Here is a 111,781-nt window from a genome sequence, read left to right as displayed (position 1 = left end):
GCGCGACTCCCCCCAGGATATTTTTCGAGAGAGGAAACAGGGGGCGTCACACGCGCCGGGCCAGCGCCTCCTGCAACAGCCCGCGCACCGCGTCGGCAGGCACATCGGAGGTGACGAAGGCCGCCCCGATGCCGTGCGCCAGGATGAAACGCAACTGCCCATCGACCACTTTCTTGTCCTGTGCCATCAGCGCCAAAAGCGCATCTGCATCGGGTAATTCCCCTTCGATATCAGCTAGGTCGGCCTTCATGTTCATGTCGCGCAGATGGCCGCGCACGCGGCTGGGGTCTTCCTGGCTGCACAGGCCAAGGCGGGCCGAAAGTTCAAAGGCCAGCGCGCAGCCGATGGCCACGCCCTCGCCATGCAGCAGCCGGCCGGAATAGCCGGTCGCCGCCTCAAGCGCATGGCAGAACGTGTGGCCCAGGTTCAAAAGCGCGCGGTCGCCCTGTTCGGTCTCGTCACGCTCGACAATCCGTGCCTTCATCTCGACCGAGCGTTTCACGGCGATGATCCGCGCGGCAACATCCCCCGATGCCGCACGTGCGCCGTTATCTTCAAGCCACTGAAAAAATTGGGAATCGCCGAGAAGGCCATATTTCACTACCTCACCGTAGCCAGCCAGGTAATCGCGTGGGGGCAAGGTGGCCAGAACCGTGGTATCGGCCAGGACAAGGCTGGGCTGATGAAAGGCCCCGACGAGGTTCTTGCCCTGGGGCGCGTTGATGCCCGTCTTGCCACCCACTGAACTGTCGACCTGCGCCAAAAGCGACGTGGGGATCTGCACGAATCGCACGCCCCTGCGCAGAACTGCGGCGGCGAACCCCACGAGATCGCCGACCACGCCACCGCCAAAAGCCACCACCACGTCGCGGCGTTCGACCTTTTGATCCAGCAACCATTCCACGGTGCGCGTGAAATGCGGCCAGCTTTTCGTGGCTTCGCCCGCAGGCAGGGTCAGCGCGACCATCTCGATACCGGCGGTCACCAGCCCCGCTTGCAGCGCATCGAGATGCAGCGCGCCGACTTTCTCATCGGTGACCACCGCCACGCGCGGCCGCGCCAGCAACGGCGCGATCAACCTGCCCGCCTGCGCCAAGAGACCGGGGCCAATGTGAATGTCGTATTCACGCCCTTCCAGGCCAACATGAACGGTTTCCATCATGGCGTTTTCTCCAGCACATCGGGGCGCGTCAGCAATGCCTCGATCACCCGGTCGACCGTGTCTTCGATGCTGAGGCCAGGTGCCACCGCAACGCGCAGATCGGCCAGCGCGTAGACGGGCACCCGCGTCTTGTAAAGCGCGGCCAGGGTGGCCTTCGGCTCGGGCGTGCGCAACAACGGGCGGGTGTTCTTGTGACGCACCCGCTGCCACAGCAGTTCCAGCCCCGCATCCAGCCACACCGACACGCCCTTGTCACTGATCGTCTGCCGGTTCGCCGGCGACATGAAGGCACCGCCGCCGGTGGAAAGAACCCCGCGCTGGGTGTCGAGCAAACGCTCGATCACCTGGGCCTCCTTGGCGCGAAAGAACGGCTCGCCATCGCGGGCGAAAATCTCGGAGATGGACATGTTTGCGGCGGTTTCGATCTCGGCGTCCGAATCGAGGAACGGTACGCCAAGGCGCATCGACAGGACCCGCCCGACGGCGGTCTTGCCCGCCCCCATCATGCCGACCATCACGATCGTCTTTTTCAGCCGCCAGCGCATCCCCGCCCTCATCGGCATAACCAAGCCGTTTTTCAGATTTCCCGTCTGAATGACGTGATCTTTTGGGAAATGCCAGTTATAACTTTCAAAAACAAAGGCAAAACAGGCAGGCACATAGATGGGGCGTCTTTTCAAATACCTGTTCATACTGCTCGTGCTGGCGAGCATTGCGCTGATAGGCTATGCCTATGTCGGCCCGTTTCTCGGCGCGGATTTCTCGCCGTCGCAACAGGAAGTGCGCGAACCGGTGACTCTGAATGCGGATTAAGCTTGCGCTGATCCTGTCTCTCTTACCTCTGTCGGCGCCCGCGCAAGAGGCGCCGCTGTCGGCCATCGACTGGCTGAGCACGCCCACCGCCCTGCCGCTCACCCGCGTCGTGCCGGCACCACGGACCGTACCGTTGAACGAATCGCCCGTGGCCGAAACCGCGACCATCCCCACCGTCAACGTAACCGCGCTGGACGAGGTCAAGCGTGACGCCGTGGGGCTGCTGCCCGCCTCGGTCACAGGGCTACCCCGCACGCTTTGGCAGGCCAGCGACGCGGCCGAGCTGGCCAAGCTGATGCGGGCCCGCAAGGTTGAACGCCTGCCGGCGATGCAATCGCTTTTGTTCACCCTGCTCCTGGCCGAGGCCGAGGCCCCCGAGGACAGCGGTACCGAGGCGCCGTTGCTGCAAGCGCGGGTCGATGCGCTGATGGAGCTTGGCGCGGTCGAACCCGCACAGGCGCTGTTGGAGCGCGCAGGCGCCGAAACACCGGCGCTGTTCCCGCGCTGGTTCGACGCCACGTTGCTGACCGGGGATGAGGACAGGGCCTGCCAGGCGCTGCGCCGGCGCCCTGATCTGCACCCCGACTACGGCGCGCGCATCTTTTGCACGGCGCGCGGGGGCGACTGGCCCGCCGCCGCGCTGACGCTGGATACCGCCCGCGCCCTGGGGTTTGTCAGCGAAAGGCAGGATGCGATGCTGGCCCGTTTCCTCGACCCCGAGATGTTCGAAAGCGCGCCCCTGCCGATGCCCCCGGTGCGCCCCGACCCGCTGCTGTTTCGCATCTACGAGGCGGTGGGCGAGCCGCTGCCAACCGCGACCCTGCCCCTGGCCTTTGCCATGGCCGACCTGCGCACGACCGCCGGCTGGAAGGCGCAACTGACCGCGGCCGAACGGCTGGCGCGCAGCGGCGCGCTTTCGGTCAACAGGCTGCTTGGCATCTATTCCGAACGCCTGCCCGCCGCGTCTGGCGGTATATGGGACAGGGTCGCGGCGCTGCAACGGTTCGACACCGCGCGGCGCTCGGGCGAACCGGGGGCCGTGGCGCAGGCATTGCCAAGCGCCTGGCGGGCCATGCGGGCGGCCCGGCTGGAGATCCCATTTGCCGAACTGTACGGGGCCGACCTGATGCGCCTGCCGCTGACTGGCGACGCCGGCGCGCTGGCCTATGACGTCGCGTTGTTGAGCCCGGCCTATGAACAGGCCGCCCGAACACGGGGGGATGACCACCCGGAACGCGCCTTTGAAACCGCGCTGGCACAGGGTGATGTGACCGATCCGGGGCAGGATGACCTGGCGCAATCAGTGGCGCGGGGCATGGCGGCCACCGCCCCGCCCGAAGATATTGCGCCTCTATTGGAGCAGGGCAAGCTGGGCGAGGCCATCCTGCAAGCCATCGCATTGTACGAGCGCGGGCATCGCGCCGACACAAGGGCGCTGGAAAAGGCATTGGCCACATTCCGCGCCGTCGGCCTGGAAGACACCGCGCGCCGTGCGGCCCTGCAGACGCTGCTGTTGGGCACAAGGGGATGACGGTGAGCAATTCGCGCTGGATTTCCGCCTTTCTCGAAGCCGCCGCCGCCGAAAGGGGCGCGGCCAGTAATACGCAACTGGCCTATGGCCGCGACCTGCTCGATTTCAGCGCTTGGCTGGAAGGCCGCGACGCAGCGTTCGAAACGGCCAGCCGCGACGATGTCGAGGCGTATCTCTTGCATTGCGATGCGCAGGGCCTGGCCAAGTCCACCCGCGCGCGGCGCCTGTCCGCCATCAAGCAACTCTACCGGTTTGCCTATGAAGAAGGATGGCGCGAGACCAACCCGGCAATCCAGATCAGCGGGCCGGGCCGCGACAAGCGCCTGCCCAAAACGCTGAGCGAGGACGAGGTTGACCGCCTGCTGGCCGCCGCGCGCGAAACCGGCCGCACCCGCGAAGACCGGGTGCGCAACACCTGTCTGATGGAACTGCTCTATGCCACCGGCATGCGCGTGACCGAGATGGTATCGCTGCCGGTGGCCGCCGCGCGCGGCGACCCGCGCATGTTGCTGGTCGCGGGCAAGGGCGGCAAGGAGCGCATGGTGCCGCTGTCGCCACCCGCACGCGACGCGCTGGCCGAATGGCTGGCCCTGCGCGACGCGGCCGAAGACAGGGCAAAGGCGCAAGGCCACCCCTCGTCGCGCTATCTGTTTCCATCGCGGGGCAAGCTGGGCCACCTGACGCGGCACCGGTTCTACATGCTGATCAAGGAATTGGCCGTGGCAGCGGGCGTCAGCCCCGCCAAGGTCACGCCACACACGTTGCGCCACGCCTTTGCCACGCACCTGCTTGCCAACGGCGCCGATCTGCGCGCGATCCAGACGCTGCTGGGCCATGCCGACGTGGCCACGACCGAGATCTACACCCATGTTCTGGACGAACGGTTGCGCGACCTGGTGCTGGATCATCACCCGCTGGCCAAGGGGTGAGATCACCCCCTTGATCGCCGGAAGGTCAAACCCCATAACGACATGATGCATCCCAAAACCAAAGGCCCCTGCCCCCATGCTTGACGCCACTTTCTGGATCACCGCCGGATCGATCCTGTTTCTGCTTGTCCTGTCGGGTTTCTTTTCCGGCTCGGAAACGGCGCTGACGGCCGCCAGCCGGGGCAAGCTGCGCGCGCAGGCCGACAAGGGGTCGCGCGGGGCGGAACGCGCGCTCAAGATCACCGAGGACAATGAACGCCTGATCGGGTCGGTCCTTTTGGGCAACAACATGGTCAACATCCTGGCCGCCTCGCTGGCCACCTCGCTGTTCACAAGCCTTTTCGGCGAATCCGGCGTGGCATTGGCGACCCTGGTGATGACCCTGCTTGTCCTGATCTTTGCCGAGGTGCTGCCGAAAACCTACGCCATCACCAACGCCGAATCCGCCGCCGCGATGGTTTCACCCGTGATCCAGGTGGTGGTTACGTTGTTCGCTCCGGTGGTGGGCGCAGTGCGCTGGTTGGTGCGTGGCATCCTGCATGTCTTTGGCGTGAAGACCGACCCCGACAGCCAGATCCTTGCCGTGCGCGAAGAGATCGCGGGCGCGCTATACCTGGGCCATTCCGAAGGCGTGGTCGAAAAGGAAGACCGCGATCGTATCCTGGGCGCGCTGGACCTGGGTGATCGCGCTGTCGAAGAGGTGATGCTGCACCGCAGCCATATCGAGATGATCGACGCCGATACCGACCCCGAAGAACTGCTGCGCCAGTGCCTCGACAGCCCGCATACGCGCTTGCCGGTCTACAAGGACGACCCGGACAATATCGTGGGCGTGGTCCATGCCAAGGATCTGCTGCGCGCCGTGCAAAAGCTCATGTTCGGGCCCGACGCCTCGACGAAGGGCTTGGCGGCATTCGATATCCTCGATGTGGCGATGCCGCCCTATTTCATCCCCGACACCACTACGCTGGACGACCAGATGCGCCAGTTCCTGCGTCGGCGCACGCATTTCGCGCTGGTGGTCGATGAATATGGCAGCCTGGAGGGATTGATCACGCTCGAAGACATCCTCGAAGAGATCGTGGGCGAAATCACCGATGAGTTCGACCGTGACGCCGACCACCCGATCCAGCGGTCCAAGGACAATCATTTCATGATCGACGGCGCGATGACCATTCGTGACCTGAACCGCGCCACCGACTGGAACCTGCCCGATGAAGAGGCCAACACCGTGGCGGGCCTGGTTCTGCACGAGGCACAGATGATCCCCGAGGTGGGGCAGGTGTTCTCGTTCCACGGCTTCCGGTTCGAGGTGACGGGCCGCGAAGGCAACCGCGTGACCAAGCTGAAAATCCGGCGCCTGTAGCGCTGTGCCGGGTCAGGTCGCCGGAACGGCCCCTTCCGATAGCGCCTCACCCGCGGCGACGATCTGGTCGTAGAGGTGCCAGGTCGCGTGGCCCAGCACCGGCAACACGATGAACAGCCCCAGAAACCACGGCACCATCGCCAAAAGCGTGACCACGCCGATGAACGCGCCCCAGGCCAGCATCGGCACCGGGTTTGCCAGAACCGTCTGGAAACTGGTGATCATGGCGGTCACGAAATCCACCTCGCGGTCCAGCAGCAGGGGCAGCGCGATCACGGTGATCATGTAAAGCAGCAGCGCAAACAGAGCGCCAACCACCGTGCCCACGCTGAGCATCGCGATGCCTTCGGGGGTAAAGTAGACCTCGTAAGAGCTGGACACGTTCGTCATGGTCGAAAATCCCATGAACAGCGCGAAAATCATGTGCGCGATGAAGAACCAGAACAGGAACATGAACAGAACGATCGCGCAGATCGAGGGTAGCTGCCGCTTGGATTGCATCGCGATCACGCCGAAAATCTGGTAAATATCCAGCGCACGGCCCTGCGCCAAACGGCGGCTTACCTCGTAAAGCCCCACGGCGGCGAACGGCCCCACCAAGGGAAAGCCCACGGCGGCAAAGACCAACCAGTAGCTTTTGCCGGTGGCCCAGGTGACAAGCGCGAACAACAGCCCGACCAAGACATAGACAAGCGCGAAAAAGACCCCGAAAAACGGCGCGCGGCGCAGGTCGGCCCAGCCCCGGCGCAGCGCCTCGCGCAGCATCGCGAATGTCACGCGGCCCAGTGGCGGCACGCCCAGTTGCGGCTCCTGTCCCATGATCTTTTCCTCCCACCGTTTCGCGCGGTTTTGGCGATATGAGAACGGCAAACGCCGCCCAGATCAACCGTCAGGACAGATCCGGCGGGTTTTTCCCGGGCCAATCGATGGCCTGGTGATAGGCCTCGGCCAGTTGCAGCAGCCCCAGATCGTTGCCATGCCGCCCGAAAAGCTGCATCCCGCCCGGCAGACCATTGGCACCGAAGCCCGCGGGCAGGTTCACGCAGGGCAGCCCGATCAGGCTGACCGGCACCACGACCTCCATCCAGCGGTGATAGGTATCCATCTCGGTGTCGTTGATACGGTGCGGGCGTTCCCAATCGGCCGGGAAGGGCCAGACCTGCGCCGAGGGCAGCACCAGCGCATCATACTTGTCAAACAGCGCGGCGGCACGGCGGAACCAGTCCGACCGGATCAGCGACAGGCGCTGGATCTCGGTGGCGCCAAGCGCACGGCCGGTTTCGATTTCCCAAATGGCATCGGGTTTCAGCCGGTCGCGGGTGACGGGGTTCTGATAGAGCGGATCAAGACGCCCCGCATTGGCGAAAGCGCGCAGCCCCAGCCACGAATCCCATATCTCGGCGGCCTCGATCGGCGCGCTGACCGGCTCGACCACGGCGCCCAGTTCCTCGAACACGCGCAGCGCGCTTTCTGTCAGTTCCAGGATGCCCGGCTCCATCTCGTAAGCCCCGCCCCAGTCGGCCAGCCAGCCGATACGCCGGCCTTTGACATCGGCGGCAATGGCATCAAGGTAGCTTTCGCGCGGCAGGCCAAAGGGCTGGCGCGGGTCGGGCCCGGCCTGCACCTCCAGCAGCGCGGCCAGATCGCGCGGATTGCGCGCCATCGGCCCCGTTGTGGCAAGCGGATGCAAGAACATCTCGCCCTGCGGTTCGCCGGGAATACGGCCCCAGCTGGGGCGCATCCCGTAGACATTGGCCCAGCCCGCCGGGTTGCGCAGGCTGCCCATCATGTCAGACCCGTCGGCCACCGACAGCATCCGCGCGGCCAACGCCACAGCGGCCCCACCCGACGAACCGCCGGCGCTGCGGCCCAGGTCGTAGGGGTTCAGCGTGGTACCGTGGACCGGGTTGAACGTGTGGCTGCCCAGCCCGAACTCGGGCGTGTTTGTCTTGCCGATGAACACCGCGCCCGCCGCGCGCAGCCGGCCCACCATCAGGTCGTCGGCCTTAGCCGGTGTTTCGGGCATGGCGGGCGAGCCGAACGAGGTGGGATAGCCCGCGACATTGGCCAGATCCTTGACCGCCATCGGGATTCCATGCAACCAGCCCGCGCGCGGGCTGTCATCGGCGGCGCGCGCCGCCTGCAGCAGGGCATCGCTGTCACCGAGCGAGATCACGGCATTGACCGTGCCGTTCACTACTCCGATACGATCGAGCGTTGCCTGCATCAGTTCCACGGCGCTGATCTCGCGCCGTTCCAGCATTGCCGACAGCTCAAGCGCCGGTCTATCGGTCAGTTCCATCTTGCCCCTCCTCCCGTTGGCCGGGTTACATGTCGCGAAACCGCTTTTCTTGCCGGTCGGTCCACCGCACCGTCAGGTCGAACCCGTCTTCGCCTTGTTCCTCGTGTTCGACAACGTCCTGTTCATGCAGCCACGCCCGCTTGCGCCCTTGTGAAAAGGGCAGCCGCAGATGCGTTTCGTGGCGTTCGGATTCAAGTTGGCGGGCGATCTCGGCCAGGAAAGGCGACAGGCCCGCGCCGGTCAGCGCCGAGATGGCGAAGACACCGGGTTTGCGCCCCGCGGCCGTTTCCAGCGCCTCGGCCTGAACCTGCGGCAGTTGGTCGATCTTGTTCCAAAGCTCGATCTGGGGGGTGGTGTCCTTGACGCCGAGCGAGGCCAGGATATCGGTCACGTCCTTGGCCTGGGCCTCGGTTTCGGGGTGGCTGATGTCGCGCACATGCACGATCAGGTCGGCGGCCAGCACTTCTTCGAGCGTGGCGCGGAATGCCGCGACCAGTTCGGTTGGCAGGTCGCTGATGAACCCCACCGTATCCGACAGGATTACCTCGGGCCCGCCCTCGGGCAGCTTGACGGCGCGCATCGTCGGGTCGAGCGTGGCAAACAGCATGTCCTTCACCATCACGTCCGCGCCGGTCAGGCGGTTGAACAGCGTCGATTTGCCGGCGTTGGTATACCCCACCAACGCCACGATAGGGTAAGGCACCTTGGCGCGCGCCTTGCGGTGCAAATCGCGCGTTCTCACCACCTTGTCGAGCTGCCTGCGCAAGCGCACAAGCTGTTCGTCGATGGCGCGCCGGTCGGCCTCGATCTGCGTTTCACCGGGGCCACCGACAAAGCCCAGGCCACCGCGCTGCCGCTCCAGGTGGGTCCAGGCACGCACAAGCCGGGTGCGCTGATAGCTCAGATGTGCCATTTCCACCTGCAACACGCCTTCGCGCGTGGCGGCCCGGTCGGAAAAGATTTCCAGAATCAGCCCGGTGCGATCCAACAGCTTGACGCCCCACGCCCTTTCAAGGTTGCGCTGCTGAATGGGCGTCACCGGCCCGTCAACCAACACCAGTTCAACCTCGTTGGCGGCAAATCGCGCCTTCAGCTCCTCGATCTTGCCCTTGCCGAACAACAGCCCGGCCTGCGGGCGCTGCAAGCGCACGGTTTCCTGGCCCACGACCTGCAAATCCGGCAAGGCGCCCGCCAGCGAAACGGCCTCGTCCAGCGCAAGGCTCGGATCGCGCCGATCGCGGTCGGACTTGATGTCGGGATGCAGAACCCAGGCACGGGTTGGCGTCCGGTCATGCTCCATCAATTGGAGTCGTCACCGTCATAAAGGTTGATCGGCTGCGACGGCATGATCGTCGAGATCGCGTGCTTGTAGACAAGCTGGCTTTGGCCGTCACGCCGCAGAAGAACGCAGAAATTGTCGAACCAAGTGATCACACCCTGCAACTTGACGCCGTTGATAAGAAAGATCGTCACGGGAATCTTGGTCTTCCGTGTATGGTTCAGAAATGCGTCCTGGAGGTTTTGTTTATCGGAAGCCATCGATTTACCTTTGTTCTTGCCTCAGCCGCGGATCAGCATCGTCCCCGGTTCAGCACAAGTATGTAACGCACACCGCCGGGTTTCCAGCCCAAACTTCAAACCTTTAGGCGAGCACGTCAACCCTTGCTTTAGCGCCGCCACAGATCGCTGCTGGCCAGGGCGATGATGGCCAGCGTTTCCAGCCGCCCCAGAACCATCGCCGCACACATTACCAGCTTTCCCGCAACACCCAGGTCGACCAACACGATCGGGGTTTCCGTCGCAAGCGTCACCAACGGGCCCGTGGTGCTGAGCGCGGCAATGGTCAGCACCAGCGCCTGCTCGAAGTCACGCACGATCCAGGCCATGACCAGAGTGAATACCGTCACCGAAAGCGCGAACAACATGAAGAAGATCCACGCGATATAGGCCCCCTGGCGCCGCAAACGCCGGCTGCCCGCGCCCGAGCGCCCCACCGAGGACGGATGCACCAGCCGCTCCATCTCGCGCAGGCCCTGCAGATACAGCGCCCAGACCCGCAACAGCTTGACCCCGCCGGCGGTGGTTGCCACGCCGCCGCCGATCATCGCCACCCCAAGCAAGATCAGCCCGGGCGTCGGCAAGCCGGACCAGCTTTGCGCCTCGGCCCAGTCGGCACTGGCAAAGCCGGTCGTGGTCAACATCGACAATATGGTGAAAATCCCGCCCCAAAGCGCGTGCAGGGCCTGAAGGAAATTCTGTTCTTCATCGAAATCATAGGCGCCGCTCCAGTGGCGCAGGAACAAAACCAGCGGAATCACCAGCGCCAGCCCCAGACCTAGGCGAAATTCGGGGTCGCGGAACACGCTGACCCGTGCCCCCACCAGCGTGTCGCCTGAAAAGGTGACGCGCGACAGGGCGAACAGCATGAACAGTGCCATCACCATTTCGCCGCCCAGGCCCGAGCCCGCGTTCTCGACCCCGCCGACGGGCGAGATACCGCTGGTGGCCATCACCGACATCGCATGGCTGATCGCCACCAGCGGACGGTCGCCGCCCACCAGAAGCATCAACCAAAGCGCCAGCGTCAGCCCGGCATAGATGGGCGTCAGGTGCCACGCCACGCGCAGGATACGCTGTTGCGGATCGACCTGCCCCATCTTGCCGCCGGTTTCGGTCTGGCCCGGCTCGCCGCTGGCTGTCACCTCGAACCCGCCAAGCGAAAGGGGGGCAAGCACGGCGGCGGCGGCCACCCACATCAGCAGACCGCCCAGCCAGCCTACCATCGCCCGCCACAGGTGCAGGCTGGGCGACAGTCGATCGGGCGCGAACATCGACGCGCCCGTTGTCGTCAGGCTTGAAACCATCTCGAAATAGGCATTGAGAAAACTGGTGGTGCGCAGCGCGTCGTGAAAGGGCACCGCCAAAATCGCGGGCAGGACGGTAAAGCCGCCCAACAGCGCCAGAAGGTTCCACATTCCGTCGCGGCGCACGGGCCGCCCCGTGCGCGCGACCGCGATCAGCACGGTCAGCACCAAAAGCAGCGTGCCCGAGTAGAAAAAGGCGCGCGCCTGGTCCTCAACATCAATGTAAAGTGCATGCGCGGCAGGCAAGAACATGGCCAAGGCCGCGATTCCCATCATCAGCAGGAAAAGGGGCTGGTCTGCGATCCGCGCGCGCATCTGTCAGAAAAAGTCGATCGAGACCTGCAACAACCGCTCGACCTCGGGGACGTCGTTGGTCATCGCAAAGATGGTTATCACGTCGCCTTCGTCGATTCGCAGGTTGCCAACGGGTCTGACCAGTTTTTGGCCCTTTTCCACCATGCCGATCAGCACCCCTTCGGGAAAATCGATCTCGGAAATCTTCTTGCCCGCGATGGGCGAGGTCGAAAGCACCTCGGCCTCGATCACCTCGGCCTCGGCATCACCGATGGAATAGACGCCCCGCACGCGGCCATGGCGGATATGGCGCAGGATCGAACTGACGGTCGTGGCGCGGGGGTTGATATAGGCGTCGATGCCAAGCGGCCCCATCAACGGCACCATCGTGGGATCGTTGACCAGGACAATGGCCATCGGGCAGCCCTCGGCCTTGGCACGCACCGCGGCCAACATGTTGGTCTTGTCGTCATCGGTGACGCACAGAACCGCGTCGGCGCGGTCGATATTGGCCTCTTTCAACAGGTCGGTATCCAGACCGTCACCATGCAGAACGATCGTGCGCTCCAGCTTGTCGGCGGCGCGTTCGGCGACAACGCGGCTTTTCTCGATCACCTTCACGCGGACGCGGTCGGCGCGCTCCTCCAGCCGGCTGGCCACCGCCAGCCCGACATTGCCGCCACCTATCAGCACGATCCGTTCCTGTTTTCTGGGCGATTTGCCGAAAATCTCCAACGTGCGGGGCACATCCTCGTTCACCACCACGACATAGCAATCGTCGCCAACAAAAAGCTGGTCGCCCGGTTCGGGCGCGAACAGCGTGCCGTCGCGGCGCACCGCCACGACGATGGCGCGCAACGTCGAGAACAGGTCGCTCAACTGGCGCAACGGCGTGTTCACCACCGGGCAGTCATCCTCGATCGTGATGCCAAGAAGCTGTGCCTTGCCGCCGTGGAACACCTCGGTATCGAAAGCCGAAGGCGAGCCAAGCCGTTGCAACGCGGCCTCGGCCACCTCGCGTTCGGGGGAAATCACCACGTCTATGGGCATGTGATCGCGGCGGTAAAGATCGGAGTAGATCGCCGTGAGATAGGATTGCGCGCGCAGACGCGCGATCTTGCGCGGCACCGAAAAGACCGAGTGCGCCACCTGGCAGGTGACCATGTTCACCTCGTCGGAATGGGTGGCGGCAATCACCATGTCGGCATCGCGCGCGCCCGCCCTGTCCAGAACGTCAGGGTAGCTGGCGAAGCCCGCGATGCCCTGCACATCCAGCGCGTCGGTGGCACGACGGATCAGGTCGGCATTGCTGTCCACCACCGTCACGTCGTTCCGTTCCCCGGACAGGTGCCGTGCGATCTGCCAGCCAACCTGCCCCGCTCCGCAAATGATCACCTTCATGGTGCTCTATCCCCAAGCCTCAAGGGGTTTGGATGGCAGAACCACCCGATACGGTCAATTGAATTGTCATCCCGTCCCGCTTTCGGCAAACTGGACCCGACCGATTGGAGAGTTCCCCCATGTCACGTATCGTTGCACCGTTTTTCGCGCTGGCGCTGCTGGCTGCCTGCGCGCCGCTGAATATTTGGTACAAACCGGGCGCGACGGTGGCCGCCAGCGAAGAACAGCTTCTGAACTGCCGCGCGCAAGCGGCACGCGACATTCCCGTGAACACCCGGACACGGATCACCCCCGTCACCATCATCCCCCGGCAAATCTGCGATGGCGACGGAAATTGCCAGATCTACCACGAACGGATCGGCGGCGAGGTCATCGTCTACGACGCCAACGCGGGGCTGCGCGACGAGGTCGTGCAACAATGCATGCGTAAGCGCGGCTTCAGCCCCGCCACCATCCCGCCCTGCCCCGACAGCCTGCGCCAGTCCGCGCCCGCCGGGCGCACCACGGTGATGCCACGCCTGACGGAAAACGCCTGCGTTATCCGCAACCGCGATGGCACCTGGCAGATCGTGAACCGCGCCGGTTGATCTGAACGCGCCTTTGGCCGTCAGGCCTCTTCGCCCTGGTTGACCTCGGCGATGCGGGCGCCGGCCTTGCTGTTGGTCACGACGCCCAGGCTTTTCAGCTTGCGATGCAGCGCGCTGCGCTCCATCCCGACGAAATTCGCCGTGCGGCTGATATTGCCGCCGAAACGGTTGATCTGGGTCAGCAGGTATTCGCGTTCAAAGGCTTCGCGCGCCTCGCGAAGGGGCATGGTGGCAAGCGTGCCGGAAATCACCACGCGGCCATCTTCGGCGGTCTTTTCCTCGTCATTGGGCAGTTCGCGCGCCTCGATCGGGCCGGTGCCATCGCCCAGGATCAACACCCGTTCGATCAGGTTTTTCAACTGCCGCACGTTGCCCGGCCAGATCATCGTCTGCATCAACGTCACCGCCTCGTCGCTCAGCTCCCGCGCGGGCAGCCCCTGGGTTCGGTGGAACATGTCGAGGAAATAACGCGCCAGTTCGGGAATATCCTCGCGCCGCTCCTCAAGGCTGGGCACCTCGATCGGCACCACGTTCAGCCGGTGGAAAAGCTCTTGCCGGAAATTGCCGGCCGCGATCTCGGATTCGAGATTGCGGTTGGTGGACGAGATCACGCGGATATCAACGCGCACCTTGTCGCCGCCCCCCACGCGGGTAAATTGCTGATCGACCAGCACACGCAGGATTTTCGACTGGGTGCCCAGCGGCATGTCGGCCACCTCGTCGAAATAGACGACGCCGCCATGGGCCTGTTCCAGAAGGCCCGGTTCGATCCCCCGTTCGGGGCTTTCGCGACCGAACAGCACCTCTTCCATCCGCTCGGCGTCGATGCTGGCGCAACCGACCGTGACGAAAGGCGCGGTCGCGCGGGTTGAATTGGCGTGGATGTACCGCGCCGCAAGTTCCTTGCCCGCCCCGGCCGGGCCGCTCAACATGACGCGCCCGTTCGACTTGGTCACCTTGTCCAACTGCCCGATCAGCGCGCGGAACGCCGCGCTTGAGCCGACCATGCTGGCCGCGCCCGTTTCCTGGCGCTTGAGCGCGGAATTCTCGCGCCGCAAACGGCTGGTTTCCATCGCGCGCCGGATGACCACCAGCAACTGGTCGATATTGAAGGGCTTCTCGATGAAATCGTAAGCGCCCTGCTTGATCGCCGCGACGGCGATTTCGATATTCCCGTGCCCCGAGATGATGATGATCGGCACATCGGGGTTGTCTCGCTTGACGGTTTTCAGAATGTCGATCCCGTCCATCTTGCTGTCCTTCAGCCAAATATCTAGGATCAGCAGCGCCGGCGTTTCGGCGTTGACCTCTGTCATCGCGTCGTCGGAATTGCCCGCCAGCCGCGTGACATAGCCTTCATCCTCGAGGATATCGGAAATCAGCTCCCGGATATCGCGCTCGTCATCAACAATCAAAATATCGCTCATACCATCCTCATACTGCAACGTCGGTTTCAGCGGGCCATGTCAGGGGCAATCGAATTACCGCCATCGCGCCGCGATGCGCGCCCGCGGCGAACGCGGGCGCATCGTCCAGCACCAGGGTGCCGCCGTGTTCTTCAATGATTTTCTTGACGATTGGCAGCCCCAGTCCGGTACCCTCTTCACGGGTGGTGACATAGGGCTCGAACAACCGTGCGCGGTCTTCGGGCAGGCCGATACCGTTATCCATGATCCGTATCTCGGCCTCGTCGCCGCCACGGCTGAGCGTGACGCGGATCTCAGGGGCATAGTCATCGGGCGCGCCCTTTGCGCGCAGCGATTGCGTGGCCTCGCCCGCGTTCTTGATCAGGTTGGTCAGGGCCTGCCCGATCATGGTGGCATCCAGCTCGGCCGGAATCTCGGCATCGGGCAAATCCGCGACAAGGCGCACATCGGGTTGCCCGGCCTCTTGCATCAGCACCACGCCGCGCACCAGCGTGCACAGGTCCTCGGGCTTGCGCACAGGTTCGGGCATACGTGCAAATTTCGAGAATTCATCGACGATGCGCCGCAAATCCTCGGTCTGGCGCACGATGCGCCCGGTCAGGTCCGTCACCTTTTCGGCGGCCTTCGGTTCCAGCTTGTCGGCAAAGCTGCGCTGGATACGCTCGGCCGACAGGCGGATCGGTGTCAGGGGGTTCTTGATCTCGTGCGCGATACGCCGCGCCACGTCACCCCAGGCCGCCATGCGCTGCGCGGCGACCAGGTTGGTCACATCGTCGAAGGCCACCACGAACCCCTCGCGCTTGCCATCTGCGTTGCGCCGGGTCGAAACCCGCACCAGCAGGTTTTCAAGCTGTCCGCCGCGGCTAACCTTGACCTCTTCCTGCACGGTTTCCGCAAGCCCCGCCTTTACCTTTTCGAACAGCGGCCCGAACTCTGGCACCGCCACGGTCAACGCCAGCGATTGCTGCTCTTCCTGCCAGTCGAGCAGGCGTTCGGCCGAACGGTTGACGAAGGTCACGCGCCCTTTGGTGTCAACGCCCACCACCCCCGACGTAACCGAGCTGAGCACGGAATCGAAAAGGCGGCGCCGCCGCTCGATCTGGCGGGTGTTTTCAAGCAGCGCGGCCCGCTGCCCCTTGAGCTGCCGGGTCATCTGGTTGAAGTAACGGCCCAGCATGGCGATCTCGTCATCACCGTCTTCCTCGACCACCTGCACATCAAGGTCGCCCTCGCCCACGCGCTGCGCGGCGCCTGTCAGCCGCCCGACCGGCCGGCTGAGCCGCTCGGCGAACCACAGCCCCAAGAGAACCGCCGCCAGGATCAGCAGCACCGCGAAACCCAGGTAAAGCAGCGCGAAATCGAAAAGCTGGCGCCCGCGCTCGGTCTCCTGCTGCTGGTAGAACCGCGCGGTTTCCTGGGTTTCGTCCAGCAGCGCCAACAGGTCGCCATCGACCGTGCGGCTGATATAAAGGTATCTGTCGGCAAGGCCGCGCAAGGGCACCAGTGCCCGGAACTCGTTGTTCGGCCAATCGGGGATCAGCGCCACACCCTGTTCGTTGGCGGTTTGCATCGCGTCGGGCGGTGGCATTTCGAAATCGAACAGGTAAGAACGTTGGCCACGGGCCTGTATCGTGCCCTCACCGTCGATCACGTAGGCCTCTTTCAGGCCGCGCTGGATGCGGCTTTGCCCCTCGGTCAGCACCACGCGCAGATTGCCATCCGAGGTAAAGCCCGTAAGCCGTTGCTGATCGGTGATGAAACCCGCCAGCAAAAGCGCGTCATCGCGCAAGTCGCGCCGTTCTTCCTCGTCATAGGATTGTGCCGCCGCCAGCGAGGCGCCGACAACCTGGCGCACCCGTTCGGAAAACCATGTCTCAAGCCCGATATTGATCGTCAGCATCGCAAAGATCGCGATCGTGATGGTCGGCAAAAGCGCCATCAGCGCAAAGGCCCCGGTCAGGCGCAAATGCAGGCGCGACCCTTCGGAATGAGCCCGCCGCGCGGCCACCAGCGAAACGACCCTTTGCAGCACCAGTGCCGCCAAAAGCAGCACGTAGACAAGGTCTGCCATCAAAACCAGGCGCAGCGAAAGCGACGAGGCCCCCTCGTCGAACGGGCCAAGTACCAGGAATGTCGCCAATGCCAACAGCGGGCCAAGCAGAACCAGGCCCAGCGTCAGGCCGTTCTGCACCCTGCGAAGCCGCCTGAGACGCAACAGACGGTCCCAGGTTGCCCTTTTGTGCCGTGTCCTGGTGGTCACGCACGCCCCCGATTTACGGCGCCCTACCGGCGCCTAACCACAATATATTGCGCGCAACACCAAGGCTGAGGCTCGAATATCACGCATATGTTGCGGTTTTACATCAACTTGCGGCGGCGTGTCACGGAAATATCCAGATCAGTGATCTTCTTTCTCAGCGTGTTCCGGTTGATGCCCAGCAGATCGGCGCATTTTGCCTGGTTGCCGCCCGTCGCCTCCAGCGCGATCTCGATCAGCGGTTCTTCCATCTGGCGCAGGATCCGCGCGTAGAGACCGGGGGGCGGCAGCATGTTGCCATGCAGGTCGAAATAGCGGCGCAGATGGCGCTCGATGCTGACCGACAGGTTGTCCGCCTCGCCGCCGCCCGACAACACCGGCTCGACCTCGGGCTGGCTGCCCAGAACGGCCTCGACCTCGGCGCGGCTGATTTCTTCGGCGCGGCCAGTCAGAACAAGGCGGCGCACCGCGTTCTCAAGCTGGCGCACGTTGCCCGGCCAGCTATAGGCGCGCATCAGCTCAAGCGCTTCGTCCGAAACCCGGCGCATCACCCCGGTGTCACGCTCGGCCCGAGCCAGGAAATGGTCGCACAGCAACGGAATGTCATCGACCCGCTCGCGCAGGCTGGGCAAATGCAGCGCGGCCCCGCCGATACGATAGAACAGATCCTGGCGCATCCGTCCCTGCTCCATCGCGGTGTTCAGGTTGGCCTGGCTGGTGGCCATGAAGCGCGGCACATGGTCGCCGGGTGTGTCCATCATGCGCACGATGCGGCCCTGCGCATCGGCATCCAGGTCGCCCAGCTCGTCGAACAGCAGCGTGCCGCCCTTGACCCGCGCCAAAAGCCGCGATGGCCCTTCGATATCAGCAAGATCGGCGGCCGCGACCGTGACGAAAGGCAATGTGCGGCGGTCGGAAAAATCGTGGATCGCGCGGGCAATCAGCGACTTGCCGGTGCCGGATTCGCCGGTGATCAGAACCGGCAGGTCGGTATTCATCACCCGCGCGACCAGTCGATACAGGGCCTGCATGGCCGCGGTGCGGCCCACCAGCGGCAGGTCATCGGGGCGTTCGGCGGCCTCGTCGGCCTCGGCCGGGCGGGCCGGGGCGCTGCGTCGCCGCGCCTCGAGCGCGCGGGCGGTGCGTTTCATCAGGTCTGGCAGGTCGAAGGGCTTTGGCAGGTAATCATAGGCTTCGGCCTCGGCGGCCTGGATCGCCGTCATGATCGTGTTTTGCGCCGAAATGACAATCACCGGCAGGCCGGGGCGGTCCTCGGCGATCTTGGGCAGCATCTCCAGCCCGTTGCCATCGGGCATCATCACGTCCGAGATCACCACGTCGCCCTTACCCTCGCCCACCCAACGCATCAGCGTGGTCAGCGAACTGGTGGCATGCACCTTGCAGCCGGCGCGCGTCAATGCCTGGGTCAGCACCGTGCGGATCGTTCGGTCGTCATCGGCAACAAGAACGGTGCCATCCATCAGATTGTCTCCTCTTCATTTTTCGGGGCGCGTGGCAACGAGATGCGGAACACCGTGTGCCCGGGCACGGAGTTCACCGAAATCCAGCCGCCATGGTCGCTGATGATCTTGCTGACCAGCGCCAGCCCCAGCCCGGTGCCGTTTTCGCGGCCCGACACGAAAGGGTCGAAGATGTCGCCGCGGATATCTTCGGGCAGGCCCGGGCCGTCGTCGATAACCTCGATCTGCAACGGCAGGGAATGACCCGAGCCATCGCTGCGGCGCAGGCGGAAGGAATGTTCGAAATAGGTGTGCAGGGTGATGGTGCCACCCTCTTTGCCGGCGGCTTCGGACGCGTTTTTCAACAGGTTCAGCACCACTTGCAGCAACTGGTCGGCATCGGCATGTGCCAAGGGCAGCGAGGGGTCGAACTGCTCGACAATCCTCATATGCGCGCCGAACCCCAGCAAAGCCGAGCGCCGCGCCCGGTCAAGCACATCGTGCAGATTGACCGCCCGGCGCACCGGGGCCGACAGGTTGCCAAATTGCTCGACCTGTTCCAGCAGGCCAACGATGCGGCGGCTTTCACTGACGATAAGGTCTGTCAATTCAAGGTCATCCGGCCCAAGGCTCATGCTCAGAAGCTGGGCCGCGCCAGTGATCCCGGCCAGCGGGTTCTTGATTTCATGGGCCAACATCTCGGCCATGCCGATGGCCGATTTCGCCGCCGATTTGACCGAGTTGCTTTGCGTCATGCGCCCGGCCAGCTCGCGCGGCGCAATCAGGAACAGCATATGCCCCTCATGACCCTGAAGCGGCGCGATCTGCAGGTTGCATTGCAGCGGCGCGCGCTCGCCCGTGCCCACGTCGACATCGTTGACGAAGAGCGGCGTGCCATCCTTGCGGGCGCGGGCAAACGCCTCTTCCAAGGGCGCGTCAATCGCCAGCTTGTCCCAGACGGGTTGCCCGATCAACGCCTTGGCAGAGGCGTTGAAAAACCCTTCGCCCGCCGGGTTGAGGTCGGCGATCCTGTCGTCGGAATCGACCAACAGCCCGGGTACGGGCAACGAATTCCACAAGGCGTTCTGTATGGCCGGGCTCATGCCGCGCACCGCTCGTTGCAAGCCGCGCGGGGCAGCAGCGCCAGAACCTCGCCCGGGTCGCGGCTGGTCAGGATGCGGCGGCGAAGCTGCGCGTCGCTGCCCAGTTCATCCATGTACCAGCCAAGATGCTTGCGCGCGACCCGCAGCCCAAGCTCGCGCCCGTAAAACATCAACATCGCTTCGTAATGATTTGAAATCATGTCTATAAGGTCATTTCCTCGTGGAATGTCGGGCGCCGGTTCATAGCCCAGTTCATGCGCGACTTGCGCAAGCGCCCAGGGGCGCCCCTGCGCACCGCGACCGATCATCACGCCATCCGCCCCGGATTGCGCCAACGCCTGGCGCGCGGTCTGCGCATCAATGATATCGCCATTGGCGATCACCGGAATCGACACCGCCCGTTTCACCGCGCGGATGCGTGCCCAATCGGCGGCCCCCTTGTAGAACTGGCACCGCGTGCGCCCGTGGATCACCACCATCCGCACCCCCGCGCCCTCGGCCCGGCGGGCCAGCTCCGGCGCGTTCTGGCTGGCATCGTCCCAGCCAAGCCGGGTTTTCAGCGTCACCGGCACCGCAACGGCGCCCGCCACCGCCTCGATCAGGCGCAGCGCGTGGTCGAGGTCGCGCATCAGCGCCGAGCCCGACAGACCGCCAACAACCTTTTTCGCGGGGCAGCCCATGTTGATGTCGATCACCCGCGCGCCGCTGGCCTCGACCATGCGGGCGGCTTCGGCCATCCAGTGCGGATCGCGCCCCGCAAGCTGAACCGAGGTATTCTCGACGCCGAATCCCAGCTCGGCACGGTCGCGCACGCTCTTCTTGGCCTCGACCACTTCCTGGCTGGCAACCATTTCGCTGACCACCAGCCCCGCCCCGAACCGCGACACCAGATCGCGGAAGGGCAGGTCGGTGATTCCCGCAAGCGGCGCCAGCAGCACGGGCGGGTCGATGGGGCGATTATCGAGGGTCAGTGTCATGTGCCTAAACCTTGTGCACTTGGCCTTGGCTAGCGCAACCGGCACCAAGTCACAACAAAACAGCGCCACTTTTTATGTCATTCGCCTGCAAACGCCTGTTTTTTGGGCGCACTTCCCGGCCCATCTGCTTTATTGCCCTTGGCCCCGTCACATCATATTCAGGCCAAAAGGAGTGCGCCGATATGAGCATCGCAGCCCTGATCGTTGCGGCCGGGCGCGGCACCCGCGCCGGGGGCGACCTGCCCAAGCAATGGCAGGTCGTGGCAGGCCGCCGCGTTGCCGACTGGACGCTGGCGGCGTTCACCGGCCATCCGCGCATCGACCATGTCGTGATGGTGATCCACCCCGACGATGTCAGCCGCGTGCCCGATGGCGTGGAAACCGTGCCGGGCGGTGCAACGCGCGACGCCTCGGTGCGCGCGGGGCTGGAGGCGTTGGAGGCGCGTGGCGTGACCCGCGTTCTGATCCATGACGTGGCGCGTGCTTGCGTGACCGCACAGGTTATCGACGCGGTGCTGGACATGCTGGACACCCATGCCGGCGCCGCTCCCGGCCTGGCCGTTACCGATGCGCTGTGGCGGGGCGCCGCGACGGTGACCGGCACGCAACCGCGCGACGGGCTGTTTCGGGCCCAGACGCCGCAGGGCTTCCATTTCGGCGCAATCCTGGCCGCCCACCGCGCCCATACCGGCGGTGCGGCCGATGATGTCGAAGTGGCCCGCGCAGCCGGCATCACGGTTGCGATCACCGACGGCTCGGACGACAATATCAAGATCACCCGACCGCAGGATTTCGACCGCGCGGCCGCGATACTGAAAGGACAGCAGATGCAGGCACCCGACATTCGGCTGGGCAACGGCTATGACGTGCACAGGTTCGGCCCCGGCGACCACGTTGTGTTGTGCGGGGTAAAGGTGCCGCATGACCGCGCCTTGCAGGGCCATTCGGATGCAGATGTTGGCATGCACGCAATTACCGACGCGATTTATGGCGCGCTGGCACAGGGCGATATCGGGCGGCATTTCCCCCCTTCCGATCCGCAATGGAAAGGTGTGGAAAGCCAGATTTTCCTGCGCAACGCGGTCGACCTGGCGCGCAACATGGGCTTTGGCATCGGTAATATCGACTGCACGCTGGTCTGTGAACACCCCAAGATCCGCCCACATGCCGCCGCGATGCAGGCCGCCCTGGCCAGCATCACCGGGATCGCGGTCGCGCGCATCTCGGTCAAGGCGACCACGTCGGAAAGGCTGGGCTTTACCGGCCGCGAGGAAGGCATCGCCGCCATCGCCACGGCCACGCTGGTGGCGTCATGAGCGCGTCGCGGCTGGTTTCCACATTCTTCGGCGCGGGGCTGTTGCGGCCCGCACCCGGCACTTGGGGCTCTGCCGTGGCGGTGGCGCTGGGGCTTGTGATCCACGGGATCGGGTCGTTTCCGTTGCTGCTTGCGGCGACGCTCGCGGCGATTGGCTGGGGGTTTTGGGCCTGCGAGGTCGAGCTGGCCGACAAGCCCGGCCAGGACCCGTCCGAAATCGTGATCGACGAGGTGGCCGGGCAATGGGTTGCCTTGCTGTTTCCATCGCTGGGCTTTTGGCTGATGGGACTGGACAACTGGCATTTCCCCTATCCCGGCTGGGTCGCGGCATTTTTCTTCTTTCGCCTGTTCGACATCTGGAAGCCCTGGGTGATCGGCCGCGCCGATCGCCGGCATGATGCACCCGGCGTGATGCTCGATGATCTTTGGGCGGGGCTGTTCGCGGGAATTGCCACGATGATCGCGGCCGGTGCGTTTCACGGGGTGATGGGATGAGCCTGCCACGCGAAATACTTGCGGCCTATACCGCGCGCGGCTGGATGATCGCCACCGCCGAATCCTGCACCGGCGGCATGGTGGGCGCGGCGCTGACCGATGTGGCAGGCTCCTCTGCCGTGTACGAGCGGGGCTTTGTCACCTATACTAATGACGCCAAGATCCAGATGCTGGGCGTCTCGCCCGCCACGCTGGAGTGCCACGGCGCTGTCAGCGAAGACGTGGCCGGCGAAATGGCACAGGGCGCGCTGGCGCGGTCGGCCGCGCATGTGGCCGTTGCGCTCACCGGCATCGCCGGGCCAGGCGGCTCCGAGCACAAGCCCGAGGGCCGGGTCTGTTTCGGACTGGCGCTCAAGGGCGGTGAAAGCCGCGTTGAAACAATCGAGTTCGGCGCCCGCGGCCGGGCCGAGGTGCGCGCGGCCGCGCGCGATCACGCGCTGCGCCTGCTGTTGAACGCAGCGGGCGGGGCCTAGCGCCGCCGCCGTACCCCGCGTCGCCCGGCTGATCAGATCCGGGCGCCCAGCCCATGCAGCAACCGCGCGCCGGCCTCGAAATACAGGCCCCGCAGAACAGTCCAGCTTTCGTCATGCCGGTCGACCGGGGCAAGTGGCAAGCCGCTTTCATCGCCGGTCAGCAACGCCCGCGCGCAGGCCCGCCCCATTACCGTTCCGGGCGCAATGCCCCGCCCCGAATAGCCGAACACGGCGTAGCCGCCCGGCCCCAACCGCTGGATTTTCGGGATCTTGTCCCCCGTCATGGCAATCCGGCCCGACCAGAAATATTCCAGCCCCGCCCCGGCGGCCTGCGGGAAGAGACGCGCAAGCGCGCGCGCCGCCCAGGAGCGGTGCAGCCCCACGGCATCGGGCTTGCCCATTGCACCAAGGATCAACCGGCCCGCCGCATCCTTGCGGTAGGATGTCATGATCAACCCGGTATCCCATGCCCCCTCGCCCCCGGGCAATATGCTGCCCGCCGCGTTCGACGACAAAGGCACGGTGGCAAGCTGAAAGAAATTGACCGGCGTCATCGGCGGTAGCCGCGCGCCCTGCGTTGGCCGGTGATAGGCGTTGGTGGCCAACAAAAGCGCACCCGCGCGCACCCTTGCCCCCGGCACATCAACCCGCCACCCGTCGCCATCGCGGGCCATGGCGGTGACCGGCGCACCCTGAACGATCTGCGCCCCCAGCCCGGCCGCCGCCCGCGCCAGGCCACGGACATACCCCATGGGCTGCACCGTGCCCGCGCGTGCATCATGCAGCGCACCATGAATACGGTCGCTGCCCAGCCTGCCGCGCGCCTCGGGCGCGTCCAGCAAGGCCACGGGGGCGCGCCGGGCCGCCTGCTGGCGGTGGCGGGCCTGCAACTCTGACATGGCTTTCGGCGTATGCGCGCAATGCAGCGTGCCTGCGCGGGTCGCCTCGCAGGCGATGGCATGGCGGTCGACCATTTCCCAGACCTGTGCCGGGCCATCGGCCAACGCGGCGTTCAGCCTCTGCCCCGCCTCGGCGCCCATCTTGGCCTCGACCTGGTCGGGTGGCAGCCACAGCCCGGCATTGACCAGCCCCACGTTCCGCCCCGAGCCACCATGCCCTACGGTTTCAGCCTCCAGCACGATCACCCGCGCGCCCTGCCCCGCCGCCTCCAACGCGGCGGCGCATCCGGTGAAACCGCCGCCGATCACCACCAGGTCGGCACCATGCTCGCCGCTCAACCGCGTGGCAGGCACCTCTTCGGTGCAACTGGCCGCCCAGAGGATGCCATTCATGCGCACAAATCCCTTGCGGCCGTCACGATGCCATCGGCCGACGGCAGCGTGGCGGCGTAGGCCGGGCCGGTGGCAATGAAACAATCCTCGGCACTGAGCCGGCGGGCATCAGGCCGGCCATGTTCCACCATCAGCGCCATCAGCGCCTCGGACTGGCTGCCGGTGCGGCGGCATTCATCGACGATCAACACCCGGTCACAGCCCTCCACCGCGGCCATGATCGCCGCCGGATCAAGCGGGGCCAGCCAGCGCAGGTCGATCACCCGCGCGTCGATGCCATCCGCCGCCAGCCGCGCCTGCGCCTGCCGCGACAGGTAATGCCCGTTGCCATAGGTCACGATAGCCAGGTCGGTCCCCTGCCCGTGCATGCCCAGATGACCGGGCGCGATCTCGACGCCGGCATCGGGATACCGCGTCAACCAGCCGCCATCGTCTTTTTCGTGCAGGTCACGCATGGGATAAAGCGCGATGGGCTCCACCATCACCACCACACGGGCCTGTTCACGCGCCAGGCGCACGGCGGCACGATGCATCGCCACCGCGTCGGCCCCGGTGCTGGGGCAGCCGATCATCACCCCCGGAATGTCACGTAGCACGGCCAGCGAGTTGTCGTTGTGGAAATGTCCGCCAAACCCCTTTTGATAGCCAAGCCCCGCAATGCGCAGCACCATCGGGTTGGCGTATTGGCCATTGCTGAAAAACGGCAGCGTCGCCGCCTCGCCCCGGATCTGGTCCTGGGCGTTGTGCAGATAGGCCAGGAACTGGATCTCCGGCATAGGGATGTACCCCTGCTGCCCCATGCCGATCGCCAACCCGAGAATGGATTGTTCATCCAGCAACGAGTCGATCACCCGACCCGGCCCGAACCGCGCCTGCAACCCCTTGGTGATGCCGTAAACGCCGCCTTTCTTGCCGATATCCTCGCCCGCCATCACCAGCCCGGGCGTGGCCAGCATCAGGTCGGCCAGGCCAAGGTTCAGCAGCTTGTTCATCGGCTGCGGCTCGTCCAGCGCGCGCAGGTCGGCCGGGCCGAACATCTGCTCGCGTACCTGGACGGACGGGCCGTTCAAACGCGGCAGTTCGCGCGCCGGCGGAACGAGCGAGGCCATCACGTCATCGGCCGTTTGCAGCTTGGGCCGGGCCGCCGCCTTTTCGGCAAGCGACTCCACCTCGTGCCAGATGTCGTGGTATATCTTCAGCACGTCCGCGCCATCGGCCACGCCCTCGGCCATCAACCGCGCGGCGGTATGAATCAGCGGGTCGTTCGCCTCTTGCTCCGCGATTTCGCCCTTGGGGCGGTAACTGGCCTCGACATCGGCGCCGGCATGACCGTAAAGGCGCACGCAGCTCATGTGCAGCACGGCGGGCTTGCGCCGTTTGCGCACCCAGTCGGCCGCCTGCCGCGCGGTTTTGTAGGTGTCGACGATATCCAGCCCGTCACAGGCGAAATACTCCAGCCCCGCGCGCGTGCGCAGACTGTCGCCAACCCAGCCCTTCGGCGTTTTGACCGAGATGCCGATACCATTGTCTTCGCACACGAACAACAGCGGCAGCGGCGTGCCCTGGTAGGTCGTCCACCCGGCCGTGTTAAGCGCCCCCTGCGCGGTGGAATGGTTCAGCGATGCATCGCCAAAAGAACACATCACCACCGAATCCGCCGGCCATTCCGGTGCCTCGAGCGGCATCCGGCGGCTCATGCCCACGGCGAAGGCCGCGCCCATCGCCTTTGGCAGGTGGCTGGCAATGGTCGAGGTCTGCGGCGGGATGTTCAAAGCCTTCGAGCCCAGAACCTTGTGCCGCCCACCACTGGTGGGGTCGTCTGAGGCGGCGGTGAAACTCAGCAACATGTCCCAAAGCGGCGTCTGCCCCGGCATCTGGCCCGCGCGCGCAATCTGAAAAGCGGCGTCGCGGTAATGCAGAAAGGCCGGGTCGGTCACGCGCAGGGCCTGGGCGATGGCGGCGTTGCCCTCGTGCCCGGACGAGCCGATGGTATAAAACCCCTGGCCCCGCGATTGCAGCACCCGCGCCATGCGATCAAGCTGGCGGCTGGCCACCTGCGCGCGAAACAGCGCCAACAGGTCGCCGCCAGACAGGTCGGCCGCCGCCGCGCGCCCGGACACGGGGGGCATATTGCCCGCCCCTACCCGCGCAAGAAAAGCCTCGTGCACACGCGTTGCCGGATCCATTCCGCTCCCCCTCTTTTCCCGTTGTCTCGTGATACGCCCGGCCGGGTGGGCTTGCCAAGACAGCGCGGGAAAAAATGCTCTGCGGTTCTGCACACGAACCGCGGAAGGCGTGCATATTCGGGCGGGATGGCCGGACTGAAGCCCGGCCTACCGTTTGCCTGGTCGGGGGGGGGCCAGCTCATTCGCATAGAAAAAGGCCGCCCCGAAACGGGACGGCCTTCCACCAAGTCACGCAAGATCAGAAAAACGCCTGCAAGCCCGTCTGCGCACGGCCGAGGATCAGGGCGTGCACGTCATGGGTGCCTTCGTAGGTGTTGACCGTTTCCAGGTTCACCGCGTGGCGGATCACGCCGAATTCCAGGCTGATCCCGTTGCCGCCATGCATGTCACGCGACTGGCGTGCCACGTCCAGCGCCTTGCCGCAGTTGTTGCGCTTGACGATCGAGATCATCTCGGGCGCGGCCTTGGCCTCGTCCATCAGGCGTCCCACCCGAAGGCTGGCCTGCAGGCCCAGGGCGATCTCGGTCTGCATGTCGGCCAGCTTTTTCTGGAAGAGCTGGGTCTGCGCCAGCGGGCGCTTGAACTGGTGCCGGTCAAGGCCATACTGCCGCGCGGCGTGCCAGCAGAACTCGGCCGCCCCCATCACGCCCCAGGAAATGCCATAGCGCGCGCGGTTGAGGCAGCCGAACGGGCCCTTCAGCCCCTCGACATGCGGCAAGAGCGCATCTTCACCCACCTCGACATTGTCCATCACGATTTCGCCGGTGACCGAGGCCCGCAGGCTCATCTTTTTCTCGATCTTCGGCGCGCTCAGGCCCTTCATGCCCTTTTCCAGCACGAAACCGCGGATCTTGCCGCCATGCGCCTCGGACTTGGCCCAGACCACGAACACATCCGCGATGGGCGAGTTCGAGATCCACATCTTGCTGCCGGTCAGCACATAGCCGCCATCGGTTTTCACCGCGCGGGTCTTCATGCCGGCAGGGTCGCTGCCCGCGTCCGGTTCGGTCAGGCCGAAACAGCCGATCCATTCACCGCTGGCCAGCTTGGGCAGGTATTTCCGGCGCTGCTCTTCGCTGCCATAGGCATAGATGGGGTACATCACCAGCGACGATTGCACCGACATCATGCTGCGATAGCCCGAATCCACGCGCTCGACTTCGCGTGCGACAAGGCCATAGGTCACGTAGCCGGCGCCGATGCCGCCATATTCCTCGGGGATGGTCGTGCCCAGCAGGCCCATCTCGCCCATCTCGGTAAAGATCGCCGGATCGGTCTTTTCCTCCTGGAATGCCTCCAGCACGCGCGGCTGCAGTTTTTCCTGGCAATAGCTGCGGGCGCTGTCGCGCACCATGCGCTCGTCCTCGGTCAGCTGGTCCTCCAGCAGAAAGGGGTCTTCCCAGTCGAAAGCGCCCAGATCGGGCATGTCCTTGGCGCGCAGGGCGGGTTTATCATCCAGCATGGCGGTCTCCTATTCGCGGTAATCATGCATTTTCCTTGTATTACCATGCCACGCGGGGCATGAATACCGCGTTTTCCGCATCTTTGCATGAGGTTTAGGAATACATGCTGGCACCGCGTCGCTATTTGCCCTCGGTTTCCGCGCTGCGCGCGCTTGAATCGCTCGACCGGCTGGGCAGCGCCACCGCCGCCGCGGCCGAGCTGAACCTGACGCAAAGCGCTGTCAGCCGGCAGTTGCAGGCGCTCGAAGAGCAGCTGGGCGTGCCCCTGGTCCGGCGCAGCGGGCGCCGGATGCAGTTGACCCCGGCGGCCAGTGAATATGTCGGAAAGGTGCGCAGCGCGCTCCAGCAGATCGCCGAGGCGGGCCTGCACCTGCATACAACGCCAACCGGCGTCGGCACCGTCAGCCTGGCCATTCTCCCGACCTTCGGGATGCGCTGGCTGGTACCCCGCTTGCCCGAATTCACGCGCCGCCACCCGGAGGTGACGGTGAACCTGTCCACCTGCCTGACGGCGGTGAATTTCGACAACGAACGCTATGATGCGGCCATCTTTTTCGGGCCTACCCCGCCCCCGGCCTGCCATGCGCTGCGGTTACGCACCGAAAGCGTGATCGCGGTCTGCGCGCCGAGCCTGCTGGACGAGCAGGAACTACAGGCAGCCCAGGACATCCTGTCGCTGCCGCTCTTGCATATCCAGACCCGCCCCGACGCCTGGGGCGAGTGGCTGGCCCGTCACGGCGTAACGGCGCGGGGCCAATCCGGCATGGTCTATGACCAGTTCAACACGATCACGCAGGCCGCCTTGCACGGGCTGGGCGTGGCGTTGTTGCCCGATTACCTGGCCGAACAGGACCTGGCCACAGGGCGCCTGGTCGCGGCATGGGGCAACGCGGTGGAAAGTGCGGGCGCCTACCACCTGATCTGGCCCAGGGCACGCCCGGCCAGCGCCGCGCTGATCGCGTTTCGCGACTGGATGGCCACGCAGGCCGAGGATGGGGATTCCCTGCCACGCTGACGCGCAGCCCGCCCATTCATGTAGCAAGGCCCCCCAACAAGGCCCGATTGGCCCGGAACGGCCCAGACCTGGCAACGCCGCGCACCGACGGCTCAGGCGCGACCTTTGCAAACCCGCTTATCCCAGCGCGTAGCCTGTGCCGCGCACCGTGCGCAGCGGGTCGGCCCCGCCATGCGCCGTCAACGCCTTGCGCAACCGCCCGATATGCACGTCGACCGTTCGTGTATCGACATAGATATCCCGCCCCCAAACCCGGTCCAGCAACTGGTCGCGCGACCAGACCCGGCCCGGTTTTTCCATGAAGGTCGACAACAAGCGGAACTCGGTCGGGCCAAGTTTGAGCGGCGCGCCCGCGCGGGTGACGCGGTGGGTTTCGGCATCCAGCACGATATCGTCGAATTCCAGCCGCAACCCCGCGGCCGCGGGACGCGCACGACGCAGCTGCGCGCGCACCCGCGCCATGAGCTCGACGATGGAATAGGGTTTGACCACGTAATCATCGGCGCCGGTTTCCAGCCCGCGCACCCGGTCAACCTCTTCTGATCGGGCCGATAGCATGATGATCGGCACGCTGCGTGTTTGCGAGCGCATTTTCAGGCGCCGGCACACCTCGATCCCCGACAGGTTCGGCATCATCCAGTCCAGCACGATGACATCGGGCTGTTCTTCTTCGACCAGCAGCAGCGCATCCTCGCCGTTATCGGCGCAGGCAACCCGGAACCCCTCGGCCTCCAGGTTATAAGACAGCACCTCGCGTTGGGCCGGTTCATCCTCGACAAGCAGGACAGTGGGCTGGTCTGCACTCATCGTCACTGCCCCTGCGGCCCGGTTGCGTCTTGCGACGTGGCGTCGGCCTTTGGCCGGATATCCTCGGGCAGTTCACCGGTGACAAGGTAAACGGTCTGCTCGGCGATCGAGGTTACATGGTCGCCCATCCGCTCGGTGTTCTTGGCGATGAAATGAAGATGCATGCAAGCGGTGATGTTGCGCGGGTCTTCCATCATGAAGGTCAGGAACTCTCGGAACAGCGCGTTATACATCTGGTCCACGTCCTCGTCGCGCTCGATCACGTCACGCGCCAGCTCGGCGTCGCGCTGGATATAGGCATCCAGCGCATCCTTCAGCATCAGCTGCACCTCGCGCGCCATGCGCCGCAGCGCGGCATGGGCGCCGTTGATGGGCGGCATCTGCACCAGCACACCGGTGCGCTTGGCCATGTTCTTGGCGTAGTCGCCGATCCGTTCGAGGTTGGCACTGATCTTCATCACGCTCAACACCACGCGCAGATCGACCGCCGTCGGCGCACGCAGCGCGATGACGCGCGCGGCCTCTTCGTTGATGGCCTCTTCGAGCGCATCGATAGCGCTGTCGCCCTTGCGGACCTTTTCGGCCAATTCCTCGTCACGGTCTTCAAGCGAGCGCGCGCCATCGAGAATCGCATCCTCGACCAACCCGCCCATCTTCATGATCTGGGCCTGGATCGCTTCGAGGTCGCGATCGAACGCCGAGAAGATATGGTCCTGCTTGTCGTGCATCTGCAATGCCCCTTCAGCCGATCCGGCCGGTGATATAGCTTTCGGTGCGCGGATCTTCGGGATTGGTGAAGATCTGGCTGGTGTCGCCGTATTCCACCAGGTTGCCCAGGTGGAAGAACGCGGTTTTCTGGCTGACGCGCGCGGCCTGCTGCATCGAGTGGGTGACGATCACCACCGAATAGCTTTGCCGCAATTCGTCGATCAATTCCTCGACCAGGGCCGTCGCGATCGGGTCGAGCGCGCTGCAAGGCTCGTCCATCAGCAGCACCTCGGGCTCGGTCGCGATGGCGCGCGCAATGCACAGGCGCTGCTGCTGGCCACCCGACAGGCCCGTGCCCGGCTCGTCCAAGCGGTCCTTGACCTCGTCCCAGATGGCACCGCGGTGCAACGCGCGTTCCACGATATCGTCAAGCTCGGCCTTGTTGCGGGCCAACCCGTGGATGCGCGGCCCATAGGCGATGTTGTCATAGATCGACTTGGGAAAGGGATTGGGTTTCTGGAACACCATGCCCACCTTGGCGCGCAGTTGCACAGGGTCGATACGCTTGTCGTAGATGTCCTGCCCATCCAGCAGGAACGACCCCTCGACGCGGGCCGTGCCGATCGTGTCGTTCATCCGGTTCAGGCAGCGCAGGAAGGTCGACTTGCCACAGCCCGAGGGGCCGATGAATGCCGTAACCGTCTTGTCCTCGATGGCCACGCTGACATCCTTGATGGCGTGGGTGTCACCGTAAAAGACTTGGCAATCGTTGCAGTCGAACTTGATATCGTTGCTGGACACTTTGTTCTCCGTGATGTGCGGCGCGTCATACATGGCTTATCCTTGATCCTACCCGATTTCCAACACCGATCGAAACGACGGCACAGCGCGCGCCCCTTGCGAAAGCCCGGGCGCTTGCATTTGGGCCCGCGCGCCCGCCAAGTCATGAAACCGGCGGGCGCGATCTATTTCCGGGGCATGGACTGCTCTTGCTCTGGGGCCACCCGATCACCCCACGATGATGCTGGCCGCGATAATAGGCCGGGCCTGCTGTGCTTTTGTGACAAGAGTGTTACAGTTTGATGACAACCGGGCGGAGCGTGGGGAAAACTTTTTAAAGTTCTGTTTTCAAATCATAAACCAAGGCGGGCTCTGACAAATGCACGCTCGTATCGCGACCTATTCCTGCAAGGCCCGGCCAAAGCGCGGGTATCGGCGCGCCGTTGTCATGGAATCGGCACCGAAGACGATGCACCGCCGGGGCCGCCCCCGGCGTTCAGGCGGGCGGGCCGGATCGGCCGGATCGGCCACTGTCATATGGCAGGATGACGGAAAACCGGCTGCCTTGCCCCGGCGCGCTGTCAATGCGCATCCGCCCCCTGTGCCGGTTGATGATATGCTTGACGATGGCCAGCCCCAGCCCGGTGCCCCCCATCTCGCGCGAGCGGTGGCTGTCGACACGGTAGAACCGTTCGGTCAGGCGCGGGATATGCAGCGTCTCGATGCCCGGGCCATCGTCGGAAACCGTGGCGCGGACCGCGTCGCCACGCAGACCAAGGCCCGGTGCCGGCCCATCGACTGACAAGCCAACGGTACAGCCCCGCCCGCCATACTTGATCGCGTTCTCGATCAGGTTCGTGAACACCTGGCGCAGCTGGTCGGGATCGCCACTGATGATCACCGGTTCTTCGGGCAAGGCCTCGTCAAAGATGACCTCGTTACGTTCGGCCAGTTGCGTCAGAGACCGCCGGGTTGCGCGCAGCAGGTCAGCAAGGTCCACCGGGTCGTTGGGCCGCATGCGTTCCTGCGCCTCGACATGGCTCAGCGACAGCAGATCCTTGACCAGCCGGTTCATCCGGTCGGCCTCGCGCCCCATGATGCCCAGGAACCGGTCGCGCGCGGCCGGGTCATCGCGCGCTGGCCCCTGCAAGGTTTCGATGAACCCCGAAAGCGCTGTCAGGGGCGTGCGCAATTCATGACTGACATTGGCCACGAAATCACGGCGCATCTGGTCTGCCTGCTGCATATCGGTGGTGTCTTCGAACACGGCCAGCACGCCGCGCAGCTCGGCCAGGTCCAGATGCGCGCAGCGCACGCGATAGGTGGTATCGTGCTGCCCGTCATTGGTCAGGTATCGTGTTTCCTGCGGTAGGCGGCTGTGGCGGCACCCCTCGATCGCATCCAGAACCGAAGGCTGACGAATCACGGTGATCAGATGCCGCCCGGCAATATCCGCCCCGAAAAGCGGCGCCGAGAGCGCGTTGGCCGCAAGGATCCGGTCATCTTCCGAGACCAGCACCGCCGCGTGCGGCACGGCAGCGGCAATCTGATCGGCCGCGCTCATGCGCCCCGCGCGGCGGAAACCGCCTGCGTGAACTGAGCGCACAGCGCCACGGGCTCTTCCAGCCCGACCGAAACGCGAAAAAACCCCTCGCCGATCCCCAGCGCGGCGCGGCCTTCGGGCGTCAGCGCCCGGTGCGAGCTTGAGGCCGGATGCGACAGCGTGGTGCCCACATCGCCCAGCGTCGGCGCAAAGGAAATGCCCTCGGCCGCACGGGCAAAGGCATTGGCCGCCGCGCGGCCGCCCTCCAGTTCGAACGACACCATGTTGCAGCCGCGATTGCCCAGGATCGCCTGCGCCCGCGCCGCATCGGGATGATCGGACCGCATCGGGTAAAGCACGCGCCGCACGCCCGGCAGCCCCGCAAGGTGATCGGCCAGCGTGACGGCGGTCGCTTCGGCCCGGTCAAAGCGCAGGTCGAAGGTCGCCAGCCCGCGCTCGGCCAGCCAGCAATCGAACGGGCTGGGCGTCATGCCGGTGGTGACCGCGAAATCGTAGATCGCCTTTTGCAGTTGCGGGTCGCGCGCCACGGCGTAGCCCAGCGTCACGTCGGAATGTCCGGCCAGCAACTTGGTGACCGAATGGATCACGATATCCGCCCCGTGTGCAAAGGGCTTGAACGCGCGCGGCGTGGTAAAGGTGTTGTCCACCACCAGCAGCACGCCCTTGTCGCGTGCCACGGCGGCGATACCGGCCATGTCGGCCACCCGCAGGGTCGGGTTCGACACCAGTTCGACCAGGATCATGCGGGTCTCGGGGCGGATCGCCGCCGCGATGGCCTGCGCATCGGTCGGATCGGCCAGGGTGGTCGCAACGCCCATGCGCGGCAGATCCTGCCCCATCAATCGCAGCGAACGCCCGTAAAGCTGGTCGCCGCCCACCACGTGATCGCCGGCCTTCAACAGGCCAAGCATCACGGCGGTCACCGCCGCCATGCCCGACCCCAGAACGATGCCACCCTTGGCGTCTTCCATCGTGTCGATGCGACGCGCCAGCAGGTCTGCATTGGGGTGGCCCTCGCGCGCGTAGGTATAGCCCGCGGTGCGGCCCTCGTACTGGTCATCCAGCGCGTCGGGCGTTTCCGAGGCATACACCACCGACGGCATGATCGGCGTCACCACCGGCCAGCTTGCGCTTTCCGGCAAACCCTCGGGCCGGATCAGAGTGCGTTTGTCCTTGTTCATTTCAACCTTTCCGGCAGGTCTGCCCAATGGCCCTGCCCCAGATGTTCATCTTGCCAAAAAGCGCGCGCCGAAAGCACCGCCTGCACGCGCGCCGCCGCGCATGATAGGTTCAGACCTCGCCCAGACCGGCGCGGAACCGGCGCATGTTGTCCTGGTAATGCAGGGCGCTGGCGCGCAGGGCCTCGATGGCCGCGTCGTCCAGTTGCCGTACCACCTTTCCGGGGCTGCCCATGACCAGGCTGCCATCGGGAATTTCCTTGCCTTCCGTGATCAGCGCGTTCGCCCCGATCAGGCAATTGCGCCCGATCCTGGCCCCGTTCAAGACGGTCGCGCCCATCCCGATAAGGGAATTCTCGCCGATGGTGCAGCCGTGCAGCATCGCCTTGTGCCCGATCGTGCAACCCGCACCGATGGTCAAGGGAAACCCCATGTCGGTATGCATGACCGTGTTTTCCTGCACGTTGCTACCGCGGCCGATCCGGATTTCCTCGTTATCGCCGCGCAGCGTCGCGCCGAACCAGACGCTCGTCGCCTCTTCCAGCACCACGTTGCCGATAACGTTGGCATCGGGCGCAACCCAGCTGTCCTCGTCGATCCGTGGCGTCATCCCGTCAAGGGCGTAAATGGTCATGTCACTGCACCTCCTCGAATTCCTGTTGCAACCGGCGCACATGCTCTACCAGGCCGGGCTGCTGCAACCGCTTCAGCCGCGTGGCGGTGACGATGGTTTTCAGATCGTCGAAGGTGCCATCCAGCTCGTCATTGATCAGAACGTAATCGTAACTGCCCCAGTGGCTGATCTCGTCCCAGCTTTTCTGCATCCGCTTCGCGATTACCTCGGATGTGTCCTGGCCACGTCTGACAAGCCTGCGGCGCAGTTCGGCGATAGAGGGCGGCAGGATGAAGATCGACAAGGTATGCTGCCCCAGCGCCGAGTTGACGATCTGCTGCGCGCCCTGCCAGTCGATATCGAACAGCACGTCGCGCCCGGCATTTATCGCCTTTTCGACCGGCGCGCGCGGGCTGCCGTAGAAATTGCCGAAAACATGGGCATGTTCCAACATACCATCCTGCGACACGTCGCGCTTGAACGCCTCCTGGCTGAGGAAATGGTAATCCTGGCCGTCAACCTCGCCCGGGCGCGGTTCGCGCGTCGTGGCCGAGACCGAGAAACTCAGCGAAGGGTCCCACTCCAGCAGGCACCGCGACAGCGTGGATTTGCCCGCGCCCGAAGGCGAGGACAGGATGATCAAAAGGCCGCGTCGTTGCATCGTCATGGTATCACTCCACGTTCTGGACCTGCTCGCGCATCTGGTCGATCACCGTTTTCAGGTCCAGCCCGATCCGCGTCAACTCGGTATTCTGCGCCTTGGAGCACAGCGTGTTGGCCTCGCGGTTGAATTCCTGCATCAGGAAATCGAGCTTACGCCCCACCGGCCCGTCGGCGTCCAGCAAGCCGCGCGCGGCCTCGACATGGGCGTGCAGGCGGTCGATCTCTTCGGTCACATCCGCCTTGACCGCGATCAGCGCCATCTCTTGCGCGAGGCGGTCGGGGTCGGTGCCTTCGGCGTTGTCGGTCACGCGCGCCAGCGCCGCGCGCAGATTGGCCCGCATCGCCTCGGCCCGCGCATCGGCCATGTCGGCGGCGGCCCGCGTCAGCGACGCGATCCGGTCAAGCTGCTCGGCCAAAACCGTGTTCAGCGCCGCCCCCTCGGCGGCGCGCATGTCAAGAAAAGCCGCCAGCAGCGGTTCGAAGTCCTTGAGCAGGGCACGGCGCAGCGCGGCGCTGTCATCGACGGTGGCGGCGCTGTCCAGAACGCCCCGCACGGTCAGGATGTCGGCGGCACGCGTGGGCGCCAGAGTCACGCCTTTTTCGGCGGCGCGCGCCTCGACCCCGGCCAGCGCGGCCAGCGCCGCGTCCAGCGCCACCGGGTTGAGCTTTTGGACCGCCTCGGCCTCGTCGCGGGCCACCCGCAACGACACGCTGACCGAGCCGCGCGTCACCGCCTTGCCAAGGCGCGCGCGCAACGCCGCTTCCAGCCCCTCGATCCAGTCGGGCACACGCAAGCGCAGATCCAGCCCCTTGGCGTTGACACTGCGCATTTCCCAGGCCCAGTCATGCGCGCCCTGCCCGCCCTTGGCCGATGCAAATGCCGTCATTGAACTTGTCACGCGCCGGTCTCCTGTTGCCGCGATGCATTCGCCTTTTGCCCCAGGCGCCGGGCCGGGGCAAGAGCGCAGGCGCGCCACCGGAAGTTAACCATTTGGGCCGAATTTGCGCCAAATGTGGCGAAAACCGGGTAGATTAACACTTGGGTAACCGTTGTTGCGGTAGCGTAAAGACAGGTTAACCACGGCCTGTCGGAACCGAGCCTGTGGAGTGAGAAACATGAAGATTGTAACCCGGCATAACACCCAAGCCCGGCACGACACCGGCAGGGGCGCCACCATATGCCCGACCGCCCGGCCCGGCCCTGGCACATCGCACATGGCCCAGGTCGAGGCGTACTGGACCGCGCTTTACCGTGATGGCCAGCCCCCGGCGCGCGCGCAGATCGACCCGCGCGGAATCGAGGGGTCGCTGGAACACGCCTTTGTCGCCGAACGGATCACCCCCGGCGAGGCCCGTTTGCGGGTCGGCGGATCGCACTTGTCTGCACTGCTGGGGATGGAGGTACGCGGCATGCCCTTGTCGGCGCTGATCGCCCCTGCCGCGCGCCAGAAGCTGGCCGAAACATTGCAACAGGTCTTCGATACACCGGCAATCGGGCGGGTAACGCTGCATGCAAGGGGCAGCCGTGGCCAGCCGGAACTGCACGGGCGGCTTTTGCTGCTGCCGCTGCGCGGCGATGGCAGCGCGGTCAACCGGCTTTTGGGGTGCCTCGTCAGCGACGGGGCGCGGGGAAGCGCGCCGCGCCGGTTCGATATTCGGCAAGCGCATATCACCCCGGCCCGTGGCGCCGGCCCGGCCCATGCAGCGACACAAACAGGGCCCGCGCATCGCCCCCCCGGCCTGGCCGAGGCGGCCACAGGTTTTGCCCGGCCGCACCCCGATGCACCCCATCTGCGGCTGGTCACCACCGACTGACACGAAAAAGGGCGCCACGGGCGCCCTTTTCATGCTTCGCCGCGTGGGCCATTCAGCCGGTGGCAACCGCCCGCGCATCGCGCATCGCCGACAGTTCCTCGGCCACCAGAAAGGCCAGTTCCAGCGACTGGCTGGCATTCAGGCGCGGATCGCAGGCGGTGTGATAGCGATCGGACAGGTTTTCCTCGGTCACCGCGCGCACGCCGCCGGTACATTCGGTCACGTCCTGGCCGGTCATCTCGAAATGGACGCCACCGGGGATCGTGCCCTGGTCACGGTGGACGGCGAAGAACTCTTGAACTTCGCGCAGCACCAGGTCGAACGGCCGGGTCTTGAAGCCGCTGGCCGACTTGATCGTGTTGCCATGCATCGGGTCGCAGACCCACAGCACGTTGGCCCCTTCGCTGCGCACGGTGTCGATCAGGCGCGGCAAATGCTCGGCCACCTGGCCCGCCCCGAAACGCGCGATCAGCGTCAGGCGTCCGGCCTCGTTTTCCGGGTTCAGCTTGGCCAGCAGCACCTTCAAATCCTCGGCTGTCATCGAGGGTCCGCATTTCAACCCGATCGGGTTCAGAACACCGCGGGCAAATTCGACATGCGCGCCATCAGGCTGGCGGGTGCGATCACCGATCCAGACCATGTGCCCCGACCCGGCAAGCCATTTGCCCGAGGTGGAATCGAGCCGCGTCAGCGCCTCTTCGTATTCCAGCAACAGCGCCTCGTGGCTGGTGTAGAAATCAACCGTCTGCAGGGCATGATTGCCCGAGCTGGTGATGCCGGCAGCGGTCATGAAATCAAGCGTATCGCTGATCCGGCCTGCCATCTCGCGGTATTTCTCGGCCTTTTCGCTTTCGGTAAACCCAAGGGTCCACTGGTGCACCTGGTGCACGTCGGCGTACCCCCCTGTCGAAAAGGCCCGCAACAGGTTCAGCGTGGCCGCTGCCTGGGTGTAGGCCTGCAACATCTTGCGCGGGTCGGGAATGCGCGCCTCGGGGGTGAAATCAAGCTCGTTGATGATGTCACCGCGATAGCTGGGCAGTTCGACGCCATCGACCACCTCGGTGGGGGCGCTACGCGGCTTGGCGAATTGCCCGGCCATGCGGCCCACCTTGACCACCGGCACCTTGGCGCCATAGGTCAGCACCATCGCCATTTGCAGCATCACCTTGAACGTGTCGCGAATGGCGTTTGCGCTGAACTGATCGAACGCCTCGGCGCAATCACCGCCCTGCAGCAGGAACGCCTCGCCGCGCGCGGCGGCCCCCAGCTGGGTCTTGAGCTTGCGCGCCTCACCGGCAAAGACCAGCGGCGGATAGTGCGACAACTGCGCCTCGACCGCGTTCAATTCGGCCTGATCCGTGTAGTCGGGCATCTGAACCCTGGGCTTCTTGCGCCAATCGGTCTTTTGCCACTCGGTCATCGTTGGTCTCCGGTCTGCGGATGGTGAATGAGTGGCCTGTATACTAAAGCCGCGCGGGCGTGGCCATATCAGAATTCACGACATGATGCGTCGATCATGATCCGATAGGCTTGATCCCCTGCGACAAAGCTGCTCAAGTGCCCGGCGTCACTGCGCCACGGAACCGTACAGATCATGACCACACCGGCGACCACAGGCCCCGCAAACACCGCGAAACCGAAGCGGGTTGTTTTCGTTCTCTTGAACGAGTTCACGCTGCTTAGCTTTGCCTCGGCGCTCGATTGCCTGCGTATCGCCAATCGCATGGTTGGCCGGCCCGCCTATGAATGGCGGCTGATCGGCGAAGGCGGAGATACGGTGACCTGCTCGGCCGGGACCGAGTTCAAGCTGGAAGGCGACCTGGAAGAGGTCACGCGCGATGACACCGTGCTGCTGTGCGGGGGCGTCAACGTGCACAAGGCCACCACCAAGCGCCTGCTGTCTTGGCTGCGGCGCGAGGCGCGCAAGGGCATCGTTCTGGGGGGGCTGTGCACCGCGGCCTATACGCTGGCGCGGGCCGGTCTGCTCGACGGCAAGCGCGCCACGATCCATTGGGAGAACCAGGACAGTTTCGCCGAAGAATTCGAAGAGGTCACGCTGACCAAGTCGGTTTTCGTGATGGATGGCAACCGGCTGACAACCGCGGGCGGCACATCGTCGATCGACCTGGTGCTGAAGATGATCGCCAACGACCACGGCGAAGAGATCGCGAACCTGGTCGCCGACCAGATGATCTATTCCTCGATCCGCACCGATCAGGACACCCAGCGGCTGAGCGTACCAACGCGTATCGGCGTGCGGCACCCCAAGCTCAGCCAGGTGATCCAGATGATGGAGCAGAACATCGAAGAGCCGATCAGCCCCTCGACGCTGGCCAAGGATGTCGGCATGAGCACCCGCCAGTTGGAACGGCTGTTCCGCCGCTACCTGAACCGCAGCCCAAAGCGGTACTACATGGAATTGCGGCTTTCCAAGGCGCGCAACCTGTTGATGCAGACGGATATGAGCGTCATCAACGTCGCGCTGGCCTGCGGGTTTGCCTCGCCCTCGCATTTCTCGAAATGCTACCGGGCGCATTACAGCACGACCCCTTATCGCGAACGCGGCGCGCAAGGGGCGCGGCTGTCGATCTGACGGGCGTCAGTCGCCGGGCGTCAGGCGATAGATCGCCCCATTGCCTTCGGAAATCATCCAGATCGACCCATCCGGCGCTTCGCGCAGATCGCGAACGCGGGAGGTGGCATCGCCTTCGATCCGCTCGGCCTCTTGCAGCGGAGTGCCCGACAACCGGCTGACCAGGTCGAATTTCAGCGACCCGACAAGGAAATCGCCACGCCATTCCGGCCAGAGCTTGCCGGAATAGATGACCAGCCCCGAGGGCGCGATGGACGGATCCCAGTAAAACGCGGGCTGTTCCATCCCCGGCTTCGATGTGCCCTCGCCGATCTTGGCGCCGGAATAGTGGCGGCCGTAGGATATGACCGGCCAGCCGTAATTGCGGCCCTTCGCGATCAGGTTCACCTCGTCGCCGCCGCGGGCGCCGTGGGCGTTTGTCCATAACCGGCCTTGCGCATCCAGCGTCATGCCTTGCGGATTGCGGTGGCCCCAGCTCCAGATTTCGGGTTGCACGCCTTCGCGCCCGACAAGTGGGTTGTCGGACGGCACGCTGCCGTCGCGATTGATGCGGATGATGCTGCCATTGTGGCGGCCCAGGTCTTGCGCTGACGGCCTGTCACCACGATCGCCGATCGACAGGAAGATGTACCCATCCGGCCCTTCGACCAGCCGCCCGCCGAAATGCCGCCCGCCGGAACTGCCCGGAGCCATCTCGAACAGGCGGCGCACATCTTGCAGGCGGGTGCCGTCGGCCGTCAGGGTGCCCGCGCTGATCGCGGTACCGGCACCGCCGGGCTGACGCGCCGCGTGCGAAAAGATCACTTCGCGCGTCTGCGCGAAATCGCGCGGTATCAGCACATCGAGCAAACCGCCCTGCCCGACCTGCACAATATCGTCCGGCAGCCCGGCCACGCGGTCACGGTTGCCATCGGCGCGCAGGATCCAAAGCGCGCCTTCCTTCTCGGTCACCAGAACGCCGCCATCCGGCAGAAAGCCCAGCGACCACGGCCCGAGGAAATCATCCGCCACCAGTTCACCCCGTAAAGGTCCAGAATCGCTCGACAGTGTATCGGCCTGCAACGGGGCGGCCAGGGACAGTGACAAGGCAAGAAAGGCGGTGCGCAGCATGACGGCTCCGTTCATTTTGCTCATGCAGTAAAAGATGGTGCATCGCGCAGCGCAAGCAACCCTTTCACCACCTCCGCACCACAAAGCCGCGCAATCGGGGCTTAAAACATCTTTTCTTTTGAATTTTGTCCGAATAGGCTCCGATGCGGACCTTTTGTTCCAGCGAGGAGTCGACGATGACCAAACTGTCGCGGGCATCTGCCACCGCGTTTCAGGCCATCACCGAGGCCGCAACCGGACATGCACAGCGCATGTTCCACATTGCCTTGCGGGGCGCCGGGTGCCGGGCGCAGCAAATGCTGGGCCGGCTGGCTGCTACAGCGTTGCCTGCCACGCAACCCTGCCTGGTGCCGGTGCGTGTGCAGCCAGGCCCGAACGGCGCGAAAGCTGGTTTCAGGGGTCGAACAATCTAAAAAAGAATATGCGAAGCACTGGTACGCCGGTGCAGACCCGTGTTTTCATGGGCCATACAAGAAAAAATGGCCAACCAACCAAGGGAGTATCATAATGAAAAAGTTTCTGACAGCCACCGCCGCAGCGGCGCTGATGGCGTCGGGTGCCGCCGCCGAAGATGTAAAGATCGGCATTCTGCAGGGCTTCACCGGCCCGACGGAATCGCTGGTGGGCCCGATGGCCTCCGCGATGGAAATGGCGATCGAGGAAGTCAACGCCAGCGGCAACTTCATGGATGGCATGACGGTCGTGCCGGTGCGCGGCGACTCGACCTGCATCGACGCCTCGGCCGGTGTGGCTGCAGCCGAACGTGCGATTACCTCGGACGGGGTGAAGGGCATCGTCGGCGGCACCTGCTCGGGCGTGACCGGCGCAATCCTGGCCAACGTGGCCGTGCCGAACGGCATTGTCATGATCTCGCCCTCGGCCACCAGCCCGGCCCTGACCACCGCCGAAGATAACGGCCTGTTCTTCCGCACCGCACCGTCGGATGCGCGCCAGGGCGAAGTGATGGCCGACCTCCTGATCGAGGATGGCGTGACATCGGTAGCCGTGACCTACACCAACAACGACTACGGCAAGGGCCTGGCCGATGCCTTTGCATCTGCCTTTGCCGAAAAGGGTGGCGAGGTGACGATCCAGGCCGCGCATGAAGACGGCAAGGCCGACTATTCGGCCGAAGTTGCGGCGCTGGCCTCGGCCGGTGGCGAAGTTCTGGTGGTTGCAGGCTACCTTGACCAAGGCGGCGCGGGCGTCATTCGCTCGGCACTGGATTCAGGTGCATTCGATACCTTCCACCTGCCCGACGGCATGGTCGGTGAATCGCTGAGCAATGCTTTCGGCACCGAAATCGAAGGCTCCAAGGGTCAGGCGCCCGGCTCGAACAGCGAAGGCACCAAGATATTCCAGGAACTGGGTGCAGGCCAGTTCGACAGCGCCTCGCCCTACACGGCCGAAGGTTATGACGCTGCCGCGCTGATCATGCTGGCCATGCAGGCTGCCGGGTCGACCGACCCCAATGTCTACAAGGACAAGGTCGAAATGGTCGCCAACGCACCGGGTGAAAAGATCAACCCCGGCGAGCTGGGTCGCGCCCTGCAAATCCTGGCAGACGGCGGTGACGTCGACCTGGTTGGCGCCACCGGCGTCGAGCTGATCGGCCCGGGCGAGGCTGCGGGCAGCTTCCGCGTGGTCGAGATCAAGGACGGCAAGTTCGAAACCGTCGGCTACCGTTGATCCGTCAGTAACCGTGACAACCGCGCCCCGGACACGATCCGGGGCGCGGTAATATGCACCGGGATAAACCCGGGCATGGGGGTATACATGTCTCAGATGATCGTCGTCGAAGACGTTCACAAGCATTTCGGCGGGTTTCATGCCGTTGACGGTGCATCGCTTGAAATCGCCACGGGCACCATTACCGGGCTGATCGGCCCGAACGGTGCGGGCAAGACCACGCTTTTCAACGTTATCGCCGGCGTCTTGCCGCCGACAAGCGGCCGCGTCACGATGCAGGGTGAAGACATCACCGGCCTTCCCCCGCACGAGCTGTTTCACAAGGGGCTTCTGCGCACCTTCCAGATCGCGCATGAATTCCACTCGATGAGTTGCCGCGAGAACCTGATGATGGTGCCCGGCGACCAGGTGGGCGAACGACTGTGGGACACGTGGTTCGGGCGCAAGCGCATCGCCGACCAGGAACGCGCCCTGCGCGCCAAGGCCGACGAGGTGCTGGAGTTCCTGACCATCAGCCACCTTGCAGATCACAAGGCCGGCCAGGTTTCTGGCGGCCAGAAAAAGCTGCTGGAACTGGGCCGCACGATGATGGCGGACGCCAGGATTGTCTTTCTTGACGAGGTGGGCGCCGGGGTGAACCGCACGTTGCTGAACACGATCGGCGACGCGATCATCCAGTTGAACAAGGAACGTGGCTATACCTTCGTGGTCATCGAACATGACATGGATTTCATCGAAAAGCTGTGCGACCCGGTGATCTGCATGGCCGAGGGCAAGGTGCTGGCCGAAGGCACGCTGGCCGAGATCAAGGCCAACGAGCACGTGATCGAGGCCTACCTGGGCACGGGGCTGAAAAACAAGGACCAGTTGGAAGAGGCCGGGGCGTGACCTGCATATGTGCCTGCGGCACGCGGCCCGGGTATGCCGGGGGCTTTGCTCCGTCGCGCGTGGTACGCGACCCGATGGTGCAGCACCAAGGGCGCCCCCCGGAGTTTTCTTGGCAAAATGAAGACAGGGATACGTGATGGGCGATAACCCCTATCAGGACGATCGCGGAAACAAGGACCGCTCGATCACCAAGGCGCACGGCCAGGGCGAAACGCCCCTGCGCAAGGGCGGCGCGGCTGTCAGGGTCGAGGGCGAAGCCCCCTTCCTGGTCGGCGAGAACATGACAGGCGGCTATGGCAAGGGGCCCGATATCCTGCATGACTGCACGATTGCGGTGAACGCGGGCGAAATCGCGGTGATCGTCGGCCCCAACGGCGCGGGCAAATCCACAGCGATGAAGGCGGTATTCGGCATGCTGGACATGCGCAAGGGGCGCGTGTTGCTGGATGGCGAGGACATCACCGCCCTGAACCCGCAAGATCGGGTGAGAAAGGGCATGGGGTTCGTGCCGCAAACCAACAACATCTTCACCTCGATGACCGTCGAGGAAAACCTGGAGATGGGCGCCTTCATCCGCGAAGACGACATTCGCCAAACGATGGATCAGGTCTACGAGCTGTTCCCGATCCTGCATGACAAGCGCCGGCAGGCGGCGGGCGAATTGTCGGGTGGGCAGCGTCAGCAGGTGGCCGTGGGGCGCGCGCTGATGACCAAGCCCAAGGTTCTGATGCTGGACGAACCCACTGCGGGGGTCAGCCCCATCGTGATGGACGAACTGTTCGACCGGATCATCGAGGTCAGCCGAACAGGCCTGCCGATCCTGATGGTGGAGCAGAACGCACGCCAGGCGTTGGAAATCGCCGACAAGGGGTATGTGCTGGTCCAGGGCGCCAACGGCTATACCGGCACCGGCCAGGAACTGCTGGCCGACCCGGATGTGCGCAAATCCTTCCTGGGGGGCTGAGCGGGATGAAAGGATTGATCGCCGCCAGCCTACTGGCCCCTACCCTGCCCGCGGCCGCGCAAGATCTGACATGTACGGCCACGCAACAATGCCGCGGCGATGCCCCAAGCATGTGCGCGCCCTCGGGGCTGACGATCGAGGTTGCGCAGACACAGGGCCCGCGCGCACGGTTGTGGATCGATGGCCAGGGGCCTTACGCAGCGCGGGTTTCCGACGACACGATCACGCTTGACAGTTTCAATGGGCGCTACCGCCTGACGCTGCGAAACGACGGTGCGTTCAGCTACACCGGCAATCGCGGCAAAACATTCACCGGCAGATGCGAGGGACGCTTCTGATGGATATTCTCAACGCCATAGTGGCGCTTTCCAATTTCGTTCTGGTCCCGGCCATCGCCTATGGCAGCCAGTTGGCGCTTGGGGCGCTGGGGGTCACGCTGATATACGGCATCCTGCGGTTTTCCAACTTCGCCCATGGCGACACGATGGCATTCGGCACAATGGCCACGATCCTTGTCACATGGGCTTTGCAGGCCGCTGGCGTCAGCTTTGGGCCGTTGCCTACCGCGCTGTTGGCGCTGCCACTGGGGATCGCGGCCTGCATCCTGCTGGTGCTGGGCACCGACCGGCTGGTTTACCGATTTTACCGCGAGGTGAAGGCCAAGCCGATCATCCTGGTGATGGCATCGCTTGGGGTCATGTTCATCCTCAACGGGCTGGTGCGGTTCATCATCGGCCCCGATGACCAGCGTTTCGCCGATGGCGAACGGTTCATCATCACCGCGCGCGATTTCAAGGAAATGACCGGGCTGCAGGAAGGTTTGGCCATCAAGACAACGCAGGGCATCACCTTGGTCACGGCGATTATCGTCGTGGCGGTGCTGTTCTGGTTTCTCAACCGCACGCGCACGGGCAAATCCATGCGCGCCTATTCCGACAATGAGGATCTGGCGCTGCTGTCGGGCATCAACCCCGAGCGTGTCGTGATGGTGACCTGGATGATCGTTGCCGCGCTGGCTACCATCGCGGGCGTGCTTTACGGGCTGGACAAGAGCTTCAAGGCGTTCACTTATTTCCAACTGCTGCTGCCGATCTTTGCCAGCGCCATCGTGGGTGGGCTGGGCAGCCCGGTTGGCGCCATTGCCGGGGGGTTCGTGATCGCCTTTTCCGAGGTGTTCGTCACCTACGCGTGGAAAAAGGTGCTGGTCTACCTGATGCCCGAAAATCTTGAGCCATCGGGGCTCGTGCAGCTTCTGAGCACGGATTACAAGTTTGCCATCAGTTTCGCGATCCTGCTGATCGTGCTGCTGTTCCGTCCAACAGGTCTGTTCCGGGGGAAATCGGTATGAGCGATACAGCCAAGACAACTGCCCTGTTTACGCTCGTGGCCGTGCTGATCATCGGCACCGGCGTGACGCAAAGCTGGAACTCGGCGCTGTTGATCCTGAACATGGGGTTGATCAGCGCGATCATGGCGCTGGGGGTGAACCTGCAATGGGGGTTTGCGGGGCTGTTCAACGTGGGCGTCATGGGCTTCGTCGCGCTTGGCGGCTTGGCCACGGTCATCGTGTCTATGCCCCCCACGACCGAGGCCTGGGCCGCGGGCGGCTTGCGCGTATTGCTGGGCCTGGTGCTGGGCGCGGCCACCATCGTGGCGGCCATCCTGACCTACAAGGCAATGGCGCCGGGGCGCAGGCGCACGCTGGCGCTGATCGTGATACTGGTTGGCGGCTTCTTCCTGTTCCGTTTCGTGTTCGACGGCGGCGTGCAGTCGATCGAGGCGATCAACCCGTCTGTCAGCGGGTATCTCGGTGGCCTGGGGCTGCCGGTTCTGCTGTCATGGCCCGTGGGCGGGCTGCTGGCCGCGGGCGCGGCATGGATCATCGGCAAGACCGCGTTGGGCCTGCGCAGCGATTACCTGGCCATCGCCACGCTGGGCATCGCCGAAATCGTCATCGCGGTTCTGAAGAACGAGGAGTGGCTGAGCCGGGGCGTCAAGAACGTCAACGGCCTGCCGCGCCCGGTACCCAACGAGATTGACTTGCAAAACGACCCGGCCTTCGTGGAACGCGCGACGAGCCTGGGCATCGACCCGGTCACCGCTTCAACGCTTTACATCAAGCTGGGCTATGCGGTGCTCTTCGCGGTGGTGCTGGTTATCCTGCTTGTACTGGCCCAACGCGCGCTGCACAGCCCGTGGGGCCGGATGATGCGCGCGATCCGCGACAACGAGGTTGCCGCCGAGGCAATGGGCAAGGACGTGACCCGCCGGCACTTGCAGGTATTCATCCTGGGTTCGGCCATCTGCGGCATCGCGGGCGCGATGATGACCACACTGGACGGACAGCTTGTGCCCACGACCTATCAGCCGTTGCGCTTTACCTTCCTGATCTGGGTGATGGTGATCGTCGGCGGATCGGGCAACAACCTGGGCGCGGTGCTGGGCGGGTTCCTGATCTGGTTTCTCTGGGTGCAGGTCGAGCCGATGGGCCTGTGGCTGATGCAGACCATCACCAGCGGCATGTCCGAAGGATACTGGCTGCGCGAACATCTGCTGGAAAGCGCGGCGCATATGCGCCTGCTGACGATGGGCCTGATCCTGTTGCTGGTCTTGCGCTTCAGCCCGCGGGGGCTGCTTCCCGAACGCTGACGCAACAACAGCCGGCAAAACGAAAAACGGGCGGCCAGAGCCGCCCGTTTTCTTCTTGGTCCAAGGCGGCCGCCTTTTACGCGGCAAACCCCAGCTTGTAGACGTGGATTTCAAAGGTCGGATGCTGTTCCGCACCGACGACGTTTTCCTTGTAGTGACGGAAGGTCGACCGCCAAAACGGTTGGATCACGACTCCCTCATCCAGCATGATCTGTTCGAGCTTTTCCATGCTGTCGCGCCGCGTGTCGGCATCGGCGATCGACATGGCGCGCGCCAGTTCGGCATCGAACTCGGCATTCGAAAAGCCGGTTTCATTCCACGGCTCGCCCGAGCGATAGGCCAGCGCCAACACCTGGACACCAAGAGGTCGTTGCGCCCAGTCGGTGGTTGAGAACGGGTATTTCACCCAGTCGTTCCAGAACGTCGCGCCCGGCAGCACCGTGCGCTTCACCTTGATACCGGCATCGCGAAGCTGCGCGGCCACCACGTCGGACGTGTTGCGCCGCCAAGTATCGTCGATCGAGATCAGTTCGTGCTCGAAATCGGCCATGCCCGCCTCTTCCATCAGCGCAAGAGCGCCCTCCGGGTCGTGTTTCGGGGCACCGATATCGGCGTATTCGGGGTGGATCGGGCAGACATGATGGTTTTCGGCCAATTTGCCCCGGTCGGCATAGCCCAGTTGAAGGCAGATCGCGTTGTCCACCGCCATCGCCAGCGCGCGGCGCACACGAGCATCCGCATAGGGCTGCATATCGCCCACCTCGGCCAGCTGGTTGGGCCGGATGACCAGTGTATTGGCGGTCACCGCCTCGGATTTCACCCAGCCGATGCTATCGAAAATATCAATATATTCATCGAGGCTTTCATAAACCATGTCGACCTCGTCGGAATCCGCGGCCGCCACGATCGATGCCTGATCGGTCCCGAAATCGATGTATTCGATCCGGTCCAGCATGGCCTCGCCGATGACGCCCTTGCCCCACCAGTCATGCTCGGTGTTGCGCAACAGGACGGATTTGACGCCCACATCGAAGCGTTCGGGCAGGTATGGGCCGGTGCCGATCGGGTTTTCCAACGGATCGCCGTTAAAGGATGGGTGCACGATGGCGGCCGGGTAGTCGGAAAAGCCCGCGATCAACGTAATGTCGGGGCTGGGAAGGCTCAGCCGCACGGTCTGGTCATCGACCACCATGATCGCGCCCTCGCGCGCCTGCTTCGTTTCCGGGTCGACAAGTTGGCCCATGCGCGACGCCATCGAGTTGCCCTCGACCCCGGCATCACACCAACGCTCGATGTTGAAGGCCACGTCGCTTGCCGTGAACGGGTCGCCATTGTTCCAGGTCACACCCGGTCGTATGTTCAAGGTATATTCGCTGCCGTCTTCATTGACCGACCAGTCCTCCAGCAAGATACCGCGGAACGAGCCGTCGCGGTTGTATTCTACCAGGTACTCCAGCCAGCCGCGCGTGAAATTCGACATCTGCGGCCAATCGAATGTGCGCGGGTCTTTCAGCGCATTCACGGTGCTTTCTATGCGCAACGTGCCGCCCTGTTGCATGTGGGCCGCGGCATTCGCCGGTTGTGGCACGCCTATCAGCGCATAGGCGGCGGGGATCGAAACGCCCAGGGCGGTGGCCCGTGTCAGAAACTCTCGGCGCGACAGGGTGCCGGCGGCAACTTCGTCGGCATAGCGGGCGGCGGCAGGATGAAAATCCGGTGCGTCTGCAATTTGCATTGATCGGCTCTCACTTTTATTGGGGAAAACAGGCGTCGAAGGACGCAACGAAGTACGCGCATCCAATGTCGTTGCCCTTTTTTGCGGGCGTTTCGCGTACACGAAATAGCATAGGTCGCGATGCGCCGCTTTCCAGCGAGATTGTCACTTCAACGCGACTTGAACAGCCCGCCCAGGATTCCGCGCACGATGCGGCGGCCGGTGGTGCCGCCCAATTCCTTGACCAGCGCCTTGCCCAACGCCCCAGTCACGGTGTCACCGCGGCTGTTGCTGCGCGTGCTGCGGCTGGACGACCGGCCCACGCGCGCGCCGGTATAGCGGCGCCCGGCGTTGAACTCGCGTTGCTTCATGTCCTCGGCCGCTTCTTCGCGCGCCTCTGCCTCTTCGGCGGCGGCGGCGGCCTCTTCGGCGCGACGGGCCAGGATTTCATGGGCCGAGTCACGATCAATCCGCGCGTGGTATTTCGATTTCAGCGTGCTTGCGTCGATCACCGCGCGGCGTTCCGCCCCCGAGATGGGCCCCAGCCGCGACGAGGGCGGCCGAATGAGCGTACGTTCGACCACGCCGGGCACCCCCTTTTTCTGCAACATCGAGGTCACGGCCTCGCCCACGCCCACCTGCATGATCGCCTTTTCGGTGTCGAAGCGGGGATTGTCACGATAGGTTTCAGCCGCCATGCGCAATTGCTTGCGATCCTTGGCGGTAAAGGCGCGCAAGGCGTGCTGCACGCGGTTGCCCAATTGGCCCAGCACGTCCTCGGGAACATCCGCGGGGTTCTGGGTGACGAAATATACCCCCACCCCCTTGGACCTGATCAACCGCGCCACCTGTTCGACCTTGTCGATCAGCGCCTTGGGCGCGTCGTCGAACAGCAGGTGCGCCTCGTCGAAAAAAAACACCAGCTTGGGTTTTTCGGGGTCGCCCACCTCGGGCAGTTCCTCGAAAAGCTCCGACAAAAGCCACAACAGAAAGGTCGCGTACAAGCGTGGGCTGCCCATCAACCTGTCGGCGGCCAATATGTTGACCATGCCGCGCCCGTCCGTATCGCTGCGCATCAGGTCAGACAGTTCCAACGCGGGCTCGCCAAAGAAATCGGCCCCGCCCTGGTTTTCCAGCACCAGGAGCCGGCGCTGGATCGCGCCAACTGACTGCACGGAGATATTGCCATAACGCAACGACAGGTCGGTGCGCTGCTGCCCCACCCAGACCAGAAGCGCCTGTAAATCCTTGAGATCGAGAAGCGGCATGCCCTGTTCATCGGCCAGGCGGAACGCGATGTTCAATATCCCCTCTTGCGCCTCGGACAATTCCAGCAGCCGGCTCAGCAATAGCGGCCCCATCTCGGCCACGGTGGTGCGCACCGGATGGCCCTGTTCGCCGAACAAGTCCCAGAACGTGACGGGAAAGCGATCGTAGGTGAAATCGTCAAACCCGATTTTCGCGTTTCGCTCGGCAAAGGGCTGGTGCAGCTTACCTCCTGGGTCGCCGGCAATGGCCAGGCCCGACAGGTCGCCCTTGACGTCCGACAGGATCACCGGAACCCCGGCGGCAGAAAAACCCTCGGCCAGGATTTGCAAGGTTACCGTCTTGCCCGTACCCGTGGCACCCGCGATCAGCCCGTGGCGGTTGGCGTAGCCCAGCGAAAGATACTGCCTTTCGCCGTAGTCCTCGCCGCCACCCCCGATGAATACGCCGTTTTCCACCTGCTTTTCCCCCGAATGTCACCGTTCGGCAGTGACCATACATTCTTAACCATCGCGTGCCAGTCTGAATTCTGCCCGGCGCCACATGTCCTTTCTGGCGCGGGCTGGACTTCCTCCCTGTCAGACTGGCCGCATCCTTCGGGATGCGGCTTTTTTCATCACAAGGCGCATTGCGCGCGCCATGACATATTATGACCCATTGCCTGTTGACCGATGCGGCAAAACCTCCTAGCGTCGGCTCAATTACTAAGTCGGCCAGTCCGACGGGGAGTGAAAAAAATAATGAAAAAGGGGCTGTTACAGCCTCTTTTTCTTTGTCGTTTCATGCATTTCCCGACAGCAAATATTCGCCAAGGGCAGCATCGGGCTCTCGTTTTCGCGCCTGACAAGACACTCGGCCCGTGCTAAGCCCCAAACAGAATGACGTGTTACAAAGCGGGGAGCACATGCCCAAGTTTATTTCCACTCTTTCGGTTCTTGCCCTTTTGGCCATGCCATTAGCTGCACAGGCACAAGACACCGATGATGCCGGCGACGAAACCGCGCCGGCCATGCCGCAAACCCAGTCCGACATCGGCGGCGCCATCGCCCCGCAAGGAAGCGACCTGGCGATGAGCGAGGACATGAACGACCCCGAGGGGCCGGGCACGCCTTACCTGCGTGAAGAGGTCGAGGATTGGGCGCTGGAATGCATCCGCGTGCCCGAGGGCGAGGATGAGCCTTGCCAGCTGTTCCAGTCCCTTACCGATGAAAACGACAATCTCGTGTCCAACGTGCGCATCTTCAAGCTGCCCGAGGGGCAGCGCGCCGCCGGGGGGGCATTGGTCGCCGTTCCGCTGGAAACGCTGCTGACCGCGCAACTGACGATCAAGGTCGATGACGGCCAGGCCAAGCGCTACCCCTTCGCGGTTTGCGATCCGCTGGGGTGCTACGCGCGGATCGGCTTTACCGCCGAAGAGATCAACGCCTTCAAGCGCGGTGTAAAGGCAACGGTCACGATCGTGCCCTTCGTGTCGCCCGACACGCCGATCAACCTGGACATGTCGCTCAAGGGGTTCACCGCCGCGTATGACAAGGCGACGGTGATGCCGCAGTAATCGGCGCCACAGGTCAACCGACAAAGGGGCCCGGGCGGATTCGCCCGGGCCTTTTCTTCGTTTGCCAGGTGTCAGATGCGCCCGCGCGCCGCCGCCAGCATCAGGCGCAGGCGCGCGCCCCCCGGCGACAGTTCGGCCTGCGCCGCGCTGACCAATCCGGGGTTTTTCGCGATCCTGGCCAGGACGGGGCCCGCCTGCCAGGCCGGCAGCAATGCCGCGCGGGATCGTCGCGGTAAAGCGCCCTGCCGTGCACGCCCCTGCGCCAGACGCGCCGCACCCTTGCGTGCCAGCTCGACCACCGCCGGCCCGCGCCCATCCACCAGCGGCACGCGGCCTGCCGATTCAAGCGCGGGAATCGCGCGAAACCAGGCCGCCAAGCCCTGCGCATAGCCGATGTCACGGACCGCGGCCTCGGCCGGACCTGGCGCGCCAAGCGCGCGCGCGGCCACCCACATCAGCCCACCAGCCGTGTCGTCAAGAAACTGGTCAAAGGCGGCTTCATCCTCGAACGGGTCGCGGTAGATATCCCAGCGCCGGGCCAGAACCAGGCGATCGAGCACCGCGCAGGCCGGATCATCCAACACGGCGGCCAATGGCGTCACGACCTGGTGCCGGCGGGGCGCATCGCCGCCCTGCCCGATTTCCTCCAGCGCATCGCGCCACCATTGCAGGCGCATTTCCGCGATCACCGGCTCTTGCGTGACCCAGGGTGCGCGGCTGATCTCGACATTCATCGCGTAAAGCGGAAACAGAACATCGCGCGTTTCCGGCGGCGCCGCCATTGCCGCCAGGAAACGATCGGGATCGCCCTTTTGCACCGTTTCGGCGCAGGCCGCCAAGTCGTCAGATATCACGCAGAAACCCCCGTATCAGCGTCTCGGTCGCCGACACGTCGACCACGTCGAGATGCCCGACGTCCGGTAGAACATGATAGCGCCCGTTGTCGGTCGCGCCAGACATCAGCGGCTCATACCCTTCGGCGACCAAACTCTGGTCTTGCGCGCCCGCCACCAGCAGGAATGGTGGCAGCGCCGCGACATCGGACAGGTAATCGCGCCGTGGTGCATAGGACAGGTTCAGCCGCCAACTGTAGGCGGTGGTTGCCGTATCGCCCAAGGGCCCGTCCAGAACCGCTCGCGGTATGGCGAACTGGATCATCTTCAACCCGTCCAGCCCGCGGATGCCGACCATGTTCAGCATCGACAGCCCGACGATACGCCGGGTCAGCACATGCGCCCAGCCTCCGGAGTTTTCCCGCGTCACCGGCGCGTCGTATTGCAGGAACGGCGCCAGCAGGATGGCCCCGTCGATCAGGCCCCGATGCGTGCCGCCCGCAAAGCGCACCACTAGCCCCCCGCCCGAGGAATGCCCCAGCAGCACGACCTTGCGTCCGTCGGCATCACCGATGGCGGCGGCCAGGTCATCCTCCAGCTGGCCCACGTAATCCACGTCGCCCCGCCGCACCGGGTCGGCCCCATGCCCGCGCAGGGTGACGGCGCGCAGCTCGGCCACGTCGCGCAGCGCCCAAGCCAGCCGGTCGAACTGCATCCCGTGCCAGCCCGAGCCATGCAACATTACCACGATGGGCTTGGCCGCGGGCGCGGCCGGGTCGTCAACCACGGTCATCGGCAGCCTGTTTCCGTCCGTCGCCACAAAGTGCGTGCGGCGAAACCGGGGGGCGTCTTGCGGCGGGTCAAAGGGGGCCTGGATCAGCCCGGTGAAATCCAGCACGCCGCCCTCGGGCAATGGCCCGGGGCGCTGCGACAGGATCAACCCCAGCGCGATGGCCAGATAGGCGACCACCGCGATACCCAGTATTTTCGAAACGGTATAAATCAAGGCTCACCAGAAATTCGTTTACATAACCCCGCACGCCGGCTCACGCTGCGGACACCACCGTGCCTTCGTGCACGAGTTTCCAGGTGATCGCATCCAGCAGCGCGTCGAAACTGGCATCGACTATGTTCGGGCTGACCCCAACGGTTGACCAACGGCGCCCGGCGGCATCCTCGCTGTCGATGATGACGCGGGTGACGGCATCGGTACCGCCCTGGGTAATACGCACCTTGAAATCGACCAGCCGCATGTCGGCGATCATGTCGGAATACCGCCCAAGATCCTTGGACAGCGCCCGCGCCAGCGCGTTGACGGGGCCGCGGTCGCTGCCGTCCTCGTCCAGCGATTCACTGACCGACAGTTTCTTTTCGCCATCGACCTTCACCACCACCACGGCCTCGGACAGGCTGACCATCTGGTTGTACTTGTTCTTGCGCCGCTCAACGGTCACCTTGTAGCGCTTGACCTCGAAGAAATCGGGCAACTGGCCCAGTTCGCCGCGCGCCAGCAGTTCGAACGAGGCCTGCGCGCTGTCATAGGTATAGCCTTGGGACTCGCGCTCTTTGACGACCTCGAGGATACGCGCCAAGGCGGGGCTATTCGCGGGCACCTCGATTCCGGCCTCGGCCAGGCGGCGGCGCAGGTTCGACTGGCCGGCCTGGTTCGACATCGGGATGATGCGGGCGTTGCCCACCTGGGCGGGGTCGATATGCTCGTATGTGCTGGGGTCTTTCAGGATGGCGCTGGCATGCAGCCCGGCCTTGTGTGCAAAGGCGCTGGCCCCGACATAGGGCGCCTGGCGCATGGGCACGCGGTTCAGGATCTCGTCGAGCATTCGGCTGATGCGGGTCAGGCCGGTCAGCGCCTCTTGCGTGATCCCGGTATCATAGCGGCTGGCATAGGGGTGTTTCAGCAGCAGGTTGGGCAGCAGCGTTGTCAGGTTGGCATTGCCACAGCGTTCGCCCAGCCCGTTCAGCGTACCCTGGATCTGCCGCGCGCCCGCGTCGATCGCGGCCAGGCTGCCGGCAACCGCGTTCTCTGTGTCGTTGTGGCAATGGATGCCCAGCCGCGCGCCTGGAATCCCGGCGGCAATCACGGCGGCGGTGATACGACCGATCTCGGCCGGCAGGGTGCCGCCATTGGTGTCGCACAGAACGATCCAGCGGGCGCCCGCGTCATGCGCGGCGCGCAGACAATCCAGCGCGTAGTCGGGATTGGCCTTGTAACCATCAAAGAAATGCTCGGCATCGAACAGCGCCTCGCGCCCTTGCGCCACGACATGGGCGACGCTGGCACGGATGCTTTCCACGTTCTCGTCCAGCCCGATCCCCAGCGCCGCGGTCACGTGGAAGTCGTGGGTCTTGCCCACAAGGCACACCGCCGGCGTGCCCGCGTTCAGCACGGCGGCCAGCACGTCGTCATTATCGGCGGATCGGCCCGCGCGTTTGGTCATGCCGAAGGCGGTGAACCGCGCCTGCGTGTCGGGGCGGGCGTCGAAAAAGGCGCTGTCGGTAGGGTTTGCCCCCGGCCAGCCGCCTTCGATGTAATCGACGCCCAACTCGTCCAGCGCCTGCGCTATGCGGATTTTCTCATCGGTCGAGAATTGCACGCCCTGCGTCTGCTGCCCGTCGCGCAGCGTCGTGTCATAGATATAAAGGCGGTCCTTCATCGCTGCACCCTCGCCGTTTCACCGCTCGCAGCACAAAGTGCAAAGGGCAGCCCCCGGCCGCGGGCGGGGGAGAAGCCCCCGCCCATGGGGGCGGTCGGGGGCTGCCCGGCGTGCCGCCGGGCAAGAGGGGTGATTTTGCCGCGCATCATTTCAACGCCTCCAGCTTGGTGGGGTCGAAGTCTGGGCCGGGGACCAATTCGACACCATCCTTGGACATCCGCACCTCGACGCCAGCGTCGATGAGGGCGGATTTCATGCGGTCTACTTCGGTGAAATCCTTCGCGGCAATCGCGTCTAGGCGTAACTTTGACAAAGTGTCACTCAATCTTTGCCAATCTTTAGGGTCAATGATTGAGACCGCGCTACGCGAGAAATCGGGGTTGAACAAGCCCAAGAATAACAAGGAATCCGCAAGAGATTGCGCTGCTTCCTGTCGCAATGGGTTTGCTGTGTCATCTGCAAAAGCTGCAAGGACATGCAGGCAATGCAAAGCCCCATGAGTATTCAGATCATCGGCCAAGGCTTCGATCAAGGGGTGATCTACTCGCCGAAGATCTGGTGACGGCGACGGCAAGACATCAAAAACCAAGCGATGGAACTGTTCTAGGGTTCGTCTTGCGTCTTTTGCCTTCTTCTCGGTCCAGTCCATCGGCTTGCGATAATGGGTCGACAGCATGACGAAGCGGATCACCTCGCCCGGCACGCCCTGGTCCAGCAGATCGCGGACGGTAAAGAAATTGCCCAGGCTCTTGGACATTTTCTTACCCTCGACCTGCAACATCTCGTTATGCAACCAGAAGCGCGCGAAACCGCCCTCGGGATGGGCGCAGCAGCTTTGCGCGATCTCGTTTTCGTGATGCGGGAACATCAGGTCGTTGCCGCCGCCATGGATGTCGAATGTCTCGCCCAAGAGTTCGTATGCCATGGCCGAACATTCGATATGCCAGCCCGGACGCCCCCGGCCCCAGGGGCTGTCCCAGCCCGGCAGGTCGTCGGCCGACGGCTTCCACAGCACGAAATCCATCGGGTTGCGCTTGTAAGGCGCCACCTCGACCCGTGCGCCCGCGATCATGTCATCGACCGAGCGGCCCGACAGCTTGCCGTAATCGCGGTAACTTTCGACCGCGAACAGCACGTGCCCCTCGGCCTCGTAGGCGTGCCCCTTCGCGATCAGATCCTCGATCATGGCGATCATCTGCGGGATGTATTGGGTGGCGCGGGGCATCGCGTTGGGTTCCAGCGCGCCCACGGCGGCCATGTCATCGAGAAACCACCGCGTCGTTTCCGCCGTGATCTCGGCGATGGAGCGCCCGCTTTCGGCCGCCCGCGCGTTGATCTTGTCATCCACGTCGGTGAAATTGCGCACGTAGGTGACGTGATCCGCGCCGTAGACATGGCGCAACAGGCGATAAAGCACGTCGAATACGATCACCGGGCGGGCGTTGCCCAGATGCGCGCGGTCGTAAACGGTGGGCCCGCAGACGTACATGCGCACGTTTTGCGGGTCGATCGGCGTGAACCGTTCTTTCTTGCGGGACTTCGTGTTGTAAAGCCGGATTTCGGTCATGTCTTTCCTCGCGCGCGACGCTCGCGGCGGGCTTAGCAACTTCATCGGATTAGGGAAAGAAGGAACGGCCCGCCTGACGATGTCAGCCGGTAATGCAGATGCAGATGCGAATGATGCAGCTTCCGTTCATGAGACGCTACGTTACGCTCCTGCCCGCCCCTTGCCAAGCGAAAATCTCGCGGCCATGGTCAGCCCGGATTTGATCAAAACGAGGAAGGCCGGCCCCATGGAACTGTCACAGCGCATCACCCGGATGATCGGCAAGGGCGGCGACGGGTGGGACTTGTTCTTCAAGGCGCGCGCGATGGCCGATGTCGGCCAGCCGGTGGTCGAGCTGACGATCGGCGAGCATGACATACGCACCGACCCCAGGATCCTGGCCGCGATGGACCGCGCGGCGCGCGGCGGCCATACCGGATACGCTATGATGTCGGGCACAGATGATTTGCGCGATGCGGTGGCCGCGCGCGTGCAGGCGCGCACCGGCGTGCCCACCGCCCGCGAAAACGTGCTGATCACGCCGGGCGGGCAATCGGGGCTGTTTGCCGCCCATCATGCGGTATGCGACGATGGCGACCGGGCGCTTTTCATCGACCCTTACTATGCGACCTATCCCGGCACGATTCGCGCCATCGGCGCACAGGCGGTGCCGGTGCAGGCCCGCGCCGAAGATGCGTTCCAGCCGCGCGCCGATGACCTGGCCGCCGCCGCGCCGGGTGCGAAAAGCCTGCTGGTCAACACCCCGAACAACCCCACCGGCGCGGTCTATTCACGCGCCACGCTCGATGGTATCACGCGGGTCTGCCAAAAGCATGACCTTTGGCTGATCTCGGACGAGGTCTATGACACCCAGGTATGGGACGGTGCCCACCTGTCGCCGCGCGCCCTGCCCGGCATGGCCGAACGCACGCTGGTCGTGGGGTCGATGTCGAAAAGCCACGCCATGACCGGCAGCCGCATCGGCTGGCTTGTCGGGCCAAGGCGCGCCATCGCCCACCTGGCGTCGCTGGCGATCCATACCACGTACGGTGTGCCCGGCTTCATCCAGGATGCGGCGCTTTTCGCACTGAACGAAGGCCCCGCGCTGGAGCAGGAAATCGCCGCCCCCTTTGCCCGCCGTCGCGCCATCGCGATGGATATCCTGGGCCGGCAGAACGCCATCCGCGCGCTGCCGCCGCAAGGTGCGATGTACATGATGCTGGATATCCGCGCCACGGGGCTGTCGGGGTTGGATTTCGCCGAAAGGCTGCTTGCGCAGCACATGATCGCCGTCATGCCCGGCGAAAGCTTTGGCCAGGCGCCGGCGGGCCATATCCGCGTGGCGCTGACGGTTGCGGATGCGCGCTTTGCCGAGGCGTTCCAGACGCTGGTCGACATGGCTAGCGAATTGGCGACCTAGTCGCCCAGCATCCAGTCGCCGTCCGGGTGAAAGGCGTGGAAGGCAAAGGCGAAGGGCATGTCATGCACCACCGGCTGGCCGGTATCGTCCGTCACCCGCACGGTACCCACGTCGCGGCCCTGCGCGATCTCCGCCGTATCCAGAGCCGAGGCCTGCCCCGCCTGCCATCGCAGCACCAGACCGGCCTCGCGTATCTCGCCGGCCGCGCGCAGGCGGCCAATCGGCCAGGCGCGGTTGCCCACGCGCACCACGCGGGCCAGTGGCTCGATACCATGGGGCGGGTTTTCCCCACGATAGAGAAACGGCCGCGCGGACCCGTCATACCCACGGTATGGGTTCATCCCGTATTGGCGGGCGGTGCGCGGCTGGTCCATCACCAGCCCGTCGGGATGGCGATCCAGGAAATCGCCCCAGCTTTCCATCACGGCAGGCAGTTGCGTGAGTTGCGTGCCCGTCATTTCGCCGACGATGGCGGTGCCAAGCGCCTGCTGCCACCAGCTTTCGGTCTGGCGATCATACATGATCATGTCCGAGAAGCGCAGCTTGCCCGACACGCCGAATTCCAGCACCCGGTCCCCGACGCGGCGATCGAACACCATGGCGGTGTTGCACAGCGGGCAATAGGTGACCGCGACGGGCTGTCCTGCTACCACATCATTGGCAATCTCGTGCCACATCAGGTAGCGGACAGAATAGGCGCGCGCGCCATTGCCCAGTTCCAGCGTCATGACCGGTTCGCGCGGGTCCAGCCGGGCTTCCTCACGGGCGGGAACCATGTCCGGGTCGGTCAGCGCAGGGATGCCATCGCGGGGCGGACCGCCGCTGATGATCTCGGACCAGTTTTCCACGCTGGTGCGGGAAAAATCCGTTTCGGGCCATTCGGATTTCCAGGAACGCGGCTCTGCCTGGGCCATGCTGGCCAGGGCAAATGCGGCAAGCACAAGACAAACGCGGTTGAGCATAAGGGCCTCCTGCCATTTGACAGCAACAGCGTGCGCCATAATCGCGCATCGCGATAGCCCCGCCACGCATTCGTGATAGTCCGTCAGTCCAGCAGCCAGGCAAAGGCGCGGCGCAGTTGGGCCGTGCCATCCCGGTCATACCAACGCCCATGCGCAACGATCACGCGTTCGGGCGCCCAAGCGATCATGCGCTGCACCTGCGCGCGCAATTCGGCGCGGTGGCCGGCAAAACTCGCGCGCATGTCGCGTGGCATTGCCCCCGGCTCGGCGATGCCGCCCAGACGCACCAGCCCGCGCATCCACCAGGGCAGCGTGCGCAGTTCGAAATTCTCGATCAGGTCAGTCAGGATCAAGCTGGACGACGCGCGGTGAAAGAACACTGCTTCGGCATGCAAGTTGCTGCCGGTCACCACCATCTGGTCGACCTGCCCCGCCCAGTCGGGCGGCGCGTCCTGCCCAAGCGCGTGGTCTATCCGGAACGCGACATTGCGCGACGCCGCCCGCGCCGCAACACCCGGCGCCGCCCAGACCTGCGCCCCCGGCAGCGCGGCTTGCCATTCGGGCAAAGACGCGTAGTGAATCCAGTTCGGGGCCACGAGGTGGCGGATCGGGCCCAACTCTTCCAACTGCGCCTGCAAGGACGCGCTCCAGCGCGTCGGCGAATGCAGCCACAGATCGCCATTGGCCAGCCGCAGCGCGGTGGCGCGGGTCGGAAACGGCATCTTGTAAAAGCGGATCACCGGCCCATCCACCACCCAGATGTCCCGCGCCACCGGCTTGGGAGTATCGAGCGGCGGATAGGCCGGGCCGGTCATTCCACCACGGTGACGCTGGTCATAACGTCGGGCTGGCCCACCACGGCACCATTCTGGCCGCGGCCACGCTTGATGGCGTCAACCACGTCCATACCTTCGGTCACGCGGCCCACCACGGTGTATTGCCCGTTCAGGAAATGGCCCTCGTCGAACATGATGAAGAACTGGCTGTTGGCGCTGTCCGGGTTCTGGCTGCGCGCCATGCCCACCACGCCCCGGTCAAAGGGGATGTCAGAGAACTCGGCGTTCAGGTCGGGCTTGTCGGACCCGCCCATGCCGGCCTGGCGCATGTCCTGGCCCATCTTGCCGAATTGGACATCGCCCGTCTGTGCCATGAACCCCTCGATCACGCGGTGGAATACCACCCCGTCATAAGCGCCTTCGGCCGCAAGGGCGGCGATCCGTTCGGCATGGCCCGGCGCCACGTCCTCGAGCAGGTCGATGGTGATGGTGCCGTTGGCCTCGCCCTCGACCTTAATGGCGATCCCGGTCGCGGCGGCGGGGCTGGCGGCCAGCGCCAGCAAAAGGGCAAGTTTACGCATCCGAGGCCACCTTGACACTGATCATCCGGTCGGGGCTGGCCGGCGGCTCGCCGCGCGCGATGGCATCTACGTGTTCCATGCCCGAAATCACGCGACCATAGACGGTGTATTGCCCGTTCAGGAAATGGTTGTCCTTGAAGTTGATGAAGAACTGGCTGTTGGCCGAATTCGGGTTGGCCGAACGGGCCGCGCCCAGCGTGCCCCGGTCATGCGGCAGCTTGGAAAACTCGGCCGGCAGATCGGGCAGGTCGCTGCCGCCGGTGCCCGCGCGGGCGGGGGTGTAATCGGTTTCCATGTTGGCGAATTGCACATCGCCGGTCTGCGCCATGAAACCGTCGATCACGCGGTGAAAGGCCACGTTGTCATACTTGCCGGCGCGGGCCAGCTCTTTCATCCGCTCGGCATGCTTGGGCGCCACGTCGGGCAGCAGTTGAATGGTGACGGTGCCGCCTTTCAGCTCCATCAGGATCGTGTTCTCGGGGTCGGTGATCTCGGCCATCGGGCCCTCCTTTTCAGATGTTTGCGCAAACCTAGGCGCGCGCGCCGCGAAAGCCAAGCGCAGAGGTTGACGCACGCGCGCCATCGCGCCATGAGACGCCCGACACAGCCGCAGCAATGGATGGGATCATGGCCTGGAACACGCTGGACGACATCGACCTGGCGGGCAAGCGCGTGCTTGTGCGCGTCGACATCAACGTGCCGGTCGAGGATGGCGTGGTGACCGATGCCAGCCGGATCGAACGGATCGTGCCGACGGTGCTGGATATCCTGGCCAAGGGGGGCCACCCGATGCTGATCGCGCATTTCGGTCGCCCCAAGGGCAAGGTGGTGCTGGACTTGTCGCTGCGGGTCTGCCTGCCCGCGCTGGAGGAAAAGCTGGGCCGCAAGGTGCGGTTCGTCGAAACGCTCGAAGCGGCCGAGAACCTGACCGAAGAGGCGCGCGACGCCGATGTGCTGCTGCTTGAGAATATCCGCTTCCACCCAGGAGAAGAGGCCAACGACCCCGCCTTCGCCGCCCGCCTGGCCGAGCTGGGCGATGTCTATTGCAACGATGCGTTTTCCGCCGCGCATCGTGCACATGCCTCGACCGAGGGTCTGGCGCGGCTCCTGCCGTCTTGCGCGGGCCGCCTGATGCAGGCCGAGCTTGAGGCGCTGGAGGCCGCGTTGGGCGCGCCCGCGCGCCCGTTGGTGGCGGTCGTGGGCGGGGCCAAGGTCTCGACCAAGCTGGACCTGCTGGGCAACCTGGTGGAAAAGGTCGACCAGCTGGTGATCGGCGGCGGCATGGCGAACACCTTTCTGGCCGCACAGGGAATCGGCGTTGGCAAATCGCTTTGCGAGCATGACATGGCGGACACCGCGGCACAGATCATCGCGAAGGCACAAGCCACCGGCTGCGAGATCATCCTGCCAGCGGACGTGGTGGTTGCGCGCGAATTCGCCGAGGGCGCGGCAAACGAAACCGTACCCGCCACCGAATGCCCCGACGACGCGATGATACTGGATGCCGGGCCGCAAAGCGTGACACGCATCATCACGGCGCTGGAAGCGGCCAGGACATTGATCTGGAACGGTCCGCTGGGCGCCTTTGAAATCGCACCTTTCGACGCGGCCACCAACGCCGCCGCGGCCCGCGCCGCCGAACTGAGCGCCGAGGGCAAACTGGTGTCGGTCGCCGGGGGCGGCGACACCGTGGCCGCGCTGAAACGCGCCGGCGCCGCCGATCGCTTTACCTATATATCGACCGCCGGGGGCGCCTTCCTGGAATGGATGGAGGGCAAACTGCTGCCCGGTGTCGCCGCCTTGGACAAGGTGACGTAACCCCCGCGCGCGCCCGCGTTAGCGCCACCATAATTGCAACCCCTGCGCGCCTGTCCTAGACACTGGCGCAAGATTTGATCGCAACGACACTGTAACAGGACATAGTCACCATGAACGCGGCACAGGCTGAAAAGATCACGACCGGCAAGGGTTTCATAGCGGCGCTCGACCAGTCGGGTGGCTCGACCCCCAAGGCATTGCGGCTTTATGGCGTGGCCGAGGACGCCTATTCCAACGATGCCGAGATGTTCGACCTGGTGCACCAGATGCGCACCCGTATCGCGCAGGCACCCGCCTTCAACGGGGACAAGGTGCTGGGTGCGATCCTGTTCGAAATGACCATGGATCGCGAGATGGACGGCATGCCGACCCCGCAATACATGTGGGAAAGGCGCGGGGTCGTGCCGTTCCTGAAGGTCGACAAGGGGCTGGACGCGGAAAAGGACGGCGTGCAGATGATGAAGCCGATGCCCGAGTTGGACGCGCTGCTGGCGCGCGCCGTGAAGGCGGGGATCTTCGGCACCAAGATGCGCTCGGTCATCAACGCGGCCTCGGCGCCCGGCATCCGCGCGGTGGTGGCGCAGCAATTTGAAATCGGCCGCCGGATCCTGGCGCACGGTCTGGTGCCTATCATCGAACCCGAGGTGACGATTTCGATCGCCGACAAGGCCGAGGCCGAGGATATCCTGCTGGCCGAGCTTCTGGCTCATCTCGACGCGCTGCCCGAAGAGCAGCAGGTCATGCTGAAACTGACCTTGCCCGAGGTGGCGAACCTCTACAAACCGCTTGTCGACCATCCCCGCGTGATGCGCGTCGTGGCCCTGTCGGGCGGCTACAGCCGGGACGAGGCCAACGACCGGCTGTCGAAGAACACCGGCATGATCGCCAGCTTTTCGCGCGCGCTCACCGAGGGGCTGAGCGCAGGGCAGACCGACGAGGCGTTCAACGCGACCATCGCGGCCTCGATCGAGAGCATCTACAACGCCTCGGTCGCGGGCTGAGGCCACCGGGCTTGCGGGCGTGCAGCGCCCGCCCGGACCAGGGGGCGCTGCCCCCTCTTGGCCCGTGCCGGGCCAATTCACCCCCGGGGTATTTCCGGCAAGAGGAAGCCCCGGGCCGCGATTAGGCACCGCGCATTTGTACCACGAGGCCCTTGTAGGCATCGGCGACCACCGCATCGGCGGCTTCCAGGAACCGCGCGATCAGGCGCGGATGGCCAAGACTGCGCCGCCAGGCGACACCGACCGTGCGGGTCATGACCGGATGAAAAGGCACCGCCACCACGTCGGTGTCATGCGCCGGCATTTCCGAGCGCAGGTATAGTGCCGGCAGCAGCGTGGCCCCCATGTTCATCGCCACCATTTGCCGCAACGCATCAAGGCTGGTGCCTTCGTATTCGCTGCGCAGCCGCGCGCCGGTATCGCGGCACAGGCGGGTAATCTGCCCGTGCAGAGCATGGGCCGGCCCAAGCGAGAGCATGTCGAGCCCGGCCAGGTCGGCGGTGCCAACGCGCGCCCGCGCCGCCAGCGCGTGATCGCGGGCCACGGCCAGGAAAAGCGGTTCGCGGTAAAGCGGGCGCAGGCTGAGATCGGCCGCCGCGAGGGGCAATTGCGTGACGACAAGGTCATGGGCACCGGCCAGCAGATCCTCGATCATGTCGCGGGGCGGGCCGTCGCGGGCGAGCAGTTTCAGCTCGGGATGCGTTTCGTGCAGGTGGCGGAGGATTCCGGGCAGCATGTAGGGGCCAATGGTGGGCGTCGCCCCCAGCCGCAACGTGCCCGTCACACCGGCATCAAGCGATCGCGCCAGCGCGGCCAGGTCCTCGGCCTGGGCCAGGATGTCGCGCGCCCTTGGCAGGATTTCCCGCCCCGCCGGTGTGAGCACAAGCCCGCCACGGCGGCGTTCGACAAGGCGCTGGCCGACGCGGTTTTCCAAGGCGGCGATCTGAAGGCTGAGCGACGGTTGGCTGATGCCCAGCCGCTCGGCGGCGCGGCGATACTGCCCGTTATCGGCCAGGGTCACGAAATAGCGCAGCTGGCGCATTGAGGGCAGATCGGGCGGCACGCCCATGTATAGGTTTTTCCTATGGATAAACTCGTCCCATTAGCCTGAATATCTGCCCAATCTCTTCCCATATCAAGGTGCACAGGTGAACCGAAACGGGAGGTCAGGATGAAACATTCAGTGTTGGATCGTGTTGCCAGCATTTCCGCGCGGGTTGCGGCCCTGAACAGGCGCAAGGCAGACTTGGAGGAGGAGATCGCGGCCGAAGAGCTGCGCCCCGCCCCGGACGGGTTGCGCCTGCGGCAATTGAAGGCGCGCAAGCTGCGCATCCGCGACCAGTTGGCGCGTTACGATGGCGTGTTGCGCACGCTCAAGCCGCTGGCCGGCCACGCAGCGGCGCGGCGCGGAGGCCTTGCATGATGGCGCCCGGAAGATGTCGCGCAGGCGTCGGGGCTGTTTCACGGCCGCGATCTTGACGAGCTGGCCCGCGCCTGCCGCGACAGGGCCGCACCGGAAAAGCCCCAGCTTCGTGTCATCAACGGCGGGCGCCGCCAGTGCCTGGCGGGAAAGACCGGGGTGCAAGAGCTTGCGCCCCCGGTCACCCCCTAGCCCAGCCGCGCAAGGATGCCGTCGATGTCGATGCCCGAGACCGCCCCCGGCACATGCCCGCGCTGCCCCTCCAGTCGCGTGGCGATAAAGCCCTCGGCCACGGGCACGGATTCAAGTTCCAGAAGGTAGGCCGCGGCCAGAAGGTTGGCCGCGCTTTCGGCGAACCAGCGCGCCTCGGCTTCGGGCGGCAGCGCAGGCCAGCGCGTCTGGTGCGCCCTGAGCGCCGCGTCGTAGCGCGGATCGCGCCCGATCACCGATTGCAGCCGGGTCATCAGCCCCTCGGTGGCCAAGGGTTCCTTGACAAGCGTGCGCAGGATATCCAGGCAGATCACGTTGCCCGACCCTTCCCAGATGCCGTTCAACGGCGCCTCGCGATAGAGCATCGGCATCGGCGTTTCCTCGATATAGCCCATGCCGCCCAGGCACTCCATCGCCTCGACGATCATCACCGGCGCGCGCTTGTTCGAGATGAACTTGGCCAGCGCGACGCTGATCCGGGCAAAGGCGCGGTCGGCCTCGCTGGTGCCGTCAAAGGCGCGCGCGGCGCCGAAGGCAAGCGCGGTCGCGGCTTCGACCTCCAGTGCCAGGTCGGCCATCACGGCCCGCATCAGGGGCTGGTCGATCAACCGGCGCTGAAAGGCCGCGCGCCCCGAGACCCACCAATACGCCTCGTCCAGCGCCGCGCGCATCAGCCCGGCGGGCGCCATGGCTGTATCCAGCCGGGTATGATGGACCATTTCGATGATGGTCTTGACGCCCTGCCCCTCCTCGCCCAGGCGATAGGCCACCGCGTCGTGATACTCGATCTCGGAAGAGGCATTGGCGCGGTTGCCCAGCTTGTCCTTGAGCCGCATGAGATGCATCGTGTTGCGCCCCTCCTCCAGCCAGCGCGGCACCAGGAAACAGGTCAGCCCGCCGGGCGCATGGGCCAGCGTCAGAAAACCGTCGCACATCGGCGCCGAGCAGAACCATTTATGCCCGCGCAACGTGTAATGATCGCCATGCGGGGCGGCCGTGGTCGCGTTGGCCCGCACGTCTGACCCGCCCTGCTTTTCGGTCATCGCCATGCCCATGGTCGCGGCGCGTTTCCGGCCCACGGGAGCAATCGACGGATCATAGACGCGCGCCGTCAGCCGCGGCACCCAGGTTTCCGCCAGCGCTGGGTTGTCGCGCAGCGCCGGAACGGCGGCATAGGTCATGGTCAACGGACAGGAAATGCCGGGTTCGAGCTGCGCCATGTAATAGACAAGCCCCGCATGGGTGGCATGTCCGCCCGGTGCATCCTCCCACGGTCGCGCCGCGTAGCCCAGCGTCATGCCAAGATCCATGATCGCGTGATAGCCCGGGTGAAACTCGACCTCGTCGCGGCGCCGGCCGGACCGGTCGAACACATGCAGGCGCGGCGCGTCGCGGCGGGCGTTCTCGGCATGCTGGCGCATCTCGTCGCGGCCCATCAGGCGGCCGGCCTCGGCCAGCGCCGTGGCATCTGCACCGGCCCATCGCGCGGCGGCACGCAGCGCGGTATCGCCTGACCACAGGTCGCGGTCGGCACGGGGTTCGGGCTGGTTGGTGACGTCGTGCGTGGCAAGTTGGCTGTGGGGTGCGGTTGTCATTCTGGCTCCTCCTGCCGCCAGAATGCCAGCGGCGCGGCCATCACGCCAGTTTTACGCGGCGTTCCGGCCGGCCCCGGGCGGGAAAACACAGGGCCGGTGCGATTTGGGGGATTCACAGCACAAGACGATTGTGGCACAGTCTTTTCAATGTGCGCGCTAGCCGCACGATCAGAGGCAGAAACGTGCGCGCTAGCCGCACGATCAGAGGCAGAAACGGCAGTATCATGGCACGGCGCAAGACCCCCGCTCTTGGCATCCTGGCTTTCTTCGCGGTGGCGTTCTCGATGGGCGCCTATTTCGCCTTTGCCGCGGTGCAAGGCGATTACGGCCTGTTCCGCCGCGCCGAGATCCAGGCTGACAGCACCACCCTTGAGGCCGAGCTAGACCGGCTGGAGGCGCAAGTGGCGCGCATGGAAAACCTGACCCGCCGCCTGTCTGACGACTATCTGGACATCGACCTGCTGGATCAACAGGCGCGCGACGTGCTGGGCCTGCTGCGATCGGACGAGATCGTCATTCGCTGACCGAACGGCCCGCGCAACGCAGGCGCCGCGGGAATTTCCACTCGCATGACACGGCAGAATGCTGTATGGAATAGTTTAACGCTAAACTATTGCCATTCGCGAAGGGAGGCGCAGCATGGCTGCCAGAAAAACCCAAGCCAAACCGAATGTTTCCGCCGACGAGCTGAAACAGTTTTACCGTGACATGCTGCTGATCCGGCGATTCGAGGAAAAGGCCGGCCAGCTATACGGCATGGGCCTGATCGGCGGGTTCTGCCACCTCTATATCGGGCAGGAGGCCGTTGTTGTCGGGCTCGAAGCCGCGGCTGAAGAGGGCGACAAGCGCATCACCACCTATCGCGACCACGGACACATGCTGGCCTGCGGGATGGACCCGGACGGCGTCATGGCCGAACTGACCGGCCGCACCGACGGCTATTCCAAGGGCAAGGGCGGCTCGATGCACATGTTCTCGACCGAGAAGGATTTCTACGGTGGGCACGGCATCGTCGGTGCCAACGTGCCACTGGGTGCGGGCCTCGCCTTCGCCGACAAGTACCTGGAAAACGACCGCGTCACCTTTACCTATTTCGGCGATGGCGCGGCCAACCAGGGCCAGGTCTATGAAACCTTCAACATGGCCGCGCTGTGGGACTTGCCGGTGATCTTCGTGATCGAGAACAACCAGTATGCAATGGGCACGGCGCAGAAGCGATCAACCTCGACCGGCGACATCTTCACCCGCGGCGAGGCCTTCGGCATCCCCGGCGAAGCGGTTGACGGGATGGATGTTCTGGCGGTGCGCGATGCCGGCGTGAAGGCGGTGAAACACTGCCGCGCGGGCAAGGGCCCCTATATCCTGGAAATCAAGACGTACCGCTATCGCGGCCACTCGATGTCGGACCCCGCGAAATACCGCAGCCGCGAAGAGGTGCAGAAAATTCGCGAGGAAAAGGACGCCATCGAACATGTGCGCGACCTATTGCTGCAGGGCAAGCACGCCTCCGAGGACGATCTGAAAGCGATCGACAAGGAAATAAAGGGAATCGTCAACGCCAGTGCCGATTTCGCCAAGGAAAGCCCCGAACCCGCGCTGGACGAGCTGTGGACGGACATTTACGCCGACGCGGCGCCGCAGAACGCGTGACGGGAGGAGATTGAGACAATGGCAACCAAAATCCTGATGCCCGCCCTCTCGCCCACCATGGAAGAGGGCACATTGGCCAAGTGGCTGGTCAAGGAAGGCGACACGGTCAAGGCCGGTGACATCCTGGCCGAGATCGAAACCGACAAGGCCACGATGGAATTCGAGGCGGTCGACGAAGGCACCATCGGAAAGATCGTGGTGTCCGAAGGCACCGAGAACGTGAAGGTCAACAGCCCCATCGCCGTTCTGCTGGAAGAGGGCGAAAGCGCCGATGACCTCGACGCCGAGGCCGGCGCGCCGGACGAAGGCGCCGCCACCGGGAAAGATGCCGACAAGAACACGTCGGACACGCCCGATGCCGCTCCGGCCCAGGCAAATCGCGCCCCGCGCGACGAGGCCACGGCCGAGGCGCCGCAACCCGACCGCAGCCCGGACTGGCCCGAGGGCACCGAGCTGAAAAAACAGACCGTGCGCGAGGCGCTGCGCGATGCCATGGCCGAGGAGATGCGCGCCGACAGCACCGTTTTCGTGATGGGTGAAGAGGTGGCCGAATACGAGGGCGCCTACAAGATCACCCAGGGCCTGCTGGACGAGTTCGGCGCCAAGCGCGTGATCGACACGCCCATCACCGAGCATGGGTTCGCCGGTGTCGGCGTCGGCGCCTCGTGGGGCGGCCTGCGCCCCGTGGTGGAGTTCATGACCTGGAACTTCGCCATGCAAGCCATTGACCAGATTATCAATTCGGCGGCCAAGACCCTGTACATGTCGGGTGGCCAGATGGGCAGCCCCATCGTGTTCCGTGGCCCCAACGGCGCCGCGGCCCGCGTGGCCGCCCAGCACAGCCAGGATTACGCCGCATGGTATGCGCAGATTCCCGGTTTGCGCGTGGTGATGCCCTATTCGGCCTCCGATGCGAAGGGTCTGCTGAAATCGGCGATCCGCGATCCGAACCCGGTCGTGTTCCTGGAAAACGAGATCCTTTACGGCAAGAGTTTCGACGTGCCGGTGATGGAGGATTTCACCATTCCTTTCGGCAAGGCCCGAACATGGCGCGAAGGCAGCGATGTGACGATCGTCAGCTTCGGCATCGGCATGACCTATGCGCTGGAAGCGGCCGACAAGCTGGCCGAAGACGGTGTCGAGGCCGAGGTGATCGACCTGCGCACCCTGCGCCCCATCGATTACGACACGGTGTTGGCCAGCGTGATGAAAACCAACCGCTGCGTCACCGTGGAAGAGGGCTGGCCGGTGGGCAGCATCGGCAACCATATCAGCTCGGTCATCATGCAGCGCGCGTTCGACTATCTCGATGCGCCGGTCGTGAACGTCACCGGCAAGGATGTGCCCATGCCCTATGCCGCCAATCTCGAACGCCACGCGCTGACCTCGGTCGACGAGGTGATCGAGGCGGTCAACCAAGTCACCTACCGCTAAGGAGGACGCGCGATGCCCACGGAAATCCTGATGCCCGCCCTGTCCCCCACGATGGAGGAAGGCACGCTGGCGAAATGGCTGGTCAAGGAAGGCGACACCGTGTCTGCCGGTGACCTGCTCGCCGAGATCGAAACCGACAAGGCCACGATGGAATTCGAGGCGGTCGACGAAGGCACCATCGGAAAGATCGTGGTGTCCGAAGGCACCGAGAACGTGAAGGTCAACAGCCCCATCGCCATATTGCTGGAAGAGGGCGAAAGCGCCGATGACATCGACGCCGAGCCCGGCGCGCCGGCCAAGCCCGCCGCCGCCCCCGCCAAAAGCGACAGCGACGAACGCCCGACCGACGATACCCCGGCGGTCGTCGCAAGCGCCCCACCCGCCCCAAAGACACCGGATGGCGAGCGCATTTTCGCCTCGCCCCTTGCGCGACGCATCGCCGCCGACAAGGGCCTGGACCTGGGCCAGATCAGGGGCAGCGGCCCCCGCGGCCGGATCATCAAGGCTGATGTGGAAGAGGCGGCGCAAGGCGAACGCCCGGCAAAGGCGACCCGCGACGCGGCCCCCGCATCGGGCGACAGCGCCCCCGCGCAGGCGCCCGCAGGGCTGGGCACGGATGCGGTGCTCAAGATGTACGAAGGCCGCGAGTTCGAAGAAATCAAGCTCGACGGGATGCGCCGCACCATCGCCGCGCGCCTGACCGAGGCCAAGCAGACCATCCCGCATTTCTACCTGCGGCGCGACATCCGGCTCGACCCGCTGTTGAAATTCCGTTCCGAGCTGAACAAGCAGTTGGAGCCGCGCGACGTCAAGCTGTCGGTCAATGATTTCATCATCAAGGCTTGTGCCCTTGCGCTGCAATCTGTGCCCACCGCCAATGCCGTCTGGGCAGGCGACCGGGTGTTGCAGTTGAAACCGTCGGACGTGGCCGTGGCCGTGGCGATCGAGGGCGGGCTGTTCACCCCGGTGCTGAAAGATGCCGAGGCGAAATCGCTGTCTGCGCTGTCGGCCGAAATGAAAGACCTGGCTGCCCGCGCCCGCGACCGGAAACTGGCACCCCATGAATACCAGGGCGGCAGTTTCGCCGTGTCGAATCTTGGCATGTTCGGGATCGACAATTTCGACGCGGTCATCAACCCGCCGCACGGCGCCATCCTGGCCGTGGGTGCAGGCGTGAAAAAGCCGGTCGTGGGTGCCGATGGCGAATTGACCAGCGCCACGGTGATGAGCGTCACGCTCAGCGTCGATCACCGGGTAATCGACGGTGCGCTGGGGGCAGAGCTGTTGCAGCACATCGTGGACAACCTGGAAAACCCGATGCTCATGCTGGCCTGACCACCGGCAGGCGCATGATGGCGCCACTGGGCGCTGTTTTTACCCGAAACAGCGCCCGGAACTGCCGCCGCGCGTCAGACCACCAGGTTCAGCGCCAGCCCGATCAGCAACCAGCCCCAGGCCAGCAGCGCCAGCCAGTACAGCACGGTATCCAGCAGGCCACCGTGCGAATGGTCATGCGCGTGCCCGCCATGCCCCCGCGCGCGCCAGGCAAGCCATCCGAACAACACCGTCACCGCGCCAAAGGCGAGGTTCAGCCAAAACGTATAATCGATGACAAACCGTTCACCCGGCGCCATCAGGCTTGCATCGCTCGGCTCGGGCACCAGCCCGGCCAATCCAAAGGCGTAGTGAACCGCCAGCGCAGTCAAGACCAGCGCAACCAGGAACACGAAGGCGATGTATAGCGCCATCTTCCAGCCGTAGTACTGCGCGTGCACCCGGATCACCGGGAACACCACGAGATCGGAAAAGATGAAGGCCATGATGCCCGCAACGCTGACGCCGTTGGCGAAGAGCAGCCCCGCCAAGGGTATATTGCCCATCGACCCGATAAAGGTGAAAAAGGCTGCCACCGGCCCGATGAACGCGTGTGATATGACCTGCCAGGTGGCCAGGTCTTCGGACCCGGTGCCGGGGAAAAGCCACGTGAAAAACGCCGGCGGCACGAAGGCCGCGATAATCCCCGCTGTCGCGAAGCCCACGGTCACATCCTTCCAGACCATGTGCCATTCACCCAGGTAGCCACGCGCCAGGATCTCCCAGCTACGCAGATCCCCCAGCAGCGACGAAACGGATAACGGCTCATCCTCGTCACCGGCTTCAAGCCGTTCCCGCACCTTGGTGATCAGCCGACCGGGCCGCGTCAGCCGCACCACCAGCCACATCACCAGGATCAGCACAACGCCACCGACATATTCGGCGACCACGAAATGCCAACTGAGAAAGACGGAAATCACGATGCCCAGCTCGATCACAAGGTTGGTCGACGCCAGAAGGAACGCCATCGACGGCACGAAGCCCGCCCCCTTGGCAAAAATCGCCCGGGTGCCCGCCAGTGCCGAGAAGCTGCAAGAAGAGGAAATGAAGCCGAACACGGTGCCCAGGGCCACGCCGCGCGCCTGGCTGTCGCCCATCGCGGCGCGCATCTGCGCGCGGCCAACGAATGTCTGGATCGCCGCGCTTATCACGTAGCCCAGCCCGAAGGCCCAGAACGCCATCCAGAAAAACCCGGCCGATGTCAAAGCTGCGTCAGCCCAAAGGTTGACGAAAGTCATGCAAACTCCATCCCGTACGCGCGGTTCGGTGCGTGTTTACGTGGCGTCCTTGAGGATCTGGTTCATGGTTACCGATGGCTGCGCACAGCCCGCCTCGCCCACCACCTTGGCCGGCACGCCGGCCACGGTTGTCTTGGGCGGAACGTCATGGAGCACGACCGACCCGGCCGCCACGCGCGAGCACTCGCCAATGCGTATATTGCCCAGGACCTTGGCCCCGGCCCCGATCAAGACACCGTCGGCAATCTTGGGGTGCCTGTCTTCTTCTTCCTTGCCGGTCCCGCCCAGCGTAACCGAATGGAGCATCGACACGTTGTCGCCCACCACCGCCGTTTCCCCGATCACGATAGAATGGGCATGGTCGATCATGATCCCGCGCCCGATACGCGCCGCCGGGTGGATATCGACACCGAAGGTTTCCGAAATGCGCATCTGGAAAAAATAGGCCATGTCGCGCCGGCCCTTTTGCCACAGCCAATGGGCGACCCGGTAGGCCTGGATCGCCTGGAAGCCCTTGAAGAACAACAAAGGTTGCAAGAAGCGATGGCAGGCCGGGTCACGGTCGTAAACGGCGGCGATATCGGCACGGGCGTCCTGGGCCAGCGATGGCATGTCCCTGTAGGCCGCGTCGCAGATTTCGCGAATCAACTGTTCCGACATCTCGCCGGAGGCGAGTTTCATTGCACAGCGATAGGCCAGCGCACATTCCAGCGTTTCATGATGCAGAACCGATGAATGGATCAGCCCGCCCAGCAATGGCTCTTCCTGCACGGCCTGTTCGGATTCATCGCGGATCTGTGACCAGACCGGGTCAATTTCGGCCAGTTTCTTGCGCGTTTCAGCCATCACGGTGCTCCTTTGCGTAGCTGGAGTGTACCAGATAGGCTGGAGCAGGGAAAACGCAATCCCGTTGTCACAAGGATCGTGATCATGACCGAGACCGAAATCGAGCGGTATCGCGCTTTGCTGTTAAGCCGCCTTGAAGAGATCGAAGACGCCGACGCGCTTGGCCGTGACGGGCAGGACGTGGTGATGCTCGATCAGCAGGCGATAGGGCGCCTGTCGCGCCAGGATGCGCTCATGAACCAGTCGATGGCAAAGGCCCAAAAGGCGCGCCGAAAGGCCGAGACCACGCGCCTTCGCGCCGCTCTCGGTCGCTTGGAAGATGGCGAATTCGGCTATTGCGTCGATTGCGGCGAAGAGATTTCGCCCAAGCGGCTGGAACTCGACCCGGCGACGCCGAAATGCATTTCCTGCGCGCAAGGATAAGTTTTGCGCGCCAGCAAGGCCGACAAAACCAACACCAGGCATTCCAGGTAGTCAGGCACGTGCAAACCGGGTTCATCGGGAAAACCGCCCCGACATGCAGCCGCGGCCAGCGTTCCGTCGCCCCATTGTGGATGCGCCCGGCCAAACCGCCGCCGATAAAGATCGGCGGCGCGGGTCCGGTCCAGGAGCGTTGCCAGAACGCGGCCGCGCTGGTCCGGCCCGTGCCGAATCAGGGCACGGGCCGCGGTGGTGACGTCACCATGCGTGATACGCCGCATGGTCAGGCCGCCTTCACTGCAAGCCGGGCAAAATATCCCGGCCCGACCGTGGCCGACACCTGTGCCACCGCGATCTCGTAAGGCTCTCCGCCGGTATCCGCCTCTTCCTCGTCGGGGTCATAAATCCAGGCGGGTTTCTTGATGTTCACCTCACGCAGGATGCGTCCCTGCTGTTCGACGCGCAGCAGGTAGCTTTCGCTTTCCTCGCCAAGCGGCACGTCCACACCGCCCCAACTGTCGCCACCGATACGGGTGCGCCGTATCCAGTCGACCTCGAGAACACCGCCCAGGTCCCGCCGCCCGCGCAAATGCACAGGCGCGTAGGGGCGCAAACCAACCCCATCAAATGCCAACCGGAACGCCGTGTAAGACGGGTCGTCGAACGGTCTCTGCGCCTGCCCAACCCGATAATGGCGCGCCAAACCGCGCGCGTTCGCTGGCAGCATCACCTGCTCGGGTGCGCGATCCATCAGCACGAACCGCGACCCCGCAGGCCAGACATTCGGCATCTGCCCGTCGCTCCCGAACTGACCACGCAAGAAGCGACGCAAAAGGAAACGGCGCGCGCCCAACGGTTCCACATGCTGGAATTGCAGCAACTCCCATTGATCGGCCGTGCCGGTGCCGATGGCCGCCAGGTTGGCGCCCGACAAAAGGGCCGCCTCGCCCACCGATTGCAGCTGACCGGCAATCAGGCGCACCTGCACATCATTGCCCCGATCCCATGACCCGACCGGGCCCGCCATGAGCGGCGTTTCCAGCACGCCCATGCTGGCACGCCCCGCCAACACCGTATCCAGCGCGAAATCGCTGTCGGTCGTGCTGGAATACACGGCCACGCTGCCCGGCCACGGACGGGCCGAAACGGCGATATGCGGGCTTTGCGGATCTTCATTCCCCCGTATGAGCGGCAAATCCATGAACTGCGCCTCGACCGGCACGGGCACCACGAAAGGCGACAATCGCGGCGCCACCTCTGCGATCTCGGCCGGGGCATAGGCGCCCGGGTCGATCCGCACCGCCTCGATCGTCTGAAACATTCCCTGTTCCACTCGGTCTATGCGAAACAGCCCCGCCTCCAACCTGAGCACATCACCTGCACCCACCGCCATGCGCGAGGGCGGCAACGCAAGGCGCAGCGTATCCCGCGCCACGCGTGCCTCGGCCAACCATCGTTCCAGAACCTGTCGTCCCTCGCGCCGGGTCATGACCACCGGCATTTCAGCGGTTGATACCGAATGGGTCTTCTGGTCAGGAAGAACCGCCTCTTCCGCGGCCACTTCGAAATTGGCATCCGTTTCGACGAACTGCAGCCGGACACGCCCCGACAACTCGGCCTCGGCCGCGCGGGTCAACTCCAGCGCACCGTCACTTTCGCCATTTTCGACCAGGGCGGCAGGTTCAACCTCCACCGCGTCGAACGCGGCCCGCATGATGAAACGAAGCACACCGTCCCGCTCAACCGCGTCAAAGCCATGGGCCAGCATCAGCGGCTGCAACAGCCCGCGTGCGGTTTCGACATCAGTCACACTATAGCCGCGCAAGATACCGTGCAGGTCATGCGTCTCGACATCGGGCAGACCGGCATTTGCGCAGATCTCCTCGACGACCGAGGCCAGCGAACGCGACGCCATGCGGCCACTGATCCAATGCCCCCGCGCATGGTTTTCACCGTCGCTCCAAAGCGCCTGGTTGCCCGGAAAGAACGGATATGGCCGCGTGTCATAAGCCCATACAAAGGCGCGGCGCATATCTAGCATGGGGCCATTGTAGATATCCGACACCGGGTTATGCGACGGATCGGCCCAGTATTCGTGAACCGCGCGCAGATACTGCCTTTGAATATAGTCATCGCGCCGACCATCCGAGAAATACGGAAGCGCCGACTCGGACGATTTTGCATCGAGGAACTTGTTGGGCTGGTTGGCGCCCTTGTCGATGGCGGCGCAGCCAAATTCGGTGAACCATATCGGTTTCGAACCGGGAACCCATGCCGTTGGCGTCGGTTGCCGCGTGCCGGCGATCCGCTCGTGATGCCGGTTTTCCCACCAGCCGCGCAGATCCTTGTAGCGCCAGATCCACGGTTCGTCATGGGCCTCGTCGGTGATGGGCGTGCGTATCTGGGCCTGCCGTGCCTCGTCGGAATGATAATACCAGTCGAACCCTTCACCACCGGCGACATTCGACTTTAGGTAACCGAGATCATAGATGCTTCCCCACTCCGCATCGGCATGATCTTTCGTGTCACGCCAATCGGACAGGGGCATGTAATTGTCGATCCCGATGAAATCTATGTTCGCATCCGCCCACAATGGATCAAGGTGAAAATAGCGGTCCCCACTGCCGTCCGCGGGCTGATAGCCGAAATATTCCGACCAATCGGCCGCATAGCTTATCTTTACGCCAGGCCCGAGCAACGCCCGGCACTCGCCCGCCAGTGCCTTCAGCGCCCTTACAAAGGGAAAGCCGTCATTCGCACCACGCAGCTGCGTCAACCCGCGCATTTCCGAGCCGATGCAGAACGCCTCGACCCCGCCCGCCGCCGCGCAAAGCGCCGCGTAATGCAGGATGAAGCGGCTGTAGCTCCACTCTTCGGGCCCTGTATATACCACGGTGCCACTCCCGATCGTGAAATCCGCCGCCACCACGGTGCCAACGAAATCCGACACCTCGCTATCGGCTGCCGCGGTCCGGTCGGATGTGCCCGCCATCCCCGGTGCCATCGCGCCGGTGATGCGGCCCCTCCATGGCAGGCGGGGTTGATCCGCGGCTCCTGTCCAGGGGTCTTTGCGCCCGTTCCCGTCCAGTTGTTCCATCAGGATGAACGGATAGAACAGAACGCTTCTTCCCTCTGACTGGATATGCCGAATGGCCTCGATCACCGCCTTGTCCGCCGGCGTCCCGCCATAGATCACGCTGCCGTTTTCTTGCGGCACCGACTGGGCCGCGCCGCGCGTCAAACCCGACACCCCCCATGGCATTTCCTCGCCGTCGAACTCGGTCTGTTCTACCTTCGGGCACAGGCTGCACTGGCCGGCGCGCAGATCATCGCCGAACCAGCTCACGATAAGCGAAGCGGCCTCGCAGCCCGGCAACTCAACACCAAGCGCCGTCATCGAAGTCGCCATATCCGTCTGCCCCGAGGGCGAGTTGACGTTTAGGCTGCGGCTTTCCCCCGGCCCGTACCGGGCCGTAACGCGCGTCGTGGCCAAGGCATATTCACCCGTCCCGGGCATCAAGGCAACGGCCCGTACGTCATGGGCAGGGTCCGACCGGGCCGGATCGCTCTCGGCCGGGCGCAAGACCTCGAAACTGAACTGGGGCACGCGGTTGCCGAAGTGTTCAAGCGCCAGGTCCTCGAACACGACATAGGCCGTGCCACGATAGGCAGGCACTGCCCCGGCCCCTTCGATCGCTTCGATTTTCGCGTCGGGCAATTGCGACGCCGACCCGTCATAGACCCGCATGTTCAGATCGTCGGGTGAAATCTCGGCCCCGTCCGCCCAGACTCGTAGAACACCGCCAATCCGGCCCTCGCACAAGGCGACCGCCAGGCTCACCGAATAGGTGTATGTGTCGGTCCTGGGCCGCGAGGGGGCCCCCTTGCCACCACCCGAGCTTGTCACCGTCTCTTCAAAGGCACTGGCCCAGATCACGTGGCCACCCACCCGAACACGGCCGAACACCTGCGCAACAGGTGCCCCCTCGCCGGCACCTGTCAGGCGAAAGCGGTCGGTTCGGCCGTGCTCGACCACGTCCGAGCCCTGCCCCATCAATCGTTGATCCAACACGCGGCCAAGGCTGGCCCCGGCAAAACGCCCCAACGCGACCGAGGACAAGCCCAGTGCACCTCCCCCGACCGAGCCGCCAATGGCAGCCCCGGCCGCCGACAAAACAATCGTCGCCATCTTCAATCCTCCAATTGGAACCGGAACCGCGCCACGATGCGCCGGGCCCATGGGGCGCTTAGCGGGCTTTCCACAACCGCGTGCCCCGAATACGCGTGTATGAACGTGGGCTGTTTGCCCGTGGTCGCGGCTATGCCGACATGCTTTGCGATCCCGCCCGCACGCATACGAAACAGCAGCACGTCACCCGGCGCCTGATCGGTCATGTCCACGCGCTGCAGGTATCGCGCGGCGGCATGCCACAGCACCTCCTCTTGCTGCGGCTCAGCCCAGTCGCGCGTGTAGGGCGGCACTTCTTCCGGCTCCTGGCCACGAACCTCGCGCCACACGCCGCGCAGCAGGCCAAGGCAATCCGTGCCGATGCCCTTGTGGCTTGCCTGATGCAGGTAGGGCGTGCCGATCCAACCGCGCGCCGCCTCGACGATCTTCCGGGTCATCGCAAACTCCCGCCACCAAGATTGCCCGAACGCGCCGGGAGGGCTGCCAGCCAGTCTTCGTTCGGAAGGTCGGGAAAGCCTTGGAAATTCAGGACGTTGTTGAACTTGAAGCGACAGGTATCGAATCGCTTGTCACACCCCGCCACCAGCCGCACCCGGTCCCCCGGCCGCAATTCGGCCCGCAACGCGACCCAGGGCACGATCAAGCGGCTTTCGGCACCGGGCGCATCGCGCTTGATCTGGCCGTGCAGGCCAATGGCGTCGCCATCGAGAATCTCGAACCGGCCCCGGCGAAACCAATCCGGCGCAAACCCGGGCAGCCGCGGGCATACCATCGCCCCGTCTTCGGAGATGTCCCTGATCTCGGTTTCGGTGACATAGCCCGGCGTGGACAGGTCGAACCCGCACGCCCCGTCACCCAGAACGGCCGAACAGGGTTTCTGGTAGACCCGGCCGACAGGCCGGTTCAACACCTCGGTCAGGCCGCGCAGTTCGGCCTGAAAGGCGCCGCCCCCGCGCTTGATTTCGCCAAGGCTGCCCCGAAACCGCACATGTCGCTGGCTGACATCGGCCCAGTTCACGATCCAGATACGCAACTCGGCACCGTCAAAGCGCCCCGCGTCGATATCCGCCGCACTGATGCCCGCATCGCTCAGCGCGCCCAGCGCCTCGGTGTTGTCGACAGACAGCCCGGTTGTCTGCTGCAAGGCGGCCGCCGTCAGCCCGCTATCGGCCCGAAACACGATTCCTTCGAATTCCAGGTCACGGTCATGATCGGTAAACCCGAGGATCAGGCCATCACCGCGCCGGATCGCCCAGGCATTGGCCAAGGTGGTCAGGCCCCGTTCGATATGCGATTGAAATGCGCCATCCATGCTTAAACCCTCACTTCCACGACAGGCACATTGGGCACGTCGCCTGCGCGAAAGCTTGCGACGCTGGTCTGGATGCGGTCCGTGTCAAACCGGACAGGCACATCGAACTCGAACCCGGCGGTGATCTCCATCCCGTCATTGGGGGGATGCGCGAAGGTGACGATGCCGGTCGCCACGTCGACCTCCCATTGCGTGCCCTCCTGCTGCGCGTCCGCCTCGATGCCGATCAGAACGCTTCCCAGCACCGGCTTGGTGATCGGTCGCCGGTAGCTCTGCTCTCCCGAACGATAGGTCTTGGCCAATTGAAACGCTGCCGACACCCCGTCGCCAACTGCGATGACCTGGTCCATGTAGCCGGGCTGCGCCGATGGCCGGCAGGACTTGAAATCCGACCAATCCTTCCAGCGAAATCCGTAAAGCTGGCCGTGCCGGGCCTCGAAGAAGGCAATCAGCAGTTCCACGTCGTCAAGCGAGCGCAGCCCAACCCCGGCGTCATAGCGTCGCCGCGAATGGGCCCAGGGGGTGTTGCGCTCTTCGAAACCGTTGGCCAGCGTCACCACGTCGGTGCGCCGCTCTGGCCCCCCGACAGAACCAAAGCTCAGGTTCGCCGGAAATCGTATCTCGTGAAATCCCATCTCTGTCTCCTCAACGGTTCCGCTGCGCACGGCCCAGCGCCCGGCTGATCTGCGTCGCGATCTGGCTTTGGCTGCGGCGGAAACTGTCTGCATCGGGTGACTGGATGTTCATCACCACGTTGATCGGGGCGCCTCCGGGCTGCGCCTTGACACCCAGGCTGCCATCGGCAGCGCGCGACAGGGGCATGATCGCCTCGGGGCCGGCTTCGCCCATCAGGCCCATGCCGCCGCGCATCCGAAAATGGGTGGGTCCGCCAACCACGCCGCCCCTGGCAAAGGGCATCACGCGTCCCTGGGCAAAACCGCCCCCCTTTTCAAAGGGCAGAATGCCCGACATCAACGCCCCCACCCCCTGCGACAGCATCGTGCCGAAATGATCGGTCACGGGCCTGACCGCCGCGGAATAGGCCGCACCGATCATCGACTGCGCCACGTCCTTCAGCGCATCCGACAACTTCATGCCGTCCAGCACCACCCCGTCGAACGCCCGGCGCAACCCCCGGCTCATGCCACGCTCCAGCGTTCGCACATCCTGCCCCGTGGCAGCAAAGGTGCTGCGGATACGCCGCATCTCGGCCTCGAACCCCGCAGCCATGCCGATGGCACCGGCCATGGATGTTTCCAACATCTCGATCTGGGTCTCGAAACTCTCAAGCTCTTTGAAATCAGTCATCTTGCACTCCCTTCCGGGTGTCGGGAAAGGCAGCCAGCATCTCTTCCAGCCGGTGCCGTCCCATCGGGGGGGCACTCGCGCCCTTCCCCAGCATCACCATCAGTTCGGCGGGTGTCAGCGCCCAGAATTGGTCAGGCGCCAGGCGCAGGCCGACCAGGCCGGCCCGCATCATGCCCGGCCAATCCAGCACGCTCATGTCCCCGCCTCCTCTGGCAGCACGAAGGCCGCCGCCAAAAGCTCGGCCGCCGCGCGCGCCCCGGCCATCGGGCCGCCCGCGATCTCGGCCCGGGCCAGGTGCCGGGCATCTCCGTGCCAGCCGCCCCCCCGCAACCCCGCCAACAGAAGCGCCAGCACGTCACGTGACGAGAATTTCCCGGCCTCGAACCTCTCGACCAGGGCCACCAGCGTGTCCGCACCCAGCGCATCTTCCAGTTCGGCCAACGCGCCAAGCGTCAGCTTCATCGCGTGACGCTCGCCATCCATGACAAGCGCCACCTCCCCTCGCCAACGGTTCACCATCACAGCGCCGTAAAGGTCAGCGCCCCGGCCGAGGCCAGCGCCATTTCATACGTGGCCTCGCCATCGTGGCTGCCCGCATATTCCAGCGCCGTGACCTGGAACGGGCCCTCGACGATACCGAAATCGGGAATGATGACCTGGAATGACGGAATCTCTCCATCAAAGAACAATTGCCGCGCGCGTTCATCGGTGTCGGCATCGCGAAACACGCCCGAACCACTGATCGAGGCGCTTTTTACACCGGCGCCCGCCAGCAACTCGCGCCAGCCACCCTGGCTTTCCAGGCTGGTGACATCCACGCTTTCCGCGTTGAAGCTGATGCGCGTCGCGCGCAACCCAACGACCGTGCCGAACTGGCCGTCTCCGGTCAGATCGACCTTGATCAGCAGGTCTTTTCCATTCTGTGCACCCATGGGTCTGTCTCCTGAATGATGGGTTAGTTTTCGTCGATGCGCGCGCGGAACAGGATATCGATCCGGCGCAACTGCCCAGTGCCCTCACGGCGGGCGCGCGCGCGCAGAAACCGCAGCGACACCAGCCGCCCGCGGCTCAGCGTCAGATCGGCATCGAGCAACGCATCGTTGACCGCCGCGGCAACCGTCTTGGCCTGATGGAAACCGGACTCATCCGAAACCACCGAAACGGTGAAGTCATGCCGTGCGCCGCCGCCCGTCTTGTCAGACGCGTCGCGCGCCTCCTCGGGGCCAAGGCTCACGTATAGCCGGGGCAAGCTGCCTGCCGGCACCACGTCGTAGATCGCGCCGCCCACCAACGCCGTCAAAGCCGGGTTGGCGCCAAGCGCCTGGAATACCGCCGCCTGCAAGGCCGCCGCCATGCCATAGCTCATGCCACCACCTCCTCTTGTGCAAAGCAGGTCAGATACCGCCCGCGCGGGTCGCGCTCGGCCACGGCCATAATGCGAAACACCCGGCTGCCTTCGCGGAACCGTTGCTCGGGGCGCGGCCGGGTCGTGCTGCCCACCGGCGCGGCACGCACGGTAATCCGGTAGCCCGTCAAGGACATCTGCGCACCGTCGCCCTCGCGTTCGCGGCCGGTGCGCGCCACCACCTCGGCCCAAAGAGTGCCCAGACCCACCCAGCTGCGCGTGAGACCGCCCGCCCCGTCCGGAGCCTCTACCGGGGTTTCCAGCGTCAGCGCGCGGGTCAGGTTCAGCCGCCCGCTCATGCTGCACCCCCGCCAAGCAGGCGCACGGTGCGATAACGTGCGATCAGACTGGTCACTCCAAAGGGCATGCACCCCGCACCCAGCGCCGTTTCGTCGCGATACTCGTAGTAATGCGCGGCCAGCAGCATCACCGCCTGGCGCAGGTCGGCCGGCAGGGCGTCGAAATCGCCCCCCATCCCCGCGTCAAAGCTGATGCGCACCGATCCGGCACGGGGAATGACCGGCAACAGGCTGGCCACGGGCAGCAGGCGCGGGCGCTGGGTGTCGGGTTCCAGCCGGTAAAGCGCCGGATCGACGCTCAATTCATCACCGTCCCGGTCAACCAGCGAAACCTCGGTAACAGCCGTGACAGGCGCCACCGGAAAGGGCTGCGCCGTAGCGTCGTGCCATGCCGACAGGGTCAGCTGAAAGCTGCGTGCCAACAGGATCTTCGCGGTGCGCGCCTCGATCGCCGCAAGGGCCGCGCGCAGGAACCCGGCCAGGATGACATCCTGCACCGCATCCTCTGCGAAACCGCGGCCCAGGCGCAGATGCGCCTTGAACGCATCCACGGGCAGCGCGTCCCCGGAAATCTCGGTCTGTTCCATCAACATCATGGACCTATCTCCAAACTTGGCTTCCCCCTCGGTCTGGTCAGGCGCGCGCCGCCAGCGTTGCTCGAACGGAGGGAGCAGCCAGACAACACCGTTCATCACGACGCGCGCCCCGGGGTCGGCCAGATCACCCGCCCCCGATCCCCGGTGCTCAGGACACCGAGAATTTCAGCAACTTGATCGCCGCGAAGTCGCTGACATCGCCGCCCACGCGCTTGGTCGCGTAGAACAGAACATGCGGCTTGGCCGAAAACGGATCGCGCAACACGCGCAGGTCGGGCCGCTCGGCCACGGTGTACCCAGCCCCGAAATCGCCAAATGCAATGGCGCGGGCATCTGGTGCGATGTCAGGCATATCCTCGGCGATCAGCACCGGGTAGCCCAACAGGCGCGCCGGCTCGCCCGCGGCCAGACCGTCCGACCACAGGAATCGCCCGTCATTGTCCTTCAGCTTGCGCACCGCACCCGCGGTTTTCGAATTCATGACGAAAGCCGCAGCGGCGCGGTATTGCGCCCCCAGCGCGTAAACCAGGTCGACAATCGCGTCGGCATTGCCGAAATCACCGGAAACGCCCGTCGCGATATAGCCCAGGTTTCCCCAGCTCCAGCTCGCATTGGCGACATCGGGATGGGTCAGGAACCCGGTCGGCTTGTCGATGCCGTCACCATTGACAAAGGCCGCCGCCTCGGCGCGGGCGAACTTGTCGGCAATGCGGCCCGCCAGCCAACCCTCCAGGTCAAAGGCCGCGTCATCCAGCAGGCGCTGGCTTGCCTTGGGCAAGGCCGACAACTCGTGCAGCGGAATGGTAATCCGGTCGATCTGGGGCGTGGACCCTTCCGATACGTTGCCCGTTTCGGTGTTCCAGCCGTGGCCCACATCGCCGTGGTCGACCAGAACGTCATAGCTGGTTGCCTCCACGTCCACGACATTTGCAATCGCCCGGATCGAGGCCGCGCCCTTCAGGACGCCGCGCACGGTTTCTGCGGTCTGAGGGTCCACCAGGTATCCGCCATCGGCGGCCACGGCGGTGTTCATCGCCTTGCCGTCCAGTGCCAGCGTGCGCAACGCATCATCGTCACCGCTGCGCAAATAGGCGTCGAACGCCTTTTGATGCGGGGCCTCGATATCGGCTGACAGAGCCAGCGCGGGGCGCGCGGCAGTCGTGTGGGATTTACGTTCCAGCATGGTCAGTTGCTCTTCCTGTTGTTGAAGACGGGTATGGATTTCATCGCGAAACCCCTTGAGATCGCGCACAAAGCCCGCAATCGCGGTTGTCGCCTCGGCGACCGGAGACACAGCTTCCCCGGTCCGAGACTTGGTCTCGGTCGTGCTCATCACCTTTTTCCTTTTGTGGTTTGGTTCGGCGCGGGTGTCAGTCCCGCGTCAGCTCAAGGCGCGCCGCGTCAAAGGCCGCGGCCAATTCGCGCCAAGCGGTTTCGGCCTCGGGCGCCTCGCCCTTTTGCCCCACCCGCGCACTGGGCAGCATCGGGAACGTCACCAGCGACACCTCCCAAAGCTCCAGTTCCGTCAAGAGCCGCTGGCCCTTGTCATTCCTGGCCGCCCGCCGCGTGCGATACCCGATCGACAGCCCGTCGATCGCGCCCGCCGCGATCAGCGCCGCGGCCTCGCGGCCCTGCTCCACGCTCTCAAGGATGCGACCCTTGACATGCAAGCCCCGCGCATCCTCGTGTACCTCGTCCCAGATACCGATGGGCCGGGCCGGGTCGTGCTGCCACAGCATCTTGACCTGGCGGCCCTCGGCGCGCAGCCGCCCGAGGCTGTCGGCATAGGCACCGCGCTGCACCACGTCCCCCCCCTGGTCACAGGCTCCGAACAGGCTGGCATAGCCCGCAATAACCGTGCCATCGCTCACCACCAGCTCTTCGCCCAGGCGGCAGAACTTGGTTTCCAATCCGCTTTCCATCTTGGTCCCTTTCGTGGTCATGGGGTCATTTCCAACAGCGATTGCGCCGCTTGCGCCAAGAACATCCCCACGATGCCGTAAACCGCCAGCCACAAACGCTTTTCCAGTTTCTCGATAAGCGCTTCCTGTCGCTCGGCGCGCTGTTTCAGCCCCTCGATCTGCAAATGGCTGACCCGTTCATGCGCCTCCAGCCGCAACGCCGGCGCACAATCGAATGCTTCGAACCCGATCCTGCGATGGTCATCCATCGGCCGGCTCGCTCAGCGCGGGCAAGCCCAGCAGGCTGCGCTTTTCCACATCGGTCAGGAACGCGGCATCGTTCACGCGGCGCCACAGCTCGGACCGTTCCACCGCCAGCGCCGGGACCTGGTCCAGGTCCGGCTTCAGCTCAAGCAGTTCACCGGCAAAGCCCGACAACCATTCCGACACCTGCGCCGTCACCCGCGTGGCCAGGGGCAGTACCGTCAGGCGATAGAAGGCGCGGTTGGCCTCCTGGTAGTTGGCGAATGTCGCGTCACCCGGAATACCCAACAGCATCGGCGGCACGCCAAAGGCCAACGCGATCTCGCGGGCCGCACTTTCCTTGGTTTTCTGGAACTCCATGTCCGAAGGGCTGAAGCCCATCGGCTTCCAATCCAGCCCGCCTTCCAGCAGCATCGGCCGGCCCGCGTTGCGCGCGCCCTGGTGATGGGCCTCCATCTCGCCAAGCAGCCGGTCATACTGGTCGGCGCTCAAGCCGCCCGCACCGTCGGCCCCCCTGAAGACGATCGCACCCGAAGGCCGCGCCGCGTTGTCCAGCAACGCCTTCGACCAGCGGCTGGCCGCGTTGTGCACATCCAGCGCCTGTGCTGCCGCCTGCAATGGCGACAGGCCGTAATGATCGTCCTGGGGGTGAAACGCGCGGATGTGGCAAAGGGGGGGCGTGTGGCCCGTCACGTCGAACCGGTGCTTGCGGCTGCCCACCACATAGTCATAGGCCATCGGCCAGCCATCCGCGCCCGGCACAACCCGCACCCGGTCCGAGCGTAGCACATGCAGCTCGCCCGGCAACGGTCCGGGGCCCGCCACCGCCTCGACATAGCCATCGCCGGACAGCAACAGGTACCCGTATAACGCCTCGAAAAGCTCGGCCTTGCCCTGCGCCTGGTTCGGCCGCCGCACGAGGCCCAGCACCGGGTGCGTGTCATAACGTTGCGCGCTGTCCTGCAACACCAGCGGCAGCGCGGCGGCGGCCTCGGCAATCATCTTGACACAACGATGCACCACCGGATTCGCGCCATACCCGGTGCGTGTCAGGCTTACGGTGTCTCGTGGGCTCCACGCGACGCGCCCGGCAGTGCCGAACGCGGCGACGCGGCCGGTCGCGCTTGCCTTTTGCTCGGGCACGGCCTCCACCCCGGCGCCGCGTCGAAAGAAATCCAAAACCATGCGTCATGCTCCTCGTGCTGGGGCGGGCCGCCAATGGGCTCTTGCGCCGTTGAAAGCCAACCTGCCCCCAAAGGTTTAAGAAAAGTGAACTAGAGCGCGCGCACCGCCGGGTGACGCCACTTGGTTGCCGGCTCGATCATCAGCTCGGTCAGCGCCCATACCAGCGCATCCAGCCGGTCGGGGCTGCCCGTGCCCTCGTAGCCGCCGGTGGTCATTGCGCACATCTGGTCCTCCAGCAGGCCGAACCCGCGCAGGTGGTTGACCCTGTCCTGCTCGTAGAGCGCGGCCACCGGCTCGGCCCGGGCCTGTTTGTTGCGCGTCGCATGTACCTTGCGCAAGCGCACCAGCGGATCGACCTGGCGCAGCACCGCCTCGACCAGGTCACCGCCCTGGTTCACCTCGGCCACGATGCAATCGGCCCCCCACCTGTCGCGCGCCGCGATGGCCGCACGGGCCCAATCATGCGGGCTGGCCGCGCCGATACTGGCATCCTCCAGCACGCAGGCGCTCCAATGCTGGGGCCCGCCCTGCGCGCGCACGCCGGCAACCACGATCCCGCATTCATCCGATCCGGCATGGCCCGACACCGGCGGGTCCACTGCCACAACGATGCGGTCCAGCGCAGGCGCCTCGGGCAGACGTGCATCCTCCAGCCGCTGCCGCGCCCACAACGCGCCCTCGGCATCCTCCATCAACACGCCCTCCAGCTCTTGCCGGCCAAGCCGGGTGCCCGCGTAGCGCGCGCGCATCTCGACCATGAAACTGTCGGCAAGGTTGGCGGCGTTGGCGTCGGTCGGCGCATGGGTCATGACCGTGCTTTCACGCGTCAGCAGATCTTTCAGAACGCCCACGTTGCGCGGCGTCGTCGTTACGCAGACCTGCGGCCGCTCTCCCAGCCGCAGGGCGAATTGCAACATGTCCCAGGTCTCTTGTCCGCGCCTCCACTTGGCCAGCTCATCCACCCAGGCCGCGTCGAATTGCGGTCCGCGCAACGTTTCAGGTTCATGGGCCGAGAATATCTGCGCGGTCGCCCCGTTGGGCCAGATCAGCATCCGCCGCCCGCCATGCCACCTGGGGCGTCGGTCGGGCGGTGAACAGGCCAGGATGCCGCTGTCACCGAACACCATCACCTCGCGCGCCTGGTCCAGCGTTTCGCCCACGATGGCGATGCGCGCACATTTCCCCGGGTCCAGCGGCATGGCGCCTTCGACCTGGCCGCGCACCCATTCGGCCCCGGCGCGGGTTTTCCCCGCGCCGCGCCCACCCAGGATCACCCAGGATCGCCAGACACCCCCGGGCGGCACTTGATGTTCAAGCGCCCAGAACTCGAAAATAAAGGGAAGTGCCAACACCTGCTCAGTCGTCAGACCATCGAGAAACGCGTGCTGGACATCTGGCGGCTCGGAGGCGAGCCAGGCGGCACCCGATCTCAGTTCGGGCGCGATCAAAGTCGATGGCGTAGTCGTTGACGATACCTTGTTGTTCCTTGCGGCGCTCTTCACATCTCTGCTCCGTATCCAGTGCCATCTTCAACCAATGACGGATCTCGCCGGTCAGCTTGGCGCTGTCCTTCAACGCCTCCACCTCGCCGGCGCGTACCCGCTGCTGAAGCTCCAAAAGCTCGGTCGTCATACCGAGCAACTGCTCTTCCACGACCCGAATGGTTCGGCTCAGGGAACCCTCGTGCGCGTCAGATGTTTGTGTTGTCATGTTATGTGCTCGCTTTGCCCCATGCGTATTTTCCCTCCGCACGAGCGAGACGAAAAAAGCGGCGCCCGGGTCACCCCGGGGCCGCTTGCCCATCTCTTCCAGCTTGCCACAACCTATACGTTAGACCGTGCGCAGATGTCAATCTGAAATTGACCTCACCACAACGCTAAGCGTCCGATATATTTACACTTTCTTCATATCGCATGAGCCGCGCCACCAACTCTTGGGGGGGGGCATCAAGATCAAGGGATTCATGTTTTGAAAACCACAACGGGCGCAGCCTCGCTGCGCCCGTCATTTTGATGCCGAGTATCGCCGCGCTATTGGTCGCGCTCGGCCTCGAGCCTGCGATAGGCCGCGACATTCTGGTTATGCTCTTCCAGCGTCGCGGCAAAATTATGCCCGTCGGCCGGGTCCAGCGTCTTGGCAACGAAAAAGATGTAATCTGTCTCGTCGGGGTTCACCGCCGCCTCGATGCTGGCGCGCCCCGGGTTCGCAATCGGCGTTGGGGGCAAGCCTGAAATAACGTATGTATTCCAAGGCGTTTCAGCCCGAAGCTCACTTTGGCGCAACCCACGTCCCAGCACGCCCTTGCCGCGCGTTATACCATAGATCACCGTCGGGTCGGTCTGGAGCGGCATCCCCGCCTCAAGCCGGTTGGTGAATACGCTGGCAACCACGCCACGCTCTTCGGGTGTGCCGGTTTCCTTCTCGATGATCGAGGCCAGAATAAGCGCCTCCTGCGGGCTGGCGATCGGCAAACCATCGGCCCGGTTTTGCCAGGCGGCACTCAGGATGGCCTCTTGCCGCGCCTGCATCTCGGCGATCAGCGCCACGCGATCTAGCCCCGGGCGCACTTCGTAGCTGTCGGGCGCTAGGCTGCCCTCGGGCGGTATTTCGGCAATATCGCCGTCCAGCACATCGACATCTTTCAGCTCTTCGACCACCTGCCAGCTGGTCACACCCTCGGCCAGCGCTATGCGATAGCGCGTGTCGGCCTCTTCGCGCACCTGTGCATAGGCTGTTGGCGCCTCGCCCTCACCGGGAACGAAGGCTGCCTTTTCGATATAGCGGTTCGTCTCGGGGTCCAGTTCGCGCACCTGCACCTGGATACGCGTCACACCGATGCGATACACCACCTCGGTGCCGCAGGTGCTGGCGCCGCCTCGCGTGACGATATCCACGATCTCGGCCATGCTGGCACCCTCGGTCACCAGGAACGATCCGGCCTTGAGTTGCCCGGTCTTGTCCGAGTAATCCGCACCCAGCCGGAATATCGTGTCGCTGGTAATTGCCCCGCGTTCGGCCAGGTCGCGGCTGACGCGGTTCATATTGCTACCAGACGGCACGCGCAGGCAAATCGCGCCTTCCAGCGGCCCCTCGGCCACGTATTGGCGCTGCCCCCACAGGATGAGCCCCCCCATGAGAAACAACAGCACGATCAGAAGCGTGATCCCGTTCGAGGCGACGGCACGCCACATCAGCGCGGTTTCCCAACGATCAGGCTGGCATTGGTTCCCCCAAATCCGAAACTGTTCGACAACGCCACGTTGATCTCTCGTTCGCGCTTTTCATTCGGGGCCAGGTCCAGCGTCGTCTCGACTGCCGGGTTGTCCAGGTTGATCGTGGGCGGCGCGACCTGGTCGCGGATGGCAAGAATCGAGAATATCGCCTCGATGGCACCGGCCGCGCCCAGCAGGTGCCCGGTGGCCGATTTGGTCGATGACATGGTCGCCGTGGCCGCCGCGTTGCCCAACAGCCGCTCTACCGCGGCCAGTTCGATCACGTCGGCCATGGTGCTGGTGCCATGGGCGTTGATGTAATCGATATCCGTCGGTTGCAGCCCCGCGCGCTCCAACGCCGCCTTCATCGAGCGGAAACCGCCATCGCCATCCTCGCTGGGCGCGGTGATGTGATACGCGTCGCCCGACAGGCCGTAGCCCAGAATCTCGGCATAGATCTTGGCGCCCCGTGCCTTGGCGTGCTCGTATTCCTCGAGAACGACAACGCCCGCGCCTTCCCCCATCACGAACCCGTCGCGATCGGCATCGTAAGGCCGGCTTGCCCCCTTGGGATCATCGGCGCGCTTGGTGCTCAGCGCCTTGCAGGCGTTGAACCCGGCAATGCCGATCTCGCAAATCGCGGCCTCGGCGCCGCCCGCCACCATCACCTCGGCATCGCCCCACTGGATCAGCCGCGCCGCGTCACCGATGGCATGTGCCCCGGTGGAACAGGCCGTCACTACCGCGTGGTTCGGCCCCTTGAAACCGTACTTGATGCTGACCTGACCGGAAATCAGGTTGATCAACGCGCCGGGAATGAAGAACGGCGACACCCGCCGCGGCCCTTTTTCGGCCATCATCAGCGTCGTCTGCTCAATCGACTGCAGTCCACCGATGCCCGAACCAAGCATCACGCCGGTGCGCAGCCGGTCTTCCTCGGCCTCGGGCGTCCAGCCGGCATCGTGCACCGCCTGGTCGGCAGCGGCGACCCCGTAAAGGATGAAGTCATCGACCTTGCGGCGTTCTTTCGGCTCCATCCAGTCGTCGGCGTTGAACGTGCCGTCGGTGCCATCGCCCAAGGGCACCTGGCAGGCGTATTTCGTCTGCACCCGCTCAGGGTCGAAGCGCGTGATAGGCCCCGCCCCCGACTGGCCGTCCAGCAGACGGCTCCAGGTTTCCTCGACCCCGCAGGCCAAGGGTGTGACAAGGCCCAGCCCGGTAACAACAACGCGACGCATGAAGTCTGCCCCCTCTTTAGCGCTTTGACCGCTCTTACCCCGACCGGCCCGACCGGGGCAAGAGGGCAGCGGGTCCTGATGCACGGGCGACCGCCCGCTTGACGGCGCGACAGCCACGCGGTCATGTGAAGTGACCCGAAAATAGGAACGCATACCCCGATGTCTCAAGAGCTGGCACCGATTTTCCTCATGATCGGCGGCATTTTCGGGCTGGGCCTGCTGGCCGACAGCATCGCGCGGCGCACCGCCCTTCCGCGTGTCAGCCTGCTGCTGCTGTCCGGCGTGCTTCTGGGCGGTGCCGGGCTCGACCTGCTGCCCCGTCCGGGCGAGACGTTGCAGAATTTCCTGTCGACCACCGCGCTGACAATGGTGGCCTTCCTGCTGGGCTCCTCGCTGTCGCTGGACACGCTGCGCAGCCGAGGCCGCGCCATCCTTGCGCTCTCGCTTGCAATCGTGGGGATGACGCTTGCTCTGGTTGCGCTGGGTCTGTGGGCGATGGGGGTGCCCTTGGGGCTTGCGCTGCTGCTGGCGGCCATCGCCACGGCAACCGACCCGGCAGCGGTGCAGGACGTGATCGCGCAATCGCGCCGCGACACGCGTTTTACCCGCACGCTGGCCGGGGTCGTCGCCATCGACGATGCCTGGGGCCTCGTCGCCTTTTCGCTGATCGTGCTGGCGGTACAGCAGGTGTCGGGCACCACCAACGGCGCCGACATCCCCCTGCATCTTGCGCGCGACATCCTGGGCTCGGTCCTGCTGGGCGTGGCCATCGGCCTGCCCGGCGCATGGCTGACCGGCCGGATCGAAGAAGGTGAGCCGCTGCTGATCGAGGGGTTGGCCCTGGTCTTTCTGCTGTCGGGCGCGGCGCTTGCGCTCGACCTCAGCTACCTGATCGCGGGGATGACCGCCGGCATGGTTCTGGTCAACACCGCGCGCCACCACGAGCGCGCCTTTCACGAGATCGAGCACGCCCGCTGGCCCTTCCTGGTGCTGTTCTTCGTGCTGGCAGGAGCGGCGCTTGACCTGGCGGCACTGGCCGCGCTGGGGGCCGCCGGCGTGGCCTATATCGCCCTGCGCATTACCGCGCGTGTGATCGGCGGATGGCTGGGGGCGGCGCTTGGCGGCTCGCCCGCGCCCGAACGCGCGCTTTACGGCGCGGCGCTGCTGCCGCAGGCGGGTGTTGCCGTTGGCACGGCCCTGGTCGCGGCGCAGGAATTCCCGCAATGGGGCGAGACGATCATGGCCATGACAATCGGCGCCACCGTGCTGTTCGAGCTGCTTGGCCCGCCTGCCGCGCTATGGGCCATCCGCAAATCCGGGCGCCAGGACTGAAATTCCGGCGGGCCGATCCCCGGGCACCTGGCGGCTGGGCCTGATCGATTCGCGCCCTGCGAGCAGATCGGGTGGGACAAGGGCATACGAAAAAGGCCCCCGCCGAAACCGACGGGGGCCTTGGCCGCGCAACTAGGGGCGCGTGAAATTCTTACTGTGCGTCCGTGATGAACTTGATCGCGTCACCAAAGGTCTGGATCGTCTCGGCTGCGTCATCGGGGATCTCGATGCCGAACTCTTCTTCGAAGGCCATCACCAGTTCCACGGTGTCCAGGCTGTCTGCGCCCAGATCGTCAATGAACGAGGCGTTCTCGGTCACCTTGTCCTCTTCGACGCCCAGATGCTCGACAACGATTTTTTTCACGCGATCTGCGATATCGCTCATGGTTCAGTCCTCACAACTTTTGGGCGCTCGCGCCCGTTTCTGCCCTCGCCCTGCGGAGGTGGCAATCGGTGCCCGGTTCGATCCGGACGGGTTTAAAGACCCCGCTTGGGGAGAACCAAGGGCACCCCCCGGTTCGACTGCGTGGCCTATAGCACATGCGGCTCACAAGGCAAACGCTTTCAAGCACTGCCAGAGATAGAGCCTCGCGGGCGCCGCCGCAAGGCATGGTTACCACGGAATTTCCCGCCCGCAGCCGCACAAGGCATTGTCGCAAAAAGACAAAACCGGGTTTGTGCGCCTTCGGGCCGTCGCGGCCATCGCCCGTTTACCGCCACGTGGCGGTGACCTTCCCGCCGCCCGAAACGCGCCATGCACCGGCTGGCATGACACGAATCTCCGGGCTGGCAGCGGCGTCTACAGCATCGCCATTCCGCCGTTCACATGCAGCGTGGCGCCGGTGACATAGCCCGCCTCGGCGCTGGCAAGATACAGCACCGCCGCGGCGATCTCCTCGGGTGTGCCCATGCGTGCAGCCGGGATCTGGGCGTTGATCTTGTCTTTCTGCTCATCGCTCAGCTTGTCGGTCATTGCCGTGGCAATAAAGCCGGGCGCAACCGCGTTGGCGGTGATGCCACGGCTGGCCACCTCGTAGGCGATGGATTTGGTCATGCCGACCAGGCCCGCCTTGGCTGCGGCATAGTTCACCTGGCCCGGGTTGCCGGTGGCGCCGACGATCGAGCTTATATTGATGATCCGGCCCCAGCGCGCCTTCATCATCGGGCGCATGACGCCCCGGCACAGCCGCATGGCTGCCGTCAGGTTCACGTCGATCACCGACTGCCATTCGTCATCCGACATGCGCATGAAGATCTGGTCGCGCGTGATACCGGCGTTGTTCACCAGGATATCAACCGCGCCCATCGCCTCGACCGCCTGCTTCGGCAGCGCATCGACAGCCTCCGGGTCCGACAAGTTGCACGGCAGCACATGGGCCCGCTCGCCCAGCTCGGCGGCCAGCGCCTCCAGCGGCTCAACCCGCGTGCCCGACAGGCCAACGCGCGCCCCTGCCTCGTGCAGCGCCTTGGCGATGGCCCCGCCAATGCCCCCGGATGCGCCGGTGACCAGCGCCGATTTTCCCGTAAGATCAAACATGTTCCAAATCCTTCCTCTTGCTGGCGCGGATTTCATGCCATGAAATCCGCCAAGAGTTTTCGCGAAAACTCTTGGTGACCGTATCAGCCGGTCAGCGCATCCTTTGCCTGTTTCACGTCATCGGGCGTGGCAACCGCGCGGCAGGTTATGGCGCGGTCGATCCGGCGCACCATGCCCGACAGCGACTTGCCCGCGCCGATTTCCCAAATCTCGTCCACGCCCTGGCCGGCCATCCAGCCAACGCTTTCACGCCAGCGGACCGAGCCTGTCACCTGCTCGACCAGAAGCGCGCGGATCGTGTCGGGCGCACTCACGGCCTCGGCGCGCACATTGGCCACGAGCGGCACCTTGGGCGCGGCAATCGTGACCTCGGCCAGCGCCGATTGCATCCGCTCGGCGGCGGGTTGCATCAATGCACAATGAAACGGCGCGCTGACCGGCAGCATGACCGCCCGCTTGGCACCCTTGCCCTTCGCGATCTCGACCGCGCGTTCCACGGCCGCCTTATGCCCGGAAACCACCACCTGGCCCGGATCGTTGTCATTCGCGGCCTGGCAGACTTCGCCCTGGGCGGCTTCGGCCGCGACGGCCTGTGCCGTTTCGAAATCAAGCCCCAAAAGCGCCGCCATCGCGCCGACACCTACCGGCACGGCCTCTTGCATGGCCGCGCCACGGATGCGCAGCAGCCGCGCGGCATCCGCCACGCTGAGCGCGCCGGCGGCGGCCAGCGCCGAGTATTCCCCCAGCGAGTGGCCCGCGACGTAGGATGCCGCCTCCACGCCCACGCCCTCGGCCTCCAGCGCGCGCATCGCGGCCATGCTGGTTGCCATCAGCGCGGGCTGGGCGTTCCGGGTCAGCGTCAGGTCGTCCTGTGCGCCATCCCAGATCAGCGCCGACAGCTTTTCGCCCAGTGCCTCGTCAACCTCGTCGAACACGGCGCGGGCCTGCGGATAGGCATCGGCCAGGTCGCGGCCCATGCCGATGGTCTGGGCGCCCTGCCCGGGAAATACGAATGCGCGGCTCATCTGTTGTGCCCCTCCTTGTCGCCTTTTGCCCGGCATAGCGCCCCCGGTGCGCAGGCGCAACGGCAAGGCGCGCATCACTGCACGGGCGCTGTGCGAACGCGGCAATGGCGGCGCGCGCCGGCGTATCTATCTTGTGCGGGCAACACACCGGAGGTTTCCATGCCCGCGCAAAACACCGCAACCCGCTATGGCAGCGTCGCAAAGACCCTGCATTGGCTGACCGCGCTCCTGATCCTGACAGCCATTCCCCTTGGCCTGATCGCCACGGACATGGCGCATGACATCACCTCGCAGGACAGCGCCGCCCTGGCGCGGGTGGCCACGCTGTTTTCCGTGCACAAGACCATTGGCGTCACGGTGTTCTTCGTGGCGGTTGCGCGCATCCTGTGGGCCCTAACGCAAGCCCGGCCTGGCCTGCTCAACGGTGACCGGCGCGCCGAGGCGTTCCTGGCTGCCGTCGTTCACTGGGCGCTTTACGGGGCGCTGGTGATCGTGCCGCTCTCGGGTTGGGTGCATCACGCGGCGCAAACGGGCTATGCGCCGATCTGGTGGCCCCTTGGCCAGACCCTGCCCTTCGTGCCGCAAAGCACCGCCTGGGCCGACACGGCGGGCGCCGTGCACTGGCTGGCCACCAAGGTTCTGATCGGGGCGCTGGTGTTGCACATCGCGGGCGCGCTGAAACACCACCTGGTCGACCGCGACGGCACGTTGCGCCGGATGTTGCCGGGCCGGGCCGAGGCGGCGCCCAGCACGGGCCAACCCGGCCACGCCGCGCCCGTGGCCGCGGCGCTGGCGCTGTGGCTGGGCGTTCTGGGCTGGGGTGTTGCGGGCACGGCGGCCGATACGCCCGAGGCCAGCCTGGCAGGGGGCACCGGCGAGTGGCAGGTGCAAGACGGGCGCCTGTCGATCACGGTTCAGCAATTCGGTAGCGCGGTGCAGGGCCAATTCGGCAACTGGCAGGCCGATATCGCCTTTGACCCCGACTCGGGCACCGGCGAGGTTGCGGTCAGAATCGCGATCCCGTCGCTGACGCTGGGCTCGGTCACCGACCAGGCATTGGGGCCCGACTATTTCGATGCCGAAACGCATGACACCGCGCGGTTTCAGGCCGAAATCGCACGGGCCGCCAACGCGGACCGGGCCTATGTGGCCACCGGCACGCTGACCCTGAAAGGCGAAACCGTGCCCGTCACCCTGCCTTTCGACTTGGACCTCACCGATGGCGTGGCGCAGATGGAAGGGGGGCTGACGCTGGACCGGCGCGATTTCGGCATCGGCACGCAGATGACCGATCCGGCGCAGCTGGGCTTTGAGGTAGAGGTCGCCGTGGCGCTCACCGCAGAGCGCGCCCGCTAGACAAAACCCTTGCATGATAGCCGCCCCTGCCCCCTACTGGCCGCCAACCAAGGGGGAGAGCATGGACAAACCGATCTGGCAACTCAGCGCCGCGCAAACCGCAGCCGCGATCCGCGGCGGGGCGCTGACAAGCGTCGAGGCGACCGAGGCGCACCTGGCGCGCATGAGCGAGGTAAACCCGACACTGAACGCGGTCGTTCACGACATGACCGACAGCGCGCTTGAAACGGCCCACAGCGCCGACCGCGCGCAGGCCGCGGGGCTGCATTGCGGGCCGATGCATGGCGTGCCGATCACCGTCAAGCAAAACGTGGATGTCGCGGGCACGCCGAATATCAATGGCGTGCCGGCCTTTGCCGATCTGACCGCCCCTGCCGATGCGCCCGTCGTGGCCAATTTGCGCCGCGCGGGCGCGGTGATCCTCGGCCAGACCAACACGCCCGAGTTTTCCATGCGCGCTTTCACCGACAACCCCGTGCACGGTCTGACGCTGAACCCGTGGAGCCGCGAAATCACCTGTGGCGGCTCGTCGGGGGGCGCGGCCGCGGCCGTGGCGGCGGGGATCGGCACGCTGGCCCATGGCAACGATATCGGCGGCTCCTTGCGCTGGCCGGCCTATTGCTGCGGGCTGGCGACCATCCGGCCCACGCAGGGGCGTATTCCGGCCTTCAACCCTTCGCTTGCCAGTGAGCGGCCTTTCGTGGCGCAGCTCATGTCGACGCAAGGCCCGATCGCGCGTGACGTGGCCGACACCAGGCTGGGGCTGCAGGTGATGGCCGCGCACGACCCGCGAGACCCGCTGCATGTGCCGATGCCCATGACCGGCGCGCCGCAACCGCGCCGCGTGGCCATGGCGCCGATTTATGACGACATGGATGCCGATCCTGGCATCGTGGCGATCTATGCGCAGGCCGCCGGGCACCTGCGCGCCGCCGGCTACACCGTGGACGAGATCGAGATGCCCGACGTGGCTGGCACCTGGCAGGCCTGGGCCGACCTGTTGTTTGCCGAGATGTGCACCCTGTCCGAAGACTCGATGCGCACCGCCGGGTCCGAGGCGTTCAACCGCGTGCTCGATGCCTTCAAGGCATTCTCGCGCGACCTGGACCTGAAATCCTACATGCTGGCGCAGGCCGAGCGGCTGACCCGCCTGCGCGCATGGCTTGCCCTGCTCGAAGAGTACCCGGTGATCCTGTCCCCCTTGATGGTGCAGCGCACGCCGGGGCCGCGCGGCGACCTGGACGGTGCCGATGCCATGCGTCGCCTGATGCAGGACGGCGGGCGCTACATGGGGGTGATGAACTATCTTGGCCTGCCCTCGGTCGTGGTACCAGTTGATGTGCTGGACGCCCAGCCGGTCGGCGTGCAGCTGACCGCCACGCGGTTCCGCGAGGACACCGCGCTTGCCGCGGCGCAGGCGGTCGAGGATGGGGCGGGCACGCTGATGCAACGGCTTTGGGCGCAGATGGAATGAACGTATAGGCCAGACCAAGCGTCATCGCGCCCGAAGCCACAGGGGCGCGCGGGCCGAGCTCCGGCCTTGGCCGCATGAAAAAGGGCCGCGCAGGTATCCCCCGGCGGCCCTTGGTCGTTGCGACGAATACGGCTTATTCGGCCTTCATCGCCTCGATCGAGATCTGCACCTCGACCTCGTCGCTGATGGCCGGGGTGAACATGCCCATGTCGAAATCGCTGCGCAACAGGGTCGTTGTCGCGTTGAAGCCGGCCCAGGGCTTGTTTTCCATCGGGTGGTTGCCGGTCTGGGTCAGTTCGGCCGCCAGAACGACCGACTTGGTGATGCCGTTCATCGTCAGGTCGCCGGTGATGTTGGCGGTGTCGTCGCCCGTCACCTCGATGCCGGTCGATGTGAAGGCCACCGTTTCATTCTCGTCAGCGCCGAAAAAGTCGTCGGCCATGAAATGCTCGAACCGTGCTTCCCAGCCGGTGAACATGCTGCGCGCCGGGAACGATACGCTGACCGACGAATTGGCAGGTGCCTCCTGGTCGAACATGATTTCGCCCTCGAAGCCCGCGAACATGCCCCAGGTGGTCGAGTATCCAAGGTGATCGTAAGAGAACAGCACCTGGCTGTGGCTGGCGTCGAGCACGTATTTCTCGGGCTCGGCAAAGGCGGTGGTGGCGGTCAGCATTGCGCCGGTCAGGGCGGTAGCGGTCAGAAAACGGGTCATGGGTTGGTCCTTTTCATGGGTATGCTTATGCGCAAATTTCATGGCTGCATACATCGCCCCCAGAACCACCCAAGACAATTCCACAAGAATCCACAGGCCCTGTTGGCCCATGCAAAATCACGAAACCCTGGCAGGCGTCCTCATCAGCGCCGCGCGGATCGCGCCGATATCTTCGACCGACTCGGCCGAAAGCTGAACCAGCGCCGCGCCGCCTTGGCCCAGGACCGTCAGCTTGCCATCTTGCAGGCGGATGTCCGACAATTCGTCAAGCCGGTAGCGCGCGCGCAGGCGCATCCCACCGTCGCAAGACCGCGACACGTGCCGCAATTCGCCCGCCCCGGTGTCGATATGGATTTCATCGGTCCGGCCGTCGCGGCCCCATTGCACGATCACCGCGCCCATGCAGCCAAACAGAAGCGACACCAGGAGCTTCATCAAGACCATGGCGCCATCGCCGGCCGTGACCGGCACCAGCCAAATGCCGACCGCCGACAGGATCATGACCACCCCCATGAACCGCAACGAGGCCGATAGTGCAGCAAACGCCTGCCGTGCCGGGCGGGCCTGCAGCCTGGGCGTGTGATCGACCGTATCGGGTAATGCGACCATTGGGGTTTCCTCCGTCTTTCGCTCTGCTACGATCCGTGGCGGGTAAATCGGGCAGGATTGCGGCATTAGCACGGAAATGCCGGGTCCGCCGCGCCACCCCTTGTCACGCGGGGCGATACGGTGTATCCGCTGCCATCCTTTCCGCACGGTTTTTGGAACGGCGCAGTCTCTCGTGTGGGGTCGCGGAAAGGTTGGGCCCCGCTTTGAAATGCGCATAAAATGACAGGAGTGCACATGCCGCTTTACGAGCATGTCTTTATCGCGCGCCAGGACTTGTCCAACGCGCAGGCCGAGGGCCTCATCGAACATTTCGGCACCGTACTGGGTGACAACGGCGGCAAGCTCGTCGATTCCGAGTACTGGGGCGTCAAGACGATGGCCTACAAGATCAACAAGAACCGCAAGGGGCATTATGCCTTCCTGAAAACCGACGCGCCCGCGACGGCAGTTCAGGAAATGGAGCGCCTGATGCGCCTGCATGACGACGTGATGCGTGTCATGACGATCAAGGTCGACGCGCACGAAGAAGGCCCGTCGGTGCAGATGCAGAAGAAAGACGACCGTGGCGACCGCCGCGAGCGTCGTTGATCCACAGCCTGAAGAAAAGGACATAACCAATGGCCGCAAAACCATTTTTCCGCCGCCGCAAGGTCTGCCCCTTCTCGGGCGACAACGCGCCCAAGATCGATTACAAGGACACGCGCCTGCTTCAACGCTACATCAGCGAACGGGGCAAGATCGTGCCCTCGCGCATCACCGCCGTATCCTCGAAAAAGCAGCGTGAACTGGCCCGTGCGATCAAGCGCGCGCGCTTTCTCGCCCTGCTGCCCTACGCCGTGAAGTAAGGAGAGCATCATGCAAGTCATCCTGCTGGAACGCGTGGCCAAGCTGGGCCAGATGGGCGACGTCGTCGACGTCAAACCCGGCTTTGCCCGCAACTATCTGCTGCTGCAGAAAAAGGCGCTGGTCGCATCGGACGAGAACATCAAGTCGTTCGAAGACCAGAAAGCGCAGCTTGAAGCGCGCAACCTGGAAACCAAGAAAGAGGCCGAGGCCCTGGGTGAAAAGCTGGACGGCCAGCAATTCATCGTGATTCGCCAGGCATCGGACGGTGGCAACCTCTATGGCTCGGTCACGACCCGTGACGCCGCCGCCGTCGCCACCGAAGAAGGGTTCTCGATCGACCGCAAGCAGGTCATCATCCGCACGCCCATCAAGGAACTGGGCTTGCACGAAGTCGAGGTGCACCTGCACCCCGAGGTGATGGTCACCATGACGCTGAACGTCGCCCGCTCGCCCGAAGAGGCCGAGTTGCAGGCATCGGGCAAGTCGATCCAGGACGCCGCAGCCGAAGAAGAGGCCGCAGCGGAATACGAGATCGCGGGCCTGTTCGAAGACATCGGTTCGGCCGCGTCGGACGACGACGACCTGACCCCGATGGCCGACAACGCGGGCGAAGGCTCGGACGACGACGACGACGACGACGACAACAACTAAGTCGCGTCAGATCGCAAACATCCAAGGCCGCGCGGGCAAACCTGCGCGGCCTTTTTCGTGGCCCGCTCACTCGGCGAAATTTCCGCCCGTGGTAATGGGGGCCATGCGCACAAGGCGGCTGTCGGCCACGGCGGCCTGGCGGTGTTCCATGGCCTTGCGATAGACCGGGTCTTTCAGCATCTCGGCAAAGGCCCCGGGGCCTGGATATTCGGCGATGAAACACAGATCCCACGCCTCGTCGGCGGGGCCGATCAGCATCTGCTCCATCTTGCCACGCCAGACGATGCGGCCGCCCAGCCGTTCGAACACCGGGGCGCTTTCACGGCCATAGGCGGCATAGGCCTCGGCCCCGGTCGCCGTGCGCCCGTCGTCGTATTCGGCGCGGTCACGCAGCTTGACAAGGTTAAGCATGTGAATTGGCCCGGGCCGGTCATTGTCGCGAAATTCGCGGAACGCGTCGGACGTGAAGCTTGTATGGGACATGTACGGTGCCTTTTCCTTCTATCGTGTGCGCCCCGACTGTCTGCGCCGGCGCCGGCCTGGTCAATCCCGCGTCCCTGGGCCCACCTGGCTGAACACGCGGGCGCCGCACAACGAAAAAGGGCCGCCCCACCGGGCGGCCCTGACATCACCCAGACGTGGTGGGCGATTATTCCTCGTCCATCGCCTCGATGGCCTTTTGCAGATCGTCTTTCGAGACCTCTTTCTCGGCCACGTCCGCCTGCTCCAGCACGTGATCGACCACCTTGTCTTCGAAGATGGGTGCACGCAACTGTTGCTGCATTTCCTGGTTCTGCTGGATGAACTCGAAGAACTGGCGTTCCTGGCCCGGATATTGGCGGGCCTGGTTCATGATCGCCTGGGTCATCTCGGCGTCGGTCACCTCGACCTCGGCCTTGCGGCCGATCTCGGCCAGCAGCAGGCCAAGCCGCACGCGGCGCTCGGCCAAACGGTTATGTTCGTCCGTGGGCTCGACCTCACCGTGGTTGTGGTCCTGAACCTCGGGGTTTTCCTCGTGCCAAAGCTGATGGGCGATCTGCTTGGCCTCGGCCTCGACCAGGCTGGGCGGCAGGTCGAACTTCACGACCTCGTCCAGCTTGTCCAGCAAACCACGCTTGAGAACCGCGCGCGCCGCGCCGGCATACTCGGCTTCCAGCCGCTCGGAAATCTGGGCCTTGAGCGCGTCCAGATCTTCGGCGCCGTATTTCTTCGCCAACTCGTCGTCGATCTCGGCGGCCTTGGGCGCCTTGACTTCCTTGACGGTGCAGTCGAACACCGCCGGCTTGCCCTTGAGGTTTTCCGCGCCGTAATCTTCGGGGAACGTCACCTCGACGGCGAGCTCGTCACCCGCTTTCACGCCAACCAGCTGTTCTTCGAAACCGGGGATGAACGAGCCCGACCCCAGAACCAGCGGGTAATCCTCGGCTGCGCCGCCCTCGAACGGTTCGCCGTCGACCTTGCCGACGAAATCGACCACGACCTGGTCGCCATCCTCGGCCTTGGCGCCTTCGTCGCGGTTTTCGAAATCCTGCGCGTTCTCGGCCAGGCTTTCAAGCGCCTCGGTCACGGCGGCCTCGTCGGGCTTGACGACCATGCGCTCCAGCTTGATGGTCGACAGGTCGGGTTCTTCAATCTCGGGCAGCGCCTCGTAGGTCATGTTGACCTTGACGTCATCGCCTTCTTTCCAGTTCTCGCCGTCGACCATTTCAACGGCGGGCTGCAGCGCCGGGCGGTCGCCGGTCTTTTCGAAATGCTCGGACATCGCTTCATCGACGGCTTCCTGCATCGCCTCGCCCAGCAGGCGCTGACCGAACTGCTTTTTCAGCAGGGCCATGGGCACCTTGCCCTTGCGAAAGCCCTTCATCTCGATCTCGGGCTGGGCTTCGGCCAGCTTTTCGTCGACCTTGGCATCCAGTTCCGCGGCAGTCACGGTAATCTCGTAACCGCGCTTGAGGCCGTCGTTCAGGGTTTCGGTGACTTGCATCATTGTCCTCGCATAAGCTGACAGGCCGCCCGGATGGCGGCCTGAGTAAATTTGCGTCTTACTAGGCTGCGCATCCAAGGGGATCAACCCTGATTCTGCGCGTGCAGGCCCGGCCGGTTCGCCCACGCGCAACCGTCATGCGCAAAATATTCTGGACGGGGCCGACAAGACACCGGAAAAGCCAGTTGAAAACCTGCTCAAACCGTCATGGTGCGGGTGGAGGGACTTGAACCCCCACGCCTTGCGGCGCCAGAACCTAAATCTGGCGCTATACCTGAAACGCCGGGAAGTTGTGACAATTTCCAGAAAAGAGCGTCTGAACGTAACAAACTGTTTAAGAACATTTTTTTGAGGAAATGGCACTTTTCCCTTGTAGCACTTGAAATCTGGACCTAAACAAAATTTCAGGGCGTAGAAGTAGCAGAATTGTAGCAGGTGGAGCATGGCGAACAGAGTAAAGCTTACAAAGGCGCGGCTGGAAGCACTCGACTTTGACAAGGATGGGCAGTGGGTCACGGATACAGAAGTACCTGAATTACTGGTGCGCTTGTCAAATACATCCAAGCGCTTCGTCGCCCGGTGGACGTCGCGCAAAGACGGTAAGCGAAAGCAAGAGACGATTGAGCCGGTGGGAAGTATCAGCGTTGACGAAGCTCGTGACCGCGTGCGGAAGCTGGTGGCTCAGGACGGGCGGAGCAATGCAGAAACACTCGCGGACGTATATGCGGTCTGGGAAAGTGCCTATTCCTCCAAGGTAAGTGAAGGTCACGCCGCAGAGTTTCGGCGGAGCTACGCCAAGCACATCGCGCCTGAATTAGGAAAGACCAAGCTTTCGCGGCTAACGCCGCGCACCATACAGAAATGGTATGACGGAAAGCGCGCCGACAACTCCGCTGCAACCGTGAACCGGTGGTTGGCGTATATCTCCAAGCTCTGCTATGTGGCTCGCGTGAACGGGTATATGATTGGTAACCCTGTCGAAGGCATCGAGAAGTCCACACCTAACCGACGCCTTGACGTTTTCACCCGCGATGACATCAAGGAATTTGCTGACAACCTTCTGGCGAACAAGGACCGCTTCCCCATCGGTGTTGCGCTGTTGCGCTTCCTAATGATCTACCCTTGCCGAGGGAAAGAGGCGCGGGAAATGAAGTGGAGCGATTTGGACCTGAAAGCGGGGACGTGGACCATTCCCGCTGAAAGGTACAAGACGAAGCGTAGTAAGGTTTTTCCTCTTGGCCCATTGCAGATTGAACATCTAGCCTCCCTGCCCCGCGACTCCGAGTACGTGTTCCCGATGGTGACGGACAAGACTCGACCTTGCGCCAAGAGCCACCAACGGCACGTGTGGGAAGCGCTTCGCCCGAAGCCATTGGGCGCGCACGCGCTCCGCAGAACAATCGGGACCTCCCTTCTAAACAAGGACGTTCCCCTTGAGGTCGTCTCCAAGCTGCTTGGGCATAGTTCAACCGCCGTCACACAGGCAGTCTATGCCCACCTTGAGCCGCAAACTGCTTCAAAACACTTGGACAAGTGGTCCGCGATCTTGGAGGATGATGAAGTAAGAGAAGAAGACGAAGAAATGGTCGAAATGCTAAAGGTCCAGTCCGCGATTTCCGCGCAGAACTCCAATGAGGGAATTGAATAAGATGGATATTATGACGGGCCTCAGCGCAGCGGCAAAGGCGCTGGAAATCGCCAAGAGTCTCCGTGAGTTCGAGGGCAAACTAAATGACGCCACCTTTAAGCACCAAATCGCGGAGCTGTACACGGCCTTGGCAGATGCGAAGATGGCCCTAGCGGACGCGCGTCAGGAACTCTCAGACAAGGACGCAGAAATAGCCCGCTTGAAAGCAGTGGATGCATCCAAGATGCGCACCGTGTCGTATAATGGTTACAACTTCGGAATAGGTGCCGACGGCAAGCCCATTGGGCGGCCATTCTGTCCCGTATGTGAGAAGACAAAAGGCATTCAGGTCCAAATCACTCGCGGCCTCTCAAAGCACGACTTGTGCCCTTCATGTAAGGCCGTGTACGGGACGGGCGGGTATCCTTGGAAACTACCCGACGATTTTGAAATCCCTCCAGCTTAGTGACCGGATAAGCCCCCGTTAGGGGGATTCCGTATCGCCGTCATCTTCTACCCCTTCGGCCTCTGAACCACGTTCCGTAACCGCCCTCCCCCTGATGCCCGACGGCAAGTGGGCTTCTGTCCCATCCTGCCGGAACCCGGCGGGCATCATGCCGCGTTGCCCCCTGAGCACGGACTTTAGCCGCGAAGTGTTTCTGGTTTCTCTTCCTTCCAAGTGCTAGAAATCCCGAAAAGATTTCGGGTGAGCGAATGCAGGCGGCGGATTTTATCAAGAAATGGGAAGCGGCGGAGCTGAAAGAGCGGAGCGCATCGCAGGCGCATTTCCTAGACCTCTGCGCGCTCCTTGGCATTGAAGACCCGATCTCCGCCGACCCCAAGGGCGATTGGTTCACCTTCGAACGTGGCGCGTCCAAGACCTCGGGCGGCGAAGGCTGGGCAGACGTCTGGCGCAAAGGCTGCTTCGCATGGGAGTACAAGGGCAAGAAGAAGGACCTAGACAAGGCCTTTGACCAACTCCTGCAATACTCCATCGCGCTGGAAAACCCGCCGCTCCTGATCGTGTCGGACATGACGCGCATCCGGATTCAGACGAACTGGACGAACACGGTTCAGCAAGTCCACGAAATCACCACGCCGGACCTTCTGGACGCCAGCAAGCGCGACCTTCTGCGCGCCTGCTTCACCGATCCCGAAAGCCTGCGCCCCGCCAAGACACGGCAGGCCCTGACCGAAGAGGCGGCGCAGAAATTCGCGTCTCTGGCGCAGCGCCTGCGCGAGCGCGAGCATGACCCCGAAACCGTCGCTCACTTCGTGAACCGCCTTGTCTTCTGCATGTTCGCCGAAGACGTCGACCTTCTGCCGAACAAGATGTTCCAGAAAATGCTAGAACTTTGCCAGAAGGACCCGACCGAATTTCAGCCCTTCGCCAAGGACCTCTTCGCCGCCATGCAATCCGGCGGGCGCGTCGGCTTCGAAAAGGTGGAATGGTTCAACGGCGGTCTCTTCGATGACGACACCGCCCTGCCACTCGAAAAGGAAGATTTGGCGGACCTTCTTGCCGCCGCCAAGCTCGACTGGTCAGAAATCGACCCCTCCATTCTGGGCACCCTGTTCGAGCGCGGGCTTGACCCGGACAAGCGCTCTCAGCTTGGCGCGCACTACACCGACCGCGACAAGATCATGCAAATCGTCAACCCGGTGGTGGTGGAACCGCTGCTTGCCGAATGGGCCGAGGTGAAGGCCCAGATCGAAGCGGCGCTGAGCAAGGCGGAGAGCGCCAAGGCGCGTTCCGCCCGGACCAAGGCTGAGAAAGAGGCGGAACGCCTCCACGCGGCGTTTCTGGAGCGCCTGCGGGGCTTCCGCGTGCTGGACCCTGCCTGCGGCTCCGGCAACTTCCTGTACCTGTCCCTCTTGGCGCTTAAGGACATTGAACACCGTACAAACCTTGAGGCTGAGGCCTTGGGCCTGCCGCGTGGTTTCCCGACCATCGGGCCGGAATGCGTGAAGGGGATTGAACTGAACCCTTATGCCGCTGAACTCGCCCGTGTGTCGGTTTGGGTCGGGGAAATCCAGTGGATGCGCAGGAACGGTTTCGATGCCGCCCGGAACCCTATCCTGCGCCCGTTGGGGACCATCGAAAACCGGGACGCTGTGCTTGCACCGGAAGGCTCGAAAGCAGACTGGCCAGACGCTGACGCGGTGGTCGGGAACCCGCCGTTTCTTGGGGCCTATAAGATGAGCATTGAGTTGGGCGAAGACTACGTTCGCCAACTACGCAAAGCTTGGCCCGATGTGCCGGGAAGCGCTGATTTGGTGGCCTATTGGTTCGCCAAATCTTGGGAGCAAATGAATAACGGGCACCTTGAACGTGCAGGACTGGTCTCCACGAATTCTATAAGAGGGGGGGCCAGCAGAGAGGTCCTCAAGCCTATTGTTGCCGAAGGCAGAATTTACTCAGCTTTCGCAGATGAAAGCTGGACGGTCGAAGGAGCAGCAGTCCGTGTTTCCATGATCTGCTTTGATGACCATCACGGACAATCGCCAGTCACTCTGAACGGGACGATGACTGCGGAGATACTTTCGGACCTTACCGGCTCCACAGGCTATGACCTCACCGACGCCAAAAAGATTCGCGAAAACAATGGGGTATGCATCCGTGGCATCGAAAGCGGAGGGCCTTTCGAGCTAGGTCACTCGGATTTCGTGGCTCTCGCCACTGCGCCCACCAATCCAAACGGTCTTCGGAACACAGAGGTGCTATGGCCCGTACTGAACGGTAGCAATATCCTCAAGCGCGCTCCCGAACGCTACCTGATTGACTTCTCCGATCACCCTGACGAGATGCAAGCCTCTCTTTTTGAAGGCCCGTACCATCGCTTGCAGAGCCAGTATTCTGACTATGTCGCCAAATCGAAGCGCAAAGTAGTCGTTCGCGAAAAATGGTGGCTCCATCGCCGCAGCGGTGAAGCGCTGCGACGCGAGACCAAGGACTTGACGAGGAAGATTGTCACTCCAAGGGTTGGGAAATACAGAGTTTTCGTCTTTGTCGACGCAAGTGTCTTGGCCGATAGCGCATCGTTCGTGATTGCGAGGGATGATTACACTACGTTCGGCATTCTACACTCTCGTTTCCATGAAAGCTGGTCATTGCGCTTGGGTACATTTTTGGGGGTAGGAAATGATCCAAGGTACACAGCGTCCACGACCTTCGAGACCTTCCCTTTTCCTAAAGGTCTCACGCCAGATATTTCCGCCACCAGATATGTTGACGATCCGCGCGCCCAGAAAATTGCCAAAGCCGCCGCTGAACTGAACCGCCTGCGCGAAAACTGGCTGAACCCGCCTGACCTCGTGGACAGGGTCCCCGAGGTGGTCGAAGGCTACCCTGACAGGCTGATCCCGAAAGACGACAAGGCCGCGAAGGAACTCAAGAAGCGTACACTAACCAACCTCTACAACGCCCGTCCCGCATGGCTGGACCACGCCCACAAGAAGTTGGATGAAGCCGTGGCAGAGGCCTACGACTGGGGCGACGACTGGCGCGACGGCAAGCTGACCGACGACGAAATCCTTGCCCGCCTATTTCGTCTCAATCAGGAGCGAGTGGCGAAGCAGTAGACCACCTATGCGGGCGTCGAAGGCCTATCTGAACCGGTGAGAAAAAGCGGGACGGCGGACCGAAAACGCCGCCCCGCCAGTGATGCGCGGAAGTTGGAGAAGACACCGCGCGACGGCCCGGAAATAGGCCGCTGACTGCCATTGCAGTCTACCATTGTTCAGACGCGGCAGCTAGCGAACGCACGGTTCGGTTTCTGCGGCGCAGCGCATCTCAATTCGACGAAAATTTTGAATCTACTGACGGCAGATTCGAGATTCAAACAGGGGTACCATTGCTCGGCTTGGGTCCCCTTGCGTGCATTCTTCGATCTGGAACCTTACACCCTGCGAACACTTCTGCGCCTGCAACGGAACCGGCGGAATCGGAGCGCAATGCAGCGAAAGTGCTTAATATTTCAGGTAGTTGGTTGCATAGGTACTTGCGGGTACTGGGCGTTTCATTTTTGCGACGGTATACCCCATTGCGGGTCCCTAGAAGGGTAAATAAAAACAAAGACTTAAGGGAGTTTAGGGTCTTTCCCGCCAACGCGGGCTTTCCCGTCTCACTGCCTCACTGGTCCGCCTACGTCCTGTTATGCCCGCTGAGCCAATATCATGCGCTCTGAGGGCCGCTGACGCGGCCCACTGACTATTCAGGCGGCTCGGGCAGACAGCCTGTCAGCGGCGTTCTTGACGCTCATAGCAGCCCATTTCTTGCCCCGTGGAGTCGGCACATTGGCGGCGTTCAGGGCATCGGCGATCTTCTGGTAGGACGCACCGGATTCCCGCATGGGACGGACGATAGAGGCGACACGGTCAGCAGCCGCGTCAGCGGCCTGTTTTGCGGCCTCATTCCGCTTCATGGTCTTGTCGCGAAGACCACCAAGCTGGACGCCACGGGCCTTGGCTGCGGCGAGGGCTTGCTTGGTGCGAAGGCTGATGAAGTCACGTTCCTGCTCTGCCAGCGCAGCGTAGATATGAAGCTGGAACTTATCGGCATGGGGCATCGCCGCGACCCTTATTTTCAAGGCTTTATCGTCCATCAAGGTTGCGATCTGGCTGACCTTGCGGGACAGTCGGTCCAGCTTGGATACCAGCAGTTCTGCGCCCTCTTTCTTCGCCAATTCGATGGCTGCGGCAAGTTGGGGACGGTGCGCGTCAGCGCCGCTCAGAACGTCTGTGAAGGTCCCCAGAACCTCAAAGGGGGTGTCGCTGTAGTTTTCGAGGAAGAGGGCAATATCGCGGTCCTGTGCGTCGAGGCCCAGCCCAGATTCACCCTGAGCCTTCGAACTGACACGCCGGTAGATCACGTACTTCTTGGTCACGCTGGGCCTCATAAAATTCGTCGTCGTTCGTTGTGCTTTTTATATGGCATGCATCAGCATGATTCGCGCGTCTTTTTAATGTTTTAGGCGGAAACTAACTGTTTCCAGCAGGGGCAGGCGTGATTTCAAATATGTCAGCAATACTTACATACTTGAATCGGTTGCATTCTGACTCGCGCATGGCGGCTGGGGCGGCGTTTTTGCGGGTGGGCGATCCCTTTGACACTAAGGTCGCCCACTACTACCAAAGGCCCGACTTAAACCGAAGGACGGCCCCCATGAACCGCGCAAGCGACATTATTGCCCTGATACCGGACGTCAAACCGCGTCTGGCGATGCGGGTTCTCAAAGAAGCGATATTTGCCGGGAAGCACGGCTATGAGTCGCTTGATCCGGCTGACCGGAAACTAGCCTTGCGCGATGGCTGGGTATTAACGATCTCGCCCATCGGCGGACGCATCCTGCTAGAACTATTCGAGGCAGGCTTGATACCCCAGAAGATTAAGCATGCGTCCAAGGATGTTTCCCATCTGAGGTCCTACGCTGCGAACGAAGATGCTTACCGGGAACAGGTGCGAGAAGAGGAAGAGCGAAAGGCCGCGTATGAACGGCGTGTCGCGGAAATCGCCGAAGACCCCGATTGCGCGGACCCCTCGGAAATCACCTCCGATCTTATTGACCGAGTATTCCTGAAGCGGTTCGGATACGGGCACTTTGGCGAGATGAGGATTGCCGGTCTGTCCTGCCACAAGGACAAGCTACCCGATCAAAAATCGAACAGCGGGCAGCGGACGTACTCCGGCGAGGTGTATTGCTACTGGTACGACGCTGAGGGCGAACAGCATGGGTATGTGCCGGACCTCACCCCAAAGAACCGCCGGAACGATCCGAAACGAAATTGGGGACTTGGACGGGACTAGGTACAGAAGGGTTTCGGTTCCCGCTAGCGCGGGCCACCGTCAATCCAAGCTTGTCCCTCTTCCCTTGTGTTAAACAACGGTCGGTCGTAGAAGCGGTGTTCTTTCCCGGCGATGATCTCGACAACTTCAACCAGTGTGATCATGCCTTTTTCAGGGTGTCGGATGGTTTGTTCTTCGATGCGGTATCCATTTGCGCTTCCTGCCAGTGGCGGTTTGTAGTTGGCATAGCCTGCGCCAGTAGCGCTGCTCAGTCTCCGCTATCATCAAAAAGTGACGGCTGCCCTCGCGGAGTTTCCCCTGTGGTAAAATCGCCCAGAAGCGCCTTAATTGCGTCAGGTGCCAGCGGCTCCGCGAGCTTATCCCCGTTGAACTCTAATACCCGCAAGACACGACGATTTTTCGGCCTTCCGTCAGCAACCTGAAAGGCCCACTGTACTTTGAGGTTGTCCAAGACCTCAACATGCAAATCCTTCCGTTTCACCAGACGCCAGAACTCGGCGTCTTCGATCACAAAATAGCAGTCACGCCGGATGGAATCCTTGCCCTTCCACTGGCGTGCCTTCTGGTCTTCCTCATCCCAGTTCGGCGAAGTCACATAGATGCTTTCAATGGTGACAGTCCATTCGGGCGGCTCATCGTCTTTTTCTTTCCGGGCGGGTTTTTGGGTACGCTCTGGAAATTGGTTGCGCGGGATCGGAAAATCATCTTCTTGCGAAAAACCTATGCGCTTCACATCGCGATCTTCGATGCACGCTGTGTAGAACTCTGCACGCGCGTCCAGCGCGTCGGGAAGGTCACCAATTTCCATACCGATTTTGGTCAGTTCATCGTTACTCTTTTCGAGCATACCTCGCGTCATTGCGACAACGATCCTCGCACCAGACCGGCACGCGGCCTCTTCGTCTTCCGGTACTGACCGCGGCTCCACAGAATCGCTCGTGCCCGGCGTCTCTTCACCTTCCGGCTTTGCGGGTTCTTTGTTGCTTTGAATTTGTTCGCGATGGTCTCGTCCGATTTCTTGCGCCCATTCAGCAGGGGGCTTACCGGTCAAGCCTTCAACGTAAGCGGAACCTACATCGCTATTCATGAACGCGAAAACCGAAGCGACGCCGCCGCTGACCCACAGAGCTAGCTTCGACAAAAAGCTGCCATCTTCCGGGGGCAGCACAATCAGTTCGTATTCCAAAGTACCTTGGAAGAATGTGGCGTCTAGCGCCTCGATGACCTTCCTCGCGCTCTCCGCAGTTGCAATAAAGGTGTCCAGCCTCAGGAAGTGGTCGTCTACATCGAAGTGAATGAACAGGCGATCCGAACGCGCGTCAAACTCCCATGGTGATACTACAGTCATTAAATGGTCACCACCTCTGCCTCTGGCTGAAAGCCTAGACCGGCCACAGCCATGTGGGCAACAATTCTTTTCGAAATCAGGCGCTTAGGCCGCTATCGCGGCCCCCACAGTGTATTTGCCCCTGCATTCGAGGATTTTGCAGGCAAATACACGCCAAATACATTGCCGTAAAATCGCATAATTTCAGTAAGTTATGGAGGTTTTGTGCATCTGTGTATTTGTGCAGGACATGCCAGCCTCCATTGTAAAGACCCCCTCCCCCTATGGCGGAACACTCCCGAAGGGGGAGGGTCATTTTTCTTATGAATCCGGCACCCTTTCGAAATACACAAATACACTAAACGCCCTCAAACCCCTTATTTTTATAGTCGAAACGCTTGTGTATTTGCCGTGTACTTGGGTGTATTAGTGTATTTGGCCCTGCGGGCAGCCCTCGCTAACCCAAATGCGAAGGGTAGGAAAAAGGCCGCTTATGCGGCCCCTACCCAAAACGCTATGCGGCCTTCGCTCGTTCCCGCACTTCCTTCAGGAGTGCATGCCTTTCGGTTTCATCCATGGTCGCCCATGCGTCACGCTCGGCGTCCGTCATACTGCGCCAGCCGCGCGGGCGTCCGATACGGCGGACGTTCGAAGCTTCCACCTTCAGCTTCTCCTGACGCTCTACAAGTCGCCAAATTACCCCACCGCTACCACGCCCCGCGAAGACAAGGGAAACAGCGATTTCACGTCCGTTGTACTCAACATTGAGCGTGCTGTCCTTTGCCTGCGCCAGATAGTTTCCAAAGCTCTTCGGTGAATAATCATAGTCGCTGAGGGCGTCGCGCCTGAGGCGCAGCGGCAACGTAATCTCCCGATCTGCGACAAGCGCAAGAAGCCCGTCTTCACCTGATGCCTTTGCCTCCATGCTAACCGGCGTCAGCGGGTCGTGCGCCGCTTCATACCAAGCCTGAATAAGGCTCTGCATCGGATTTCCTTCGCCACCGGTCACAACCGCAAGTTCTTCGCGATTGCCCTGAAACCGGGTAAGCCCGGCTGCTTCCAGAATTCCGCCAACGGTCCAATGCCAGCGTTCGAATGATGCCAGCGGCCTATCGCTCGCATTCTTCTGACCGCTCTGAATCCAATGCTTCACCAGCGTGAGGCAGGCGCCAATAATTTCGCCGCGATGCTGACGAATGTAGCTCTTGAAATCTCCCTGCACCTTGAACGTGGACGGGTCGCGTTCGCCGGGCTTCGCCATCTTCGCATCAAGCTTGATGAGGCTGATACGACGCTGCAACTCGGGCGAAAAGCCGGGGTTAATGCCGGTCCAGACCGTCGCAGAAGCATTCCGTACAGTGCGCTCGCCGGTCCGCCCAAGAATGCGGTCGGTCCACTCGCGTGACGTCAGGAATGACGCAATCGTTGCCGAGTCCATTTCCCCGGCGACGTTGTCGTACACAAGGAAGTTCTTCAGCGTCTGCAATGCGGTGAACAGAGCCTTACGGCGCTCATCTTC

The 111,781-nt window shown here is 64.0% G+C and carries 108 protein-coding genes (1 of these 108 running past the window's edge); 38 read left to right on the top strand and 70 right to left on the bottom strand.

The features are described 5' to 3' along the window. Positions 1 to 46 precede the first annotated feature (46 nt). Both aroB and M8744_RS03025 read right to left on the bottom strand, forming a co-directional pair. Positions 47 to 1,162, bottom strand: a complete 1,116-nt coding sequence (gene aroB, locus M8744_RS03030; protein WP_251409186.1) for a 3-dehydroquinate synthase — start codon at positions 1,160 to 1,162, stop codon at positions 47 to 49. Beyond that, entirely contained in the window at positions 1,159 to 1,707 is a 549-nt protein-coding gene (locus M8744_RS03025) for a shikimate kinase (RefSeq protein ID WP_251409183.1), read from the bottom strand. The genes aroB and M8744_RS03025 overlap by 4 nt, the downstream gene beginning before the upstream one ends. Positions 1,708 to 1,825: 118 nt before the next feature. Between M8744_RS03025 and M8744_RS03020 the strand changes: the two genes are divergently transcribed. The 4 genes from M8744_RS03020 (at position 1,826) to M8744_RS03005 (ending at position 5,801) form a co-directional block, all read left to right on the top strand. Continuing rightward, positions 1,826 to 1,975: a hypothetical protein gene (locus M8744_RS03020; RefSeq protein ID WP_251409178.1), complete on the top strand. Its 150-nt coding sequence runs from the start codon at positions 1,826 to 1,828 to the stop codon at positions 1,973 to 1,975. Beyond that, positions 1,965 to 3,506 (top strand): hypothetical protein, encoded by a 1,542-nt coding sequence (locus M8744_RS03015; RefSeq protein WP_251409175.1) that lies wholly within the window; start codon positions 1,965 to 1,967, stop codon positions 3,504 to 3,506. Before M8744_RS03020 ends, M8744_RS03015 begins: the two co-directional genes overlap by 11 nt. Before the next feature lie 2 nt (positions 3,507 to 3,508). Continuing rightward, positions 3,509 to 4,435: a tyrosine recombinase gene (locus M8744_RS03010; protein ID WP_434481339.1), complete on the top strand. Its 927-nt coding sequence runs from the start codon at positions 3,509 to 3,511 to the stop codon at positions 4,433 to 4,435. Positions 4,436 to 4,511: 76 nt separating this feature from the next. After that, positions 4,512 to 5,801, top strand: a complete 1,290-nt coding sequence (locus M8744_RS03005; protein WP_251409169.1) for an HlyC/CorC family transporter — start codon at positions 4,512 to 4,514, stop codon at positions 5,799 to 5,801. 12 nt (positions 5,802 to 5,813) lie between these two features. Here the strand turns inward: M8744_RS03005 and M8744_RS03000 are convergent, their stop codons facing one another. The 6 genes from M8744_RS03000 to trkA form a co-directional block, all read right to left on the bottom strand. After that, positions 5,814 to 6,620 carry a DUF2189 domain-containing protein gene (locus M8744_RS03000; protein WP_251409166.1) on the bottom strand — a complete coding sequence of 269 codons (807 nt, stop codon included), beginning with the start codon at positions 6,618 to 6,620 and terminating at the stop codon, positions 5,814 to 5,816. Positions 6,621 to 6,690: 70 nt separating this feature from the next. Then, a complete protein-coding gene (locus M8744_RS02995; RefSeq protein WP_251409163.1) occupies positions 6,691 to 8,103 on the bottom strand; it encodes an amidase in 1,413 nt (470 codons plus the stop codon). A 25-nt stretch (positions 8,104 to 8,128) separates the two neighbouring features. Next, positions 8,129 to 9,403 (bottom strand): GTPase HflX, encoded by a 1,275-nt coding sequence (gene hflX / locus M8744_RS02990; RefSeq protein ID WP_251409161.1) that lies wholly within the window; start codon positions 9,401 to 9,403, stop codon positions 8,129 to 8,131. Next, on the bottom strand, positions 9,403 to 9,642 hold the full coding sequence (gene hfq / locus M8744_RS02985; RefSeq protein WP_024812204.1) for an RNA chaperone Hfq: 240 nt from the start codon (positions 9,640 to 9,642) through the stop codon (positions 9,403 to 9,405). Before hfq ends, hflX begins: the two co-directional genes overlap by 1 nt. A gap of 128 nt (positions 9,643 to 9,770) precedes the next feature. After that, entirely contained in the window at positions 9,771 to 11,282 is a 1,512-nt protein-coding gene (locus M8744_RS02980; RefSeq protein WP_251409158.1) for a TrkH family potassium uptake protein, read from the bottom strand. Between the two features lie 3 nt (positions 11,283 to 11,285). Further along, positions 11,286 to 12,662, bottom strand: coding sequence for a Trk system potassium transporter TrkA (gene trkA, locus M8744_RS02975; RefSeq protein WP_251409155.1), 1,377 nt, complete (start codon positions 12,660 to 12,662; stop codon positions 11,286 to 11,288). Positions 12,663 to 12,781: 119 nt separating this feature from the next. Between trkA and M8744_RS02970 the strand changes: the two genes are divergently transcribed. Then, positions 12,782 to 13,249 (top strand): hypothetical protein, encoded by a 468-nt coding sequence (locus M8744_RS02970; RefSeq protein WP_251409152.1) that lies wholly within the window; start codon positions 12,782 to 12,784, stop codon positions 13,247 to 13,249. Positions 13,250 to 13,269: 20 nt separating this feature from the next. Here M8744_RS02970 and ntrX read toward each other — a convergent pair whose 3' ends face one another. From ntrX to dusB, 5 genes are all read right to left on the bottom strand, one after another. Next, positions 13,270 to 14,676: a nitrogen assimilation response regulator NtrX gene (ntrX, locus tag M8744_RS02965; protein WP_251409149.1), complete on the bottom strand. Its 1,407-nt coding sequence runs from the start codon at positions 14,674 to 14,676 to the stop codon at positions 13,270 to 13,272. Between the two features lie 7 nt (positions 14,677 to 14,683). After that, positions 14,684 to 16,867, bottom strand: coding sequence for a sensor histidine kinase NtrY-like (locus M8744_RS02960; RefSeq protein ID WP_251409146.1), 2,184 nt, complete (start codon positions 16,865 to 16,867; stop codon positions 14,684 to 14,686). 167 nt (positions 16,868 to 17,034) lie between these two features. Beyond that, positions 17,035 to 18,414 carry a response regulator gene (locus tag M8744_RS02955; RefSeq protein ID WP_251409143.1) on the bottom strand — a complete coding sequence of 460 codons (1,380 nt, stop codon included), beginning with the start codon at positions 18,412 to 18,414 and terminating at the stop codon, positions 17,035 to 17,037. Then, positions 18,414 to 19,496 (bottom strand): two-component system sensor histidine kinase NtrB, encoded by a 1,083-nt coding sequence (locus tag M8744_RS02950; RefSeq protein ID WP_251409140.1) that lies wholly within the window; start codon positions 19,494 to 19,496, stop codon positions 18,414 to 18,416. The genes M8744_RS02955 and M8744_RS02950 overlap by 1 nt, the downstream gene beginning before the upstream one ends. Further along, the gene (gene dusB, locus M8744_RS02945; protein ID WP_251409137.1) at positions 19,493 to 20,473 is read right to left on the bottom strand and encodes a tRNA dihydrouridine synthase DusB; all 981 of its coding nucleotides are present in this window, start codon (positions 20,471 to 20,473) and stop codon (positions 19,493 to 19,495) included. The genes M8744_RS02950 and dusB overlap by 4 nt, the downstream gene beginning before the upstream one ends. 182 nt (positions 20,474 to 20,655) lie before the next feature. Between dusB and M8744_RS02940 the strand changes: the two genes are divergently transcribed. From M8744_RS02940 to M8744_RS02930, 3 genes are read left to right on the top strand one after another with little or no spacing between them, the layout of a single operon-like run. Next, positions 20,656 to 21,789 (top strand): bifunctional 2-C-methyl-D-erythritol 4-phosphate cytidylyltransferase/2-C-methyl-D-erythritol 2,4-cyclodiphosphate synthase, encoded by a 1,134-nt coding sequence (locus M8744_RS02940; RefSeq protein ID WP_251409134.1) that lies wholly within the window; start codon positions 20,656 to 20,658, stop codon positions 21,787 to 21,789. Beyond that, positions 21,786 to 22,283, top strand: a complete 498-nt coding sequence (locus tag M8744_RS02935) for a phosphatidylglycerophosphatase A family protein (RefSeq protein ID WP_251409131.1) — start codon at positions 21,786 to 21,788, stop codon at positions 22,281 to 22,283. Before M8744_RS02940 ends, M8744_RS02935 begins: the two co-directional genes overlap by 4 nt. Continuing rightward, positions 22,280 to 22,756, top strand: a complete 477-nt coding sequence (locus tag M8744_RS02930; protein ID WP_251409128.1) for a CinA family protein — start codon at positions 22,280 to 22,282, stop codon at positions 22,754 to 22,756. Before M8744_RS02935 ends, M8744_RS02930 begins: the two co-directional genes overlap by 4 nt. A gap of 32 nt (positions 22,757 to 22,788) precedes the next feature. On the opposite strand, the gene M8744_RS02925 is transcribed toward M8744_RS02930, so the two are convergent. From M8744_RS02925 to M8744_RS02915, 3 genes are all read right to left on the bottom strand, one after another. Next, entirely contained in the window at positions 22,789 to 24,048 is a 1,260-nt protein-coding gene (locus tag M8744_RS02925) for an NAD(P)/FAD-dependent oxidoreductase (RefSeq protein ID WP_251409125.1), read from the bottom strand. After that, positions 24,045 to 26,234, bottom strand: a complete 2,190-nt coding sequence (locus tag M8744_RS02920) for a dehydrogenase E1 component subunit alpha/beta (RefSeq protein ID WP_251409122.1) — start codon at positions 26,232 to 26,234, stop codon at positions 24,045 to 24,047. The genes M8744_RS02925 and M8744_RS02920 overlap by 4 nt, the downstream gene beginning before the upstream one ends. A gap of 238 nt (positions 26,235 to 26,472) precedes the next feature. After that, positions 26,473 to 27,696, bottom strand: coding sequence for an acyl-CoA dehydrogenase (locus M8744_RS02915; protein ID WP_251409119.1), 1,224 nt, complete (start codon positions 27,694 to 27,696; stop codon positions 26,473 to 26,475). 104 nt (positions 27,697 to 27,800) lie between these two features. Between M8744_RS02915 and M8744_RS02910 the strand changes: the two genes are divergently transcribed. Beyond that, a complete protein-coding gene (locus tag M8744_RS02910; RefSeq protein WP_251409116.1) occupies positions 27,801 to 28,712 on the top strand; it encodes a LysR substrate-binding domain-containing protein in 912 nt (303 codons plus the stop codon). A gap of 117 nt (positions 28,713 to 28,829) precedes the next feature. Here M8744_RS02910 and phoB read toward each other — a convergent pair whose 3' ends face one another. The 8 genes from phoB to M8744_RS02870 all read right to left on the bottom strand — a co-directional run bounded on the left by phoB (position 28,830) and on the right by M8744_RS02870 (position 35,912). Then, complete coding sequence (phoB, locus tag M8744_RS02905) at positions 28,830 to 29,519, bottom strand: phosphate regulon transcriptional regulator PhoB (protein ID WP_251409113.1); 690 nt, start codon at positions 29,517 to 29,519, stop codon at positions 28,830 to 28,832. Between the two features lie 2 nt (positions 29,520 to 29,521). Continuing rightward, on the bottom strand, positions 29,522 to 30,247 hold the full coding sequence (phoU, locus tag M8744_RS02900; protein WP_251409108.1) for a phosphate signaling complex protein PhoU: 726 nt from the start codon (positions 30,245 to 30,247) through the stop codon (positions 29,522 to 29,524). 13 nt (positions 30,248 to 30,260) lie between these two features. Continuing rightward, positions 30,261 to 31,061, bottom strand: a complete 801-nt coding sequence (gene pstB, locus M8744_RS02895) for a phosphate ABC transporter ATP-binding protein PstB (RefSeq protein WP_251409104.1) — start codon at positions 31,059 to 31,061, stop codon at positions 30,261 to 30,263. Positions 31,062 to 31,503: 442 nt separating this feature from the next. Next, positions 31,504 to 32,571, bottom strand: a complete 1,068-nt coding sequence (locus M8744_RS02890; protein WP_251409101.1) for an ATP-binding protein — start codon at positions 32,569 to 32,571, stop codon at positions 31,504 to 31,506. Continuing rightward, complete coding sequence (locus tag M8744_RS02885; protein ID WP_251409098.1) at positions 32,568 to 33,752, bottom strand: trans-sulfuration enzyme family protein; 1,185 nt, start codon at positions 33,750 to 33,752, stop codon at positions 32,568 to 32,570. The genes M8744_RS02890 and M8744_RS02885 overlap by 4 nt, the downstream gene beginning before the upstream one ends. A 109-nt stretch (positions 33,753 to 33,861) precedes the next feature. Then, the gene (locus M8744_RS02880; RefSeq protein WP_251409095.1) at positions 33,862 to 34,383 is read right to left on the bottom strand and encodes a gamma carbonic anhydrase family protein; all 522 of its coding nucleotides are present in this window, start codon (positions 34,381 to 34,383) and stop codon (positions 33,862 to 33,864) included. A gap of 1 nt (position 34,384) precedes the next feature. After that, entirely contained in the window at positions 34,385 to 35,029 is a 645-nt protein-coding gene (gmk, locus tag M8744_RS02875) for a guanylate kinase (RefSeq protein ID WP_251409090.1), read from the bottom strand. A 4-nt stretch (positions 35,030 to 35,033) separates the two neighbouring features. Then, positions 35,034 to 35,912 carry a YicC/YloC family endoribonuclease gene (locus tag M8744_RS02870; protein ID WP_251409087.1) on the bottom strand — a complete coding sequence of 293 codons (879 nt, stop codon included), beginning with the start codon at positions 35,910 to 35,912 and terminating at the stop codon, positions 35,034 to 35,036. A 229-nt stretch (positions 35,913 to 36,141) separates the two neighbouring features. Here M8744_RS02870 and M8744_RS02865 point away from each other — a divergent pair, with 229 nt between their 5' ends. Further along, positions 36,142 to 36,840, top strand: coding sequence for a PAS domain-containing protein (locus tag M8744_RS02865; protein ID WP_251409084.1), 699 nt, complete (start codon positions 36,142 to 36,144; stop codon positions 36,838 to 36,840). Positions 36,841 to 36,892: 52 nt separating this feature from the next. Here the strand turns inward: M8744_RS02865 and M8744_RS02860 are convergent, their stop codons facing one another. After that, positions 36,893 to 38,260, bottom strand: coding sequence for a class II 3-deoxy-7-phosphoheptulonate synthase (locus tag M8744_RS02860; RefSeq protein WP_251409081.1), 1,368 nt, complete (start codon positions 38,258 to 38,260; stop codon positions 36,893 to 36,895). 174 nt (positions 38,261 to 38,434) lie between these two features. On the opposite strand from M8744_RS02860, the gene M8744_RS02855 reads away from it, so the two are divergent. Then, positions 38,435 to 39,433 carry a GlxA family transcriptional regulator gene (locus tag M8744_RS02855; protein ID WP_251409078.1) on the top strand — a complete coding sequence of 333 codons (999 nt, stop codon included), beginning with the start codon at positions 38,435 to 38,437 and terminating at the stop codon, positions 39,431 to 39,433. 6 nt (positions 39,434 to 39,439) lie between these two features. Here the strand turns inward: M8744_RS02855 and M8744_RS02850 are convergent, their stop codons facing one another. After that, positions 39,440 to 40,567: a PQQ-dependent sugar dehydrogenase gene (locus tag M8744_RS02850; protein ID WP_251409076.1), complete on the bottom strand. Its 1,128-nt coding sequence runs from the start codon at positions 40,565 to 40,567 to the stop codon at positions 39,440 to 39,442. 152 nt (positions 40,568 to 40,719) lie between these two features. Between M8744_RS02850 and M8744_RS02845 the strand changes: the two genes are divergently transcribed. From M8744_RS02845 to M8744_RS02815, 7 genes are all read left to right on the top strand, one after another. Next, on the top strand, positions 40,720 to 40,956 hold the full coding sequence (locus M8744_RS02845; RefSeq protein ID WP_251409073.1) for a hypothetical protein: 237 nt from the start codon (positions 40,720 to 40,722) through the stop codon (positions 40,954 to 40,956). Positions 40,957 to 41,050: 94 nt separating this feature from the next. Continuing rightward, complete coding sequence (locus M8744_RS02840; RefSeq protein ID WP_251409071.1) at positions 41,051 to 42,232, top strand: ABC transporter substrate-binding protein; 1,182 nt, start codon at positions 41,051 to 41,053, stop codon at positions 42,230 to 42,232. A 96-nt stretch (positions 42,233 to 42,328) separates the two neighbouring features. Beyond that, positions 42,329 to 43,120, top strand: coding sequence for an ABC transporter ATP-binding protein (locus M8744_RS02835; RefSeq protein ID WP_251410028.1), 792 nt, complete (start codon positions 42,329 to 42,331; stop codon positions 43,118 to 43,120). Positions 43,121 to 43,256: 136 nt separating this feature from the next. After that, positions 43,257 to 44,084, top strand: coding sequence for an ABC transporter ATP-binding protein (locus M8744_RS02830; RefSeq protein ID WP_251409069.1), 828 nt, complete (start codon positions 43,257 to 43,259; stop codon positions 44,082 to 44,084). Positions 44,085 to 44,089: 5 nt separating this feature from the next. Continuing rightward, complete coding sequence (locus M8744_RS02825; RefSeq protein WP_251409066.1) at positions 44,090 to 44,422, top strand: hypothetical protein; 333 nt, start codon at positions 44,090 to 44,092, stop codon at positions 44,420 to 44,422. Next, complete coding sequence (locus M8744_RS02820) at positions 44,422 to 45,432, top strand: branched-chain amino acid ABC transporter permease (protein WP_251409063.1); 1,011 nt, start codon at positions 44,422 to 44,424, stop codon at positions 45,430 to 45,432. The genes M8744_RS02825 and M8744_RS02820 overlap by 1 nt, the downstream gene beginning before the upstream one ends. Next, positions 45,429 to 46,733, top strand: coding sequence for a branched-chain amino acid ABC transporter permease (locus M8744_RS02815; RefSeq protein ID WP_251409060.1), 1,305 nt, complete (start codon positions 45,429 to 45,431; stop codon positions 46,731 to 46,733). The genes M8744_RS02820 and M8744_RS02815 overlap by 4 nt, the downstream gene beginning before the upstream one ends. Before the next feature lie 76 nt (positions 46,734 to 46,809). Here M8744_RS02815 and M8744_RS02810 read toward each other — a convergent pair whose 3' ends face one another. Together M8744_RS02810 and M8744_RS02805 are read right to left on the bottom strand one after the other, a co-directional pair. After that, positions 46,810 to 48,468 (bottom strand): ABC transporter substrate-binding protein, encoded by a 1,659-nt coding sequence (locus M8744_RS02810; protein WP_251409058.1) that lies wholly within the window; start codon positions 48,466 to 48,468, stop codon positions 46,810 to 46,812. Between the two features lie 149 nt (positions 48,469 to 48,617). After that, positions 48,618 to 50,171, bottom strand: a complete 1,554-nt coding sequence (locus M8744_RS02805) for a helicase HerA-like domain-containing protein (protein WP_251409056.1) — start codon at positions 50,169 to 50,171, stop codon at positions 48,618 to 48,620. Between the two features lie 446 nt (positions 50,172 to 50,617). Here M8744_RS02805 and M8744_RS02800 point away from each other — a divergent pair, with 446 nt between their 5' ends. After that, positions 50,618 to 51,268 (top strand): invasion associated locus B family protein, encoded by a 651-nt coding sequence (locus M8744_RS02800; protein WP_251409054.1) that lies wholly within the window; start codon positions 50,618 to 50,620, stop codon positions 51,266 to 51,268. A 71-nt stretch (positions 51,269 to 51,339) separates the two neighbouring features. On the opposite strand, the gene M8744_RS02795 is transcribed toward M8744_RS02800, so the two are convergent. The 4 genes from M8744_RS02795 to cysS form a co-directional block, all read right to left on the bottom strand. Beyond that, the gene (locus M8744_RS02795; RefSeq protein WP_251409052.1) at positions 51,340 to 52,122 is read right to left on the bottom strand and encodes a squalene/phytoene synthase family protein; all 783 of its coding nucleotides are present in this window, start codon (positions 52,120 to 52,122) and stop codon (positions 51,340 to 51,342) included. After that, positions 52,112 to 53,107 carry an alpha/beta hydrolase gene (locus M8744_RS02790; RefSeq protein ID WP_251409050.1) on the bottom strand — a complete coding sequence of 332 codons (996 nt, stop codon included), beginning with the start codon at positions 53,105 to 53,107 and terminating at the stop codon, positions 52,112 to 52,114. The genes M8744_RS02795 and M8744_RS02790 overlap by 11 nt, the downstream gene beginning before the upstream one ends. 40 nt (positions 53,108 to 53,147) lie before the next feature. Beyond that, positions 53,148 to 54,773, bottom strand: a complete 1,626-nt coding sequence (gene cimA / locus M8744_RS02785) for a citramalate synthase (protein WP_251409048.1) — start codon at positions 54,771 to 54,773, stop codon at positions 53,148 to 53,150. Between the two features lie 145 nt (positions 54,774 to 54,918). Further along, positions 54,919 to 56,340, bottom strand: coding sequence for a cysteine--tRNA ligase (cysS, locus tag M8744_RS02780; protein ID WP_251409046.1), 1,422 nt, complete (start codon positions 56,338 to 56,340; stop codon positions 54,919 to 54,921). 226 nt (positions 56,341 to 56,566) lie between these two features. Between cysS and M8744_RS02775 the strand changes: the two genes are divergently transcribed. Further along, positions 56,567 to 57,739 (top strand): pyridoxal phosphate-dependent aminotransferase, encoded by a 1,173-nt coding sequence (locus M8744_RS02775; protein ID WP_251409044.1) that lies wholly within the window; start codon positions 56,567 to 56,569, stop codon positions 57,737 to 57,739. Here the strand turns inward: M8744_RS02775 and M8744_RS02770 are convergent. The 4 genes from M8744_RS02770 to M8744_RS02755 all read right to left on the bottom strand — a co-directional run bounded on the left by M8744_RS02770 (position 57,736) and on the right by M8744_RS02755 (position 60,557). Continuing rightward, on the bottom strand, positions 57,736 to 58,701 hold the full coding sequence (locus M8744_RS02770; RefSeq protein WP_251409042.1) for a DUF3179 domain-containing protein: 966 nt from the start codon (positions 58,699 to 58,701) through the stop codon (positions 57,736 to 57,738). The two genes, M8744_RS02775 and M8744_RS02770, sit on opposite strands and share 4 nt — an antisense overlap. Positions 58,702 to 58,784: 83 nt before the next feature. Continuing rightward, on the bottom strand, positions 58,785 to 59,516 hold the full coding sequence (locus M8744_RS02765; protein ID WP_251409040.1) for a DUF4336 domain-containing protein: 732 nt from the start codon (positions 59,514 to 59,516) through the stop codon (positions 58,785 to 58,787). Further along, positions 59,513 to 60,058, bottom strand: a complete 546-nt coding sequence (locus M8744_RS02760; RefSeq protein ID WP_251409038.1) for a peptidylprolyl isomerase — start codon at positions 60,056 to 60,058, stop codon at positions 59,513 to 59,515. Before M8744_RS02760 ends, M8744_RS02765 begins: the two co-directional genes overlap by 4 nt. Continuing rightward, positions 60,051 to 60,557: a peptidylprolyl isomerase gene (locus M8744_RS02755; protein WP_251409036.1), complete on the bottom strand. Its 507-nt coding sequence runs from the start codon at positions 60,555 to 60,557 to the stop codon at positions 60,051 to 60,053. Before M8744_RS02755 ends, M8744_RS02760 begins: the two co-directional genes overlap by 8 nt. A 128-nt stretch (positions 60,558 to 60,685) precedes the next feature. On the opposite strand from M8744_RS02755, the gene M8744_RS02750 reads away from it, so the two are divergent. Both M8744_RS02750 and M8744_RS02745 read left to right on the top strand, forming a co-directional pair. Then, entirely contained in the window at positions 60,686 to 61,876 is a 1,191-nt protein-coding gene (locus tag M8744_RS02750; RefSeq protein ID WP_251410025.1) for a phosphoglycerate kinase, read from the top strand. A gap of 110 nt (positions 61,877 to 61,986) precedes the next feature. Beyond that, a complete protein-coding gene (locus M8744_RS02745; RefSeq protein ID WP_251409034.1) occupies positions 61,987 to 62,877 on the top strand; it encodes a fructose bisphosphate aldolase in 891 nt (296 codons plus the stop codon). 121 nt (positions 62,878 to 62,998) lie between these two features. Here the strand turns inward: M8744_RS02745 and M8744_RS02740 are convergent, their stop codons facing one another. Beyond that, positions 62,999 to 63,946, bottom strand: coding sequence for a hydrogen peroxide-inducible genes activator (locus M8744_RS02740; protein WP_251409031.1), 948 nt, complete (start codon positions 63,944 to 63,946; stop codon positions 62,999 to 63,001). 102 nt (positions 63,947 to 64,048) lie between these two features. On the opposite strand from M8744_RS02740, the gene M8744_RS02735 reads away from it, so the two are divergent. Continuing rightward, positions 64,049 to 64,300 (top strand): DUF465 domain-containing protein, encoded by a 252-nt coding sequence (locus tag M8744_RS02735; protein ID WP_251409028.1) that lies wholly within the window; start codon positions 64,049 to 64,051, stop codon positions 64,298 to 64,300. A 185-nt stretch (positions 64,301 to 64,485) separates the two neighbouring features. Here M8744_RS02735 and M8744_RS02730 read toward each other — a convergent pair whose 3' ends face one another. Continuing rightward, positions 64,486 to 66,102 (bottom strand): acyl-CoA dehydrogenase family protein, encoded by a 1,617-nt coding sequence (locus tag M8744_RS02730; RefSeq protein WP_251409025.1) that lies wholly within the window; start codon positions 66,100 to 66,102, stop codon positions 64,486 to 64,488. A 224-nt stretch (positions 66,103 to 66,326) separates the two neighbouring features. Here M8744_RS02730 and M8744_RS02725 point away from each other — a divergent pair, with 224 nt between their 5' ends. The 4 genes from M8744_RS02725 to M8744_RS02710 all read left to right on the top strand — a co-directional run bounded on the left by M8744_RS02725 (position 66,327) and on the right by M8744_RS02710 (position 70,521). Then, entirely contained in the window at positions 66,327 to 66,626 is a 300-nt protein-coding gene (locus tag M8744_RS02725) for an FtsB family cell division protein (RefSeq protein WP_251409022.1), read from the top strand. 115 nt (positions 66,627 to 66,741) lie between these two features. Continuing rightward, positions 66,742 to 67,752, top strand: a complete 1,011-nt coding sequence (gene pdhA / locus M8744_RS02720) for a pyruvate dehydrogenase (acetyl-transferring) E1 component subunit alpha (RefSeq protein ID WP_251409020.1) — start codon at positions 66,742 to 66,744, stop codon at positions 67,750 to 67,752. 18 nt (positions 67,753 to 67,770) lie between these two features. Then, entirely contained in the window at positions 67,771 to 69,186 is a 1,416-nt protein-coding gene (locus M8744_RS02715) for a pyruvate dehydrogenase complex E1 component subunit beta (RefSeq protein ID WP_251409017.1), read from the top strand. Between the two features lie 12 nt (positions 69,187 to 69,198). Then, positions 69,199 to 70,521, top strand: a complete 1,323-nt coding sequence (locus M8744_RS02710) for a pyruvate dehydrogenase complex dihydrolipoamide acetyltransferase (RefSeq protein ID WP_251409014.1) — start codon at positions 69,199 to 69,201, stop codon at positions 70,519 to 70,521. A gap of 74 nt (positions 70,522 to 70,595) precedes the next feature. Here M8744_RS02710 and M8744_RS02705 read toward each other — a convergent pair whose 3' ends face one another. Together M8744_RS02705 and cysE are read right to left on the bottom strand one after the other, a co-directional pair. Next, positions 70,596 to 71,798 carry a permease gene (locus M8744_RS02705; protein WP_251409011.1) on the bottom strand — a complete coding sequence of 401 codons (1,203 nt, stop codon included), beginning with the start codon at positions 71,796 to 71,798 and terminating at the stop codon, positions 70,596 to 70,598. A 36-nt stretch (positions 71,799 to 71,834) separates the two neighbouring features. Further along, positions 71,835 to 72,644: a serine O-acetyltransferase gene (cysE, locus tag M8744_RS02700; protein WP_251409008.1), complete on the bottom strand. Its 810-nt coding sequence runs from the start codon at positions 72,642 to 72,644 to the stop codon at positions 71,835 to 71,837. An 84-nt stretch (positions 72,645 to 72,728) separates the two neighbouring features. On the opposite strand from cysE, the gene M8744_RS02695 reads away from it, so the two are divergent. Beyond that, on the top strand, positions 72,729 to 73,067 hold the full coding sequence (locus M8744_RS02695; protein WP_251409005.1) for a TraR/DksA family transcriptional regulator: 339 nt from the start codon (positions 72,729 to 72,731) through the stop codon (positions 73,065 to 73,067). Here M8744_RS02695 and M8744_RS17860 read toward each other — a convergent pair. From M8744_RS17860 to fabF, 20 genes are all read right to left on the bottom strand, one after another. After that, positions 72,977 to 73,345 carry a DUF7742 family protein gene (locus M8744_RS17860; protein ID WP_252409364.1) on the bottom strand — a complete coding sequence of 123 codons (369 nt, stop codon included), beginning with the start codon at positions 73,343 to 73,345 and terminating at the stop codon, positions 72,977 to 72,979. The genes M8744_RS02695 and M8744_RS17860 overlap by 91 nt on opposite strands. Before the next feature lie 2 nt (positions 73,346 to 73,347). Then, positions 73,348 to 77,253: a baseplate multidomain protein megatron gene (locus M8744_RS02690; RefSeq protein WP_251409002.1), complete on the bottom strand. Its 3,906-nt coding sequence runs from the start codon at positions 77,251 to 77,253 to the stop codon at positions 73,348 to 73,350. Between the two features lie 2 nt (positions 77,254 to 77,255). Next, positions 77,256 to 77,690 (bottom strand): NlpC/P60 family protein, encoded by a 435-nt coding sequence (locus M8744_RS02685; RefSeq protein WP_251408999.1) that lies wholly within the window; start codon positions 77,688 to 77,690, stop codon positions 77,256 to 77,258. Further along, entirely contained in the window at positions 77,687 to 78,565 is an 879-nt protein-coding gene (locus tag M8744_RS02680; RefSeq protein ID WP_251408996.1) for a phage/gene transfer agent baseplate hub protein, read from the bottom strand. Before M8744_RS02680 ends, M8744_RS02685 begins: the two co-directional genes overlap by 4 nt. Positions 78,566 to 78,567: 2 nt before the next feature. Further along, complete coding sequence (locus M8744_RS02675) at positions 78,568 to 79,200, bottom strand: DUF2460 domain-containing protein (protein WP_251408993.1); 633 nt, start codon at positions 79,198 to 79,200, stop codon at positions 78,568 to 78,570. Positions 79,201 to 79,210: 10 nt separating this feature from the next. Beyond that, on the bottom strand, positions 79,211 to 79,873 hold the full coding sequence (locus M8744_RS02670; protein WP_251408990.1) for an RcGTA-type gene transfer agent tail tape measure protein: 663 nt from the start codon (positions 79,871 to 79,873) through the stop codon (positions 79,211 to 79,213). Continuing rightward, positions 79,866 to 80,069, bottom strand: coding sequence for a rcc01693 family protein (locus M8744_RS02665; RefSeq protein WP_251408987.1), 204 nt, complete (start codon positions 80,067 to 80,069; stop codon positions 79,866 to 79,868). The genes M8744_RS02670 and M8744_RS02665 overlap by 8 nt, the downstream gene beginning before the upstream one ends. Further along, positions 80,066 to 80,392 (bottom strand): gene transfer agent family protein, encoded by a 327-nt coding sequence (locus M8744_RS02660; RefSeq protein WP_251408984.1) that lies wholly within the window; start codon positions 80,390 to 80,392, stop codon positions 80,066 to 80,068. Before M8744_RS02660 ends, M8744_RS02665 begins: the two co-directional genes overlap by 4 nt. After that, positions 80,392 to 80,805: a phage major tail protein, TP901-1 family gene (locus tag M8744_RS02655; RefSeq protein WP_251408981.1), complete on the bottom strand. Its 414-nt coding sequence runs from the start codon at positions 80,803 to 80,805 to the stop codon at positions 80,392 to 80,394. The genes M8744_RS02660 and M8744_RS02655 overlap by 1 nt, the downstream gene beginning before the upstream one ends. Before the next feature lie 23 nt (positions 80,806 to 80,828). Next, positions 80,829 to 81,239 carry a DUF3168 domain-containing protein gene (locus M8744_RS02650; RefSeq protein ID WP_251408978.1) on the bottom strand — a complete coding sequence of 137 codons (411 nt, stop codon included), beginning with the start codon at positions 81,237 to 81,239 and terminating at the stop codon, positions 80,829 to 80,831. After that, a complete protein-coding gene (locus tag M8744_RS02645; RefSeq protein WP_251408975.1) occupies positions 81,236 to 81,577 on the bottom strand; it encodes a head-tail adaptor protein in 342 nt (113 codons plus the stop codon). Before M8744_RS02645 ends, M8744_RS02650 begins: the two co-directional genes overlap by 4 nt. Next, positions 81,574 to 82,173 (bottom strand): head-tail connector protein, encoded by a 600-nt coding sequence (locus M8744_RS02640; protein WP_251408972.1) that lies wholly within the window; start codon positions 82,171 to 82,173, stop codon positions 81,574 to 81,576. The genes M8744_RS02645 and M8744_RS02640 overlap by 4 nt, the downstream gene beginning before the upstream one ends. A 148-nt stretch (positions 82,174 to 82,321) precedes the next feature. Next, positions 82,322 to 83,506, bottom strand: coding sequence for a phage major capsid protein (locus M8744_RS02635; protein ID WP_251408970.1), 1,185 nt, complete (start codon positions 83,504 to 83,506; stop codon positions 82,322 to 82,324). A gap of 37 nt (positions 83,507 to 83,543) precedes the next feature. Further along, positions 83,544 to 84,116, bottom strand: coding sequence for an HK97 family phage prohead protease (locus M8744_RS02630; RefSeq protein ID WP_251408965.1), 573 nt, complete (start codon positions 84,114 to 84,116; stop codon positions 83,544 to 83,546). Continuing rightward, the gene (locus M8744_RS02625; protein ID WP_251408962.1) at positions 84,113 to 84,343 is read right to left on the bottom strand and encodes a GTA head formation protein, RCAP_rcc01685 family; all 231 of its coding nucleotides are present in this window, start codon (positions 84,341 to 84,343) and stop codon (positions 84,113 to 84,115) included. Before M8744_RS02625 ends, M8744_RS02630 begins: the two co-directional genes overlap by 4 nt. Beyond that, complete coding sequence (locus M8744_RS02620) at positions 84,336 to 85,523, bottom strand: phage portal protein (protein ID WP_251408958.1); 1,188 nt, start codon at positions 85,521 to 85,523, stop codon at positions 84,336 to 84,338. The genes M8744_RS02625 and M8744_RS02620 overlap by 8 nt, the downstream gene beginning before the upstream one ends. Positions 85,524 to 85,612: 89 nt before the next feature. Further along, positions 85,613 to 86,956, bottom strand: a complete 1,344-nt coding sequence (locus M8744_RS02615; RefSeq protein ID WP_251410022.1) for a DNA-packaging protein — start codon at positions 86,954 to 86,956, stop codon at positions 85,613 to 85,615. Then, positions 86,880 to 87,233: a hypothetical protein gene (locus M8744_RS02610; RefSeq protein ID WP_251408955.1), complete on the bottom strand. Its 354-nt coding sequence runs from the start codon at positions 87,231 to 87,233 to the stop codon at positions 86,880 to 86,882. Before M8744_RS02610 ends, M8744_RS02615 begins: the two co-directional genes overlap by 77 nt. Before the next feature lie 320 nt (positions 87,234 to 87,553). Continuing rightward, the gene (gene mltG, locus M8744_RS02605) at positions 87,554 to 88,714 is read right to left on the bottom strand and encodes an endolytic transglycosylase MltG (RefSeq protein WP_251408952.1); all 1,161 of its coding nucleotides are present in this window, start codon (positions 88,712 to 88,714) and stop codon (positions 87,554 to 87,556) included. Further along, positions 88,714 to 89,973: a beta-ketoacyl-ACP synthase II gene (gene fabF, locus M8744_RS02600; RefSeq protein WP_251408949.1), complete on the bottom strand. Its 1,260-nt coding sequence runs from the start codon at positions 89,971 to 89,973 to the stop codon at positions 88,714 to 88,716. The genes mltG and fabF overlap by 1 nt, the downstream gene beginning before the upstream one ends. A gap of 159 nt (positions 89,974 to 90,132) precedes the next feature. Between fabF and M8744_RS02595 the strand changes: the two genes are divergently transcribed. Next, positions 90,133 to 91,305 carry a cation:proton antiporter gene (locus M8744_RS02595; RefSeq protein ID WP_251408946.1) on the top strand — a complete coding sequence of 391 codons (1,173 nt, stop codon included), beginning with the start codon at positions 90,133 to 90,135 and terminating at the stop codon, positions 91,303 to 91,305. A 151-nt stretch (positions 91,306 to 91,456) separates the two neighbouring features. Here M8744_RS02595 and M8744_RS02590 read toward each other — a convergent pair whose 3' ends face one another. The 3 genes from M8744_RS02590 to fabD form a co-directional block, all read right to left on the bottom strand. Then, positions 91,457 to 91,690, bottom strand: coding sequence for an acyl carrier protein (locus M8744_RS02590; protein WP_251408943.1), 234 nt, complete (start codon positions 91,688 to 91,690; stop codon positions 91,457 to 91,459). Between the two features lie 414 nt (positions 91,691 to 92,104). Next, positions 92,105 to 92,842 carry a 3-oxoacyl-[acyl-carrier-protein] reductase gene (fabG, locus tag M8744_RS02585; protein ID WP_251408938.1) on the bottom strand — a complete coding sequence of 246 codons (738 nt, stop codon included), beginning with the start codon at positions 92,840 to 92,842 and terminating at the stop codon, positions 92,105 to 92,107. A gap of 83 nt (positions 92,843 to 92,925) precedes the next feature. Beyond that, complete coding sequence (gene fabD, locus M8744_RS02580) at positions 92,926 to 93,867, bottom strand: ACP S-malonyltransferase (protein WP_251408935.1); 942 nt, start codon at positions 93,865 to 93,867, stop codon at positions 92,926 to 92,928. Between the two features lie 159 nt (positions 93,868 to 94,026). Here fabD and M8744_RS02575 point away from each other — a divergent pair, with 159 nt between their 5' ends. Together M8744_RS02575 and M8744_RS02570 are read left to right on the top strand one after the other, a co-directional pair. Further along, positions 94,027 to 95,223: a cytochrome b/b6 domain-containing protein gene (locus M8744_RS02575; RefSeq protein ID WP_251408930.1), complete on the top strand. Its 1,197-nt coding sequence runs from the start codon at positions 94,027 to 94,029 to the stop codon at positions 95,221 to 95,223. A 61-nt stretch (positions 95,224 to 95,284) separates the two neighbouring features. After that, on the top strand, positions 95,285 to 96,697 hold the full coding sequence (locus M8744_RS02570; protein WP_251408927.1) for an amidase: 1,413 nt from the start codon (positions 95,285 to 95,287) through the stop codon (positions 96,695 to 96,697). A gap of 133 nt (positions 96,698 to 96,830) precedes the next feature. Here the strand turns inward: M8744_RS02570 and M8744_RS02565 are convergent, their stop codons facing one another. Beyond that, positions 96,831 to 97,412: a YceI family protein gene (locus tag M8744_RS02565; protein ID WP_251408924.1), complete on the bottom strand. Its 582-nt coding sequence runs from the start codon at positions 97,410 to 97,412 to the stop codon at positions 96,831 to 96,833. Between the two features lie 117 nt (positions 97,413 to 97,529). Next, entirely contained in the window at positions 97,530 to 98,021 is a 492-nt protein-coding gene (locus M8744_RS02560) for a hypothetical protein (protein WP_251408921.1), read from the bottom strand. 234 nt (positions 98,022 to 98,255) lie between these two features. Here M8744_RS02560 and rpsF point away from each other — a divergent pair, with 234 nt between their 5' ends. Genes rpsF through rplI form a run of 3 tightly spaced genes read left to right on the top strand, consistent with a single transcriptional unit; the run spans position 98,256 to position 99,518 of the window. Further along, positions 98,256 to 98,609: a 30S ribosomal protein S6 gene (gene rpsF, locus M8744_RS02555; protein ID WP_251410019.1), complete on the top strand. Its 354-nt coding sequence runs from the start codon at positions 98,256 to 98,258 to the stop codon at positions 98,607 to 98,609. Positions 98,610 to 98,638: 29 nt separating this feature from the next. Continuing rightward, a complete protein-coding gene (rpsR, locus tag M8744_RS02550) occupies positions 98,639 to 98,866 on the top strand; it encodes a 30S ribosomal protein S18 (protein ID WP_075781999.1) in 228 nt (75 codons plus the stop codon). A gap of 10 nt (positions 98,867 to 98,876) precedes the next feature. After that, the gene (gene rplI / locus M8744_RS02545; RefSeq protein WP_251408918.1) at positions 98,877 to 99,518 is read left to right on the top strand and encodes a 50S ribosomal protein L9; all 642 of its coding nucleotides are present in this window, start codon (positions 98,877 to 98,879) and stop codon (positions 99,516 to 99,518) included. Positions 99,519 to 99,584: 66 nt separating this feature from the next. Here rplI and M8744_RS02540 read toward each other — a convergent pair whose 3' ends face one another. Together M8744_RS02540 and tig are read right to left on the bottom strand one after the other, a co-directional pair. Continuing rightward, the gene (locus M8744_RS02540; RefSeq protein WP_251408915.1) at positions 99,585 to 100,001 is read right to left on the bottom strand and encodes a DUF1330 domain-containing protein; all 417 of its coding nucleotides are present in this window, start codon (positions 99,999 to 100,001) and stop codon (positions 99,585 to 99,587) included. A 166-nt stretch (positions 100,002 to 100,167) separates the two neighbouring features. After that, complete coding sequence (gene tig, locus M8744_RS02535; RefSeq protein WP_251410016.1) at positions 100,168 to 101,502, bottom strand: trigger factor; 1,335 nt, start codon at positions 101,500 to 101,502, stop codon at positions 100,168 to 100,170. 442 nt (positions 101,503 to 101,944) lie between these two features. On the opposite strand from tig, the gene M8744_RS02530 reads away from it, so the two are divergent. From M8744_RS02530 to M8744_RS02520, 3 genes are all read left to right on the top strand, one after another. Continuing rightward, positions 101,945 to 103,150: a tyrosine-type recombinase/integrase gene (locus tag M8744_RS02530; protein WP_251408912.1), complete on the top strand. Its 1,206-nt coding sequence runs from the start codon at positions 101,945 to 101,947 to the stop codon at positions 103,148 to 103,150. Between the two features lies 1 nt (position 103,151). Next, positions 103,152 to 103,595 carry a hypothetical protein gene (locus M8744_RS02525; protein WP_251408909.1) on the top strand — a complete coding sequence of 148 codons (444 nt, stop codon included), beginning with the start codon at positions 103,152 to 103,154 and terminating at the stop codon, positions 103,593 to 103,595. Between the two features lie 248 nt (positions 103,596 to 103,843). Further along, a complete protein-coding gene (locus M8744_RS02520) occupies positions 103,844 to 106,711 on the top strand; it encodes a class I SAM-dependent DNA methyltransferase (protein ID WP_251408906.1) in 2,868 nt (955 codons plus the stop codon). A gap of 632 nt (positions 106,712 to 107,343) precedes the next feature. Here M8744_RS02520 and M8744_RS02515 read toward each other — a convergent pair. Next, on the bottom strand, positions 107,344 to 108,015 hold the full coding sequence (locus M8744_RS02515) for a recombinase family protein (protein ID WP_251408903.1): 672 nt from the start codon (positions 108,013 to 108,015) through the stop codon (positions 107,344 to 107,346). A gap of 278 nt (positions 108,016 to 108,293) precedes the next feature. Here M8744_RS02515 and M8744_RS02510 point away from each other — a divergent pair, with 278 nt between their 5' ends. Beyond that, positions 108,294 to 108,935: a hypothetical protein gene (locus M8744_RS02510; RefSeq protein WP_251408900.1), complete on the top strand. Its 642-nt coding sequence runs from the start codon at positions 108,294 to 108,296 to the stop codon at positions 108,933 to 108,935. Between the two features lie 247 nt (positions 108,936 to 109,182). Here M8744_RS02510 and M8744_RS02505 read toward each other — a convergent pair whose 3' ends face one another. Then, a complete protein-coding gene (locus M8744_RS02505) occupies positions 109,183 to 110,283 on the bottom strand; it encodes a hypothetical protein (protein WP_251408897.1) in 1,101 nt (366 codons plus the stop codon). Between the two features lie 493 nt (positions 110,284 to 110,776). Next, positions 110,777 to 111,781, bottom strand: the end of a protein-coding gene (locus tag M8744_RS02500) for a hypothetical protein (RefSeq protein ID WP_251408894.1). It continues 1,131 nt past the right edge of the window; the window shows 1,005 of its 2,136 coding nt (coding positions 1,132-2,136); its start codon lies off the right edge, out of view; it ends in the stop codon at positions 110,777 to 110,779.

Origin of the sequence: Lutimaribacter degradans (assembly GCF_023703375.1) — a bacterium.
GTDB classification, from domain to species: Bacteria; Pseudomonadota; Alphaproteobacteria; order Rhodobacterales; family Rhodobacteraceae; genus Lutimaribacter; species Lutimaribacter degradans.
Note: the sequence above shows the minus strand (reverse complement) of the source record. Positions and strands in the feature narration are given on the sequence as shown.

What these genes read in the sequence shown, in the direction of transcription:
- M8744_RS02865 (WP_251409084.1), top strand. Translation starts at nt 36,142, where the DNA reads ATGAAGATTGTAACCCGGCATAACACCCAAGCCCGGCACGACACCGGC.
- mltG (WP_251408952.1), bottom strand. Translation starts at nt 88,714, where the DNA reads ATGTGGCGTGCCGTCGCCTCGAACGGGATCACGCTTCTGATCGTGCTG.
- M8744_RS02655 (WP_251408981.1), bottom strand. Translation starts at nt 80,805, where the DNA reads ATGGGTGCACAGAATGGAAAAGACCTGCTGATCAAGGTCGATCTGACC.
- M8744_RS02560 (WP_251408921.1), bottom strand. Translation starts at nt 98,021, where the DNA reads ATGGTCGCATTACCCGATACGGTCGATCACACGCCCAGGCTGCAGGCC.
- hfq (WP_024812204.1), bottom strand. Translation starts at nt 9,642, where the DNA reads ATGGCTTCCGATAAACAAAACCTCCAGGACGCATTTCTGAACCATACA.
- M8744_RS02770 (WP_251409042.1), bottom strand. Translation starts at nt 58,701, where the DNA reads ATGCTCAACCGCGTTTGTCTTGTGCTTGCCGCATTTGCCCTGGCCAGC.
- cimA (WP_251409048.1), bottom strand. Translation starts at nt 54,773, where the DNA reads ATGAAGGACCGCCTTTATATCTATGACACGACGCTGCGCGACGGGCAG.
- M8744_RS02505 (WP_251408897.1), bottom strand. Translation starts at nt 110,283, where the DNA reads ATGACTGTAGTATCACCATGGGAGTTTGACGCGCGTTCGGATCGCCTG.
- M8744_RS17860 (WP_252409364.1), bottom strand. Translation starts at nt 73,345, where the DNA reads ATGCGGCGTATCACGCATGGTGACGTCACCACCGCGGCCCGTGCCCTG.
- M8744_RS02575 (WP_251408930.1), top strand. Translation starts at nt 94,027, where the DNA reads ATGCCCGCGCAAAACACCGCAACCCGCTATGGCAGCGTCGCAAAGACC.
- M8744_RS02650 (WP_251408978.1), bottom strand. Translation starts at nt 81,239, where the DNA reads ATGAGCTATGGCATGGCGGCGGCCTTGCAGGCGGCGGTATTCCAGGCG.
- M8744_RS02955 (WP_251409143.1), bottom strand. Translation starts at nt 18,414, where the DNA reads ATGGATGGCACCGTTCTTGTTGCCGATGACGACCGAACGATCCGCACG.
- M8744_RS02915 (WP_251409119.1), bottom strand. Translation starts at nt 27,696, where the DNA reads ATGCTGGATGATAAACCCGCCCTGCGCGCCAAGGACATGCCCGATCTG.
- M8744_RS02920 (WP_251409122.1), bottom strand. Translation starts at nt 26,234, where the DNA reads ATGGATCCGGCAACGCGTGTGCACGAGGCTTTTCTTGCGCGGGTAGGG.
- M8744_RS02725 (WP_251409022.1), top strand. Translation starts at nt 66,327, where the DNA reads ATGGCACGGCGCAAGACCCCCGCTCTTGGCATCCTGGCTTTCTTCGCG.
- phoU (WP_251409108.1), bottom strand. Translation starts at nt 30,247, where the DNA reads ATGCACGACAAGCAGGACCATATCTTCTCGGCGTTCGATCGCGACCTC.
- M8744_RS02690 (WP_251409002.1), bottom strand. Translation starts at nt 77,253, where the DNA reads ATGGCGACGATTGTTTTGTCGGCGGCCGGGGCTGCCATTGGCGGCTCG.
- dusB (WP_251409137.1), bottom strand. Translation starts at nt 20,473, where the DNA reads ATGACACTGACCCTCGATAATCGCCCCATCGACCCGCCCGTGCTGCTG.
- M8744_RS02850 (WP_251409076.1), bottom strand. Translation starts at nt 40,567, where the DNA reads ATGAGCAAAATGAACGGAGCCGTCATGCTGCGCACCGCCTTTCTTGCC.
- M8744_RS02645 (WP_251408975.1), bottom strand. Translation starts at nt 81,577, where the DNA reads ATGAGCGGGCGGCTGAACCTGACCCGCGCGCTGACGCTGGAAACCCCG.
- M8744_RS02685 (WP_251408999.1), bottom strand. Translation starts at nt 77,690, where the DNA reads ATGACCCGGAAGATCGTCGAGGCGGCGCGCGGTTGGATCGGCACGCCC.
- M8744_RS03015 (WP_251409175.1), top strand. Translation starts at nt 1,965, where the DNA reads ATGCGGATTAAGCTTGCGCTGATCCTGTCTCTCTTACCTCTGTCGGCG.
- M8744_RS02525 (WP_251408909.1), top strand. Translation starts at nt 103,152, where the DNA reads ATGGATATTATGACGGGCCTCAGCGCAGCGGCAAAGGCGCTGGAAATC.
- M8744_RS02715 (WP_251409017.1), top strand. Translation starts at nt 67,771, where the DNA reads ATGGCAACCAAAATCCTGATGCCCGCCCTCTCGCCCACCATGGAAGAG.
- M8744_RS02930 (WP_251409128.1), top strand. Translation starts at nt 22,280, where the DNA reads ATGAGCCTGCCACGCGAAATACTTGCGGCCTATACCGCGCGCGGCTGG.
- M8744_RS02950 (WP_251409140.1), bottom strand. Translation starts at nt 19,496, where the DNA reads ATGAGCCCGGCCATACAGAACGCCTTGTGGAATTCGTTGCCCGTACCC.
- M8744_RS02695 (WP_251409005.1), top strand. Translation starts at nt 72,729, where the DNA reads ATGACCGAGACCGAAATCGAGCGGTATCGCGCTTTGCTGTTAAGCCGC.
- M8744_RS02890 (WP_251409101.1), bottom strand. Translation starts at nt 32,571, where the DNA reads ATGAGCGCGGCCGATCAGATTGCCGCTGCCGTGCCGCACGCGGCGGTG.
- M8744_RS02855 (WP_251409078.1), top strand. Translation starts at nt 38,435, where the DNA reads ATGACCACACCGGCGACCACAGGCCCCGCAAACACCGCGAAACCGAAG.
- tig (WP_251410016.1), bottom strand. Translation starts at nt 101,502, where the DNA reads ATGCAAGTCACCGAAACCCTGAACGACGGCCTCAAGCGCGGTTACGAG.
- M8744_RS02540 (WP_251408915.1), bottom strand. Translation starts at nt 100,001, where the DNA reads ATGTCCCATACAAGCTTCACGTCCGACGCGTTCCGCGAATTTCGCGAC.
- M8744_RS02625 (WP_251408962.1), bottom strand. Translation starts at nt 84,343, where the DNA reads ATGGATGACCATCGCAGGATCGGGTTCGAAGCATTCGATTGTGCGCCG.
- cysE (WP_251409008.1), bottom strand. Translation starts at nt 72,644, where the DNA reads ATGGCTGAAACGCGCAAGAAACTGGCCGAAATTGACCCGGTCTGGTCA.
- M8744_RS02860 (WP_251409081.1), bottom strand. Translation starts at nt 38,260, where the DNA reads ATGACCGAGTGGCAAAAGACCGATTGGCGCAAGAAGCCCAGGGTTCAG.
- rpsF (WP_251410019.1), top strand. Translation starts at nt 98,256, where the DNA reads ATGCCGCTTTACGAGCATGTCTTTATCGCGCGCCAGGACTTGTCCAAC.
- M8744_RS02775 (WP_251409044.1), top strand. Translation starts at nt 56,567, where the DNA reads ATGGAACTGTCACAGCGCATCACCCGGATGATCGGCAAGGGCGGCGAC.
- fabG (WP_251408938.1), bottom strand. Translation starts at nt 92,842, where the DNA reads ATGTTTGATCTTACGGGAAAATCGGCGCTGGTCACCGGCGCATCCGGG.
- M8744_RS02870 (WP_251409087.1), bottom strand. Translation starts at nt 35,912, where the DNA reads ATGACGGCATTTGCATCGGCCAAGGGCGGGCAGGGCGCGCATGACTGG.
- M8744_RS02845 (WP_251409073.1), top strand. Translation starts at nt 40,720, where the DNA reads ATGACCAAACTGTCGCGGGCATCTGCCACCGCGTTTCAGGCCATCACC.
- M8744_RS02970 (WP_251409152.1), top strand. Translation starts at nt 12,782, where the DNA reads ATGTCACGTATCGTTGCACCGTTTTTCGCGCTGGCGCTGCTGGCTGCC.
- M8744_RS02595 (WP_251408946.1), top strand. Translation starts at nt 90,133, where the DNA reads ATGTCTCAAGAGCTGGCACCGATTTTCCTCATGATCGGCGGCATTTTC.
- M8744_RS02675 (WP_251408993.1), bottom strand. Translation starts at nt 79,200, where the DNA reads ATGGGATTTCACGAGATACGATTTCCGGCGAACCTGAGCTTTGGTTCT.
- M8744_RS02730 (WP_251409025.1), bottom strand. Translation starts at nt 66,102, where the DNA reads ATGACAACCGCACCCCACAGCCAACTTGCCACGCACGACGTCACCAAC.
- pstB (WP_251409104.1), bottom strand. Translation starts at nt 31,061, where the DNA reads ATGTATGACGCGCCGCACATCACGGAGAACAAAGTGTCCAGCAACGAT.
- aroB (WP_251409186.1), bottom strand. Translation starts at nt 1,162, where the DNA reads ATGATGGAAACCGTTCATGTTGGCCTGGAAGGGCGTGAATACGACATT.
- phoB (WP_251409113.1), bottom strand. Translation starts at nt 29,519, where the DNA reads ATGAGTGCAGACCAGCCCACTGTCCTGCTTGTCGAGGATGAACCGGCC.
- M8744_RS03005 (WP_251409169.1), top strand. Translation starts at nt 4,512, where the DNA reads ATGCTTGACGCCACTTTCTGGATCACCGCCGGATCGATCCTGTTTCTG.
- M8744_RS03025 (WP_251409183.1), bottom strand. Translation starts at nt 1,707, where the DNA reads ATGCGCTGGCGGCTGAAAAAGACGATCGTGATGGTCGGCATGATGGGG.
- M8744_RS02590 (WP_251408943.1), bottom strand. Translation starts at nt 91,690, where the DNA reads ATGAGCGATATCGCAGATCGCGTGAAAAAAATCGTTGTCGAGCATCTG.
- M8744_RS02815 (WP_251409060.1), top strand. Translation starts at nt 45,429, where the DNA reads ATGAGCGATACAGCCAAGACAACTGCCCTGTTTACGCTCGTGGCCGTG.
- M8744_RS02755 (WP_251409036.1), bottom strand. Translation starts at nt 60,557, where the DNA reads ATGGCCGAGATCACCGACCCCGAGAACACGATCCTGATGGAGCTGAAA.
- M8744_RS02520 (WP_251408906.1), top strand. Translation starts at nt 103,844, where the DNA reads ATGCAGGCGGCGGATTTTATCAAGAAATGGGAAGCGGCGGAGCTGAAA.
- M8744_RS02710 (WP_251409014.1), top strand. Translation starts at nt 69,199, where the DNA reads ATGCCCACGGAAATCCTGATGCCCGCCCTGTCCCCCACGATGGAGGAA.
- M8744_RS02800 (WP_251409054.1), top strand. Translation starts at nt 50,618, where the DNA reads ATGCCCAAGTTTATTTCCACTCTTTCGGTTCTTGCCCTTTTGGCCATG.
- M8744_RS02840 (WP_251409071.1), top strand. Translation starts at nt 41,051, where the DNA reads ATGAAAAAGTTTCTGACAGCCACCGCCGCAGCGGCGCTGATGGCGTCG.
- cysS (WP_251409046.1), bottom strand. Translation starts at nt 56,340, where the DNA reads ATGACCGAAATCCGGCTTTACAACACGAAGTCCCGCAAGAAAGAACGG.
- M8744_RS02740 (WP_251409031.1), bottom strand. Translation starts at nt 63,946, where the DNA reads ATGGGCGTGCCGCCCGATCTGCCCTCAATGCGCCAGCTGCGCTATTTC.
- M8744_RS02835 (WP_251410028.1), top strand. Translation starts at nt 42,329, where the DNA reads ATGATCGTCGTCGAAGACGTTCACAAGCATTTCGGCGGGTTTCATGCC.
- M8744_RS02705 (WP_251409011.1), bottom strand. Translation starts at nt 71,798, where the DNA reads ATGACTTTCGTCAACCTTTGGGCTGACGCAGCTTTGACATCGGCCGGG.
- M8744_RS02810 (WP_251409058.1), bottom strand. Translation starts at nt 48,468, where the DNA reads ATGCAAATTGCAGACGCACCGGATTTTCATCCTGCCGCCGCCCGCTAT.
- M8744_RS02825 (WP_251409066.1), top strand. Translation starts at nt 44,090, where the DNA reads ATGAAAGGATTGATCGCCGCCAGCCTACTGGCCCCTACCCTGCCCGCG.
- M8744_RS02660 (WP_251408984.1), bottom strand. Translation starts at nt 80,392, where the DNA reads ATGGTGAACCGTTGGCGAGGGGAGGTGGCGCTTGTCATGGATGGCGAG.
- M8744_RS02635 (WP_251408970.1), bottom strand. Translation starts at nt 83,506, where the DNA reads ATGAGCACGACCGAGACCAAGTCTCGGACCGGGGAAGCTGTGTCTCCG.
- M8744_RS02680 (WP_251408996.1), bottom strand. Translation starts at nt 78,565, where the DNA reads ATGGATGGCGCATTTCAATCGCATATCGAACGGGGCCTGACCACCTTG.
- M8744_RS02665 (WP_251408987.1), bottom strand. Translation starts at nt 80,069, where the DNA reads ATGAGCGTGCTGGATTGGCCGGGCATGATGCGGGCCGGCCTGGTCGGC.
- M8744_RS02760 (WP_251409038.1), bottom strand. Translation starts at nt 60,058, where the DNA reads ATGCGTAAACTTGCCCTTTTGCTGGCGCTGGCCGCCAGCCCCGCCGCC.
- M8744_RS02640 (WP_251408972.1), bottom strand. Translation starts at nt 82,173, where the DNA reads ATGATGTTGATGGAACAGACCGAGATTTCCGGGGACGCGCTGCCCGTG.
- M8744_RS02880 (WP_251409095.1), bottom strand. Translation starts at nt 34,383, where the DNA reads ATGACCATTTACGCCCTTGACGGGATGACGCCACGGATCGACGAGGAC.
- M8744_RS02910 (WP_251409116.1), top strand. Translation starts at nt 27,801, where the DNA reads ATGCTGGCACCGCGTCGCTATTTGCCCTCGGTTTCCGCGCTGCGCGCG.
- M8744_RS02510 (WP_251408900.1), top strand. Translation starts at nt 108,294, where the DNA reads ATGAACCGCGCAAGCGACATTATTGCCCTGATACCGGACGTCAAACCG.
- pdhA (WP_251409020.1), top strand. Translation starts at nt 66,742, where the DNA reads ATGGCTGCCAGAAAAACCCAAGCCAAACCGAATGTTTCCGCCGACGAG.
- gmk (WP_251409090.1), bottom strand. Translation starts at nt 35,029, where the DNA reads ATGACGATGCAACGACGCGGCCTTTTGATCATCCTGTCCTCGCCTTCG.
- M8744_RS02530 (WP_251408912.1), top strand. Translation starts at nt 101,945, where the DNA reads ATGGCGAACAGAGTAAAGCTTACAAAGGCGCGGCTGGAAGCACTCGAC.
- M8744_RS02940 (WP_251409134.1), top strand. Translation starts at nt 20,656, where the DNA reads ATGAGCATCGCAGCCCTGATCGTTGCGGCCGGGCGCGGCACCCGCGCC.
- ntrX (WP_251409149.1), bottom strand. Translation starts at nt 14,676, where the DNA reads ATGAGCGATATTTTGATTGTTGATGACGAGCGCGATATCCGGGAGCTG.
- M8744_RS02745 (WP_251409034.1), top strand. Translation starts at nt 61,987, where the DNA reads ATGAACGCGGCACAGGCTGAAAAGATCACGACCGGCAAGGGTTTCATA.
- M8744_RS02565 (WP_251408924.1), bottom strand. Translation starts at nt 97,412, where the DNA reads ATGACCCGTTTTCTGACCGCTACCGCCCTGACCGGCGCAATGCTGACC.
- M8744_RS02830 (WP_251409069.1), top strand. Translation starts at nt 43,257, where the DNA reads ATGGGCGATAACCCCTATCAGGACGATCGCGGAAACAAGGACCGCTCG.
- M8744_RS03000 (WP_251409166.1), bottom strand. Translation starts at nt 6,620, where the DNA reads ATGGGACAGGAGCCGCAACTGGGCGTGCCGCCACTGGGCCGCGTGACA.
- rplI (WP_251408918.1), top strand. Translation starts at nt 98,877, where the DNA reads ATGCAAGTCATCCTGCTGGAACGCGTGGCCAAGCTGGGCCAGATGGGC.
- M8744_RS02610 (WP_251408955.1), bottom strand. Translation starts at nt 87,233, where the DNA reads ATGACAACACAAACATCTGACGCGCACGAGGGTTCCCTGAGCCGAACC.
- hflX (WP_251409161.1), bottom strand. Translation starts at nt 9,403, where the DNA reads ATGGAGCATGACCGGACGCCAACCCGTGCCTGGGTTCTGCATCCCGAC.
- M8744_RS02670 (WP_251408990.1), bottom strand. Translation starts at nt 79,873, where the DNA reads ATGACTGATTTCAAAGAGCTTGAGAGTTTCGAGACCCAGATCGAGATG.
- M8744_RS02620 (WP_251408958.1), bottom strand. Translation starts at nt 85,523, where the DNA reads ATGGTTTTGGATTTCTTTCGACGCGGCGCCGGGGTGGAGGCCGTGCCC.
- M8744_RS02935 (WP_251409131.1), top strand. Translation starts at nt 21,786, where the DNA reads ATGAGCGCGTCGCGGCTGGTTTCCACATTCTTCGGCGCGGGGCTGTTG.
- trkA (WP_251409155.1), bottom strand. Translation starts at nt 12,662, where the DNA reads ATGAAGGTGATCATTTGCGGAGCGGGGCAGGTTGGCTGGCAGATCGCA.
- M8744_RS02980 (WP_251409158.1), bottom strand. Translation starts at nt 11,282, where the DNA reads ATGCGCGCGCGGATCGCAGACCAGCCCCTTTTCCTGCTGATGATGGGA.
- M8744_RS02750 (WP_251410025.1), top strand. Translation starts at nt 60,686, where the DNA reads ATGGCCTGGAACACGCTGGACGACATCGACCTGGCGGGCAAGCGCGTG.
- M8744_RS02925 (WP_251409125.1), bottom strand. Translation starts at nt 24,048, where the DNA reads ATGAATGGCATCCTCTGGGCGGCCAGTTGCACCGAAGAGGTGCCTGCC.
- M8744_RS02820 (WP_251409063.1), top strand. Translation starts at nt 44,422, where the DNA reads ATGGATATTCTCAACGCCATAGTGGCGCTTTCCAATTTCGTTCTGGTC.
- M8744_RS02995 (WP_251409163.1), bottom strand. Translation starts at nt 8,103, where the DNA reads ATGGAACTGACCGATAGACCGGCGCTTGAGCTGTCGGCAATGCTGGAA.
- M8744_RS02885 (WP_251409098.1), bottom strand. Translation starts at nt 33,752, where the DNA reads ATGAACAAGGACAAACGCACTCTGATCCGGCCCGAGGGTTTGCCGGAA.
- M8744_RS03020 (WP_251409178.1), top strand. Translation starts at nt 1,826, where the DNA reads ATGGGGCGTCTTTTCAAATACCTGTTCATACTGCTCGTGCTGGCGAGC.
- M8744_RS02735 (WP_251409028.1), top strand. Translation starts at nt 64,049, where the DNA reads ATGAAACATTCAGTGTTGGATCGTGTTGCCAGCATTTCCGCGCGGGTT.
- M8744_RS02630 (WP_251408965.1), bottom strand. Translation starts at nt 84,116, where the DNA reads ATGACCACGAAAGGGACCAAGATGGAAAGCGGATTGGAAACCAAGTTC.
- fabD (WP_251408935.1), bottom strand. Translation starts at nt 93,867, where the DNA reads ATGAGCCGCGCATTCGTATTTCCCGGGCAGGGCGCCCAGACCATCGGC.
- fabF (WP_251408949.1), bottom strand. Translation starts at nt 89,973, where the DNA reads ATGCGTCGCGTTGTTGTTACCGGGCTGGGCCTTGTCACACCCTTGGCC.
- rpsR (WP_075781999.1), top strand. Translation starts at nt 98,639, where the DNA reads ATGGCCGCAAAACCATTTTTCCGCCGCCGCAAGGTCTGCCCCTTCTCG.
- M8744_RS02570 (WP_251408927.1), top strand. Translation starts at nt 95,285, where the DNA reads ATGGACAAACCGATCTGGCAACTCAGCGCCGCGCAAACCGCAGCCGCG.
- M8744_RS02765 (WP_251409040.1), bottom strand. Translation starts at nt 59,516, where the DNA reads ATGACCGGCCCGGCCTATCCGCCGCTCGATACTCCCAAGCCGGTGGCG.